We start from the raw sequence: 113,600 nt of genomic DNA, 5'->3' as shown, positions 1-113,600 counted from the left end.
AACCATCTGCAGTTACGTTTCCTAAACCCTGCACGCACGGAGCCCCGCCATGTCCCTGACCCTGAGCACTGAAAGCGAGTCACCCGAGCGCACCACCGTGCACGTGCACGGACGCCTGGACGCGCAGACCTTCGGCGAGTTCGACCTCGCCATCCTGGACCTGCTGCCGCGCGTGGCGGACGGTGGCACGATGGTGCTCAATCTTTCCGCCCTGGAGTACATCAGCAGTGCCGGCCTGCGCAGCATCGCCAAGATCCGGAAAAGCATGCGCGCCCGTGGCGGGCACACGCTGTTGCTGAATCCGCAACCGCAGGTGCGCAAGGTGTTCGACATCGTGAAGGCCGTGCCGGTCAACGAGGTGTTCGCCAGCACGCAGGAACTGGATGAATATCTCGACCACATGCAGCGCCAGATCACCGACGGCAGCATCGAGGTGGAATGAAACGCCAGATGCAAAACGGGCCGCGATGCGGCCCGTTTTTTGTTACCTGGCGTTTTTTGTTGCTTAGACGTTGAACAGGAAGTGCAGCACGTCGCCGTCCTTCACGACGTAATCCTTGCCTTCCTTGCGCAGGCGGCCCGCCGCAGCGGCGCCAGCCTCACCCTTGTACTGGATGAAGTCGTCGTAGCTCATGGTTTCGGCGCGGATGAAGCCACGCTCGAAGTCGGTGTGGATCACGCCGGCGGCCTGCGGCGCGGTGAAGCCGCGCTTGATCGTCCACGCGCGCACTTCCTTCACACCGGCGGTGAAGTAGGTCTGCAGGTTGAGCAGCTTGTAGCCCGCGCGGATCACGCGGTTCAGGCCCGGCTCTTCCAGGCCCAGGTCATGCAGAAATTCGTCACGGTCAGCGTCGTCGAGCTGCGAGAGCTCTTCCTCGATGGCGGCGCACACCGGCACCACCTCGGCACCTTCGGTCACGGCGCGCGCACGCACGGCGTCCAGGTGCGGATTGTTCTCGAAACCATCCTCGCGCACGTTGGCGATGTACATCAGCGGCTTGAGCGTGAGCAGGAACAGGTCGCGCACCAGCGCCTTCTCGTCCTCGTCCAGGCCCAGGCTGCGGGCGGACTTGCCTTCGTTGAGGCCAGCGGCCAGCTTCTGCAGCACCGGCTTCTTGGCCATGGCCTCCTTGTCGTTGGCCTTGGCCGCGCGCTCGGCGCGGTTGAGTGCCTTCTCGACGGAATCGAGGTCAGCCAGCGCCAGCTCGGTATCGATGGTTTCGATATCGGCGATGGGGTCGACCTTGCCCGCCACGTGGATGATGTCGGTGTGCTCGAAGCAGCGCACCACGTGCGTGATGGCGTCCACTTCGCGGATGTGCGCGAGGAACTTGTTGCCCAGGCCTTCGCCCTTCGACGCACCGGCCACCAGGCCCGCGATGTCGACGAACTCGACGGCGGTCGGGATCACCTTCTGCGGATTGACGATATCCGACAGCGCCTTCAGGCGCGGGTCGGGCACCGGCACCACGCCCACGTTCGGCTCGATCGTGCAGAACGGGAAATTGGCGGCGGCGATGCCGGCCTTGGTCAGCGCATTGAACAGGGTGGACTTGCCGACGTTAGGCAGGCCGACGATGCCGCATTTGATACCCATGGAAACTCCGCAAAGCTGTGTCTGGCAACGGACGATGACTTAGGCGCGTGCCTTAGGCCTTGGTACCCGCTGCCGGTGTGTGTAGTTGTTGCATGGCCTTGTCGAACTGGCCATCGACCGCCAGCGGCAGCACGTCGAGCGCGCGCGCAATGCCGTCGACGATGGCGTCCTCGTCCTTGGCCGAGGGGCGACCGAGCACCCACGGCGTGACCTTGTCCTTGTGGCCGGGATGGCCGATGCCCACGCGCATGCGATGGAACTTGGCGTGGCCCAGGTGCGCAATGATGTCGCGCAGGCCGTTCTGGCCGCCGTGGCCGCCGTCGAACTTCATCCGCACGGTGCCCGGGTCCAGATCCAGCTCGTCGTGTGCGACGAGGCACTCGTCCGGCTCGATCTTGTAGTAGCGCAGCGCCGAGGCGACGGCGATGCCGCTCTTGTTCATGAACGTGGCGGGCTTGAGCAGCCATACCGACTGGCCGCCGATGCGGACCTTGCAGGTCTCGCCATGCAGCTTGCCGTCGAAACCGAAGCGCTCGCCCTGCCCTGACGCCAGGGCGTCAACAAACCAGAACCCGGCGTTGTGCCGGGTTCGGAGATATTCGGCACCGGGATTGCCCAGTCCGACGATGAGTCGCAGACCCGCCATAGGATCGTTGCGGCCCGCGTTCGAAGGAACGCGGGCCGCTGCGACTTACTTCTTGGCTTCCGGCGCCGGAGCGGCAGCGTCGCCCTCGGCCGGAGCTTCTTCGGCTTCTTCCTTCACCGCGTTGGCGGTGACGACGGCGATGTCGTGGTCCGCACCCAGGTGCAGCGCGACGATTTCCACGCCCTTCGGCAGCTTCAGCTGCGAGAGGTGGACGATGTCGCCCGGCTTCAGGTCGGTCAGGTCGAGTTCGATGAACTCCGGCAGGTCCTTCGGCAGGCAGGACACTTCCACTTCCGTCAGGTTGTGGGAGATCACCACGCCCGAGGTCTTGGCGGCGGCGGACTTTTCCTGGTTCAGGAAGTGCACCGGCACGTTGAGGTGGATGGCCTTGTTCTGGTCGACGCGCTGGAAGTCCATGTGCAGCATCTGCAGCTTGTACGGATGCTTCTGCCAGTCACGCACCAGCACCTTCTCGACCTTGCCGTCGACGTTCAGGTCGAGCACCGAGGAGAAGAACCACTCGTGCTTGGCGGAGAGAAGGATGGTGTTGTGTTCGATCTGGATGCTCTGCGGGGCCTGGCCGGCACCGTAGACAACAGCAGGCACAAAGCCGGCATGACGCAGGCGGCGGCTCGCACCTTTCCCCTCGTCATTACGGGCCGTAGCCTTGATTTCGTGAGTCGTAGCCATGTTGGTATTGCCTATCAGTAGTGAACCGCCTCGCGGCGATCATGCGACTCCCCCGCGACCAGAGGAGCCGTGAAGCAGCGGCAGGCCGGGGCCCGCCGCGGAAACTCAGTCGATGTACAACGAGCTCACCGACTCGCCGAAGGCGATGCGGCGGATCGTTTCCGCCAGCAGCTCGGCGACCGAGAGCTGACGGATCTTGCTGCACGCGGCGATATCGGCCCGCAGCGGCAAGGTGTTGGTGACCACCAGCTGGTCGAGCTGGGAGTTCTCGATGTTCTTCAGCGCCGCGCCCGACAGCACCGGGTGCACGCAGTACGCCACCACCTTGCGGGCGCCGCGCTCCTTCAGGGCCGCAGCTGCCGCGCACAGGGTGCCGGCGGTGTCGACGATGTCGTCGACCAGCACGCAGGTCTTGCCGTCCACTTCGCCGATGATGTTCATCACCGTGGCGACGTTGGCCTTCGGGCGGCGCTTGTCGATGATCGCCAGGTCGGCGTCGTCGAGGCGCTTGGCCATCGCACGGGCGCGCACCACGCCACCGACGTCCGGGCTGACCACGATCAGGTCGTCCATGCTGTGGTTGCGCCAGATGTCGGCCAGCAGCACCGGCGAGGCATAGACGTTGTCCACCGGGATGTCGAAGAAGCCCTGGATCTGGTCCGCGTGCAGGTCGACCGTGAGCACGCGATCCACACCCGCGGTGCCGATCATCTTGGCCACCATCTTCGCCGTGATCGGCACGCGTGCCGAGCGCGGACGACGGTCCTGGCGGGCATAGCCGAAATACGGGATCACCGCGGTGACGCTGGCGGCCGAGGCGCGCTTGAGCGCATCCACCAGCACCAGCAGCTCGAACAGGTTTTCCGCGCTCGGTGCGCCAGTCGGCTGCAGCACGAACACTTCCTGGCGGCGAACGTTCTCCTCGATCTCCACCTGGGCTTCGCCGTCGCTGAAGGTGCTGACGAGCGCCTTGCCCAGGGGCACGCCAAGACGCTGGGCGACATCCTCGGCAAGCGCGCGGTGGGCATTGCCGGTGAAGAGCATCGGACCTGACGTGTCGAGGGTCATGTTTTAGGAACCTGATGAGCCATGTGTGAAATGGCTGGGGCGGAAGGATTCGAACCTTCGCATGCAGGAATCAAAATCCTGTGCCTTAACCAGCTTGGCGACGCCCCAGTAAAAACTGGATTTTCCTACCCTGCCGCCCCGTCGACGCCGCGATGACGCGCCAGGGCAACAAGCAGCGGAGACAAGTCTTCGCCCCTGGCCACATGGGCCGTGAACCGGGCGGGACAGCGCTCCGCAATGGCTTCGGCGCGTTCCAGGGAGTCCGTCTCCAGGAACACACACGCACCGCTGCCGGAAAGCCTTGCCCGGCCGAAGCCGTCGAGCCAGTCCAGCGCCGCAGCCACGCGCGGGTGTCGCGCGCGGACCACGGGCGCGAACGCGTTCTCGACCGTTTCGCCCGAAGCAAAGGATGAAATTGTGGCGGGCCGGGCATTTCGTGTCAATTCAGACGCTTGAAAAAGCGCTGCTGTCGGCACGTGTTCGCGGGGGTCCAGCACCACGTACCAGCGCTCCGGCAGGGCCAGCGGCGTCAGCTTTTCGCCCACGCCTTCGGCCCAGGCTGAACGGCCACGCACGAACACCGGCACGTCGGCTCCCAGTTGCCTGCCGAGCTCAGCCAGGGCGTCCTCGTGCAGGCCAGCGTCCCACAGCCGATTGAGAGCCACCAGCACGGTGGCTGCATCCGAGCTGCCGCCGCCCAGGCCACCGCCCATCGGGATCCGCTTCTCCACCTCGATGTCCACCCCCGAACCCGCCGCCGCATGGGGCTGCAGCAGGCGAGCGGCGCGTACCACCAGATCGGTCTCGGCCGGCACGCCCGGAACGTCCGTCAGGCGGTGGACTTCGCCATCCCGCCGCGGACGCAGCCGGATCTCGTCGCCCCAGTCGAGCAGGCGGAACACGGTCTGCAGGTCGTGGTAGCCGTCGGGACGGCGGCCAGTGATGCGCAGGAACAGGTTCACCTTGGCCGGGGCCGGCCAGATCGTCCAATCGGTCGGATCGGGTGGCGCCAGCGGCCGGCTCATGAAGACCCGCAGGTCGTCGGGGAAGCCGTTCTCGCGGTCGCGCTCGCGGTAGAAGTCGAACTCCGGGCGGTTCTTGTCCAACACCACGAAGCCGTGTTTCGCATAGAACGGGGCATTCCACGGCACGTCGGCCAGCGTGCCCAGGTCGACCCGGTGATAGCCAGCCATGCGCGCCCAGCCACAGGCGTGTTCAAGCAGGGCCGCGCCGATGCCGCGCTGCCCGTGCGAGGGCAGCACATCCATCTCGGCGACACCTATCGCCTCGCCACCCTGCTCCGCGTCCAGCCAGATGAAGCCGACCGGCTCACCCGAGCCGATCAACGCTACCCAGACCAGGCCTCGGGCAATCGCCTCGCGCAGCACCTCGGGCGGCACCGATACATCACGGTAGGCGCGCCAGGCGCGATGGCCCCGGAACAACTCGACGGCCGCGCGCTCGATGGCGCAGAGGGCGTCGACCTGATCGGCGTGAGCACGTTCGATGTGGAAGGTCATGGGGTGTCGATGGCTCACATGATTGCTTCCTCTCCCCCATGGGGAGAGGACCGAGGCGAGGGGCAGGTGCTCGCGACGGTGAGTCGACAAGGCGCACTCACCGTCAGCGCGATCGCAAGATTTGGCCCCTCACCCTCCCCTCTCCCCACGGGGGAGAGGGATAAAGCTCGTGCTACTGGAAGTTCCAGGACTCCACCGACAGCCTCACCTTGTTCGGCGGGCTTTCGGCGAACACCTTGCTGGGCACCGCTTGCTGATGCGTCGTATCCCAGGCGGGATAGCTCACGGTCCAGCCATCCTGGGTCAGCTGGGACAGCAGGCCATCCGGACCGAACTTCAGCTCGGCCGGACCGCTGTCGGCGCGCAGGCCCAGCGCCCATGCGCGCAGGTCACGCAGCGGCACGCGCCAGCCCAGGGCCTTTTCCACCAGCGACTCGGGGTCGGGGCTGCGCACCGGGCCGCCGTCGAGGCCGTCGAGCACGGCGCCTTCCGGCGTCACGCTGAGACGGAAACTCTTGGCACCCACCGGACCGCGCACGACGAACTCGTAGCTGTCGCCGTTCTGCGTCCAGGTCAGCGTGCCGCTGCCACCGTCGCTCTTGCCGTTGACCTGGCCGGACACGCCGATCTTGCCCTGAAGTACCCAGTGGTCGACCTTGGCCAACTGGTGTTCGCGTGCGCGCTGCTGGTCGAGCAGCACGGTGTAGTCGGCGTGGACAACGGGGCGCACGGCTTCCTTGTGGACGCACGCGGCCAGCAGCAGCGGCAAGGCTGCCGCGAGTAGACGAAGGGGGAGCTTCATGGATTGAGGCGCTTGAGAGTGTTGTGGAGGGTGGCGCTTTGCGGGTCGATCTTACGCACTTCGTCGAACACGCGCCGCGCGTCTTCCTGGCGCCCCTGCTTCCACAGCACCTCGCCCAGATGCACGCCCACGTCGGCATCCTTGTGGGCCAGCCAGGCGCCACGCAGGGTTCTTTCGGCCTGGTCCAGGTGCCCGAGGCGGTACTGCAGCCAGCCCCAGGAGTCTTCGATCGCCGGATCGTTGGGTCGCGCCGCGCGAGCAGACTCGATCAGCTTCTGCGCTTCCGGCAGATCGCGGTTCGCATCGGCCAGGGTGTAACCCAACGCATTGCTCGCGTCGGTGTCATCGGGCTTGATCTGCAGCAGATGGCGGAAATCGCTCACGGCCTGGTCGGTATCTCCCGCCTCGGCAAAGGCGAGGCCCCGCCCGTAAAGCAGGCCGGGATCATCCGGCGTCACCTGCAGCGCGCGGCTGAACGAACGCTCGGCCTGGCTGTACTGCTGGTCGTTCATGTAAAGCTCGGCGTCCACCTCGTACGCACGGCGCAGCTGGGCCGGCTGGTCCAGGTAGTCGGTCTGCATCTGCGCCAGCTGTTCGTGCGCCTCGGGACTGCGGCCCAGGTCCTGCAGCAGCACGGCGCTGCGCAGGTCGGCGTCGAAGGCGTGGTCGTCGTCATCGGCCACCTGGTCGTACCACTTCAGCGCCTCTTCCTTCTTGTCGAGCATTTCGGCGAGCTGGCCGAGCAGGAAGGCGCTGCTCTGGCGCACGTCGTCGGGTGAGCGCTGCAGCTGGCCGTACAGGCGGCCGATGGTCTTGGTGTCGTTGCTGCGCGCGGCCAGCGCGGCGCGCATGGCGTAGATGTCGGCATCCTGCGGACCGTTGTCCAACAGCTTGGACGCCGCGGCGTAGTCACCGCCCTGCCCCAGGATGGTGGCGTAGGCGAGGCGCAGATGGGTGTTCTTCGGCTCCTTGGCCAGGGCCTTGTCGAACAGCTGCTTCGCGCCAGCCTTGTCGCCGTCGTGATACTTCATCTGGCCCAGCCAGGCGTAGGTCTCGGCCGTGCCGAAGCGCTTCACCGCGGCATCGGCGATCTGCTGCGCATAGGCGTGCCGGCCCAGCTTGTCGCCCAGTTCGCTCATCGCCAGCCAGGCCTGCGGGTCGGCCGGAAGCCGCTGGGGCGTCGCGACCGCTTCGAGCAGCTGTGCCGCCTGGGCCGGATCGCGGCTACCCACCAGTACCCGGCCAAACTGGCGCCAGGCGTCCGGGTCGCCGGTGCCCACCAGCAGCTCGAGCTGGCGGCGGGCCTCATCGGTATCGCCCTGGCTCAACGCCAGCTGGGCACGTGCCTGGGCCAGCCCGGCAGGCTTGGCGCCCAAGGCCTGCCAGCGGCTGATCGCAGCCTGGGCGGCGGGCGCGTCGCGCACGGCGATGGCCAGTGCGGCGGCCTGCTCGGCCACCTTGGGGTCGTTGGACAGCACCATGGCCCGCCCGTAGGCTGCCGACGCCGCCTTGAGATCGGTGCGGGTGAGCGCCATCTCGCCAGCGAGAAGCTGGGCGACCAGATCGTGGTCTTCGTCCGGCGTGACGACCACCAGCTTGTCCAGCGGCTGGCTGGACGCGGAGGACGCGTGCTTGGCGCCTCCGGGCACCGTGGCACATCCGGCGAGGGCCAGCATCACCATGCCGCCGATCGCAAAATGACGCACTTGCTTGAACTTGGACCACCTGCTCAGCACACTATTCTCCGCTCATCCGTCTGTGTTGGCCGCCTGCACTGTAGAACGGCCAGTGCCAAAACCTAGTTTACGCTGCCGGATGCCCCCCGCCTCGAATTGCCCTGAACCATGACGCTGATCGCCCTAGGGCTCAATCACCTCACCGCGCCGGTCAACCTGCGCGAGCAGGTGGCATTCGATGCGGACTCCACCGGGTTCGCTCTGCAGGCGCTCGCCCAGGAACCCGGGGTGGAAGAGGCCCTGATCCTTTCTACCTGCAACCGTACCGAACTCTACGTGAGCGTCACGGCCGGGGCCGAGGGCGTTCCGCAGGCATGGCTCAGCCGTCATCATCAATTGACTGCGGGCAGACTCGACGAGTTCCTGTATCGCCACGATGAAGACGCGGCCGTACGTCACATGTTCCGCGTGGCGACCGGCCTGGATTCCATGGTGCTGGGCGAGCCGCAGATCCTGGGACAGGTGAAGGACGCCTACCAGCAGGCGCGCGATGCCCATGCCTTGCGCGCCCCGATGGAGCGCCTGCTGCAGCACACCTTCGCAGTGGCCAAGCGCGTGCGCACGGATACCCGTATCGGCGCGCACACCGTCTCGGTGGCGTTCACCGCCGTGCGCCTGGCCGAACAGGTATTCACCGACCTGCGCCAGGCCTGCGTCCTGCTGATCGGCGCGGGCGACACCATCGAACTTGCGGCGCGTCATCTGGCCGACAAGCAGGTGCGCCGGCTGATCGTCGCCAATCGCACCCTGGAGAATGCCCAGGAGCTCGCCGGTCGCCACGGCGCCTATGCGATTTCGCTGGCCGACCTGCCGCAGCACCTCGCCGAAGCCGACATCGTCATCAGCTCGACGGCGGCGCGGCAACCGGTAGTCACGCATGCCATGGTCGAGAAGGCCATCGCCACGCGCCGGCGCAAGCCGATGTTCATGGTGGACATCGCCGTGCCGCGCGACATCGAGCCCTCCGTGGCCGAGCTGGACGACGTGTTTCTTTACGGCATCGACGACCTGCGCCAGGTGATCGACGACAACCGTCGCCTGCGCGAAGCGGCCGCACGCGAGGCCGACGCCATCATCGACCTGCAGGTCGAGCGTTACATGGCGTGGCGCCGCGCACTCACCGTGCGCAACCCCGCCGTGGACCTGCGCCTGCACGCCGAGGTCTACCGCGACGAAGTGCTGGAGAAGGCGCGCAGCATGATCGCCCGCGGCAAGTCGCCGGACGAGGCGCTGGCCTTTCTCGCCAACACCCTCACCAACAAGCTGCTGCACCACCCCAGCGCGCGCCTGCGCGAGGCCGCATTGAGCGGCGACCTGGACCTGCTGCATGCGGCCGGCCGTCTCTACGGCATCAGCGAAAAGCCCGAAGTGAGCGAAGAGTAGCGGCGGTCGAGAAAATGCCGGGCACGCGTCGACGTGCCGCTCTCGACTCCCGCCACTACCAGCTCACTTCACCATGACGCCATCGATCCGCCGCAAGCTCGAATCCCTCGCCGAACGCCACGAAGAAATCGGCCTGCTGCTCGGTCAGCCCGACGTGCTTGCCGACAACACGCGCTTTCGCGAACTGTCGCGCGAGTATGCGCAGCTCGAACCGGTAGTCGCCTCGCTGCAAGAACGCGACCAGGCCGAGCACGAACTGGGCGACACCCGTGCCATGCTGGACGACCCGGACCTGCGCGACATGGCGCGGGACGATGTCGAACGCCTGGAGCAGCGCCTCGTCGAGCTCGACGACGAGCTGCAGATCCTGCTGCTGCCCAAGGACCCGCGTGACGAGGCCAACCTGTTCCTCGAAGTACGCGCGGGCACCGGTGGCGACGAGGCGGCCATCTTCGCGGGCGACCTGTTCCGCATGTATACGCGCTACGCCGAGCGCCGCCGCTGGCACGTCGAGGTGCTCAGCGAGAATCCCGGCGAGCACGGCGGCTACAAGGAAGTCGTGGCGCGCGTCGAGGGCAAGGGCGCCTACTCGCGACTGAAGTTCGAGTCGGGCACGCATCGCGTGCAGCGCGTGCCGGAGACCGAATCGCAGGGGCGCATCCATACCTCGGCGGCCACGGTGGCGATCCTGCCCGAGATGGACGAGATCGACGACATCGAGATCAATCCGGCGGACCTGAAGACCGATACGTTCCGCGCATCCGGTGCGGGTGGCCAGCACGTCAACAAGACTGACTCGGCGATCCGCATCACCCACCTGCCCAGCGGCATCGTGGTGGAGTGCCAGGACGAGCGCAGCCAGCACAAGAACCGTGCCCGCGCGCTAAGCCTGCTGAAGGCGCGCCTGCTCGACGAGCAGCGCAGCAAGCAGGCCGCGGCGCAGGCGGAATCCCGTCGCCTGCAGGTGGGCTCCGGCGATCGCAGCCAGCGCATCCGAACCTACAATTTCCCGCAGGGCCGCATCACCGACCATCGCGTGAACCTCACCCTGTATCGCCTGCCGGAAGTGCTCCAAGGCGACCTGGACGAACTGGTCGACACGCTGACACGCGAGAACCAGGCCGACGAACTGAAGGCTCTCACGGCCGGCTGATTCACCGGTGTGGGACGTCGGTGGATTGGCAGCCACTACGCCCTGCGCTAGTTTGCGCGGATGACTGACCTCTTTACCCCCCCTGCCACCGTTCTGGCCCAGCAGATCGTCACCCAGATCGAACGCGGCGACTACGGCGATGCCGAACAGGCGGCCATCAAGGCCCGCGCCCACTATCCCGACCATGCCGAACTGGCGCGCCTGCACGGCATCTCGCTGATGCAGCTGCAGCGCCATGCCGAAGCCATTGCCGCCCTGGAAGAGGCAGCGCAGTTGGACCCGCAAAGCATCGAAGTGCAATGCAATCTCGGCAGCGCACAGGTCGCCAACGGCGAAGCCGACGCCGCCATCGAGCGGCTGCGTGCTGCGCTACGGATGTCACCCGGTAATCCCGGCGTACTGATGACGCTGGGCAACGCGCTGATGGCGGCCGCCCGCTTCCAGAACGCGCGCGACTCCTACGCCATGGCGACCCACGGCGCGCCGGCTCACCCGGGCATCCGCCTCAATCTGGCAGGCGCCGAACTCGAGCTGGGCAACGTCGACCAGGCCAAGCTGCATGCGGACGAAGCACTGCAGCTGCACCCGCGCTTCGACGCCGCCCATGCGATGCGCGGACGCATCCTGCTGACCCAGGGCCAGGCCGCCGAGGCTGGCAAATCCTGGCTGCTGGCGGAACAGCTGTCCCCGAAGAACCCCAATTATCCGTTTGCAGCCGGCCAGGCCCTCGAGGACGCCGAAAACCTGGAGGCCGCCGTCAAGGCGTATGAGCGCGCGTTGCAGCTCACGCCGAACGATGGCCCCGTGCTGGGGCAGTTGCTGTTCCTGCGTCGCCGTCTGTGCGACTGGCGCGATCTTGACGACCTGAGCGCGCGGTTGCAGCAGGCTGCCGCCGATGGCAGCTCGGTGGTGAGTCCGTTCGTGATGCTCGCCGAAGATGTGGATGCCGGGCTGCAGCTGCGATGCGCGAAAGCCTATGCCGATTCCATCGAGCAGCAGGCCGCGCCGCTGCGCAAGCAGCAGGCATTCACCCATGCCAAGCCGGCGCCGGATGCTCCCGTCCACATCGGCTTTGTCGCCGACGGTTTCAACGAGCACGCCACGGGCCTGCTCATGGTGGCGATGCTCGAGGCGCTGGCCGACGACGAAGACCTGGAACTGCATTTGTTCGCGACCACCGCGGACGATGGCGGCGCGATCCGCCGCCGCCTCGCCACCGCCACTACCTTGCATGACGTCTCCGCGCTCAACCATGCGCAGGTGGCGCAGCGCATCCACGACACCGGCGTCGAGATCCTGTTCGACCTCAACGGCTACTCGGGTCGCGACAACGGCGAACTGTTCGCGTTGCGGCCCGCTCCGGTGCAGGTGAACTGGCTTGCCTACCCCGGCAGCTCGGGCGCGCCGTGGATGGACTACCTGCTTGCCGACAAGACCGTACTGCCCGACAGCCTGCGCGATACGGTCAGCGAAAAGCTCGTTCGCCTGCCCCGCTGCTATCAGCCCAACGACAACACGCGCGTGGTGGCGACGCCGCCCTCGCGCGCCGAATGCGGACTGCCGGAACAGGGCACCGTGTTCGCCTGCTTCAACAACAGCTACAAGCTCAACCCGGCTGCCTTCGCACGGTTGATGCTGGTGTTGCAGCAGGTACCGGGCAGCGTGCTGTGGCTGCTGAGCGGCCCCGACGGTGCCGACGAACGGCTCCGCGCCGCCGCCGGTGCCGCGGGCATTGCGGCTGAGCGACTGGTGTTCCTGCCGCGCCTGCCGCATGCCGACTACCTCTCGCGCTACGTGCACGCGGACCTGTTCCTCGACACGCTGCCATACAACGCGCACACCACTGCCTCGGATGCGCTGTGGGCGGGTTGCCCGGTGCTGACCTGTACCGGCCAGACCTTCGCCGGTCGCGTCGCCACCAGCCTGCTGCAACAGCTGGGATTGCCCGAGCTCGCATGCGAGGACGAAGAAGCCTTTATTGCCATGGCCACCCAGCTTGGCAACGATCGCGATGCACTGGCCACGCTGCGCCAGCACCTCTCGCAGCAGCGCACGCAAAGCTCGCTGTTCGACATGCAGGGCTTCGCCAGCGACTTCAAGCGCGTCGTGCAGGCCATGAGTGCGCGTTACCGGATCGGCCGCAAGCCGGTGGACCTGGATCTGTAACGACGGTTAGGACTGCGTGCGGTGGATCTTCACCCGCTGCACGCAGCCTTCGCCCACAATGCACCTTCCGCCCCGCCGAGGAGATTCCCGTCATGGCCAAGAAGGACAAGGGCTACCGTCGCGCGATGGAAGAACTCCAGATCGAGCTGGCAGGTCTCCATCGCTGGCTGCACCACAGCGGCCAACGCCTGGTGGTGGTGTTCGAGGGGCGCGATGCGGCTGGCAAGGGCGGCACCATCAAGGCCATCACGCAATCGATGGATACGCGCGGCTATCGCATCGCGTCCCTGCCCAAGCCCAGCGAAACCGAAGCGACGCAGTGGTATTTCCAACGCTATGTGGCGCACCTGCCCAGTGCCGGAGAGCTCGTGCTGTTCGACCGCAGCTGGTACAACCGCGCGGTGGTCGAGCCTGCCATGGGGTTCTGTACCAGGGCGCAGTACAAGTCCTTCATGGCAGCGGTACCTGCGTTCGAGAAGCTGCTCACCGACGACGGCATCATCCTGCTCAAATACTGGTTGGCAGTCGACCAGAAACAGCAAGAGGAGCGCTTCGCCGAACGCGCCGAGGACCCGCTCAAGCGCTGGAAGCTCTCGCCCAATGACCTCGCTTCGCGCGAAAAATACGACGAGATCGGCGATCTGCGCGACGTGATGATCGATCGCACGCATCGACCGAACGCCCCCTGGTTCGTGGTCGACTACAACGACCAGAAGCGGGGCCGGGTGAACCTGATACGCCACCTGCTGGAGCAGGTGCCGCGTCACGATGTCTCCATCCCGGAGCCCAAGCTGCCCAAGCTCAAGGGCAAACCGAAGACCGAGCACGTCACCAGCAAGGCGCTCTGGGTACCCGATACCTGCGGCGACGATTGAACGGCTGAGGCCTTCACGTGGCGCAGCTCGTAGAGATGGCTCTCGTCGGATTCGCCACGCCATGAGCGCGCAGTTCAACGCGCATGAAGCCTGCACTACGTCGAACGATCAGCTAACGCGGAATCCATCCGTTATAGGCGCAACACAGGCTTCGCGCGTCACCGCGTCTACCTTCGCAGCCGGCGGGCCTTGCCACAGCCAGCGTTCCAGCGCATCCAGCGCGGCGTTGTCACCGCTGGCGACCACTTCCACGCGCCCGTTGGGCAGGTTCTTTGCGTATCCGGAAAGCCCGAGCGCCAACGCCTGTTCGCGGGCGCTGGCGCGATAGAACACGCCCTGCACCCGACCGCTGACCAGGAAGCGCGCAGCTCCCATGCTTATTTGCCGAGGCCGATGGCCTGGCCCAGCGATGCGTCGGTGACAGGACCGACAAAACGCTTGGCCACCTTGCCGTCCGGTCCGATCAACCACGTCGTGGGCAGGCCGCGTGGTTCGTCGAAATCCGAGAGCGGCTTGTCCATCGTGACCTGTGCTACCGGATAGCTCACCGGATGCTTGACCAGGAACGCCTGGATGTCGGCCTTCTCACTGTCCTCGTAGGCCAGGCCGATGGCGCTTACCTTGTCCTTGTGCGCGGCGGCGAAGTGGGAGATGTCGGGCATCTCCTTGACGCACGGCACGCACCAGGTGGCCCAGAAATTGACGATCACCCACTTGCCGCGCTGGCTGGCCAGATCGTAAGGCTTGCCGTCGAGCGTGGTGACCTTGAGCGACGGCTGCTCGGGCATGGCGGCCTGCGCGCTGCCGGCGAATGCCAGCACCAGGCCCAGCGCAGCAAGCGGTTTCAGCAAAGTCATGGGGATGAATCCTCGGGTGCATTCGTTGCCGGCGATTCCGGCGGATAAGCCATGTCGAGCCGCGTACGCAAGCTGTCATCCAGCGATAGCGCGGCGCGATCCAATAGCGCGACCAGTGCGACCGGCAACTGCAGACCATACGCCTGCGCTTCTTCGGAGGGACGCAGCGGCACGCGGTAACTGCAGTGAGCATACACGCGCCGCAGATCGGTACTGTCGAGGCTGCGACACAACAACCAGCCACCGCCCTCCACGCGACGGATCACCTCCGCGCGTTCCAGGTCGTCGAAATAATTCGCGATGAGGCCGTGCCGCAGCTGCGGCATGCGGTCGCGCAAGTGGTCCGGGTTGAGCTGCTCGCCGTCGCGATGCGCGTCGATGAAATGCCCCAGCACCACCAGCAGCCCCAGGAACGCCGCCTCTTCGGGCAGGCAAGCCTTGGGTGGTTCGTAATCGAATGCGGAAACCGCCGCCGCCACGGAAGCGCACAGGATCACGATCACCCACGAGAGGTAGATCCACAGCAGGAAGATCGGAATCGCCGCAAGCGCCGCACCGTATACCTGCTGGTAGGTATGCGCATGGTGGATGAAACGGGCGAAGCCCCATCGCGCGATCTCGAACAGCACCGCACCCAGCAGCGCGCCGATGGCCCCGTCCTGCCAGCGCACGCGGCGGTTGGGCACCACCATGTAGATCAGCATCAACGTGAGGAAGGTGACGATGAACGGCAACGTGCCGACCAGCCGCTGGCGCAGCCCCAGCGTGCCGGCGGCCTCGCTGAGGATGGGCAGCGCGGTGGCATACGAGGCAACCGCCAGCCCGCCCACGACCAGCACCGGCCCCAGCGTCAGCGCGGCCCAGTACAGCAGCAGTCGTGACACCCAGCCGCGCTGGCGCTGCACGCGCCAGATGCGGTTGAGGCGATCCTCGATGCTCACCATCATCGACAGCGCGCTGAAGAACATCACCAGCACGCTGAGGCCGGTGAGCTTGCTCGCGTTGTCGGCGAAACCGTTGAGGTATTCCTGCACGCGCTCGCCCGCCGCGGGCACGAAGTTGCTGAAGACGAACTCGACCAGCGTGCTGCGTGCGTCGGCAAAGGCGGGGAATGCGGCGAAGATCGCCAGCGAGGCGACGATCAGCGGCACCAGCGATACCAGCGTGGTGTAGGACAGCGCGCCCGCGGTCTCGAAACACTTGTCGTCGATGAACCGCTGCCAGAGGAAGTGGCTGAGACTGCGGGTGCGATCGCGATCGAAACGCAAGGCCATGGGGGTTCCTTTCTCGGCGCCGTGCCTGGGCTCCATCCATGCGTTCGCGCTCGTGGGCACGGCGTGAACAGGCGGGGCTACACGGGCGTGATCGACCGGTACACTAACCGATCACCCGCCTATCGCCCAAACCATGAGCCACGACATCCTGGTCCTCTACTACAGCCGCACCGGCCATACCGCCCAGCTTGCGCGATTGATCGCGCGTGGCGTGGAAGAGGTCCCCGGCATGCGCGCCCGCCTGCGCCAGGTACCGCCGGTGGCGCCCGTGACCGAAGTGGCGCAACCACCCGAGCCCGAAGAAGGCGCGCCGTACGTGACGCGCCAGGATCTGGCCGAATGCGTGGGCATGGCCATGGGCAGCCCGACCCGCTTCGGCAACATGGCGGCTCCGCTGAAGTACTTCCTCGATTCCACCGGCGCGGAATGGGCCAGTGGCGTGCTGGCCGGCAAGCCTGCCGCGGTGTTCACGTCCACCAGCACCATGCATGGCGGCCAGGAGTCCACCCTGCTCACCATGGCGCTGCCGCTGCTTCACCACGGCATGATCATCGTCGGGCTGCCGTATACCGAACCCGCACTGACGGCCACGCTGAGCGGCGGTGCGCCGTACGGCGCCAGCCATGTCGCAGGCCCCAAGGGCGAAAACACCATCACCGAACACGAACGCGAACTTGCCCGCGCGCTCGGCCGACGCCTCGCCGATGTGGCGCGTCGACTGGCCGCCCACGCATGAGTACACCCATCGCACCCACCTATCGCGTAGGCCTCGCGGCCTGGGCTGCGCTGTTGCTGCAGCAGCTCGCGTGGCACGGCTGGCTGTTTCCTTCGCAGACGATGCCGATGGCACTCGTGCTGGGCATCACGGTGATTCCGTTGCTGCTGCCACTGTTCGCGATCCGCGACGCGCGACGTGCGCTGCTGTGGGTCGGCATCCTCAGCCTGTTCTATTTCTGCCACGGCATCAGCGAAGCGTGGAGCGCGCCGGGTGAGCGTTGGCTGGGGTGGATCGAGATCGCGCTGACGGTGACGCTGATCGGCACGCTGGGCGCGGGCGTGAAGCGCAAGCGCGCAGCGTAACTTTCGCTGTGCCTGTAGGAGCGCACCCAGTGCGCGATGGGCCTGGATGATCGACGTCGCGCCGATGCAGGCCGATCGCGCACTGGGTGCGCTCCTACAAATGACTCAGAAGCACAGGCTGAGGCGACGCACTCCTTCGTCAATCTGCGCCGGCGTCACGCCGCCGTAGCCCAAGATCAGTCCGCTGCGCGATGGCGTGCCCAGATAACACGGCGACAGGGGTCGCACCGATACACCATGCCCAGCCGCCTCGCGCGACACCGCGATATCGTCGACATCTTCCGGCAGCAAGCCGACCAGCTGCATGCCGGCATCGGCGCCGATCACTTCCAGGCGTCCACCCATCCAGCGATCAATCGCCTGAATCAAGGCGACTCGGCGCTCGCGGTAAAGCGCGCGCATGGTGCGGATATGTCGCGCGAAATGGCCTTCGCGGATGAAATCGGTCATGGCCAGCTGGAACAGCGTGGAAGAGAACGTATCGATCGCATCGCGTCCGGCATGGAAGGCCGGCACCAGATCCTTCGGCACCACCATGTAGCCCACGCGCAGCGACGGGTACATCACCTTGCTGAAGGTGCCCAGGTAGATCACGCGACCGGCGGTGTCCAGTCCTTGCAGCGATGCCACCGGCTTGCCGCCGAAGCGGTACTCGCTGTCGTAATCGTCCTCGATGATCCATGCATCGTCGCGCTCGGCCCACGACAGCAACTGCATGCGGCGCGAGGCCGTCATGGTGGTGCCCAACGGAAACTGGTGCGAAGGCGAAATGTAGACCGCCCTCGCGCCGCGCGCACGTCGCATGCCCTCCTCCACATCGATGCCGTCGCCATCGACGGGCACCGGCACCATCTGCGCACCCGCGGTGCGGAACGCCTGGTGCGCGCCGGGGTAGCCGGGATCCTCCATCCACACGCGGTCGCCCGCGTCGAGCAGCACGTGAGCGCAGATCTGCAGCGCCTGCTGCGAACCTGTGGTGATCAATACCTGCGACGCATCGCAACGCACCGCGCGTGACGCACCAAGATAGGTGGCGATCGCCTCACGCAGCGGCCCATGCCCCGCCGGGTCGGCGTAGCTCATCTGTTCCACCGTCAACTGCCGCGCGTGACGGTTCACCAGGCGCGCCCAGATGGCCGTCGGAAAGCGGTCCAGTGCCGGCATGCCCACGCGAAAGGCGCCAAGGCTGTCCAGCCACGTCTGTTCGGGTCCATGTAACTGGGCTGCGCGCCTGGCGATCCGGCGCGCGGCGCCCACCGACTCGCCATTCGATGCCGACCGCAATCGACGGCCACCGGGCGCCCCGCTCGGAATGGCCCGCGCGACGCAGGTGCCTGAACCGGTGAAGGTCTCCAGGTATCCCTCCGCCAGCAACTGGTCGTAGGCGCTCAGTACCGGGATGCGGGAGATGTTCAGTTCACCGGCGAGATGCCGGGTGGACGGCACGCGCTGCCCCGGCCGCAGGTGACCGTCGAGGATGGCGCGGCGAAACCAGTCGGAGAGCTGCTGGTACATCGGCATGCCGCTGTCCGGATCGATCGCCACGGGCGGCAGGAAGCTGGCGGATGCGTGAGTCATCACAATCTCCGGATGGCGCCCAAGTGGTCATATCGAATCTTATCAAAGTGGATATTCCAGACGACCGCATGGAGACATAGCTTGACGTCCGCCAAGAACGAGGAAGTTCCTGTGAAGTTCCACCATCCAGAAACCCGGTTCGCACGCCGCCTGGCCTTCGTCGCGCTGGCTTGGCTGGCCGGATCGCTCCCGCTGCCGACGCACGCGCTCGGAGCAGGCGAGGACGCCTACCAGCAGTCGCGCCAGGACGCCTGGTGGACGGGGCCGATGCTGGCGAACACACCGGAGACGGGTTCCCCCGGACATTTCCTCGCCGAGCCTTACCTCTACGACGTGCGCACCCCGCACGCGAGCAGTTTCGGCTCGCGCACCTACCTGGTGTATGGCCTGGCCGACAACTTCGGCGTCGGCATCATCCCGGTGTTCGGCTACAACCGCGTGGAGAATGGCCCGAACAGCAGCGGCGTCGGGCTGGGCGATTTCACCTTGCAGGCTCAGTACCAGTTCACCCATTTCCAGGACGGCAGCTGGGTGCCGAGTACGGCCCTCATGGTGCAGGAGACGCTGCCCACCGGTAAGTACGACCAACTGGGCAGCCGGCCCGCTGATGGGATGGGCAGCGGCGTGTACACCACGACACTGGGTTTCAATGCGCAGACCTATCTATGGATGCCGAACGGGCGCATCCTGCGCCTGCGCCTGAACCTCACTGCCTCCTTCTCCAGCAGCACCGGCGTGCATGGCGTGAGCGTGTACGGCACCAGCGACAGCTTTCATGGCCGGGCGAAGCCGGGCAACAGCTACGGCATCGATGTGGCGGCGGAATACAGTCTTACGCGCAACTGGGTGCTCGCGATGGATGGGCTCTACAACCACAACGGCAATACCCAGGTCACCGGCGCGGACACCGTCGATCCGTTCGGCGGCCCACCCCTGCCGCGCAACCTGCACATGAATTCCGGCACCAGCGACTACTGGGGCGTTGCGCCGGCCATCGAATACAACTGGACGCCGAACATCGGCGTGCTGCTCGGCACCCGCGTGATCTTCGGCGGCCACCACACGTCGTCTTCGATCACGCCGGCGATCGCGCTCAACTATGTCCACTAGAGGAATGTCGCCATGAATCGCTCGTCGCGGATGATCCTGCTTGCTTCGTGTGCCTTCGTTGCCGTCAGCGCCGCCATGGCGGTGGAGTTGCCTTCGCGCATTGGCCTCGCCATCGCCGATCCCGGTCGCCCGGCCGACGATCGTGCGCTGGACGACAGCCGGCACGTTGCCGAAGTGCTCGCCTTCGCCGATATCCGTCCTGGCAACAAGGTCGTGGACCTGATGCCGGGCAAGGGCTACTACACGCGTCTCTTCAGCAAGCTGGCCGGTCCCGACGGCAAGGTGTACGCACTGCAACCGACAGAGATGGACAAGGTTTCGCCCAAAGGGCTGCAGAGCCTGCGCAGTTTCGCGGGCACCCCGGCCTATGCGAACGTCGTGGTGCTGGTACAGCCGGTGTCAGCGATCTCGCTGCCCGAAAAGGTCGACGTGATCTGGACCTCGCAGAATTATCACGACCTGCACGATCCGTTCATGGGTTCACCGGACATCGCCATGCTCGACGCGACACTGTTCAACGCGCTCAAGCCGAACGGCACGCTGATCGTGCTGGACCATGCTGCCGCCGCCGGCAGCGGCACCAGCCACACCGACGATCTGCACCGCATCGATCCGGCAGCGGTCAAGGCGGAGCTCACCGCCGCGGGTTTCCGCTTCGTGGGTGAAAGCGATGCGCTGCGCAATCCGGCGGACAACCACACGCTGGGCATCCGCGATGCGTCCATCCGCGGCCATACCGACCGCTTCATCCTGAAGTTCACCAAGCCCTGACCGGCGCGATACGCTTGGGCTTCCACCGCCAAGGACCATCGCGATGACCGCACCCCGCGAGCTGCTCAAGGCCACCGATATCGAGGCCATGCCGGCCACGGTGAGCATCCACTCGCTCAATCCCAACGGCGTGCGGCACCGCAAGTCGTTGGGCGATGCCACCGGGCTTACGCAGATCGGCGTGCATCGCATCGAGCTGCAGCCAGGCCATGACTCCAGCGAGTACCACCGCCACCTGTACGAAGAAGAATGCGTGTACGTGCTGTCGGGTCACGGCACCGCGCTCATCGACGACCAGCCGCACGTCGTCGGCGCGGGCGATTTCCTCGGCTTCGCGCGCAACGGGCCGGCGCATGTGCTCACCAACAGCGGCAGTGAACCGCTCGTGCTGCTGGTGATGGGCCAGCGCCTGGCACAGGACGTGTGCGACTACCCGCATCGGCGGCTGCGCCTGTACGTGAATGGCGAACAGGAAGACCTGGTGGACTTCGAGGCCATCCGTCCCGGCTGAGGCAACGCACCGGCGGCACCGACGTGCCTATACTCGCGGGACCGATACGTCGAGGTCCGACCATGGGATTCGTGCAGGATTCGCCGCAGCTCGCGCACCCGTACCGTGAAGACCGCCTGCTGCACGCCATGCTGGCGCGCGCGTTGCCACCTGCACGACGGGCTGTGCTGGATACCGACCTTCAGGCGCTAGGCGACTATGCGCAGATGGCGTGGCAACGTGCCTGCCGCACCTCGCGGCGCAAGCCGGTGCTGACGCAATGGGACGCCTGGGGCAACCGCGTCGATCGCATCGAACTCACCGAAGCCTGGCAGGAAGGTCCGCACATCACGACGCGGCACGCGGTGCTGGCAGCGGGCCATGAAGCGAGCGAACACGCGCGACTGGAGGAATTCGCCCGCGTTTACCTCTATCACCTGGCGAGCGAGTTCTACACCTGCCCGCTGGCCATGACGGATGGTGCCGCCACGGCGCTGAAAGCCTCGGGCAACACGGCGCTGATCGAACGCGCCCTGCCCCATCTGCTCAGTCGCGATGCTTCGACGTTCTGGCTCAGCGGCCAGTGGATGACGGAGAACCATGGCGGTTCGGATGTCGGCAACACCGAAACGGTCGCGCGCCAGGACGATGCCGGCCAATGGCGGCTGTACGGACGCAAGTGGTTCAGTTCGGCCGTGGTGGGTGAAGTCGCGCTCGGCCTGGCTCGCCCCGAAGGCGCCGGCCAGGGCACGAGTGCGCTTGCACTGTTCTACGTGGAAACCATGGACGGCGCGCATCGCAAGCCGGAGCTGATCATCGATCGCCTCAAGGACAAGCTCGGCACCCACGAGCTGCCCACGGCGGAAATCCATCTCGACGGCCTCCCCGCCTGGCCGCTGGGCGAACTCGCCCACGGCGTGCGACAGGTGGCGCCTATGCTCAACATCACGCGCACCTGGAATGCCGTGTGCGCAACGGCGAGCATGGCGCGCGCCCTTACCCTCGCCCGCGACTACGCCACCCGCCGCCAGGCCTTCGGCAAGCCGCTGATCGCGCAGCCGCTGCACGCCCAGACGCTGGCGGACATGCAGGCCGAATTCGAGGCCGCCTTCGCGCTTACCTTCGAAGTGGCTCACCTGCTCGGTCGCGTGGAACACGGCACCGCGCAACCGCATGAAGCCGCCCTGCTGCGTCTGCTCACGCCACTGGCCAAGCTATGGACCGGCAAGATGGCAGTGAAGCTGTGTTCCGAAGCGCTGGAGTGCTTCGGCGGCGCCGGCTACATCGAGGACACCGGCCTGCCTCAGCTGCTGCGCGATGCGCAGGTCTATGCGATCTGGGAAGGCACCACCAACGTGCTGTCGCTGGACAGCCTGCGTGCGCTCGCCGGCGACAACCTCGGCGCGCTGCGCACGGCGATCGAGGGCTGGCTGGCCGACAGCATCAACGCCCATGCACGACAGGTGATCCACGCGGCGCTGGATGCCGCCACCACCCACCTCAGCCAGCACGCCGACCAGCGCGATGCGCTGGAAGCGGGCGCCCGTGGCCTGGCGTTCACCCTTGCTCGCTGCGCTGCGGCGGCCTTGCTGGCCCGGCACGACACCTGGGCCGCGCCTCATGGCGGCGCCCGCAACGGCGCGGCCTTGCGGCGTTTCGTGGCACACGGGCTGTCGCGCCTGGGCGCCACCGACGCCACCGACACCGCCCTGCTGCTCGGCCCCTACTGAGCACGAACCGCCGGCACCCGCTAAAATGCCGCCTTCCCCACCTTGCGGCTCCCGACCATGCAGCATCTGACCATCGTCACCACCGGCGGCACCATCGACAAGATCTATTTCGACGACAAGTCGGACTACAAGATCGGCGCGCCGCAGATCGGCGACATCCTCGGTCAGCTCGGCGTGGCCTTCCAGTTCGACGTGATCCCGATCCTGCGCAAGGACAGCCTGCACATCACCGACGAGGACCGCGCACTGGTGCGCTCCACCATCGAAGCGCAGCCGCATCGCCACGTGCTGGTCACGCACGGCACCGACACCATGGTCGAGACTGCGCGCGAACTGGCCCAGATCAAGGGCAAGGTGATCGTGCTCACCGGCGCGCTGAACCCGGCCCGCTTCCAGGGTTCGGATGCGGTGTTCAACATCGGTTGCGCCGTCGCCGCCGTGCAGACCCTGCCGGACGGCGTCTACATCACCATGAACGGCCGCGTGTGGGATCCCTCCAAGGTGCGCAAGAATCGCGAGGCGAACCGCTTCGAGGAATCGGCCGGCTAAGCCTGCACGCCCTGCTTCATGGAAAAGGCCCGGTCATCGCTGACCGGGCCTTTTTTTGTTGCCTCGAACGCCCGTCGATTACTGCGCGATCAGGATGGTGCCATCCGGCACGAACGACGTCTGCACGACGAAACTTCCGTCCCGGTGAACTTGATCGTCACCGTCTGGCCGATATAGGCGCTGAGATCGAACGAGTGCTGCGCGTAGCCCGTCGCCGCGTTGAGGTTCGAGTAGGTGGCTCGCGCCTGCTGCACATACCACCCACAAAAAGCGCGGTGGTGTCACCGCGCTTTTTCATTCCCACGAAATAAGACCGCTCACCCGAACAACGCACGCCCCACAATCAATGGATCGGCAAGGCCCACCACTTCGCTGTCGCGATTGGCGTAGGGCACACGGTTGAGCACGTGGCGCATGGCATTGAGGCGTGCCCGCTTCTTGCAGTCGGAGCGGATCACGATCCATGGCGAATCGGCCGTGTCGGTATGCGCGAACATGGCCTCCTTGGCCCGCGTGTAGGCGTCCCACTTGTCCAGCGAGGCGAGATCCACCGGGCTGAGCTTCCATTGCTTGAGCGGATGCAGCTTGCGCTCGCCGAAGCGACGCCGCTGTTCCTCCTGGCTTACCGAGAACCAGAACTTGAACAGGTGGATGCCGCTGTTCACCAGGTGCCGCTCGAACTCCGGCACCTGCCGCATGAAGTCCTCGTACTCCTTCTGCGTGCAGAAGCCCATCACGTGCTCGACGCCGGAGCGGTTGTACCAGCTGCGATCGAACAGCACGATCTCGCCCGAGGTCGGCAGGTGCTGGATATATCGCTGGAAGTACCATTGGCCGCGCTCGGCCTCGGTTGGCTTTTCCAGCGCCACCACGCGCGCACCGCGGGGATTGAGGTGCTCCATGAAGCGCTTGATGGCCCCGCCCTTGCCCGCCGCATCGCGCCCTTCAAACAGGATCACCACGCGCTGGCCGGTCTCGCGCACCCAAGCCTGCAGCTTCAGCAGCTCCACCTGCAGCCGGTATTTCTGCTTCTCGTAATTGCGGCGCGACATTTTCTGCCGATACGGATACTCACCCTTGCGCCATCCCGGCGAGAGTTCTTCGTCCGGATGACGCTGAGCGCCTCCATGCCTGAGGGTCGGGTCACCTTCCAGTACCAGGGTACGGAAGCGCGCGGCATCGTCGGGCGAGAGTCCATCGAAAATGGTCCGTACGCTGTCGAGCAAGGTGTTCGTACCCTGCGCAGCGGCCTGGCTGAGTATGTCCTGCGTGCTGTCGGCCATCTCGGCCTGGGCCGACGCGATGGCGTCACTGACGCTGCGGCGTTCGATAGCCCACGCGTCGCCTGCCGGCAACGTGGCGGCATCCATGGCCGCCGGATCGTTCGCCACGATGGATTCGTCGATCTCACGGCCGGCATCCGTTCCGGACGCGTGCGGGAGCATGCTTGACGACATGCCGTCACCCCTGGGTAGATGAAATGAGAGGAAGGCGCCGCACGTAGAGCGCGGCGCAATGCAATGCGGTGCTCAGGCCGCCGAAGCGCGACGCAGGATGACGTACAGCTGATCCTTCAGCAGCAGCTTTTCCTTCTTCAGCTGCTCGATGGCCAGGGTACCGGCGGGCGAGATGCCCGTTTCCATGTTCTTGATTTCCTGGTCCAGCTCGTTGTGGCGATGGAACAGGCGTGAGAAGTGCGGATCACGGCTTTTCAGCTCGGTGATCAAATCGCGGAACTCAGGAAACATGTGCTCTCCATGACTTGGGTCAGACTGCGTTGCAGTCTGACGTCGATGGAAGCTGGGGATGTTGATATGTGGCAGGGGGGTGCGGCGGTATTTCCACTACCGGGCATAACGCCTTGTAGGAGCGCACCCAGTGCGCGACCGCACCGCAACGAGTTCACGGCTCCGTAGGCTTTTCGCGCACTGGGTGCGCTCCTACAAGGGCGAAGCTCGGGTTACAGCATCCCCGTTTCGAGCTTCGCGATATCCGACATCATGGAATGGTTCCACGGCGGATCGAACACGAGGTCAACGTCGGCCTCTTCGACCGTGGGGATAAGCTCGAGTTTGGTGCGCACGTCATCGACGAGGATGTCGCCCATGCCGCAGCCGGGCGCGGTCAGCGTCATCTTCACGTAGACCTTGCGTTTCTCCGGTTCGACCTGCTCGATGCTCACGTCGTAGACAAGGCCCAGCTCCACCACGTTGATCGGGATTTCCGGATCGAACACCGTGCGCAGCTGCTGCCACACCAGCTCTTCGACGTCGGCGTCGCTGGCATCCATGGCCAGTTCGATCGGCGGCGGCGGCTCCTTGCCCAGCGCGTCGGCATCGTTGCCGGCGATGCGGAACAGGTTGCCCTCCACATACACCGTGAAACTGCCGCCCAAGGCCTGGGTGATGTAGCCCACCTGGCCGGCGGGCAGGTTCACCGTTTCACCCTGCGGGACCATGACCGCCTGGCAATCACGTTCCAGGGTGAAGGGTTCGCTGCTAAGACTGAAGCCGCTCATGCCAAATCTCATCGAAGGGCGCGGCGAGGGGCGCGCCAAACCACCTATTATGCCGCCTCGCAGCCGCACATACCCCACATCAGGCCGGATCGGGCCGATCTCAAGAGCGCAACCGACCCCAAAGCGGATGTCGACCCCCGGTGGCGCGCTATCATGGGGGTTTTACGCCAGAGAAGAACCCGTGCCCGCCGTCCTGCTTTTCGCCGCTTGTTCATGAACGCACGGGTCGCATTCTCCTGGCTGTTTGCCGTGCTCAGCACCGTGATGCTCGGCTTGGCGGCCGGCGCCGTCTGGATGGTACCCACGCTTTACATGCAGCGCCCCCTGCCCTGGCTGGCGCTGCCGGCGGGCTGGCTGCTGGGCAAGGCGATTCGCAGCTGGGTCCGCCCAGCCGGCACCGGGGCTGCGCTGCTGGCAGCATTGGCCGCACTGACGGCGGCGCTCTACGTGAACCTGCTGACCGCAGCCGCGCGTATCGCGGGTCTGATGGGCCTGGGCCTGATCGACACCCTGCACACCGCCGGCTTCGGCTTGCTGCTGCAATTGGCCGAGCTGGGCAGCGCCCCTGCGGACGACCTCTGGTACGCGATCGGCATGGGCCTGGCGGCCCTCACCGCCGGACGGGCGGCAAGGGCCAAGACGGGCAACTAAGCGCCCGTCAGCTTTCCAGCGCCTTGAGCTCCGACACCAGCTGGCTCGCGGCAGCCTGGCCGTCGCCGTAGAGCATGCGTGCGTTGTCCGCGTAGAACAGCGCGTTTTCGATGCCGGCGAAACCGGTGCCCTTGCCGCGCTTGACCACGATCACCTGCCTGGCATCCGCCACGTCGAGGATCGGCATGCCGTAGATCGGCGATGTGGGATCGGTCTTGGCCAGCGGATTGACCACGTCGTTCGCACCAATCACCAGCGCCACGTCGGTGTTGGGGAATTCCGGATTGATGTCGTCCATGTCGGCGATCAGGTCATACGGCACGCCCGCCTCCGCCAGCAGCACGTTCATATGGCCGGGCATGCGGCCAGCGACGGGGTGGATGGCGAATTTGACCTTCACGCCACGCTCGATCAGCAGCTTGGCGAACTCCCACACCTTGTGCTGCGCCTGCGCCACGGCCATGCCATAGCCGGGCACGATCACCACGCGCTCGGCGTAAGCCATCATGACCGCCGCATCGCTCGCCTCGATCGGCTTCTGGCTGCCACCGATGGCCTGCGCCTCGGCGCCGGCAGCCGCGCCGAAACTGCCGAACAACACATTGCCGATGGAGCGATTCATCGCCTTCGCCATCAGCTGGGTCAGCAGCGTACCGGCCGCACCCACCACGGTGCCGGCGATGATCATCGCCTCGTTCTGCAGCACGAAGCCCTCGAAGGCCACGGCCAGGCCGGTGAAGGCGTTGTACAGCGAGATGACCACCGGCATGTCGGCGCCGCCGATGGGCAGGGTCATCATCAGGCCGAACGCGAGCGCCAGCACGAAGAACACCACGATCAGCGGCATCGACAGCTGGCCACCGGCGATCATCGCGCCCAGTACCACCGCGCCAGCCAGCACCAGCATGTTCACCGCGCGCTGGCCGGGGAAAACGAAGCGCTTGTCCAGCCAGCCCTGCAGCTTGGCGAAGGCGATCAGCGAGCCGGAGAAGCTCACCGAACCGATCAGCGCGCCGAGCACGGCGAGCACCAGCTGGGCCGTTCCCGGGGTGGCGGTGCCGTTGGCGGTGAACTCGCCTCCATCCAGCAGGGTGACCGCCATCCCGGCATAGCTGAACAGCTCGGCGGCACCGATGGCAGCCGCTGCACCGCCACCCATGCCGTTGTAGAGCGCCACCATCTGGGGCATGGCCGTCATCGCCACCCTGCGGCCCGACCACCAGGCGGCTGTCACGCCGATCAGCACGGCGGCGAGGATCAGCCCCCGGTTATGCATGTCCGGCAGGGCGAAAGTGGCGATCACCGCCACCAGCATGCCCACACCGGCCCACACGATGCCGCCCCGCGCCGTGCGGGGGGAGCTCATGCGCTTGAGACCGAGGATGAAAAGTAAAGCAGCGAGGAAGTAACAGGCCTTGATCACGTCCGGAAGCCAGGCCATTACTTCGCCTCCTTGCCGGCGGCGGGCTTGCTGGACTTGAACATCTCCAGCATGCGTTCGGTGACCACATAGCCGCCGGCCGCGTTACCGGCACCCAGGAGGACCCCCAGGAACCCGATGGCTATCTCAAATGGCGTCTGGGCATGCCCTAGTGCGATCATGGCGCCGACCAGCACAATGCCGTGAATGAAGTTGGAACCCGACATCAGGGGCGTGTGGAGAATCACCGGTACCCGGGCGATGATCTCGTACCCCGTGAAAGCGGCCAGCATAAAGATGTAAAGCGCCAGGAACCCGTCGATCATGACCCCTCCCCGCCAGGACACCGTTGTCCCCGCATCATACGGGTGCGGGTCAACCCGCGCGAGCCTCGGACGTTGATGCACAGAGACGTACCGATGGAGTCTCAGCATGCCCGATCCGGCGAAGCGGACGATGACGCCATGAACAGCGCCGTATCCACTCTCGACGCTCAACTGCTGGCCGAAGACGTTCGTGCAGTGCCCGTTTCCATGGACGCCTTCCTGGCGCAGGTGGAGCGTCGCGCCTTTCGCATGGCCGAGATGAACCTTGGCCATCGGGAAGACGCGCTCGACGCCGTGCAGGACGCGATGCTGAGGCTGGTCAAGCATTACAGCGACAAGCCTGCGCAGGAATGGACGCCACTGTTCTGGGGCATCCTGCGCCGGCGCATCGTGGACCTGCAACGCCGGCGCAAGGTGCGCTCGATCGTGGTGGGCTGGCTGGGCGGGCGCGACGAGGATGGCGACGAGTTGCCGGCATGGGAGCCGGCCGACACGGCGCCGGGCCCGCTGGAAAGGTTGCATGACTCTCAGTCGTACTCGGATATGGCAGCCGCGGTGAAGCTGCTGCCCCAGCGCCAGCGGGAAGCTTTCATGCTGCGGGTGCTGGAAGGCCTGGATGTGGCGGAAACCGCACAGGCCATGGGCTGTTCGGAAGGAAGTGTAAAAACACATCTGTCGCGCGCGCTGCAACGTCTGCGCGACCAACTGGAGGACTGGCGATGAATGCGCCCGACAACCACCTGGAACGCCGCGCCCGCGAGCTTTACCGCGAGGCAGCCCGTCAGCTCGATCCGGCGACGGCAGCAAAGCTGCGCTCGGCACGACGTGCTGCGCTGGCTGGCTCCGCTGGGTCGTCGCTGGCCCAACGACTGCTGCAGCTGCTGCTGCCGGCGGGCGCTTTTGCCGCCATCGCCCTTGCCGCACTGATGCTGTCGTCGCCCGTACAGGGCCCGACGGGCAACGCGTCCGGTCTCTCGCCTGTCACCGAAGCCGATGGCGACCTCCCGCCGGATGCGGCGGCGGCCGACCCGGCGCTGTACCAGAATCTTGATTTCTATGGGTGGCTGGCCAAGAACGGCGACAGCCAGGCGAGCCGGTGACCATGCGTCGAAGTCGTTTGTTTTTGATGCTGTTGTGTGTCATCGGACTGGGCGGTGTCGCTACGTCCAGCTTCGCGCAGGACGTACCGCCGCCGGGCTTCATGCCCCCTCCGCCACCGGGTTCCATGCCACCTCCGCCGCGGGTGGCACCGGGACCTCACCCGTGGAAGAGCCTGACGCCTGACCAGCGCGACATCCTTTCGCCACTGGCCGACAAGTGGGATGCGTTTCCGCCGCAACGCCAGGCGCGGATGCTGGAGCGTGCCCAGCAATGGCAGTCGCTGCCGCCCGGCCAGCGTCGCGAGATCCGCGACCGCATCGATCACTGGCAGAAGATGACACCCCAGCAGCAGGAAGAGGCCCGCGAAAACAGCCGTCGCTTCCAGCAGTTGCCTCCTGCTGAGCGTGAGCAATTGCACGCGGCGTTCCAGCACTTCCAGGAACTGCCGCCGGACCAGCGCGACCAGTTGATGCGACGCTGGCACAAGGAAATGCGTGGCGGACCGATAGATGGCCCGGGGCCCCACGGCATGATGCCGCCCCCGCCGCCGGGCGGACCGCCCAGGCACTGACAAGAAACCCCGCCATGGCGGGGTTTTTCATGCCGCCAGCATGGCTTGCCTTACTGCTGGAAATGCAGCTCGCCGTTGCGCGTCACGCAGCTCTTGGCCACCAGCTCGTCGTTGAAGTCCGGTGCCAGCGCATCGTCCTTCACCAGCAGTTCCACGAAGTTGTACACGTTGCGTGCGTACATCTCGGACGCGTGCAGCGGCGCCCCCGCCGGCAGGTTGAGCGGCCCCAGGATGGTTACGCCCTGGTACTCCACCCGCTGGCCCGGCTGGGTCAGCTCGCAGTTGCCACCGCCTTCCGCCGCCAGATCCACGATCAGTGCACCGGGTTTCATGCCATCGACCATGCTTGCCGTGATGATCTTCGGCGCAGGGCGGCCAGGCACGGCCGCGGTAGTGACGATCACATCCACTGACTTCAGGTGGTCCGCCAGCGCCTGTTGCTGCGCGGCGCGCTCCTCGGCCGACAGTTCGCGGGCATAGCCACCGCTGCCGGCGGCGCTTACGCCCAGGTCGAGGAACTTGGCGCCCAGCGATTCCACCTGTTCGCGCGTTTCCGGACGCACGTCGTAGCCTTCGATCTGCGCGCCCAGCCGGCGCGCCGTGGCGATGGCCTGCAAGCCGGCCACGCCGGCACCCACCACCAGCACGCGGGAGGGACGGATGGTGCCTGCCGCGGTGGTCAGCATCGGGAAGAACTTGGGGGCCGCCTCGGCGGCGATCAGCATGGCGCGATAGCCCGCCACGGCCGCTTGCGAGCTCAGCACGTCCATGGCCTGTGCGCGGGTCGTGCGTGGCAGCAATTCGAGCGCGAAGGCGGTCAGCCGGCGCCTGCCCATCGCCGTGATGCGGATGGCGGCGCCGTAGGGGCGCAGCTGACCGACCACGACACTGCCTTCGCGCAGGCGCTCCCAGGTGGCATCGTCCGGCGGCAGCACGCAGGTGAGGATATCGGCCTGGGCAAGCACCGTACCGGCATCGGCGAAATCCGCATCCGCATAGCTGCTATCGGGGAAGCCCGCCGAGCTGCCGGCACCATGCTCGAGCAGCACGCGCAGGCCCTTGCCGCGCAGTTTCTTGGCCACTTCCGGTGTGATGGCTACCCGGCGTTCGCTGGCGGCGGTCTCACGCAATGCAGCCACGGTGATCGGCATCGTGCATCCCCTGCGGAAAGGTCCCTAGATCCTAGCCGAAGCGTCCCCGACGGAACCACCGGCCACTTGCAGCCTGGCCCGGGTCGGAGTTAACTGGCCCGCCACCGGTTTCAAAGCCGCACATGGCGGCAGTCGCGATGGGGGTCCCGAGATGGAGATCCCGATGACTGAAGTCGTTGTTCCCGATGTCCTGCTGAACCTCGCGCGCCAGGCGCGCGAACGCGCTTATGCGCCCTACTCCCGTTTCCTTGTCGGCGCCGCCCTGGTGACACGCGACGGCCGCCACTTCACCGGCTGCAACGTGGAAAACGCCTCGTACGGCCTGTGCAATTGCGCCGAACGCACTGCGCTGTTCTCCGCAGTCGCCGCCGGATGCAAGCCGGGCGACTTCGCGGCATTGGCGGTGATCGGCGATACGCCCGGCCCGATCAGCCCGTGCGGCGCCTGCCGTCAAGTCATGTCAGAGCTGTGCGACGAAGACATGCCCGTATGGCTGGGCAATCTCGAAGGCGCCGCGCAGGAAACCTCGGTGGCGGCGCTGCTGCCAGGCTCGTTCAAACTGGCCATCGCCAGCTGAGGCAAGGCGAAACATTCGCCTCGCACGGCCGTGGGGATTAGCATGGCGACTTTGCCTTACCAGATGTTCGCCATGCCGCATCCCCTTTCCCTTCTGCAGCAACGCCATTCGGCCCCCTCTCGCCAGCTCGGCGAACCGGGCCCCGCAGGCGACGAACTGCAGGCCCTGCTGCAAACGGCCATTCGCGTACCGGACCACGGCAAGCTGGTGCCGTTCCGGTTGATCCTGCTGCGCGGCGACGCCAAGCGGGTGTTCGGTGAACGGTTGGCCGAACTCTCGCTACGCGTGAACCCGGACATGACCGAGTCCAAGCGCGAGAAAGACCGCACGCGCTACGACTTCGCACCGCTGGTGGTCGCTGTGGTCGCCCACGTCGATGCATCCAGCAAGGTGCCCGTGATCGAGCAGGAGCTCAGCGCGGGATGTGTCGCCTACAACCTGCTGCTTGGCGCACAGGCACTGGGCTATGGTGCACAGTGGCTGACCGGTTGGGCGGCCTACGACCGCGAAGCAGCGGGCATCCTCGGTCTCGCGGGCAACGAGCAAGTGATCGGCTTCGTGCACATCGGCACCCCGCAGATCGAGGTACCCGATCGCGATCGCCCCGACCTCGCCGACGTGCTGCGCACGTGGACGCCATGAGCCGTCCAGCCGCCCATCTGATCGACGGAAGCCTGTACGTGTTCCGCGCCTGGCATTCGATGCCGGATGAATTCCATGACGCGGATGGCCATCCCGTCAATGCGGTGCACGGTTTCACACGCTTCCTGTGCGAACTTCTGGAACGCGTGAAGCCCGAGCATCTTGCAGTGGCATTCGATGCGTCGCTGACCACCTCGTTCCGCAACGCCATCTATCCCGCCTACAAGGCCAACCGCGAACTGCCGCCGCCCGACCTGGAGCGCCAGTTCGTACTGTGCCGCGAAGTGGCCGAAGCACTTGGCATAGCGGTGCTGATCGATCACACCTACGAGGCGGACGACCTGATCGGCAGCACGCTGTGGAGCCTGCGCGCTCACGGTTTCCGCAGCGTCATCGTGTCGGCCGACAAGGATTTCGGCCAATTGCTGGGCGAAGACGACGAGCAGTGGGACTACGCGCGCAACCTGCGCTGGGGCCCTGCCGGCGTGCTGGAGAAACTCGGCGTGCACCCGCACCAGGTCGCCGACTACCTCGCGCTGTGCGGCGACGCGGTGGACAACATTCCCGGCGTGCCGGGCATCGGCGCCAAGACCGCCGCTGCGCTGCTGTCCCATTTCGGCAGCCTCGACGCGTTGCTCGATCGCGTGGACGAGGTGCAGTTCCTGCGCCTGCGTGGCGCCGCCAGTTGCGCGGCGAAGCTGCGCGCGCACGGCGAAAGTGCCCGCCTTTACCGCCAGCTCACCCGCATTGCGCTGGATGCGCCGGTGGCGGAACAGGCCGAAGCTTTGCTGCGCCGGCGCGGGGAAGCCGCCGTGATGGACGAACTGTGCGAACGCCTGCGCTTCGGCCCGTTGACGCGGACGCGGTTGAGGGCCCTGATGGGCTGAGCGCAATCGCGCTTTTGTAGGAGCGCACCCAGTGCGCGAAAAGCCTACTGAGCGGAGATGCCGATACTCCGCAGTCGCGCACTGGGTGCGCTCCTACAGCTCCCCTCTGCACACAGAGGGACGCCGCGGCGCGGTAGCATGCGCACATGCAGGGCGTTCCCTCTCAATTCGTTTCACGACACGACGCCGCCGAGTTCCGGCTGGCCTCGCATCGCGATGGCGTGGAGCTTTATCGCGCGCACATCGTGCGGCATGCGTTCGAGCCGCATACGCACGACGGTTTCGGGCTGGGAGCCATCGAGTCGGGCGTGGAGCGCTTCCGCTATCGCGGCGCCGACCATCTCGCGCCGCCGGATTCGGTGGTGATGATGAACCCCGACGAATTGCACACCGGCCGCGCCGAAACCGAAGGTGGCTGGTACTACCGCATGATCTACATCGAACCACATGCCGTCGCCGATATCACCGGCGAGCCAGGCTGGTGGTTCGACGACGCGGTACGCGAGGACCTGCCCGGCGCGCGACGCGCCACCACCTTGCTGGATGCGTTGTGGCAGGCGCGCGAACCCCTGGCGTACGACAGCCTGCTGTTCGAGCTGCTGACACTGTTCCGACGCCACGCGCATGTGCCACGCAAGAACATCGATGGGGCCAGCGTTCGCTTTGCACCCGTGGTCGATTACCTGCATGCGCATCTCTCGCGTCGGCTGACACTCGACGAGTTGGCCGCGGTGGCGGGTCTGAGTCCTTTCCATTTTCTCCGCCAGTTCCGGGCGCAGCATCACGCCACGCCGCAGCAGATGCTGATGGCGTTCCGCCTTGCCGAAGCGAGACGGCAGCTGGCACGCGGTGGGCGTCCGGCGGATATAGCCGCCAGCGTCGGGCTTACCGATCAGGCGCATCTCACGCGCGCATTCGCGCGGCGATATGGGGTGACACCGGCGAGGTATCAGCGGGAATTGCGGCGGTAGCCCGCCTCGCGACTGCTTTTGTGGGAGCGCACCCTGTGCGCGACACAACCCGCCTCTCCGTCCGTGATGCGTCGCCCGTCGCGCACAGGGTGCGCTCTCACAGAAAGACGAATCGTTGCGGCCGGAGCAATCTCGTACAAGACGGCGCACTCGCGATACGACACGCTGCACACCATGTGGACAGGCATTTTCTACGCACTCGCCGCCGGCCTGATGTGGGGTCTGGTATTCGTCAGCCCGCTGCTGTTGCCGGAGTACCCGGCGGCCTTGCAGTCGGTGGGGCGCTACCTCGCGTTCGGCCTGATCGCGCTGCCGCTCGCGTGGGTGGATCGCCATGCCCTGAGGCAACTGAGCCGGGCCGACTGGCTGGAAGCGCTGAAGCTCGCCGCGGTGGGCAACCTGCTGTACTACCTGTGCCTGGCGAGCGCGATCCAGCGCGCAGGCGCGCCCGTGCCCACCATGATCATCGGCACGCTGCCGGTGGTGATCGCCATCACGGCGAACCTTCGCAATGCACGGCGCGACGGGCGACTGCCCTGGGGGTGGCTGGCACCGTCCCTGTTGCTGATCGTCGCCGGCATCGCCTGCGTCAACCGGGCGGAACTCGCCGCGATGGAGCAGCAGGCCACGGTCGATTTCTCGCGTTACCTGCAGGGTGCGTTGCTCGCCTGTGGCGCAGTGGTGTGCTGGACCTGGTATCCCCTGCGCAACGCCGACTGGCTGCGCCACCACACCGATCGCCGCCCGCGCACCTGGGCCACGGCGCAGGGCATTGCCACGTTGCCGCTCGCGCTGACCGGTTATGTGCTGCTCTGGCTATTCATGGGCGTCACCAGCAATCCGTTCGCCATGCCGTTCGGTCCGCACCCGCTGCGCTTCGTCGGGCTGATGGCGGCCATCGGCCTGTTCGCTTCCTGGCTGGGCACGTTGTGCTGGAACGCTGCCAGCCAGCGCCTGCCCACGGCGCTGGCCGGGCAGCTCATCGTGTTCGAAACCCTCGCTGCGCTCGGCTACGCGTTCGCGCTACGCGGCCAGATGCCGGGTTCGCTGACGCTGACCGGCGTGGCCTTGCTGGTGATCGGCGTGATGTGGGCGGTGCGTATCCGCCCGCGCCCGGTCGAATTGATCACCGAGGGATAGCCGGCACGGCCAACCGTCGCGCCCGGAGGTTGTGACTGCCACATGGGAACGGCACCATGCAGGTCTCCTTCCTGCTTCCGGCCATGCCCATGAATTCACCCGAGCGCAGCCCCATTCCCGTCGACGCCAGCGCACCGGTGGAAACCCTCTACGTCGGCAAGTGGCTGAGCCTGCGCAAGCGTGGCCGCTGGGAGTTCGCCGAGCGCAACAACCCCGGTGGCGCGGTGATCATTCTGGCGGTGACGCCGGAGGACAAGGTGCTGTTCGTGGAGCAGTACCGCGTTTCCATCCTGAAGAACACCATCGAAATGCCGGCCGGCCTGGTCGGCGACCTGCATGCCCACGGCGACGAGGATGCCCTGCTGGCGGCCCGTCGCGAGCTGGAGGAGGAAACCGGCTATCGCTGCGGTCGGCTGGACTTCGTCCACGAGGGACCTTCGTCCTCCGGCATGAGCACGGAGATGATCGCCTTCGTGCGCGCCTGGGATCTGGAGAAGGTGGGACCGGGTGGCGGCGACGAGACCGAGAACATCGTGGTGCATGAGGTACCGCGCAAGGAAGCGGGACACTGGCTGTTCGCCCGCGCGGCCGAGGGCTACTCCATCGACCCGAAGCTGTTCGCGGGATTGTGGTTCATCGAGCACACCGAGCTGCGCCCGGCAACCTGAACGCCGGATCCCGCTGGGCTAAAGAATCCGGCGAAAACGCCGATGTTTGTCATGTCGTTCCTAATTTCGACCTGACCCCATCGACGGATTCCGCCCATGAAGACCCTGATCGCCTCCGCGCTGCTCCTGTTCGCTCCGCTGGCCGCGCACGCCTGCGCTCCCACTGACTTCGTCGTCGAAGGCTTCAAGATGAAGCTCGTCGGCAGCGGCATGGGCGCCCGCCTGAGCCTTGCCGGCCAGCTGGTCAACCACTGCGCCCAGCCCGCCGCCGCCCAGGTGGCGATCGATGCGAAGGACGGTTCCGGCAAGGTCCTGCAGTCCAAGAAGGGCTGGCCGGCCGGCACCACCAATATCGCCCCGGGCCAGTCAGTCGATTTCGACCTGGGCCGCCTGTTCCGCTTCGATCCGGACATGCAGTCCTACACGGTCGGCATTGCCGACGTGCGCACCTGGTAAGGCATTACCCCCATTTCTTCATACCTTTGTCTTGCTTGAGGCCCCTGTCGGGGCCTCTTTTTTTTTCTACCCGCCTCCGGGCATGCTCTGGCTCATATTTGTGACGCAGTTCAAGCTTTGTAAGCTCCGGTCGATAACCACGGTTGACCCGTGGAAGTAACGGCCCTACGCCAACCTTTGTAACGGCCCGGCGTCTCCCTGGGGAGACCGCATTAGGGAGAGCCATGCATCTGGACATACCGACCCTGACCCTAGTCAGCCTGCTGATGGGCGTAGGAGCCTCGATCGGTTTCACGTCGCTGATGACGGTCCTGCACACCCAGGTGGTGCTTCGCATCTGGGTCGCCGGGATATGGATCAGCACCCTGGGCATCACCCTGATCGGCCTGCGCAACCACATCCCCGACCTGTTCTCGATCGTGGTGGGCAACGGCCTGCTGGTGACCGCCAACATGCTCACGCTCAAGGGCATCGCCGTGCACCTGGGCCAGCCGCTGCGCCTGCGTTGGCCGATGGCGCTGGTGGTGGCGTACTGCCTCTGCATGGCCTGGTTTGCCTACGTCACCCCCAGCCTCGGCACCCGACTGGTGGTCGGCAGCTTGCAGGCGATGTCCTTCAATTTCGCCTACGCGTATCTGTTGCTTCGCCACAGTCAGCGCGAGATCCGCATCAGCTGCCGCATCGCCGCGGCCGTGATGATCTGCAACGGCACGTTCTATCTCCTGCGCGCCCTTATCCCGCTCGATCCCGCTTCCGGGCAGGACATCATGCTGGCCGGCACATCCGTGGCGGCCACCTATGTGATTGGCATCCTGACCGGGCTCGCCTCCTATTTCGCCCTGCTGCAGCTGATCACCGAGCGCCTCATGGTCGACCTGGGCCACGCCGCGCATACGGATGGCCTGACCGGGCTGCTCAACCGCAGCGCCGTGGTCGCCCAGGGGCGCGCCAGCCTGGAGCGCTGCCAGCAACGGGAACAACCGTTCACCCTGCTGATCTTCGACCTGGACTTGTTCAAGCAGATCAACGATCGGTGGGGTCATGACGCCGGCGACGCCGTGCTGCGCCACGTGACCACCGTTCTGCGAAGCATCACCGACTGGCCGGGGCACCTTGCCGCCAGGTATGGCGGCGAAGAGTTCGTGCTTGCCCTGCCCGGCGCCGACCTCGCCCAGGGACTGGCGGTCGCCGAGGATCTGCGCCAAGCCCTGGCGTATTCGCACGCGCGCATCGACAACCAGAGCATCCCCGTCACGGCCAGCATTGGTGTGGCGACAGCCCGACAGGACGTGCGCTTCGAACAGCTCGTGCGGCTGGCGGATGAGGCGATGTACCGGACCAAGTTTGACGGACGCAATGGCGTCACTTCGGCGGGTCCCGGCTCCCCGACCTTCGCCGAAGCCGGCGACTCACGCTGCTGACACCAGCCTCAGCGTTCCCCTACAGGATCGCAAGTTCCTGACCCCTTCCTAAGACAGCTTCTCGGCTATGCTGCCGTGGCTTCCGGGGGGAAGCCAAAAGGGGATCCAGAGCATGCATGACGAGACCATGGCCTCGGGCGTGTACCTGCCCGAGTTGGACGTTATACCTGCACGAGACACGACGGAGGTCCACCGCCTCCGCTTCCACGGCCACGCGAGCGACTACTTCCGCATCTGGATCGTCAACGTGGCGCTGAGCCTCGTGACATTGGGCATCTACTCTGCCTGGGCCACGGTGCGTACGCGGCGCTACATGTACGCAAACACGACGCTGGGCGGCTCGCCGTTCGATTACCTCGCTCGGCCGTTGCCCATCCTCAAGGGGCGCCTGCTGACCGTGGCCATCTTCGCCATCTATGTGCTCGCCGGCCGCATCGCCGTACCGCTGCAGGGATTGGCGGCACTCGTGGTGGCGACTTTCATGCCGTGCCTGATCGTCAAGAGCATGATGTTCCGTGCACGTTACTCCTCGTGGCGAGGCCTGCGCTTCTTCTTCAGCGAAGACTACATGGGCGCCTACAAGTGGTATCTGGGCGTCTATTTCCTGATGGCCATTCCTTTCATTCTGTACTTGCTGACCACGGCCGCTGGCCATCCGGGCATAGGCATCCTGCTGGCGTTCGCCGGCTTCACCGGCCTCTACCCGTGGATCAAGGGGCACCAGCAGGAATGGATGGTGGAAAACCATCACTTCGGCGGGAAGTCGTTCCGCTTCGACAGCGAGATCGGCAACTACTACGGCGTCTACATCAAGGCCGCCGGCGTCGCGCTGGCGTGGTTCGTGCCGTGCCTCCTCTTGTTCTCCGCCGTTGCCGTGTACATCACCAAGGGCAACACGCAGGCGTTCAACCCGAAGATGCCTTCGCCGTATTTCCTCCTCGGTACCTACGCCACGATGGCCCCGGCGTATCTCGGCGTGTGGACGTTCGCCCATACGCGCATGACCAACCTGCTCTACAACCAGGCGCAGCTGGGTCTGTACCGGTTCCGCTCCACGCTGGAGTATTGGCCGATGCTCAGCCTGTACCTCACCAACGCATTGGCAGTGCTGTTCTCCATCGGCCTCGCCCTGCCCTGGGCGCGCATCCGCATGGCACGCTATCGCGCGGAACACCTGGAGGTCATCGGCGAAGGCGACCTCAGTGACTTCGTCCGGGACGCGTTTGCCCATGGTGAGATCGGCGCCACCGCCACCGAGATGGACAGCCTGCTGGGCATCGATATCGGCCTCTGATGGCGATGGTTCCGGCGACCTATTTCGATGGCCGCTCCACGCACGCCACGCGAGTCAACGCGTGGCGTGACGAAGACGTGCTGCGCTGGCGCAGCGCGGACGATCTGCAGGAATGGAGCGCGCCGTGGACCGCGGTCGAACCCAGCGCGCGGGTGACCGGCATCCCCTTCACGCTGCGCTTGCGCGATGGCGCCCATCTGCAGATCGACCATGATGCATTGCCGGCGGACTGGTTCCCCCGCCACCACCTGATCGAACGCATGGCGGACTGGCTGGAGCGCCGCTGGATGGCGGCGCTGGCCGGCATCGTCGTCGTCGTGGTATCACTCTTTGGCATGTTCGAGTACGGTCTGCCCTGGGCGGCGGATCGCATCGCCACGCACATGCCAGCATCGGTGGAACACGCGATGGGCAAGCAATCGCTGGCGGCGCTGGAAGGTCGCATGTTGATGCCCACGTCGTTGCCGCCCGATCGACAGTCGCATCTGCAATCGGTGTTCTGGCACTTCGTCAACGGTATCCATGGCGCACCCGACGTGCGCCTCAGGTTCTACCAGGCGAAAGCCATCGGTGCGAACGCATTCGCCCTGCCCGGCGGCACCATCGTGTTCACCGATGATCTCGCCAAGGCGGTGCCTGACGATGCCGCCTTCATCGCCGTGATCGCCCACGAACTCGGGCATCAGGCCCATCACCACATGCTTCGCCAGGTGCTGCGCAGCTCGGGCGTGCTGATCGTGGCCGGCATGCTGATGGGCGACGTGACGTCGATGGGCGGCGTTGCCGCCGGCATTCCGATGTTCCTGATCGACAGCCACTACAGCCGCCACTTCGAGGAAGACGCCGACCGCTTTGCCCTCGATGCGCTTGCACAGCAGAACATCGACCCGATGGCCTTCGTGCATGCGATGGAGGCGCTGGAGCGAGCGCATCCCGAGCTGCAGGGCGAAGAACTTCGCTATGCATCCAGCCACCCGCTGACCGGCGAACGCATCGCCCGCGCTACCGAGGCATCGACCCGATTCCGCGCGGCTCACGCTTCGGATGGATCGCACGCCAGCCACTGAACCAGGCCTGCTTCGGCTCGCGCAAAGCGTCATCGATCGACCCGAGACCTGGATCGATCGATGACGGTATTACTGTTTCATTGCCCCAGCGCTATTTGGCCGTCTTAAGTTCGATTACCAACGCCTTGGTGGGAGTGCTCCCGATGTTCTCGTTGCTGTGGGTGATCGCCTCGCTCCAGACCGTATCGCCCGCCTTGTGCTCGGTTTCGGTTGTCTTGCCGTCGACCGTCACGGTCTTCGTTTTCCCGCCGGTGACGAAGTAGACGACATTCGCCGGGTGCGAATGCATGGGCAACTTGTCGCCCGGCTTTGTTGATACCTCGATGACCCTGACCTGATCGTTGTCGAGCAGCACCCGCGTGTTCTTCGGCGCTACCTTGGTCATGTCCTGAGCCAGCACGTTGCCGGCACAAGCGACGGCAACCACGAGCAGCGCGCACTTCAGACTGTATTGAGCGATCTTTGCCATGACACGTCCTCCAGCTATTCGATGAGGTCGTCGATGGCTTCCGGGTATCCAGCAGAACCCGCAGAAGCCGGCTAGTCGGGCATCCGCTGCCCGGCGGATCACATTGCGTCCGCGCCATGCCCCCGCATGGGTCGATATCACTGCTACCCAGGGGGCGCAGCGCTCAACAGCTAGATCGCGCATGTGGCATGCGCGAGCGCAAGTCGCTGGGCGGGGTGGCGAAGCCTGCGTCTTCAAACGGGCGAACAAGGACACGCCGGGCCAGCGAGGCCCGTCGCGCGGCGCAAACTACGCTCGGCCCAAGGTGACGTCAATCGAGCGAAAGACAGAGCTTCCGCGCCTCCGGCGACAACCTCACTGCGGCCTGATCGCCTTCATCTGGGCGACGAGTCCCTCGTTGCCGGGGGTAGTTCCGAAGCGCGAGGTGAACTCCGCGATCGTCTGCTCCAGACCGTCGCGCGGCTGTGCTCTCTGGATGTTGGCCCGCATGAACCATCCCCGCGGATCTTCGGGGCTCAGCTGCACCAGCCGATTGGCGACAGCCCACCCTTTGTCCCAGTCATGCGTCACATTGACGTAGATGTCGCCCACCGCAGTGAGGGTCCAGGTATCGGTGGGATTGAGGCGCAACGCCTGTTCGAAATCGTTCGCTGCCTGACCGGCATCCCCAAGAGCACGATGCGCCTGCCCAAGGACGTCATAAGCCGTTTCGTCCTGCGGCGCCAGCTTGACCAGGGCATTGCCCTCGGCAAGGCCCCACTCCGGCTCGCCGAGCATGATCAGGTTGAATGCTCGGCTCTCCCTGTGATCGAGCTGACCGGGATCGAAGCGCAACAGCTCCGAACGATAGACCACGGACAACGCGATGTTGTTGCGATTGGCGGCGGCCCAACCGGCACTCATCAGCATGCGCACGGGCGCCGCCTCAGCAAACACCTTGCGATAGAGGTCATCCTCATCGAAGGGATTGCACGCGCAGTTCTCCACGTAATCCTCGCCACCGCTTCGCTCTGACAACAGCAAAAGCAGCAACGGATTCTGTTTCGCATGCTGCTGGGAAGCGTCGACGATCCGCTGCATCTGCGCCACGTTGCCACCCCACTTGGGCTGGCTCATCCATACCAGGCGCGCGTACGCCGGATAACTTGCCGGGTCCACGTGCAACGCGCGCTTCGCGGCACTGAAGGCATAGGCTGGGTCGCTGTCGAGTGCACCGACATAGATCATCGCCACGTAAGCCGGCGTCAACCTGGGGTCCAACGCGACGGCCCGGTCGAGATCCTCCCGTGCCCGCTCCAGCAAACGATGCATGGCCTCGAAAGAACTCTGGGGAGTCTTCTGGGCATATGCGCTACCTCGCTGACGCTGGGCCATCGCCACGTAGGCAGTGCCGCTGGCGGCAAGCGCAAAGGGACTGTCAGGTGCCTGGCGCTTCCATGCATCCATCAAGGCACGGGTGTCATCCGTGCTTCCACCAAACGCCAGGTTGTATGTCCGATCCAGCAGGCTCTGTGCACCCTCCTGCGAGAACTGCGCCTGCTCCGCGGCGGACAGCTTCTGTTCCAGCTCGGACACATGCCCGTTCTCGATCAGGTCGCGCGCTTGCGCCGCCGTGACCACTGGATCGAACAGGTAATGGCAATACGCAGACGTCACCGCCTTGGTCCAATGCACGCCGGGCGGCTCTGGATAGGCAAGACAGCGCTGCAAAGGATCCGCCATGGCCTCAGCCTGACGCGCGTCCTTGAGGAACTGTTTGAGTTCGCCGTCGGTAAAGGGGGGTTGGATGGGCCCTCGCCGCACTTGCAGCGGAGCAGCCGGTGGCAACGGCCGCACTGGCGGCACTGCATGCCCGAGATACGTTGCCCAACCCAGTGCTCCACCTACCACGAGCACCCCGAACACCAGCAACCAGCGTACGCGCGACGTCATGTCCCGTTCCCCTGTACAGACCATCAGGCTGTTCCCCGGCCGAGCATAGCCGGGCTCGAACCTGTCGGGATACTGTCGGTTTCGTGGGGACGATCACTGTTTGCAGCGCTCCATCCCCGAAGAAAGGACGGAGCGCCGACCGGACGCGCTTGAGTGCGCGCCAGTCTTCCGGTCAGTGCAGAACGAACAGCTTGTCGAAGCCAGCGACGCGCAAGGTGCCGCGCAGGCCGGTGTCGGCGTTGACGATGCGGATCTCGGCGCGGTCGGCGCCGGCGTGTTCGCGCAGTAGCAGCAGCATGCCCAAGGCGGAGCTGTCCATGTTGGACACCTCGCCCAGGTCGATGACGTAGCTGCGCGCGGCGGTGCCGCCGAGGCAGGCGTCGTGGAAGGCGCGGTGCACGCTGAAGTCGAAACGCTCGCCCAGTTGCAGGGTGACGCAGTCGAGGTCGGGGTCGTGGTGGACGGTCAGGCTCATGATTCCGATCCTTTAGAAAAGCTCGATTTCGCCGGCGTCCATCGAGTTCTGCAGCGCCGGGCCGCGCGAGCGCAGGCGTGCCTTCTCGCGCTGGATGGCCAGGCGGTTGCGCACGCGCTCGGCGCGCTGCTGCAACGACTCGGCGTCGATCGGATTGCAGGCCAGTTCTTCGATGTCACGCGTGCACTCGGTGGTGATCTCCTGCAGCTCGACCAGGCGGACACGCGTCTGGTTGATGAGCTGGCTGAGGATGTCCTCGAACTGCAGCGAGCGAATGGTGGTGGACACGTCGCTGCCGAGGCCGCGGTTGATCTCGACCACCTGGTCGGCCACGGCGCTGGTGCGCGCGTCGCTCTCGGTGACGTGGGCCATCATGGCGTCGATGCCACCCTTGGCCGACAGCGCCACGTTCAGGTCCTGCGAAGCCATGGTGCCGACCAGGCCGCGCAACTGTTCCATCGCGGCGCGGGCGCGCTCCACGTGGCTGCCAATCTGCTCGTTGAACTGGTTGGAGTGGCTGGCCAGGTTGCGGATCTCGCCGGCCACCACCGCGAAGCCACGACCGGATTCACCGGCGCGCGCCGCTTCGATGGCGGCATTGAGCGCCAGCAGGTTGGTTTCCTCGGCGATGGTATTGACGTTCTTCAGCAGGCCGAACACCGCGTCCATTTCCTTGGACATGCCGTCGATGCGGTAGACGATGCGCAGGCTCTCGCGCGACATCTGCACCACCATGTCCACGAAGTGCTCGAGCAGGTCGCCGGTACGTGCGGCGAAGTCCTGCACCGAGACGCCTTCCTTCTGCGCATCGATGATCTGGCGCAGCAGCGACTGCTGCATGCCGGTCTTGCGCGACAGGCCGTCGAACCCGCCGCCGAGTTCGGACACCGCATCGCGCAGCAGTTCCAGCGCCTGGTGCAGTTCGCGCGTGGCGTGGCCGAGTTCGTCGACCAGCGAGCTGCGCACTTCCTCGAGCGCCTCGCGCACGGGGGCGTGATGGGTCAGCGATGCTTCCAGCACGGGCTCGACGTCGACCGGAACGGCACGGCGCATCTCGATGATCCATACCGCCGCGAGCAGCACGATCAGCACGGGCGCCAGCCAGGACGACGGCCACACCAGGGTCAGCAACAGGGCCACGGCACTGGCCACCAGGCCGATCACGGGGCGCACGCGCAGGAAGGAAAGGAAGGCATCCATGGGGTCTATCCGGGGATCAGGCGGCCGGCACGGCGGCACGGGGGATGGGTTGATGGGCCAGCGCGAGCAGGCGCGCGGCGATGTGGTCCAGGGGCAACTGCTCGCTGACGGCGCCGAGCTTCCACGCGGCGCCGGGCATGCCCCACACCACGGAAGACTCTTCGTCCTGTACCAGCGTGCGGGCACCGGCCTGCTGCAACTCCAGCAGACCGCGCGCGCCGTCGTCGCCCATGCCGGTGAGCAGCGCGGCCACGGTGGCCCTGCCGACGCTGGCGGCCATCGAGCGGAACAGCACGTCGACGCTGGGCTTGTGGCGGTTCACCGGCGGGCCGTTGTGCAGGCGGCACACGTACTTGGCGCCGTCCCACATCACCAGCAAGTGCTGGCTGCCGGGAGCGATGTACACGTGGCCCGACTGGATCGGCTGACCGTCGCGAGCCTCGCATACGCGCATCGCGGAGCAGTGATCCATGCGCGCGGCGAACGGGCCACTGAAGGCGGCCGGAATGTGTTGCGTAATGACGATCGGCGGCGCATCCGGCGGCATTGCCTCCAGCACCACGCGAATCGCTTCGGTGCCACCGGTGGATGCACCAATGGCGATGATCGGGCTGCCGCCACGCGTGCCGGCCGTCTGCGCGCGAGGCAGCACGGCGTCCGCGGAAAGGCGCGGGGGAACGTCGAGCTTGCGTACCGCGGTGCGCTGGCGCGGTTTGGCCAGCGCGGCGAGCTTCACCTTGGCGCAGATCTCCTGCGCGCCCTCGGCAAACGTGCTGGCGAGGTCGTTGCCCGGCTTGGTGAAGAAGTCCACGGCGCCGAGCTCCAGCGCACGCAGCGTGACTTCCGCACCTTCCTGCGTCAGCGAGGACACCATCACCACCGGCATCGGACGCAAGCGCATCAGGTTCTCGAGGAAGGTGATGCCGTCCATGCGCGGCATTTCCACGTCGAGCGTGAGCACGTCGGGGTTGAGCTGCTTGATCTTTTCGCGGGCGATCAGCGGGTCGGCAGCCGTGCCGACGACCTCGATGCCCGGATCGCACGAAAGCATGGTCGACAGCAGTTTCCGCACAAGTGCGGAATCATCGACCACCAGGACACGTACTCTTTCCATTGCTTTGAAGTCTCAGCCCGTCGTGCTGGCCCATGGGGGCCGGTTACTGCATGGGAAGCCGCTGCGCATTCGCGTCAGAACAGCTCCACCTCTCCCTTTATCGGATCGTTTGCCAAACGCTTGAGATATTGCTTCTCGCCATCCACCAGCACCGTGTCGGTGCGGCCGCGCAACTGCTTCACGCGCGCCTTGCCGGTGGTGGGAAAGAACTGCACATGGCGCGGGTGCACGTCACCCAGGTCTTCCGCGCGTACCGACAGCCTTTCGGCCGAGAGGTAGCGCCGTACGAATTCGATATTGCGCTTGCCGATGTCGGTCATCGTGGCCAGCACGCGACCGCCGCCGAACACTTTCACTTCCAGGTTCGGACGCTGGCCGCCAGCCTTGAGGATGGCGTTGATCAACTGTTCCATCGCGTCGTTGCCGTAGCGCGCCGCGCGTCCCACCGTGTCGGCCCAGCCGCCACGCTCGCCACCCATGGGTTCGGGCAGCATGAAGTGGTTCATGCCGCCAATGCCGCGCACCGTGTCGTAGATGCATGCCGACACGCACGATCCCAGCACCGTCGAAATCATCTCGTTCTGCGTGCTGACGTAGAACTCGCCGGGAAGCACCTTCACCGTGATACAGGACTGCGCCGGATCCCAGAAGCGCCGCAGGTGCTCAAACCCGGGCAATACGCGGGCCGGGTCATAACTGGCGCCGACGGGAAAACTGACTGCTGGGACGCTCATGCACTGCGTTTCCGGTAGACCGTGCGTCCTATCAGGTCAAAGTTGTCGTTGAGCCCATACATGGACTCGGAGTGGCCAAGGAACAGGTAACCGCCCTCCGGCAGCAGTCCGGCGTATCGCTGGAACAGGCGCTGCTTGGTGGGCTTGTCGAAATAGATGACGACGTTGCGGCAGAAGATCGCGTCGAACGGACCCTGCATGGGCCAGTCGTGCAGCAGGTTGAGCGGCAGGATGCTGACCAGTTCGCGCAGGCGCGGATGCACGCAGGCGTACTGGTCATACTCGCCTTCGCCACGCAGGAACCAACGACGGCGACGCTCGGTGCTGACGCCCTCCAACCGGTCGATCGGATAGACGCCCTTGCGCGCCGTCTCCAGCGCCTGGGGCGACAGATCGGTGGCGAGGATCTTTGCGTCGACGTTGCCGCCGTGCTTTTCCAGCGCCTCGGCGAGCACCATGGCGAGCGTGTAAGGCTCCTCACCGGTGGCGCAGCCGGCCGACCAGATGCGCAGGCGGCCGCCGTTCTTCTTCTCGGCGATCCAGCGCGGCAGCAGTTCGTTGGTCAGCAGGTCGAAGTGATGCGACTCGCGGAAGAACGCGGTGACGTTGGTGCTGATCGCGCTGGCCAGCTCACCCAGCTCGGCCTGCGGATCGCGCCGCAACACCTCGCAGTAGGCGCCGAAGTCACGCAGTTTCAGTGCGCGCAGGCGGCGCACCAGCCTGCCCTGAACCAGCTGCCGCTTGTGCTCGCCCAGCGAGATGCCGCAGTGCTCGTACACGAAGCTGCGCAGGAAGGCGAAGTCCGCATCGCCCAGCGCCGGACCATTCATGCCCGCCACGGCGGCGTTGCCATCGATCATGGCGGGCATGCTCATGCTCAGAATTCCTTCCAGGCGCCCGCGTCGCTGGCTTCAGCCGGACGCTGCGTGCGTGCCGCCGGGGTCGGCGAGTTGCGCACGGCGGCGAACACGGCCTCGGCTTCAGCCATCACGGTCTGCGTACGCACCTTCTCGGACGAAGCGACGGCAGCCTCATCGCCGAGCTGGAAGAACGACACCTGGCGGGCCAGTTCGCCGGCCTGCTCCTGCATGGCGCGTGCGGCGGCAGCGGCTTCCTCCACCAGCGCGGCGTTCTGCTGGGTCATCTCGTCCATCTGCAGCACGGCGTGATTCACCTGGTCGATGCCGGCCGACTGTTCCTGGCTGGCCGCGGCGATCTCGGCCACGATGTCGGTGACCTTCTTCACGCTGTCCACGATTTCGGCCAGCGCCTTGCCCGACTGGTCCACCAGCGACGAACCCACGCGCACCTTCTCCGCGCTGTCGTTGATGAGGCCCTTGATCTCCTTCGCCGCACCCGCACTGCGCTGGGCGAGGTTGCGCACTTCCGTGGCGACCACCGCGAAGCCGCGGCCCTGTTCGCCGGCACGAGCCGCCTCCACCGCGGCGTTGAGCGCCAGCAGGTTGGTCTGGAAGGCGATCTCGTCGATCAGGCTGACGATGTCGGAGATCTTGCGGCTGGAATCGTTGATCTCGCGCATCGCCGAGCTGGCCTGCGCAGCCACCTCGCCACCGTGCTCGGCCTGGCGACGCGTGGCGCTGGCGAGCTGGTTGGCGTGGCTGGCGTTCTCGGCGTTCTGCTTCACGGTGGAGGTCATCTCCTCCATCGACGAGGCGGTTTCCTCGAGGCTGGAAGCCTGTTCCTGCGTACGCTGGCTCAGGTCATCGTTGCCGCGGGCAATCTGCTGCGCGGCCGAGCTTACCGAACCGGCACCGTGGCGGACTTCACCCACGATGTTGCTGAGGCGCTCGTCCATCGTGCGCAGGGCAGCCAGCAGTTCGCCCAGCTCGTCCTTGCTGCGCACCTGGATGTCATGACCCAGGTGGCCGCCGGCAATCTCGTTGGCCACCTTCACGGCCACGCCCAGCGCCTTCATGATCGAGCGCATCATCAGCAGGGCCATCGCGGCGGCCACGGTCAGGCCGGCCAGCAGCGCGAAGATGCTGAAAGCGCGGATGACGTGGTAGCGCGAGACCTGATCATCGTAGATCTGCTTGGCGTCGCCGCGCTGTGCTTCCACCAGCTTCGCCAGCGAATCCTGGCGCTGCATCATCAGCGGGCGGACCTGCATTTCCAGCAATTCGGAAGCGCCTGTATCACCCTGCTTGAGGGCATCGATCAGCGAATCCTTGGCGTCCTTGTAGTCGGCATCGGTAGAGCGCCAGTCGGCGTACTCCTTCTTCACCGCCTCGCTCTGCGGGACGTCGCCGAACTGCTTCTTCAGTTCGTCGATTTCAGCCTGCAGCTTGTCGTACTCGGCCAGCTTGGCCTTCACCTGGTCCGGCTTGCCGACCAGCGAGCTGGATTCGCCCAGCAGGATGAAGGACATCAGCGAGCGCTGCGAGATACGCGAAATGAGCTGCGCGGGGACGATCTCCTGATCGTAGATCTGGCCCATGCCGTCGTTCTGCAGCTGCATGCCGCCAAGACCGACCACGGCGCCGCCGATCAGCATCAGGCCCAGCAGGCCAAGTACGGCGCGCATCCGGTTGCGGACGGACAACGCGGGGACTTTCAGTGCGAATTTCTTCATGATGATTCCACTTTCCTGCGATAACGGTCAGGCCACGGCTTTCACATCGGAGGCGGCAGGGAGCGCCGCTTCCAGCATCTGGGCATCCTGCGGCTGCAGGAGCTTGTCCACGTCCAGCAGCAGCACCATGCGCTCGCCGGCCGAGGTCAGTCCCTTGAGGTATTCGGTGTCCACGGTGGTGCCCATGTCGGGCACGGGACGGATGGCATCGGCAGTGACGTCGAGCACGTCGGACACCGCATCCACCACCACACCGAAATTGCGACCGGCCACGGTGATGATCACGGTGACGGTGGTTGCGCCGTACTCCTCGCGCGGCAGGCCAAAGCGCAGGCGCATGTCGATCACCGGCACGATCGCGCCGCGCAGATTGAGCACGCCAAGCACGTAGTGCGGCGCCTGCGGGATACGCGTCACCGGGGTCCAGCCGCGAATCTCGCGCACGGCCAGGATGTCGATGCCGTATTCCTCGTGGGCAAGGTTCACGGTGAGGTACTGCGACTGGAGCGCCTCGCTCCGGATGGGGTCGGACATGGTTAGCCTCTGCGTCGGGGCCGGTTGCGTTGGCCCCCTCTCTGGGTCTGGATCGGCGGCGGAAGGGGAAACTTGAGGGAGATCAAAGGCAGTTTTGGCCCTATTCCCCCTCGTTGTAGGAGCGCACCCAGTGCGCGACCGCGGCGCCTGGGCTATCCGTCATCAGCCGGTTGTCGCGGCCACCTGTGGTGAGGCGGCGGTGTGGCGCCGATCGCGCACTGGGTGCGCTCCTACAGTGGGGTTTTGTCGCTTAGAACTCGGCCCAGCCTCCGGCTGCGGCCAGCGGCGTGGTCCTCGGCGCCGGGCTGGACACGGCCGGGCGCGGCGGCGCCGGGCGCGCGACGGCGGCCTTGGCGGCGCCATCTTGCAGGCGGAAGAAACGAACCTGGACCTCCAGCTCGTCGGCCTGCTCCTGCATGGCGCGGGCAGCGGCGGCCGCCTCTTCCACCAGTGCGGCGTTCTGCTGGGTCACCTCGTCCATCTGCATCACCGCGCGGTTCACCTGGTCGATGCCGGCGGACTGCTCCTGGCTGGCCGCCGCGATCTCGGCCACGATGTCGGTCACCTGCTTCACGCTCTGCACGATGCCGGCCAGCACCTGGCCGGATTCGTCCACCAGCACCGAGCCGGCTTGCACTTTCTCCACGGTGTCGCCGATCAGTGTCTTGATCTCCCTGGCCGCGCCTGCGCTGCGCTGCGCAAGGTTGCGCACCTCGGTGGCGACCACGGCAAAGCCGCGGCCCTGTTCACCGGCGCGTGCCGCTTCCACCGCCGCGTTCAGCGCCAACAGGTTGGTCTGGAAGGCGATCTCGTCGATCAGGCCCACGATGTCGGTGATCTGGCGGCTGGCCGCGTCGATCTCGCGCATGGCGCTGCTGGTGCGCACCGCCACTTCGCTGCCGCGTTCGGCTTGCGTACGTGCGCTGCGTGCGAGCTGGTCGGCGTGACCGGCGTTGTCGGCGCTCTGGCGCACGATCGAGGTCATCTCCTCCATCGACGCCGCGGTTTCTTCCAGGCTGGAAGCCTGCTCCTGCGTGCGCTGGCTCAGGTCGTCGTTGCCACGCGAGATCTCCTGCGCCGCCGTCGACACTACCTGCGAGCCTTGCTGCACCTCGCGCACGATCTCCACCAGCTTCGTACGCATCCGTTCCAGCGCATCGAGCATGCTGCCGGCCGTGAAGCGGGCTTCGTCATGCCCGGCCAGATCGCCGTCGGCAATACGGGCGGCCATCGCCAGTGCAAAGGTCGGTTCACCGCCGATGCTCTGGCGGATACTGCGCATCGACTGCCATACCACGCCGATCACCAGCAGGCCCACCAGCAGGGCACGCAACAGGCTGCCTTCCAGCATCTGGCGGAACTGCGTATTGATGTCGACGTAGTAGGCGCCGGCTCCGATATGCAGGTCCCACGGCTTGAACCACGCCGTGTAGGAGATCTTGGGCTCGATCTGCTTGTCCGGCGGCATCGGCCACACGTATTCGGTGACGCCGGCACCGTGATCGCGGTCGACCGCCAGCATCATCTGGTAGAGCGGCTTGCCCTGGCTGTCGGTATCGTCGCGAATGCTCTTGCCTTCCTTGGTGGCGCCAAGGATCGGATGCATGCGCATCACGAGGTTCGAGTCGAAGATGAACACATAGCCGGCGCCATCGTTCCAGCGCATCGAGCGGATGGCCGCCAGTGCACGGCGCTGCGCTTCTTCTTCGCTGAATTCACCTGCCTTGGCGCGATCGTGGAAACCCTGCGCCACGGAGACGGCCGTGGAGACCTCGTCCTGCAGCGCCCGTACGCGCGCTTCCATCTGCAGGCGACGACTGTCCACGGCGGAGACCGTGGTGAGCGCCACCAGCCCGGCTACCACGAAGGCGATGACGAGCCAGACCTTGGCTGCGAGGCTGAGGCGATCGATGAATTTCAAGGGGGATTTCATGGGGGAGACCTTCAGAATGAAAGGGGGCTGTTCTGCGATTGCCCGGATTCATTCCCTGCACTGCTCTTCACCGACCAGCGTCGGCGGCCGCGGCTTCCTGTCGCGACTGATGTGTCCTGTTCGGTCCGCCATTTCGGCGGAAGCCGGAATCCTCGGGAATCCTTCCCACGCGCACGAGACGCTGAACTCCGGCTTCCGCCGGAATGACGGATGACCCTGGCACGCGGCCTTGTAGCGAGCTGCCTCGCACTGACGTGCATGGCAGCCTGGTTTTCTGTCGCGGACGCACGCATCACTGTGCCCGCCGACACGCACTTCGTCTGATCCCAACTCACCCATTCGCCGCCCACAAGCCAGCCGCCGCGGCTTCTTGCAGCGGCTTTGTTGGGGTTTGTCGGAGCTGCCATTCCGGCCACGACCGGAGCGGCAGGGAAGACCAGGCCTGTGGGTCAGGCCGCCTTGCGTCGACTCTGCAGGCGCACGAGGCCTGCGATATCCACGATCAGTGCCACCGAACCATCGGCGAGGATGGTGGCGCCGGAAATACCCTGCACGCGGCGATAGTTCGCCTCGAGCGACTTCACCACGGCCTGCTGCTGGCCGATCAGGCCGTCGACGAACAGGCCCACGCGGGCGCCCTCGCCTTCGACCACGACCATCAAGCCTTCGTCGATCGAACGGATGCTGGTCTCGCAGCCGAACACGTCGTGCAGGCGGATCACTGGCAGGTATTCGTTGCGGAAGCGGAACAGTTCGCCGCCACCGGCCACGGTGCGCACCGCGTCGGCCTTCAGCTGCACCGATTCCACGATGGACACCAGCGGCACGATGTAGCGCTCCTCGCCCACCGCGGCGGTGAGGCCATCGATGATCGCCAGCGTCAGCGGCAACGTGATGGTGAAGACACTGCCCTTGCCCTGCGTGCTGCGGATGGTCACCGTGCCACCGAGATCCGACACGTTGCGGCGAACCACGTCCATGCCCACGCCACGACCGGACAGGTCGGTGGTCACCGCGGCAGTGGAGAAGCCGGGCTGGAAGATAAGGTCTGCCACGGCTTCGTCGCTCATGCCTTCGCCACTGGCGATCAGGCCGCGCTGCAAGGCCTTGGCCACGATGGCCTCGCGATTGAGGCCGGCGCCGTCGTCGGACACCTCCACCACGATGTTGCCGCCGCGATGCGATGCGGACAGCGTCAGCGTTCCCGTATCGCCCTTGCCCGAGGCGCGACGCTTGTCCGGCATTTCCAGGCCGTGGTCGATCGCGTTGCGCACCAGGTGCACCATCGGGTCGCCGATCTTCTCCAGCACCGTCTTGTCCAGCTCGGTCTGTTCGCCGACCAGCTCCAGCTTCACCTGCTTGCCGAGCTTCTGGCTGATGTCGCGCACCATGCGCGGGAAACGGTTGAACACGGAAGCGATGGGCAGCATGCGGATGCCCATGACGCTTTCCTGCAGCTCGCGCGTGTGTCGCGCCAGCTGGGCCAGGCCGTGTTCCAGCATGGCCATACGCGCGGCATCGATATCGCCTTCGCGGAAGGTGTCGAGCATGGACTGGGTAATCACCAGCTCGCCCACCAGGTTGATCAGTCCGTCGATCTTGTCGATCGACACGCGCACCGAGCTGGACTCGGCACTCGCTTCACGCTGCGCTCGCGCGGCGCCGGCATCGGCGACGTTGGCGACGGGCGCTGCCGGAGAGGCCGGTGCCGCGACCGGTGCCGCCACCTCGGCCACGATGTGCTTCGCCTCGATGGCGAGATCGCATTCGTCCTCGACCCAGTCGAACACGCCAGCGATGTCCGCACGCTTGGCCGGGCCCTTCAGCTCGATGGTCCAGCCCAGGTGGCATTCGGTCGGATCGAGCTTGGCGAATTCGGGGATGCGGTCCAGTTCCGGCGTGACCGTGAGTTCGCCGATACCGGCGAGTTCACGGATCAACCGCAAGGGTTCGTTGCCGCCGGCCAGCATGCCCGCATGCGGGCGGAAGCGAACGGTCCAGGCATCGGCCTGGTCCACGTTGCGACGTGCCTGCACGCCGGCAGCCGGCGCACCGCGTCCCATCATCGCGGCCAGCTCGTTGCGCAGGCCTTCGGCCACCGCATCGTTCAGCGGCTCACCGGCCTGGGCGCGGGCGAACATGTTGCGCAGGCAATCGACCGTGCGCAGCAGCAGTTCGATGATGGCGCCGTCGATCTCGCGCTTGCCGCTGCGCACCTCGTCCAGCAGCGACTCGGCCTCGTGCGTGAACGACGACATCTCCGGAAAACCGAAGGTCGCCGCACCGCCCTTGATCGAGTGCGCCGCGCGGAAAATGGTGTGCACCAGTTCCCCGTCGCCGCCGTTGTCGAGCGCGAGCAGCGACGACTCCATCGTGTCGAGTCCTTCCAGACTTTCCTCGATGAATACCTGTTGGAACTGCGCCAGACCGGCCTTGCTCATGGGGAGGTTTCTCTAGTGGAACGAAAACTTGCAGATCGAGACCCTTCTCCCTTTGGGAGAAGGTGCCGGCAGGCGGATGAGGGTGCGGGCGGAGCGCTTCGTTGAAGGTTACGCAAGACCCGTACCCTCTCCCCAACCCCTCTCCCGGGGGAGAGGGGCTAGTTGCCCGCACTCCCTCAAACAGAGGGGCTAAAGCTGTTCAGCCCAGCACGCGCTTGACGGTCGCCAGCAGCTGCTCAGGATCGAACGGCTTCACCAGCCAGCCGGTGGCGCCGGCGGCCTTGCCTTCCATCTTCTTGTCGGTATGCGACTCGGTGGTCAGCATCAGGATCGGCACGCCCTTGTACTCAGGCATCGTGCGCAATTCGCGCACCATGCTGATGCCATCCATCACCGGCATGTTCACGTCCGCCAGCACCAGGTCGTAACGGCCGCCGCGGGCGGCGTCCAGGGCGAGCTGGCCGTTCTCGGCCTCGCTCACGTCATGACCGGCGCCGCGAAGGGTGAAGGCCACCATGCCGCGCATCGAAGCCGAATCGTCCACTGCAAGAATCTTTGCCATCTTCCACCTCAGTTTCAGGCCGGCATGGTTGCCGGCAATTCCAGAGCCTGCGTCAGGCCAAGTACGCCTGCCGCATCACGCATCGTTTCACTCACACCTACCCATGAGGCCGGCAGTCCCTGCGCGGAGGCCGCGCGGCGGAACGCCAGCAGCAGCTGCAGCGCGGCGGTGTCCACACGTTCCACCCCGGCGCCGTCGAGTTCGACGGACGGCGCTTCCAGTGCCTGCAGCAGGCCGGCTTTCACGTCGGCGAGGTCGGCCAGGCGGAAATCCGCGGGCAGTGCGATCACCCGTGCCTCGCCAGTTTTGCGTTGTGGGTTTGTCTTGCTTCCCATGGCCTGTCCTCACTGCGCCCCACGGGCGTCTACGGGGTGCTTATCGGCCATAACGGGATCTGCTTTAGCCATCGGGGCCGCGACATGGCTGTTCCGGAACCGAAAAAAATTCCCTCAAGTTCTTTCCGGGGCGGCCGATCAACAGTGCACGGAAGGGCGCGCGCACGGATCCCGGCCGCAAGGAGTCTTGATTGGTCATCCAACCCACCAGCCTGGCCGCCCTCACCTGGGCCGGCGCCGCTTCCGGCAGTGCTGCCGAAAGCTGGCGCATCGGGACGGTGTTGTCCGCGAGGCCGCTGGGGATCAATCAGGACGGCATGATGGTGCTGCAGATCGGCGCCCTGGCCGTGGAGGCCGAGGCGCCACGCAGCCAGCTGCCGTCGCAGTTCCAGGTGCGCGTGCTCACCCTCGGCGCGCAGCCGATGCTGGAAGTGATCGCACCGCACACGCCCGAGCCCGCCATCCAGGTGGCGATGCGCGAACGGCTCCCGCAACAGAACGGCTACGCTCCGCTGCTCGCCACGCTCGATGCGCTGGCCCAGCGTCCCGCGCTGCGCCAGCTGCCTGCCTACCTGCGCCCGGCACTCGCCCTGCTGGAACACGTCGTACGCACGCCGACCGAGATCACGCGCGGCGAAGGCCTGCGCGAAGCGATCAGCCGCAGCGGCCTGTTCCTTGAATCCCAGCTCGCCCAGTCGCAGCTCGACATGGCCGCGCTGAGCCAGGAGGACTGGAAGGGTGCGCTGCTGCGCCTGGCCAGCCTGCTGGACGATTACCTGCCGGGTCGCCGTGCCGCCACCAGCGGCAACGAAACCCCGCCGCCACTGCAGCAACGCGGCCTGCTGCCGCAGCCGCGCATTGCGCTGCCGCCCGAATTGCTCAACGACGACGTCGACGCGCTGCTGATCCGCCTGCACGGCGAAGTGCACGCCGCACTGGCCCGCGTGGAAGTCGCCCAGCTCGAAGCCACCACGGTGGCGGCGTGGATGATCGAGATCCCGCTGCAGGGCGAAGGCGGCCGCGACATCCTGCAGATCCAGCTGCAACAGCATGCCGACGCCGAAGCCGGTTCCGCCTGGACGCTGGGCTTCACGATCGACCTGCCGGCGCTAGGACCGGTCCAGGGCGAACTGCAGCTGCGCGATCTGCGCCTGGCGGTGCGCCTGTGGGCCGAGCGCGCCAGCACGGTGCACAAGCTTGAGCTTCTGTTCGGCGCGCTGCGCCAGCAGCTGGCCGCCACGGGCTTGATCCTCGACCAGTTGAGCTGCCAGCAAGGCCTGCCGCACGCCAGCAGCCCGCACAGCGCCATCCTGCTGAAGACCATGGCATGAGCACGACACTGCCTCCCGCCCGCCGACGCGTCACGCTCCGCCTTTCCGGTGGCCCGAACGATGTCGCGCCCAGCGCCAGTCTGCCGCCCGAATCACTGGAAACGTTGCTGGCCCGCGCGCGCGCGCTGGGCATACCGCTGCACCACGATCCCCAGATGGCCGCACTGCTCGCCTCGCTGAGGCTGCGCCAGGAAGTGCCCGCCACGCTGTATGCGGCGGCCGCGGCGGTGCTGTCGTGCATTTACGATGCCGCCGACGAGCCGCACTGAACACCTTTTCGCGGAGATCACGCGACACGCCCCCTCAGCGAATCTGACACTCCCTTCATCCGGTGTTCGCAACAGTCGTTGGTGACTGCAAGGGAGCGAACATGCCAGACCATGTCGAGCTCGCCGTTGCGCCATCGCAACGGCTGCGAGCACTGACGGCGCGACGCAACACCAAAATGGCGCGCTCGGCGCACGCGTATGTGCGGGGCAACACTGCGCGGTTTTACGAATGGCTGGATTCCCCGGCCGCCCCAACCCTTCCCGACGGCCCAGCCATCTGGATCTGCGGTGACTGCCATATGGGCAACATCGGCCCGGTCGCCGACGATCAGGGGCACGTACATATCCAGATTCGCGATTTCGACCAAAGCGTCATCGGCAACCCCGCCTATGACCTAATCCGCCTCGCGCTGTCGCTGGCCATGGCCGCGCGCGGTTCGAACCTGCCGGGCATCACCACCGCGAACATGATGGAGGCGATGCTGGATGGTTACGAAGCCGCGTTTCCCGACAACGATGATGACGAACCGGAGATGCCGCTCAAGATTCGCCGCCTGATGAGGAAAGCACTTCGCCGCAGCTGGCAATCGCTGGCCGATGAGCGTCTTCCCGGTCCGGCGCTGCGTTTCCCGCCTGGCAAGGAGTTCTGGCCACTGGCGGCCGGAGAGCGCAAGGCCATCCAGGCGCTGTTCCGGCAAGCGGAACTGGATACGCTCGTCACCCGTCTCCGCCATCGCGAACCGCAGGGCAAGGTCAAGGTTCTCGACGCCGCGTACTGGCGCAAGGGCTGCAGCTCGCTGGGCAAACTCCGCTATGCGGTGCTGCTGGACGTGGATGGCAACGTCGTGGAAGGAGACGATCTCTGTCTCGTGGACATCAAGGAGGCGGCAGCATCCATAGCGCCGCGCGCAGCCGGCGTGCGCATGCCGCGTGACAGCGCACAGCGCGTCGTCACGGCCGCGCGGCATCTCTCGCCTGCCCTGGGTGATCGCATGCGCCCGGCGCAACTGCTCGGCAAATCGGTGTTCGTCCGCGAACTGCTGCCACAGGATCTGAAGATCGATATCGCGCGACTCGGGAGCAAGCAGGCGCGACGCGTCGCGGCATTTCTCGCCCACGTGGTGGGGCATGCCCATTCCCGCCAAATGGATGCCGACACCCGCAAGGCCTGGTGCGTCGAGTTGCGACGCAATCATTCACGTACGCTCGAAGCACCCTCATGGTTATGGACGGCCGTCACAGGCCTTCTTTCGATGCACGAGAAAGACTACCTGGATCATTGCCGCCGTTATGTCGGCGGCAAGGCGTGAGCAGCTCACGCCTCCGCGGAACGGTCAGAGCGTGATCGTCGCCGACAGCATGAACGGGTTGCCCTGCAATCGGTTCTTCACGTCGAACTCGTGCAGCCATCGCGCGGAAAACTCGACCTGCCCGCCCTGCCACTTCTTCAGGTAGTTCACCATCGGGCCCAGCGCGAGCGAACGTCCCTTGAAGCCGTTGAGCGCATCGGCGATCGGGCCGGTGTCATCCTCCAGCTGGTAGATCCACCCGCCTACCGCGCCGACGCCCCAGCCCGTAGGGAAGCGCTTGACCAGCAGCGAGTCGACGCGAAACACGGCACCGTTCTGGTAGTCGGTGGCGTTGTCCTTGGTATAGATATCGACCGCCGCGGTGGTGCTCCATTCCAGCGAGCCCTTGTCGAACAGCTGCGTGTAGCCGACGGTGGGCGAGAACGTCCAGTTGTTCAGGCTGAGATTGGCGAGCTTGCCTTTCGTGTAATCGCCGGTGGGCGCGTAGATGTACAGCGACAGCGACACATGCTGCAGCTCGTTGAAGTGATGGCTGGCGATCACCGGCGCGAAGAACATGTCATACAGGCCGAAGTCGGTGTCCGAGCGCCTGGCGCTGAACGGCCCGAGTCGCGCGTTGACGTTCACGTCGGCATAGGCGATCGGCAAGGTCACCATCGAGGCGTAGTTCCACGACGATGGCTGGGTGTTCCATATGTACAGGCCCGTCGCCGACAGCAGCTGGAATTCCGCCTCCAGGCCCAGCGAGGTGCCGCCGCCGGCCAGCGGCACTTCCTTGGAACCGCTGATGGAGCCGTCGTAATAGATGTACGAGGTGACCCAGTTCCAGCCCGGCGTCGGTGGAATCAGGCCCGAATACGAGGTGGCCTGCAGGCCGGTGATCGGGCGCCCCAGCGCCGTCTCGGTCGCGTGTGCGGGCATCGCCACGGCGGCGGCGGCCAGAAGCATGGGGAGCGCAAGTCGTTTCATGGCATCTCTACAGATGTGGAGGTTGGCCAGCCAGGCTTGCCGTGGGGGCGGTATGGGCACCTGACGCCACGTGGTACGGGCCTCAGGTTCGTTGCCCGGGCGATGTCGGACAAGCGCAATTCCACCTAGTGGCCCTAAGTAGATTTACGGTGTGAACGTTGGTGGATTTGCGCTTGTCGCTCCGGCAGCCAGCCGACAGGCTTGATGCCAACGACCGCCCTCCCCGCTCAAACGCATCCCAACGGCGCGACGCGCTGCGCACGGTGAGCTGTGTCCGGTGGCTCGCCAACCGCCCACTGCCCAGGACGACATTCATGCCTATCACCCGAGCCCTGATCGTCGCCGGCATCGTCACCCTGTCCGCCACGGCGCACGCGCAGGAAAGCAACGACAACGCCGAGCTCGCCAAGAAGCTGTCCAATCCCGTCGCGGCCATGATCAGCGTCCCGTTCCAGTTCAACTACGACCAGAACATCGGCCCACTTGACGATGGTCATCGCACCTACATGAATTTCCAGCCGGTGATTCCCGTACCCATCGGCAATGACTGGAACATGATCTCGCGCACCATCGTCCCGGTGATCGACCAGTCGCAAATCGCGCCGGGCACCGGCCACCAGTTCGGCCTGGGCGACATCACGCAGAGCCTGTTCTTCTCGCCAAGCAAGCCTTCCAGCAGCGGCATCATCTGGGGCGTGGGCCCCGCCTTCCTGATTCCGACGGCCACCGACGACCTGCTGGGCAGCAAGCGCTGGGGCCTGGGGCCCACTGCCGTCGTGCTCAAGCAGGACCACGCCTGGACCTACGGCTTCCTGTTCAACCATATCTGGTCGATCGCCAAGGTCGGCAACGACAGGACGCACTCGGACATCAGCAATACGTTCATCCAGCCGTTCCTCAGCTACAACACGCCGACTGCATGGACCTACGGTCTCAACGCCGAGTCGACCTACGACTGGAAGGCCCATCAGTGGGCCGTTCCCGTCAACCTCACGATCGGCAAGCTGGTGCGCATCGGCAACCATCCGGTGAGCTTTACCGGTGGCGTGCGTTACTGGGCGCAGCACACCGACGCGGGACAGAAAGGTTGGGGCTTCCGTTTCGTGGTGACCTTGCTGGTGCCGGAGAAACGCTGAAGCACTCGCCCTGGCGCGCATCATGCGGAGGACTTGGCCTCCAGGACGGCCAGGCCTTCCATGACGGGATGCAAAGCCTGCATCAAGCGGAGCAGCGCCGGCTCGATCTGTTCCTGCGCCGACTGGTCGCGACATGCCTGCTCCAGCTCAGCGGCCGCCGCGGCCACCTCTTTCGCGGCGATATTGCCTGCCGAACCGCGCAGGGAATGCGCGAGACGACCGGCCGCCATCGGGTCAGGATCACGCTGCGCATCATGGAACAAGCGGTCGAACTCCGCGTAGTTGCCGCGGAACATCAGCAGCATGCGGCGATACAACGACGGATTGTCGCCACACATGTGCACGCCAGCCTGCGGATCGATGCCAGGCAGCTCCGGAAGCGGCTCCTCCGACGCAGCCTCGCGCAACGGCGTGCCGTCATCCGTGGCGCGTCGCGGCTTGATCCACTTCGCCATGGTGGCAAACATCCCGTCGACATCCAGCGGCTTGGGAATGTGGTCGTTCATCCCCGCGGCCAGTGCCTTCTCGCGGTCACCGGCCATGGCATCGGCGGTCATCGCAATGATCGGAAGCCGCTTGATGCCGAGACGCTCGCGGATCTCGCGTGCCGCCGTATAGCCGTCCATCACCGGCATCTGGCAATCCATCAGGACACCGTGGAATCTCGCGTCGGCCCGCAAGGCTTGTAACGCCTCTTTGCCATGGCGTGCCGTCACGACTTCGATGCCGGCCGAGCGCAACAGCTCCAGCGCCAGCTCGCGATTCAATTCGTTGTCTTCCACCAGCAGTATCCGGCACCCCGCCAATGCCGCCCTGGCATCGTCCTGGCCGCGGCGCTGGCGGTCGGCATGCCTGACCACCTGGATACCCTTGCCAAGCGCATGCGCGAACGCATCCATCAGTGAGGACGCCGTCACCGGCTTGTTCAATACCTGGCTCAGCACGACCTCGCGCTGCTTCGCCTCGCTCATGGCTTCGTCGCGGCTGTACGCGGTGACCAGCACCACCGCCGGCACCTGGCCCTCGCATTCGGCCCGCATGCGTCGAACCGTTTCGATACCGTCCATGCCGGGCATCTTCCAGTCCATCAACACCAACTCGTAGGAGCGCTGGTGGCGCTTCGCCCACGCAAACAGGCGCAGCGCCTCTTCGCCATCGCCTGCCACATCCACCACGAAGCCCATGCCCCGCAGCATGCCCTCGAGCACCTCACGCGCTGACTCGTTGTCGTCAACGACCAGCACGCGCACGCCCTGGAACGCATCGGCATACAACGCAGCCTGCGGCTGCGTACCTGGTTGCACACCGAAGCGGACATGGAAGTGGAAGGTGGAGCCCTTGCCCGGCTCGCTCTCCACCCAGATCCGCCCATGCATCATCTCGACCAGCGTGCGGGAGATGGCCAGGCCCAATCCGGTACCGCCATAGCGGCGCGTGATCGAGGAATCGCCCTGCACGAATGACTGGAAGATGTGCTCGCGCTGCTCCGCCGTCATGCCGATGCCACTGTCCTTCACCCAGAAGTGGAACTCCACGTCGTCGCCTTCGCGCGAAACGCGTTCGGCGCCGATCACGATCGCGCCCTTCTCGGTGAACTTGGCGGCGTTGTTGCCCAGGTTGAGCAGTACCTGGCCCAGGCGCAGCGGGTCGCCTATCAGCGCCGTCGGCAAGTCGGATGCGGTCTGGAACAGCAGTTCCAGTCCTTTTTCCTCCGCCTTGAGGCCGATGATGCTGGCGACGTGGTCCATCACGTCTTCGAGCCGAAATGCCACCTGCTCCATGCGCATCTGGCCCGCTTCGATCTTGGAGAAGTCGAGAATGTCGTTGATGATGCCCAGCAGGCTTTCCGCCGAGCGGTGCACCTTCTCCACGTAGTTGCGCTGCTTCGCATCGAGCTCCGTCTGCAAAGCCAGGTGGCTCATGCCGATGATGGCGTTCATCGGCGTGCGTATCTCATGGCTCATGTTCGCCAGGAAATCGCTCTTGGCCCGCGTTGCTTCCTCGGCCAGGTCCTTGGCTCGCAGGATGGCGTCCTGCGCCGCCTTTCGCTCGGTGATGTCGATGAACCAGCCGAGCATGCCGCTCTCGCCATCCCAGGTAATCGGCAAATAGGTGGCCACGATGTCCCGCGGCCGACGTTCGCGGTCGTACATCTGGATTTCCACCCCAGAGAGCGCCTCGCCCGCCGCCAGTCGCTCGCCCAGTCCCTTGCGTTCCGCGGGATCCACATAGAGATGCATCGCATCGCCGCCCATCGTCATACCGAAGGTCTGGACGAAGCTCGGATTGGTGAAACGAATGAGTCCCTGGGTCGATACACCGATACTGACCGGGCTGCGGTCGAGGATGTATTGCAGGCGCTCCTCGCTGCGCAACAGGGCATCGTCCATGGCGCGCCGCTCGCTCACGTCGCGCACCGAAGCGCACACGCAGGTTCCCTGGCCGTCGAACTCGGGCAGGAATGACAGGCCGATCTCGACCGACAGTTCGCTGCCGTCCTTGCGCACGCCATGCAGGTCGGCATTGCCGGCGCCCATCTTGCGGCTCATGCCTTCGCCGAAGAACTGCTGGCGCAACCCGGCGTGATGCCCACCCGAGTCGGCCGGCACCAGTTGCTCGACATTCGCACCGGTGAGTTCGCCGGCGGCGTAACCGAAGATCGCCTCCAGCTTCGGGTTGGCCAGCACGATGCGACCGTCTTCGTCGACGATCATCATGCCGTCGGGTGCTGACTCGATGATGCCCAGATACCACGCCCTGGCCGCTTCGATGATGCGTTGCTGCGCTTCCAGCTCGACGGTCTGCGCCTTGAGGTTGGCGGCCTGGCGGGCCGTCACCTCCGCCTGCCGGCGCGTTTCCTCCAGCAGCTGGTGCGTGCTGGCCGTGCGCTCGAGGATTTCCATGTTGGTCGCAAGATTGGGCAGCAGCTCTTCCAGCAGTCCGCGCTGGCTGGCATCGAAAGCCGACAGGCTGGCCAGTTCCACCACGCCGAACAGGCGCTCGTTGCGCAGCACCGGCAGCACGAGGATTTCGGCAGGCGCCTTCCCGCCGAGCGATGAGCTCACCGCCAGGTAATCCGCCGGTGGCTCGGTCAGCGTGATCGGTTGCCTGTCCACCGCACACTGCCCGGCCAACCCCTCGCCCGGCCGCACCGTCGGGGGCGCCTGCTCAGCGGCATAGTGCCCGGCCAGCCGCAGCAACCGCGCTCCATCGTCTTGGGTGTAAAGCGCGCCATGACCGATCCGCATCAGCGGTGCGACGGTGGTGAGGAACACGCGGGCGAGTTCACCGGCATCGTTCGCCAGGCGCATTTCGCGGCTGATGGCAGCCACATGGGTCTTCACCCATCGCTGGGCTGCCACCTCTCGTGCTTCATCCCGCAAGGTGACGATCGCACGCGCGAGGTCGCCCGCCTCGTTGGGATAGTGGGTATAGGGAACCTCGATCTCGAGCTCGCCCCTGCTCAAGGCATCCAGCGCGCGCCGCAAACCCTCCGCGGGACGCCGGATGGAACGGCTGATCATGTGACCGAACAGGACACCCGCGCCCAGGCCAATGGCCAGCAGCCAGAGCGTGATCTGCACGGTATGCAGGAAACGGCTGGAAACATCGCGCACCTCCTCGACGGCGCCGTTTCGCTTGGCCTCCGACACGGCGGCCAGGGCGGTCTTCACAGCGCTGTCGCTGCGAAGGAACTCCGGGGAGGTAAGCATGGCCGCTGCCCGTGCGTTCGGATCGCCTCGTCCGGCTGCCGCGGGTTCTCGCAGGGTCGAGACGATCTGTTGCACCTGACTTCGATAGTCGGTGAACGCCACTTCGAAGGCCGCCAGGTTGCGCAGGCTTTCCTCGCGGAAGATATGCGGACGTGCCAGCTCTGCTTCCTGCTGGGTTTGCGCCGCCGCATCGGCGATCTGGCGCAGCGCCTCCTGCTGGCCGTCGCCGGGCCCCACCAGTACCGCCTGCCGCAGGCCCTGGCTCACATCGGCCAGCGCGCTGCGCGCGGCTGCGATATGCACCAGCCCCTGCATGTCCTGCTCGTAGAGACGGCTCACCTGGTCGCGCTGCTGCTTCAGCACGCTGATGCTGAAAATGCCTATCAGCACCGCGAGCACCAGGATGCCGCCGAAGCCCAGCTGCAGGCGCAGCCGCAGCGGCAGACGTTCCAGGCGTTCGAGCAGGGCGTTCATGCGCATCCCCCTGTGCAGCGGACCAGGCGTCAGACGACGCCACCGCCATGCAGATCTCCCGACGCAGGGGCGTCGTGAAAGCGCCGGGCGATGGCCTGGAACTCACCCTGTATGTCGAGGAAGGCGTCGACGATGTCCGGGTCGAACTCGGTGCCACGCCCCGCTGCGATGAAGGCCGCCGCTTCCTCGTGCGGCTTCCCCTTCTTGTAGACCCGGGGGCTGATCAGCGCATCGTAGACATCGGCCACGGCCATCAGCCGTGCGGACAAGGGGATGTCGTCGCCAGCGCGTCCCTGCGGGTAGCCCGATCCGTCCCATCGCTCCTGATGACCAAGGGCCATTTCCTTGGCGAACCGAAGGAACGGCAGGTTCACTCCCAACTGGTCCTCGGCCTTCTGCAGGGCGTCGCGCCCTATCGTGGTGTGGGTCTTCATGACCTCGTATTCCTCCGGCGTCAGCCGTCCCGGCTTGAGCAGGATGTAGTCGGGAATACCGATCTTGCCGATGTCGTGCAGCGGCGCGGACTGGAACAGCAGCTTGCGCGTCGCCTCGTCGAGTTCCGGGGCGAAACGCGGATGCTCCTTGAGGTGATCGGCCAGGGCCTTCACGTAATGCTGGGTGCGTCGGATGTGATTGCCGGTTTCGTTGTCCCGCGCTTCGGCCAGCGAGGTCAACGCAAGAATGGTCACTTCCTGGGCAGTCCGGGTCTGCACCGTCCGGCGCACCACCTCCTGTTCGAGATAGGCGTTCTTGTCGCGCAGGAACTCCGCGGCCGCCTTCAGGCGCAGATGGGTAGCCACGCGGGCCTGCACGACGGATGGGTTGACCGGTTTGGTGATGTAGTCGACCGCCCCCAGCGCCAGGCCCAGCGTTTCATCCTCGGTGGCGTCGAGCGTGGTGAGGAAGATCACGGGAATGTCCCGCGTCTCCTCCATGGCCTTGAGCTTGCGGCAGACATCGAAGCCGGACATGCCGGGCATCATCACGTCGAGCAGGATGATGTCGGGTCGCTCATTACCCTGGGCGATGGCGAGCGCCGCGGCACCATCGGCAGCCTGCTGGATCAAGTACAGCGGCTTCAACAGCTCGGACAGCAGCAGCCGGTTGTCCGGCGTGTCGTCGACGATCAGCACACTTGGCACCTTGCCGCTATCGGTAGCGCTCATCTCGACACCCCTTCGCATGCCTCATGCGTGAGTCGCCGTCATGACGGTCCGGCCTGGACCGCGGTATAGAGCTTGGTCCCCATCTTCCCGGCGGGCGTCCCATGGGCCGGGCCGCCCGCATCCTAGGCGACAAGGTCTCAACGGATTGCGAAGGCGCGGCGGCGCGGCCGGCTTCAGGGCACCCGTTGGCAGGGTCGATGCTTGGCAAGCCTTGGCGCCGCCTTCACGAGGCGACGCCAAGATGCTCCGGCTATCGATGTGTCATGTCGGGTATCCGAGATGCTGTTTCCAGCAACCGCCGCCATGGGAGCCTTCACGGGGCTGGTCATCGCCGCGCTCATCGGTCTGGGCATTCGCCGCCTGCTGCCCGAGGAGCACAAGGCGCAGGAGACCGTTCAGCTGGTTCAGCTCGTCAACGGCATGCTGGTGACCTTCGCCGCCCTGATGCTCAGCCTGCTGACGGCATCCGCCAAGACCAGCTTCGACACCGTGACGGACGACTTCCACGTCTTCGCTTCGGACCTGATCCAGCTGGACACCACGCTACGCACCTACGGCAGCGAGGGCGATCGGGCGCGCGTGCTGTTGCGCTCCTATACGGCCGCGATGATCGCCAGCACCTGGCCGCATGAGCCACGCCCTCCGGGCGACTACTACCCCCGGGATCTTTCGCCCAAGGATGCCGCGGACGATATCGACGACATCCGTCTCGATGAAATGCTGAACGAGGCAGGCAAGGAGGTTCGCCGCCTGCCGGTAACCGATCCCTATCACCAGGCCTTGCGCAGCGAAGGCCTTGAACAGTTCGCCCGCGCGATGAGCGCCCATTGGAAGCTGATCGAAGAGGCGCACAGTTCCATTTCCCTGCCGTTCTTCCTGACCCTGGCGTTCTGGCTGTTCGTGATCTTCCTCAGCTTCGGCCTGATCGCGCCGCACAACGCGCTGGCGGTCGTCACCATCGGCCTGGGGTCCATCCTGCTCGCCTCGGTGGTCTACGTGATCGTGGACTTCGACACGCTGTTCCGCGGCTTCATCATCGTGCCCAGCCAACCCTTGCGCGATGCGCTGGTGCATATGTCGCTGAGTACCTGAAAGGCCGGGCCGCGCCGGATCACACCCGACACGACCCGGCCTTATTCATGCACGTTCCTGCATGGCAGGTCGCGTTGCCGCTCAGTGGTCGCTGGTCACCTCGGCCGGCGCCGCATCGCCCACCTTCTGCGCCAGCGGCAAGGCATCGCTGACCAGGTGCGCCAGGAAGCGGCCGGGCTGTTCCTGCATCATCATGTGCGCCGAATCGGCGAACGACACCAGCTTCTTCGATGGTGCGTGGATGTTCGCGAACCACTGCTCGGCCAGCTCATGCGGCGTGGTGTAGTCGTGCGCACCCACGTAGACGATCACGGGGCAGTCGAAGTGGGTCACGTGGCTGAAGTCGGTCGCCAGCAACTCCGGCAGCAGGTACTTCAGCGAGAACAGGCTGCCCTTGTCGATCGCTGCCAGGTCTTCGCGGCTGTAGTCGGGCGACAGTTCTTCGGCATCGACGTCGAACTGGTAATCCTTGCGACCCCAGGCGAGGCCGCCGTAATACATCTCCCACTTGCTGCGCGTGCCCACGCGATCGAGCGTCAGCGGACCATTGCCCGGGTACGGCGCCATCGCTTCCATCTCGCGGATGGCGGCCTGGTTGCCCTCTTCCTTCGCCTTGCCCAGGGCGTAGTTGAAGCCCACCTCTTCGTTGCGGCGGCCGCTTACCACCTGACCCGTCGAGATGTACGCGTAGAACCACTCCGGATGACGCTGGGCCAGCTCCACGCCAAGGATGGTGCCCCACGAGTGGCCCATCAGGAAGATCTTCTGCTTGCCGAAATGCTCGCGCAGGTAGCTCACCACCTGCTCGGCGTCATCGGTCATGCCCTTCACCGACATGCCCGGTGCCATCGCCTCTTCGGTGTTGGCGCGATAGGTCTTGCCGGCGCCGCGCTGGTCCCACTGCACCACGGTGAAGTAGTCCTCCCACGGCGTCTGGAAGGTGTAGCTCTCGGGCATCGCCGGCGCGGCCGGGCCGCCATGCAGGAACAGCAGCACCGGGTTGCGGCGATCCTTGCCGCGGATCGATACCCACTGGTCGATGCCGTTGATGTGCAGCCTGACCTTCTCGTCCACGCCCTGCGAAGGAATGATCATGCGACTGCTGTCGAGGATGCGCGTGACCTGCTCGCGCGACATCATCGACTTGTCCTTGGGCTGCGCCGTGGCCTCGTCCGCCATGGCGGCGGGAGCGAACGCATGCGATGCGGCAACGGCGGCGGTCAACAGCAGCGAAACGACGAAGGACTTGCGGGACATGCGGTGGGACTCCTGTCTGGTTGTTCTGGCGGGCGCGTGCCGGACCGGCATGCGCTGTTGCCGATACCTACGGCAAGCACCGTGCCAGCCCTAGCCACGCGTCGAAATCGTTGCAACTCATGGGTTTGCATAGCGACCGCAAGAACCTGCCTGCGTCCGCGGACAAATCCACGGACGTCCGCCCGGCGGACGCCTGGATAACGGATTTAACTCCAAGAACATGTCCGCCAAGGCAGACTGTGCGGCCACCATGCCAGAGTCAGTCACGTGCAGGTCATTGATGTAGCAGCGGGATACGTTCAACGGCGGCGCGTTCATGGCGTGCGAGCCGTGCTGATGCTGGCCGGCATCGGCATCGTGTCCGCCGCCGCTGGCATGGCCCACGCCGCCACGCCGGACAGCCGCGCGGACATGCCGAACCAGCTGGCCATCCAGGTCAACGCCGACAAGCTCACCCTGGCGGTCGCCAAGGTTCCGCAGATCTATCTGTACGGCAATATCGACGCGGGTGCCGCGGATCGTTTCGAGGCACTCGTGCGTTCGGGCAAGGTGCCTTCGGGCTCGGACGTCTATCTGAATTCGCCGGGCGGCGACGAGCAGGCCGCGATAGCGCTGGGCCGACTGTTCCGTACCCAGGCAGTCACCACGCATCTGGGCGTGCCGCGCCGTCCTTCGCGCTCGGCGCCCGTTTCCAAGGTGGCGGTATGCACGGATGCCTGCACGCTCGCCTACATGGGCGGCCTCTATCGCTGGTCAGCCACAGGCAACGATCGCTTCGGTGCTTTGCCCCTGCGCACGCAGCAAGGCAATGCGCCCCAGCCGGCGGACCATGTCGACGCCTACCTGAAGGAACTGAACCTCACGGCCGAAGCGCAGTACAGCCGGAAGATCCAGGCAGATCCCAACGTGCTGAGCGGCGACGAAATGATCAATTCGGGTCTCGCCAACAACGGCCGCCTGGCGCCCACCGTCACCTACCACATGATGGGCAACGACCCGTTGCTGACACTGGGCCAGAGCGCGCGCGACGGCCAGTACCGCATCACCCTGCTGTGCAAGCCCGACGGACTCACGCTCACCGCGTACTACATGGTCGGCGCCGAACGCGCCCGGAAGCTGGTGTCGCGGGCTACGCGCTCCTACTTCGAGGTCGACAACCAGCCGACCCTGCCGGACAACCGCGACGGCTTCACCGTCACCAGCGAATCGGTGGTGATCACGCGCCCGGTTCCGCTCTCGCAATTGACGCAGTTTCTCTCCGCCCGCTCCATGGGAGCATGGCTGGCCGATCGCGGCGGCGCCGTGCGCTACGGCTTCACCATCTACCTCGATTCGGTGCGCAATCGCCTGCAGAGCTATGGCGATGCCTGCGCGCAGATGGCCAAGGCACCGGCCGCCAGCAAACGCTGACTCCACACCCGGCGCAAAGAGGGGTCGATGCTCCAAGGGCATCGACCCTTTTTCGTCCTGGCTGCGCGCCGGCTATCTCCCCGACCACGCAGGCGTCGACGAATCCATGCGGTTATCCGCCTTCGCTTGCAGCCTGACACCGCACTCAGTAGTTCTACGGATGCCGGCGCAGTAGTTTCACGATTGTCCGCATCGCGACCTTTCGTGGAAGCTCGATCTTCATAGCCAGGCCCACGAGGTATGAGCGATGAAGACGATACGGATGTCGGTCAGGTCGGCGTTCGGCGCGGCCGCGATGCTTCCCCTGCTCCTCGCTGGCAGCGCCTTCGCGCAGGACGCCCAGCCTCCGCACCTGAAGATGACCACCCCGATCCCGCCGCAGATCACCACGCCTGCGCAGGTGGAATCGAGCCTCGGCACGCTGCGCTTCACCGACGGCATACCCACGCCGGAAACCGCACAGAAGGTCTACGACAACCTCGATACCATCCGCGCCACCGAAGCCTTCCTCAATGGCATCCCCGGCGCGTCGATGGCCGCGATTCGCGCCGGTTTGCGCAAGGCGGGCGCGGTGGACAGCACCGTCGGCGTCTACGAGACGCTGATGGATTCGAAATCGATCTATCTGACGCCCAACAGCGAAACCATCTACTTCTGGAACTGGATGGACCTGAAGAACGGTCCGGTGGTGGTGGAAACGCCGCCGGACATCCTCGGCGTGGTCGACGATTTCTGGTTCCGCTACGTCACCGACATGGGCAACGCCGGCCCCGACAAGGGCAAGGGCGGCAAATACCTGTTCGTGCCGCCCGGCTACACCGGCGAAATCCCCTCGGGCTACTTCGTGGTCAAGCCGCCTACCTTCGGCAACCTGGTGTTCGGCCGCGCCTTCATGAAAAACGGCGACACCAAGCCCGGCGTAGCGAGCCTCAAGCAGGGACTGCGCATCTATCCGCTGGCACAGGCATCCAGCCCGCCGAAGATGCGCTTCATCAACCTCTCCGGCAAGGTGATGAACACGGTGCATGCCAACAACATCGAGTTCTACGACGAGATCAACCAGATCGTGCAGGAAGAACCCGCCGGCGTGTACGGACCGGACATGACCGGCCTGTTCGCCTCCATCGGCATGGTCAAGGGCAAGCCGTTCGCGCCCGATACGCGCATGAAGAAGATCCTCACCGACGGTGCCGCCATCGGCAACGCCACTGCACGCGCGATCGACTTCCGCAATCGGGACGCGCGGGCGCTGATCTATCCGGACCGCCACTGGAACACGCCCTTCATCGGCGGCAGCTACGAATGGCTCAACGACGGCGCACGCAACTTCGATGCACGCACGATGTTCTTCTACGCCGCCACCATCGACACCCCGGCGATGGCCGTAGCGATGCCGGGCATCGGCTCCCAGTACGCCGCCGCCAATCTCGATGTGCATGGCGATCCGTTCGACGGATCGAAGGTGTATCGCCTGCACGTCGCCGCCAAGGTGCCGGTGAAGGATTTCTGGTCGGTGGTGGTCTACGACCCGCAGACGCGCTCCATGCTGCAGACCGACCAGCAGTTCCCCAGCCTTTCCAGCGCGCGCGGCCTCAAGCCCAACGCCGACGGCTCGGCGGACATCTACTTCGCACCGAAGCGTCCGAAGGACGCTGCCAACTGGATCCAGACGGTGCCGAACAAGAGCTGGTTCCTGATCTTCCGCCTGTACGGCCCGCTGCAGCCCTGGTTCGACAAGAGCTGGTCGCTGGAAGACATCCAGCCTGTCAGGTGATTCCCCGACTCCGCCGAAAGGACGCTCCCATGATCCTGCATCGCACCCTGCTCGCTTCGGCCCTGTTGCTCGCCACCAGCCAGGCCTTCGCACAATCCGGCGACACGCATGGCTGGCTGGACAACGACCACATCCAGTCCCGCTACGGTGCGCTGGAGTTCAAGGGCGGTTATCCCACCGCCGAGACCGCCACCCGCTTGCGCGAATCCATAGAGCTGGCCCGCGCCATCGACGTGTACATGGCGCAAATGCCCACGGTGTCGTGGTACGCGGTATGGAAAGGCACCGCCGAGGCGGGTAACCAGCAGCCGAACCAGATGATCATCTGGGAAAACCTGATGGACGCGAAGACCTTGTTGCTCACCGGCAACACGGAAACCGTCTACGGGCTCGCCGCCATTGACCTGCGCAAGGGGCCCGTGGTGATCGAGGTGCCCCCGAAGATGCTGGGCGGCGTCAGCGACATTCGCCAGGCGGAAATTCTCGGCATCGGCCCGCCGGGTGCAGACAAGGGCCAGGGCGGCAAGCTGCTGCTGGTTCCGCCGGGCTACAAGGGCAGCATCCCGAACGGCTACATCGTCGGTCATTCGCCCAGCTATCGCGCGGTGTTTGGCGTACGCGGCTTCCTCGTCGACGGAAAGACCGACGTGCCAGTGGCGCTGATGAAGAAGACCCGTATCTACGCGCTCGGCGATGCAGGACACCCGCCCGAGCAGGTTTTCATCAACGGATCGGGCAAGGAAGTCGATACCGTCTTTCCGGATACGTTCGCCTACTTCGAAGATCTCGGCCGCATCGTGCAGGACGAACCTGCCGACATCTTCACCACCTCCGACCGTTTCGCCATGGCCACCATCGGCATCGAGAGTGGCAAGCCATTCCAGCCGGACGATGCGCAGCGCAAGCTGCTCACTGAAGCAGCCAGGCTCGGCGGCGCGTATGCACGCGTGAACGGCTTCGACTCGCAGGATCCCGAACGCCTCGTTTACCCCGACCGTACCTGGGAGTGGACCTTCATCGGCGGCAGCGCGACCTGGGACGCGCAGGGTTACGTCAACGCGGATCGTCGGGCCGCCTTTGCCTATTCGGCCATCGGCATGTCGCCGGCCATGGCATCCAAGGCTGTTGGCGTGGGTTCGCAGTACATCTGGGCCATGCGGGACAAGCAGGGCAACCATCTCGACGGCGGCAAGGACTATCACCTGCACCTGCCGCCGGACATTCCCGTGAAGGCGTTCTGGTCGGTGGTGGTGTACGACGCGGTCAGCCGATCGTTGCTGCGCAACGGACAGAAATTCCCATCGGTAAGCCAGTACGCCGGACCAATGAAGAACGCCGACGGTTCCTACGATCTTTACTTCGGTCCCAAGGCACCCGCCGGCAAGGAGAAGAACTGGGTCCAGACCGTGCCGGGCAAGGGATGGTTCACCCTTCTGCGGTTCTACGGGCCGTTGCAGCCGTTCTTCGACAAGACCTGGAAGCCGGACGATATCGAGGAAGTGAAGTAGACGACGCCCCCGTGCCAGAGCGAACCATGCGGCGGGGGCAACGCATCGCACGGTTCCCGGGGAATCTGGTCGGCCTCAAGTGGAATTCTGCATCGCGGACGATGAGCTGCCCTTCACACCCTTTTGGCGAGCCGGGGTATGGACTGGCCAGTGACTGTCCATGCCATGCGCTCCCAAGAAGCATCCATTCCGGAGGTCTCGCCCATGTCCGATCACGTCTACAAGTCGCTGGAACTGACCGGCTCTTCGAAGAAGAGCAGCGATGACGCCATCAAGCTCGCCATTGCCAAGGCCTCCAAGACGATCCGCGACATCCGCTGGTTCCGAGTCACCGAGATCCGCGGCCACGTGGACGATGGCAAGGTCGCCTATTGGCAAGTCACCCTGAAGATCGGCTTCACGCTCGAAGACTGACCCCCGCGGACATCGCAGGGCGCAGCAACCGCTACGTAGTTTTTCGGAGGCGGAATGGAAGCGTTTGTGCTGCCATCCGCCGACACGACCCCGTGCGATCCGGGCTGATGCGTCATGCCGAACAGCGCGCCGCCATACTCGTCGATCACCCAACGCTTCCAGTCGATTGTCGTCACGATCTATGTGCTGACGCTGCCCCTGGTGGTCTGGGCGCTGGCCAACCAGTGGATGGCTTATGCGGCGGCGCGGGATGCCTTGCAGGACCTCACCACCTTCCGCATGACGCTGGACATCATGGTGGACCTGTCAGAGGAACGTGGGGCTACGTTCCGCGCGTTTGATGACCCCTCCCCCACCTTCCTGCAAAGACAGGCCAGGCTGGGCGGTGTGCGCGGCAAGGTGGACGCCAACCTCGAGCGACTGCGCGCACGATTCGGCCATGCATCCTGCGATTCATGCGAGGGCATGGCTACTGACGTCAATCATGTTGAATCCGCACTGCAGGAAGCGCGCCAGTCCGCCAATGCCCTATTGAGCAAAGCGCCCTCCGAGCGCAGCAGTGCGCAGGTCAGCGCGACCTTCGATCGTCTCGCCGCGGTGGGTCCGCTGGTCACGTCCATTGCAGCGACCAACGCACCCGGCGTCATACGGCGCGACCCCGAGGCCGTCAGATACCTTTACACCGCTGGCTTTGCTGCTCTTCTACGGGATAGCGGTGGGCTGCTTGCATCTCAGATCGCCCGGGCCCTGGCCACAGAGCACACCCTTACACCAGAAGAAAATACGCGTATCGAGCAAACCATCGGCAAGATCAACCAGCTGTATACCTTGGTGAGATCGGCGGTGGTGCGACTGCCGGACCTGCCCAGCGATCTACTAGCCCCCGTCCGGGACCGCTATATCGGCGAAGACATCAACTATGTCGCCCAGGTGCGCGCTGAACTGACAGCCGGTGGTGCCTCGAAACCAAGCGCGACCGCATTTCTCGATCGTTACTTTCCTCTGATGCAGCCCATCGTCAACATACGCGACATCGCATTGCGGCTTACGGAAGCAAGGCTTCGGGAGGACCTGGTCAAACAGAGGGCGCTACTTGTGTCGATCGCCGTGTCCATCCTCCTGTTGACCGTCTTCATCGGCGTGATGACGAGGCAATTCCACAAGCAGATCGTGCGTCCCTTCGTCGAAGCGCGCCGCTCCATCCTGGCGATTGCAACCGGCGATCTTTCAACCACGGTCGCGCGCCCTGCCTATGAGGGCGAGATCCACGATCTGTTCGACGCCATCGATGCGCTGAAGGAGAACAGCAGGCTTCGCCTTCAACTCGAAGTCGAACGTGATCTTCTTTTGACCGAACTGCGCGAACTCGCCGATACGGATCCGCTGACCGGCCTGCTGAACCGCCGTGCGTTCGAGACACGCGCCGAGCGCTTGCTGGCCGATCGACGCAACACAGACTCCTATGTCGTGCTCACGTCGTTCGACATCGATCACTTCAAGCGCATCAACGATACCTATGGCCACGAGACGGGAGATCGTGCGCTCAAGCGACTCGCGGAACTCTGCCGGGAGGCTTGGCGCGCCGATGACATCCTCGGTCGCATCGGCGGTGAGGAGTTTGCCGTTCTCACCACCACGAAACACCCGGACCAATCACAGGCGCCGGCCCAGCGCGTGCTGGACCAACTCCACCAGGAAAACATCGCAGCGATCGACGGCCGGATGTTTTCCATGACGGTGAGCTTCGGGGTCACCGTCGCGCGAAAAGGTGACACTCCGTCGCTGGAGGCCCTGTTCCGCGACGCCGATGCCCTGCTCTATCGCGCCAAGAATTCTGGCCGCGACCGTATCGAGATGGGCGCGTCGTCCTGATCGGAGCGCACGCGGGCCATCAGCCTGCGCCGCCGACCTTGTCCAGCTCCGCCAGCACCTCCGCCGACAACTCGATCTCGGCGGCCTTCAGGTTCTCCCGAAGATGTCCCAGCGACGACGTGCCGGGAATCAGCAGAATGTTGGGTGAGCGGTGCAGCAGCCAGGCCAGCGCCACCTGCATCGGCGTGGCATCCAGGCGATGCGCTATCGCGGAAAGCCCGGACGACTGGATCGGCGTGAAGCCGCCCAGCGGAAAGAATGGCACATAAGCCATGCCCTTGGCCGCCAGTTCGTCGACCAGCGCATCGTCCGCGCGCTGCACGAGGTTGTATTGGTTCTGCACGCACACGATCGTGGCAATGCCTTGCGCCTCGGCCACCTGCGCCGACGTGACATTGCTCAGGCCCACATGGCGAACCAGGCCCTTTTGCTGCAGCTCGGCGAGCGTTTCGACCTGTCGCGCGATGGAACCCTCACCCGGTTCATGGATCTGCCCCATCACGCGCAGATTCACCACGTCGAGCACGTCGCGACCGAGATGGCGCAGGTTGTCGTGCACGGCGCGGCGCAGATCTTCCGGCGCCTGCGCGGACAGCCACGAGCCATCGTCGCCGCGGATGGCACCGACCTTGGTGACGATGAGCAGGTCGTCCGGGTACGGGTGCAGCGCCTCGCGAATGATCTGGTTGGTGACATGCGGGCCGTAGAAGTCGCTGGTGTCGATATGGTTGACGCCGGAAGCCACGGCCTCGCGGAGCACCGCGATGGCCGTCGCACGATCTTTCGGAGGGCCGAATACACCGGGCCCGGCCAGCTGCATGGCGCCGTAGCCCATGCGATTCACGTGGCGGCCGGCAAAGGGATAGGAGAGCGAGGAACGGGTCATGGGGGTACTCCTTGCAGTGATGGATTCACTATGGGGAAGATCGGCCTGTTCGATAATCCCACCGGCTCCGCACGGGCTGTGCGAAAAGGTAAACAATGACCCTGGAGATGAATGACCTGGCTGCATTCGTTTCGGTGGCGCGAGCGGGCGGCTTTCGGGACGCCGCGCGCACCAGCGGGATCTCGGCGTCGGGCCTCAGCACCGCCGTACGCCGACTGGAAAGCCGGCTCGGCGTGCGCTTGCTCAACCGCACGACACGCAGCGTCGCACCGACGGAGGCCGGCGAGCGCTTGCTCGAACGGCTGACGCCAGCCCTTGCGGACATGGAAGCGGCGCTGGACGTGCTCAACCATTTTCGCGATCGCCCCGCCGGCACCTTGCGGCTCAACGTGCCGGCCGGCGTCGCGCGCATCGTGCTGCCATCGCTCATCACACGGTTCCTGCAGGCGTATCCGGACATCCGCGTGGAGCTCACCGTCGAAGACAGCTTCGTGGATCTTCCGAGCGTAGGCTGCGATGCGGGCATCCGCTATGACGAGCGGCTGGAACCGAACATGATCGCGACGCCCATCGGCCCACGCGTGCAACGCTTCGCCACGGCCGCCGCGCCCGCTTATCTCGATGCCCACGGCCGCCCCGAACACCCGCGCGAGCTCCTCGGGCACGCCTGCCTGCGCGGCCGCTTCGCCAGTGGCTCCATGCCCACCTGGGATTTCGAACGCGAAGGTGAAGTGGTGAAGGTCGATCCCTCCGGACCACTGGTGGTGCGGCCCGGCGCGGTGATCGACATGGCGGTCGACGCTGCCGTGGCGGGCCTTGGCATCATTCATCTCTACGAGGACATGCTCCGTCCCCACTTGGACAGCGGCGCACTCGTACCCATCCTCGAACCCTGGTGGCAGGACTTCTCGGGACCGTTCCTCTACTACCCGGGCCGCCAGCACCTGCCGGCTCCGCTGCGTGCCTTCGTCGATTTCGTGAAGCGCGATGGTGAGGAGCGGGCGAGCACTTCGTCACCGGCAAGCCGCAAGGCTTGAACGGCGTGGCCGTGCGGCTGCGAGCCCCTGGTACAGGCACCGGCACGCCACCATCACCTCGCCACGCATCCCGCTGAGCTAGGCTTTCGCGACTTGCAGCCGTCATGGAGGTAGGTGACATGCGTGCCCCCACAGGTTCCGTGGTTGGTCTTTGCGCCGCCTCCGCCACCATGTGCGCGCTGGGCATGGCATTTCTTGGCTATTGGGGTGTGCATGAGGCCTCAGCCTGGCACTGGACCGATGTGGTGGCCGTGGCCCTCGCCTTCATCGGATTCGCCGTGCTGGCCTCGACACCGTGGATCGTCACCACGCCCGTCGAGCACGAAAGCGAGGAGCGTATCGTGGCCGCCCGCCGCGCCTTTGCCATCGGTACCGCTGCAATCTGGCTTGCGGCCCTGATCACCGTGGTCGGCTAAGCGCGCCGCCAGGCATCAGCAGTTACATGTCTGCCGGATACGTGCAGCGCGCAACGGGCTTGCTGATTAACTTTGCACCTGGATCGCTGCGGACCGTAAACCACAGCGATCCGGTCGGCTAACCGCGACTCCTGCTTGTATGTGGAGGGGCGGCTGGAACTGCGTACCTCGCCCCCGAGTCCCGCGCGCCGCCAGCCGTCCCTCCCTAAGCGCGACATGCGCGAGGCGTCCGTCATGGTGCGCCGTCAGGACTTCTGCTGCAGATAGTCGTCGACTGCGCTGCCCACGGTGGGATGGAATTCTTCACGTGTCATCACATCCGCGAGTTCGAACCGCTTGAGCTTGTCGCGCACGGGATCCTTCATTTCCGCGAAGTGCAGCTCGATGCCACGTTCGGCCAGGATCCGGCACAGTTCACGCAGCATGTCGGCCGAGGTGACGTCGACGCTGGTGACCGGTTCGGCGGCGACCACGACGCGCTTCACCGGTGTCGGCGATGCATCGATCGCTTCCAGCAAGCGCTCCTGGAACAGTTCGGCATTGGCGAAGAACAGCGGCGCATCCCAGCGAAACAGCACCAGTCCCGGAATGCGCGACGCCTGCGGATAGCGCTTGATGTCGTGGTAGCCACGCAGATTCTCCACGCGGCCGAGCACGGCGTAATGCGGTCGCCAGCCATCCCACAGGAATTCGAGGACGGCAATCACCACGGCAATGCAGATGCCCGGAATCGCCCCGAACACCGCAACGCCTACAAAGCAGGCCATCGAGAGCCAGAACTCCCATTGCTGGATGCGATAGATGCGCTTGAGGTCGGCAAACTCGAACAACCCGAGGGCCGCGGCGATGACCACCGCTGCGAGCGCACTGTTGGGCAGGTGACGCATCAGGTTCGGTGCAGCCACGAGCACGATGGCCACGGCCACGGCGCCGACGATTCCAGTCACCTGCGTCCTGGCGCCGGCGGCCTCGGCGACCGGCGTGCGCGACGAACTGCTGCTGATCGGAAACCCCTGGAAGAACCCCGCCGCCAGATTTGCGACACCGAGGCCCACCATCTCCTGGTTGGGGTCGACGCGCATCTTGTAGCGCGCCGCAAAGGTACGCGAGAGCACGCTTGTGTCGGCGAACGAAATCAACGCGACGGCACAGCCACCGAGCAGGATCTCCACCAGATCCGCGTTGCTGGCCCACGGCATCGCGAACGTGGGCAGCCCCTGCGGAATCTTGCCCAGCACCTTCACGCCCATGCCATCCAGCTTGAACAAGCTCACGCAAAGCGTGGCGACAACCACGGCGACCAGAATGCCGGGCACCTTGTCGAAGCGCTTGAGGAACAGGATCAACACCAGGCTCCCCGCCCCCACGGCAAAGCTGTACCAGTTGGCCTGCCCGGCGGCGATCGCCGTGCCCAGACTCGCCATCTCACGCAACGGGCCCTGGTCCTCCACGGAAATGGCAAACAGCTTGGGCAGCTGGCTGACCAGCACCGTCAATGCAATGCCATTCATGTAGCCATAGCGAATCGGCTTGGAAAGCAGCTCGGTAATGAAGCCAAGGCGCAACAGACCCAGCACGATGCAGAACAGCCCGGAGACCACGGCCATCATGCCGGCGACGGCGATGGCACGCGATGGATCGCCCGCCGAAATGGAAACCACGACGGCGAGAATCGGCGCCGCCAGGGCAGAGTCCGGGCCAAGCACAAGGATCCGGCTCGGCCCGAGAACGGCATAAGCCAGCAGTGGAATGATGGTGGCGTACAGGCCGTAGACACCGGGCACACCCGAGGCCTCGGCGTAGGCGATGCCGACCGGCACCAGCATGGTGGTCAACACCAGGCCGGCAGCCACATCCTTGGGCAGCCAGGCTGCCTGGTACTGCCTGAGCATCTGCACGCCCGGAAGCCAGCGCAACCACCCTGGCGCGGTGACCGACGCATGTTCGCCCTGCGCGATTGGCCTGCTGGATGCCATGTCTCGATCACTCCCGTTCGAAACTCGCTGCGGCAAATCATAGGCTGCGGACTGCCCCGCAGCCAGAACAACCTACGCCAATTCGATCCATCGATATGCCGCTTTCCCGACGGCAACGACGGAATCGCGTGAGGCGCTGCAAACCTCTTCCACGAAGCTTCCGTCCGGCTTTCGCTTCACATGAAGTACACGCGCACGAGCCCAGTTTCGCGGGGCGATGCGAAGGCCTATATCGAGCCGCCGCATGCACCTGTCGCATCACTCGTGGCGAGCTCAGCAGAGGAAGCGCCCATGCCGCGCAAAGACATACTGGACGCCCTGAGCAGTTATATCGAACCGTTCCGCGTGACCGATGGCAAGGATTTCCGCCTGAAGGACTTTGATCCCGGCGACACCCGCGGACTCAAGATGGACAAGGACGAAGCCGTGCAGCTGCTCGAGCGTGGCTCCGAATGGCTGGCGATGGAGCAGGACATCCTCTACGCGCAGGATTCGTGGTCCGTGCTGCTGGTGTTCCAGGCGATGGACGCCGCAGGCAAGGACAGCACCATCAAGCACGTGATGTCGCGCGTCAATCCGCAGGGTTGCGATGTTGCGTCGTTCAAGGAACCGTCGACCGAGGAACTCTCCCACGACTTTCTCTGGCGCTATCTCGCCAAGGCACCCAAGCGCGGGCACATCGGCATCTTCAACCGCTCGTACTACGAAGAGGTACTGGTGGTTCGCGTGCATCGGCAACTGCTGGAGGCGCAAAAGATCCCGCCGCCGCTGGTCACCGACGACATCTGGGACGAACGCCTCGCCGACATCGCCCAGTTCGAGGACTACCTCACCCGCCAGGGCACCATCATCCTCAAGTTCTATCTGAACCTTTCGCTCGAGGAACAGAAGAAGCGCTTCATGAAGCGTCTCGACAATCCCGACAAGCACTGGAAGTTTTCCGCGTCCGATGTTCGCGAGCGCCAGTATTGGGACGAATACATGCAGGCTTATGAAGCGACGATCCGCGCGACGGCCTCCAAGGCAGCGCCCTGGTACGTCGTGCCCGCCGACCACAAATGGTTCACCCGGCTCGTTGTCGCCGCCGCGATCGTCGAGGCCGTCGAGAACCTGGACCTGGCCTATCCCAAAGTCACGCCAGAGCAGAAGAAGGACCTTGCAGCGGCGCGCAAGGAACTCAAGGCCGAACCGTAGAGGGGCGAAGCACGCATGCAGACAATCATTGTCGTGCTGGGTGGCGTCGGGTTGTTCCTGCTCGGCATGGCGGTCATGACCGACGGTTTGAAGGCGCTGGCGGGTTCCGCCCTGCGCACCGTGCTGGGCAAGGCCGCCGCCACCCCGCTCTCGGGTGCGTTCTGGGGTGCCATCGTCACGCTGCTCGTGCAGTCCTCCAGTGCCGTCACCATGACCACCATCGGACTGGTCAGCGCCGGACTGCTGACCTTTCCGCAAGGACTCGGCCTCGTCTTCGGCGCGAACGTGGGCACGACGGGCACCGCCTGGCTCGTGGCGCTGATCGGCGTGAACGTATCACTGTCGACCTATGCGCTACCGGTGATCTTCCTGGGGTCGCTGGCGAAGCTGCTGGGTGGCGGCAGGATCGCCGCGGCCGGTAGCGCCTTGGCGGGCTTCGCCCTGGTGCTCTACGGCCTCACCACGCTCCAGCAGGGCATGGGTGGGCTCGCGCAAAGCCTGCATCCGTCCGACCTTCCAGCCGTGCTTGGCGCTGCCGACGTCGGCTTTGTGCGCGGCTTGCTCGGCCTGCTCACCCTGATCGTCGTCGGTATCGCGATGACGGCCGTCATGCAGTCGTCCACCGCCTCCACCGCCGTCACGCTGTCGGCCTTTCTCGCCGGTGCGGTGAGCCTTGAACAGGGCGCGGCCCTGATCATCGGCCAGAACATCGGCACAGCCACCAGTTCGGCCCTCGCCGCCATCGGCGCCAGCACGACGGCCAAGCGCCTCGCGGTGGCCTACGTGCTGTTCAAGATCATCGCCGCCACGATTGCCATCGTCGCCTTTCCGCTCACGGCGCCGCTGATGCGGCGCTGGTCTTCATCGGTCGACGGCGCCACGTTGCTCGCCGCCTATCACACCGCCTACAACGTGATCGGCGTTTCGGTGCTGCTGCCGGCGACGCAGTGGTTCACGCGTGTCGTGGAACGGATGCTGCCATCGAAGGAAACGGCACTGGAGCGCGCACTCGATCCGAGCGCCCTGGTCAATCCGGTGATCGCGGTCGAGACCACCCGACGCGTCGTGGCGGAGGTCCTCAAGACCACGGCACCGTCCATCTCCGCCGCGCTCTCGACCGAAGCCGGGCACGCCACCGTGGACGCCGCCACGCCCGCGGCGACGCTCGAGAAAGCGCGCCAGTTCCTCTCCGAACTGCAAGAACCGCCTGAAACGGAAGAGGAGCAGTTCCGCATGACGAGCACGCTGCACGCACTCGATAACGCGTCACGCCTGGTAGGTGCCCTCGGCAAGCTCGTCGCAGCCGGCCCCGCTTCCCGCACGTTCCACGATCCGCGCGTCGCGGCACTCTGCAAACAGGCCGTGGAGGCGACGCACACGATTGCAGAATCCATCACCAGCGAGTCCGCCCTTACCCAGCAGGCGCAACCAATCGGCTGGACGGTTTCGCCACAGATCGCCAAGACACTCGCCGAGCTTGAACGAGCCGCGAAAGACATCGACGTGGTCCAGCGCGATCAGCGCGCCACCCTCCTCGCCTCCGTGGCGCCCGGACAATTGACCGCGACCGAGGCGTTCGCGCGGATCGACGCGGCACGCCGCCTCAACCGGCTGGTTCATCACGCATGGCGCGCGGCCGTACACCTGCTTGGCCAGGAAGGACAGGTCGCTGCTGCGAACCAAGCCGGCTCCATCCCGGCCCTGCTGCGCGACGAAGAACCTGAGTGAACGCACACGCCGCGACGGCGACGGCGACGGCGACGGCGACGCAGGCACTCAAAGCGGGACAGCACAGCCAAGGGTCGGCTCAAGACCCCGTCCCTGCGAGCTGCACCCAATCAGCGGCTTCCATCACATAAGGCGCGAAGAGGAAATCGCGTATCGCGGCGACCTGCTCCTGCCGCCAGTCGATCAGCACGAAATAGGTCGGCCTTTGCGTGGCATTCGTGCCGTCGTACACCAGCATGGCCGGGCGCCCTTCCACCGCCCCCAGGGCAAATCGCCATGTCGTCACCTCGGCATAGCGGGTGAAGTAGCGACTGATGCCATCGCGGCCTTCCAGCTTCAGGCGGTTGACCATATCCAGCTTCACGTCTTCGGCGAGCATGGCGCGAATCGCATCGAAATCGCCTTCCTGGAACAGGCGTACATACGTGGCGACCTTCTTCCGGTCCGCATCGGCCATGAGCGGCAGGCGCGTTTCATCGGGCAATTGCGCCAGCTGCCTCAACGCCACCCGCCCCCGCTGAAGCGCCGACTTGGCGGCGGCGTGCGTGCAGTCCGCAATCGTCGCGACCTCCTCCACCGAATGCCCGAGAACGTCCTTGAGGATCACCGCGCAACGCTGCAGTTCGGGCAGTCGCAGGAAGAGGTGAAAGCTCACTTCGACGATATGGCTGTCGGGTTCCGCTGCCTCCTCCAGGTCATCCGTCAGCGGAACCACCTTGTGCCGGGATTTGCTGCGCAGAAAGTCGAGGCTCGTGTGGTGGGCGATGCGCAGCAACCAGGCTTCGAGGTTGTCCACGCCCATGCCTTCGTTCCGTGCGCGCAAGGCCTTCACCAGCGCATCCTGCACCGCATCCTCGCCGTCCACGGCCGAGCCGATCATGCGCGCGCAGTAACGATGCAAGCGTGGCCGGAGTTCCTGCAGACGATCCTCGAACTGCGCTTCGTTCATGCATCGAGCTCCATGGCGACATCCCCGGTGGACAGTCCAAAGGACACGTCGGAACGGTAACGGCCGAATACCTCTACGCCCAGGGTCGAATCGATACTGGCGAGCTTGAGGATTTCCGGAAAATAGACGGTCATGCGCGGATCGGACCGCATCGCATCGACCGCGGCGACGCTCTCCCACTCGGAGTGTATGACGACGCTGTTGCCGTCCGCAGAGGCAATCAGTCGACTTCCCCTCCAGCCCGCCAGCGTGCGGACCACGGTTTCGATATTGTGCTCCAGGAGCGCCACCAGCGCGTCCCGCTTGCCGGGCTCGGCTTTCAGGACGTTGATGAGAACCATCGGTGAGTTCGACATGACGTGTGTCCTTTTCAGAGGGAACACACCAAAGACGAATCAGGAGCCGGAAACGGATCGCGGCGCAGGAAAAAAATGCTTACCCAGCCGCGCTAGCCGGGACCGCTACCACTGGAAGTACCACACGGGGGCACATGCCACTGCGACTGCTGCGGCCTGCAGCGCCATCACCCCCACCGCATGACCCGGCATGCGCCTGAGCCATCGGATGGCAAAGAAACCGACGACGGGAACCTGTGCGGCGATGAGCAGCTGAAACAAATGCGCCGAGGCGCCTTCGTCCGTCCCGCGTGCCGTGCCCACGAAGACCAGATGGCCGACCACGACGACCAGCGCAGCCAGCGACATCACCAGCGGTGCCCAGGCGCCAGGATGTCTCCAGATGCCGCCGCTCACAAGAACTCCCGCGGGGTAGACATGGTGGATACGCTCGCACCCTGGATATCACGGGTCGTTACCGCGCCATCTCCCGTCCCGGCAGACCAGTGCACTCAACCGGGCTCACGTCCCGATCATGACTGGCCCTGCGCCCACGGACGCTCGCCGGAGCACGATGTCGACCGCTCATAGTCGTGGACCGCGGCGGACGCCGCCAAAGATCAGCGAGAGAACAAAAAGCACGATGAAGACGATGAAGATGATCTTGGCGATGCTCGCAGCACCTGCCGCAATGCCGGTGAAGCCAAAGATCGCGGCGACGATGGCAACGATGAAGAACATGATGGCCCAATGGAGCATGGGATTTTCCTCTTCCGATGGATGGATGCGGTGAAGGGACCGAATTGGGCGGGGACCTCGTGAGCAGGTTCTCGATGGCGAACGCCATCGCACTGCCCGAATCATGTCTGTCCATGGCGCTCGAGGATGGCATCGCCGCCAGTCGCTTCCGGTCTAGCGCGAGCTTCCCGCCCTGCCGGAAGGCGGCATCTTGCCGTCCTCCGGCACGGCGCCCTTTCACAGGGTCTGATCAAACTCCTTGATCTGCCTGTCCGCCTCGTCCCTGGCGATGCCGTAGCGTTCCTGCAGTTTGCCGGCAAGATACTCGGTGCTTCCTTCGGCGACTTTCATGTCGTCGTCCGTCAACTTGCCCCACTTCTGCTTGATCTTCCCGCTGAGCTGTTTCCATTGCCCTTGGATCTTGTCTTCGTTCATGGTTGAACCTCCGGAAATAGGTTGTGAGCGCGTCGCTTGCCGCACGGTTGGTCGACTAACTACCGGTCTTCAGGCCGGAGGAATCCACCGAGGTCACGCCCTTGACGCTACGCGCGGCCGCCACGGCCTTTTTCGCCACCACATCGCTCGCGACCACGCCCGTCAGGGTGACCTGGCCGTTCAGTGTTGTGACGGAAATGTCACCGCTCTTGACGCCGTCAGTGGAGGCCAGCTCAGCCTTCACCTTGGTGGTTATCCACGTATCCGTAGTGGGTTGACTTGAACTCGAATGGCTCGCGTCCTGAGGCTGCGCATAGGCCACCTGCTGGCGATCCATGGTGCTGCCAAGCAACAAGAGACCCGCCAATGCCAGTGACGATAGGGTGAACAGGGGTCGCATAGGGAACTCCCTCCTTGCGTAGAATGGGCTGAATCGGGAACGCCTTACTTTTTATGCTCGGCGCCGTGGTCCTGCCCATGCCGATTCGGCTGCTGCGGCTGACTGTGCTTGTGATGCTCGCCGTGTTGCTTGTCATCATCCTTCTGAGGCGGCCGCGGCTTGCGTTCATCCGACTGCTGCGAATCCGATTTATGGGTCGTATTCATAGGTATGCACCTCTGCAAATTGATGTGCCATCGAAACGCCGATGGCCCAACGAACCTAGGCGGTTGACGCTGCGGCAACCAGATCAGGCGATACCAGTAGGCTTAGTACTTTCAGACCCCGGACGGCGTGCCCGTTCCCTGGGAAGATGACGCAACCCACAGAGCGATGATTGCTATGGATGCGGTCCCGAACACACCGAGAGTCGATCGCCATCAGCTGGAGCAGCTCATCGCCGGACTGGCCGAAGGTGTCGTTCTGATCGATCCGGATCGATCCATCGTCTGGGCGAACGACATGGCGCTCGAGATGCATGGCATCGACGCGGCGTCGGACCTGGGCTCGGAAGTGGATCAGTACGTCGACAGATTCATCCTGACGTACCGAAACCACCATCGCCTCAAGCCCGACCAGTACCCCGCCGAGCGCGTACTCGACGGTCAGGAATTTCGCGACGTGGTGGTCGAAGTGACGCGCGCGGACGACGAAGATTTCTTCCGCATCCACCAGGTACGAGGCCTCATCCTCACCAACTCCAGTGGATCCCGCGAATCACTGGTCCTGGTCATCCAGGATCTGACCAGGCAATTCAGCGCCCAGGAGCGATTCGAGCGCGCATTCAACGCGAACCCGGCACCGGCACTGATCTGCCAGCTATCGAGCCTGCAGTACATCAAGGTCAACCAGGGATTCCTGGAGATGACGGGATATGATCGCGAAGCGGTCATCGACCACTCCATCTATGAACTGGATGTACTCGAGAACGCCGAAGACCGCGAAGGCGCCATTCGCTGCCTGCAGGAATGGAGCACGATTTCCCAGCGGGAAGCCGTGTTGAGGCTGCCCCTGAAAGGCACCGAGAAATTCGTGATCGTTGCCGGCCAGCCCATCGAGATCGAGGAAGAGCATTGCATGCTCTTCACGTTCATCGATCTGGACGCACGCAAGAAGGCCGAAACATCGTTAGCCCAGAGCGAAGAGCGCTTTTCCAAGGCGTTCTGCCTGGCACCGGTCCCCATGATGCTATGCGCACTTCCCGAGCTGCGCGTCCTCGAGGTCAACGCTGCATTTACGGCCGCATTGGGCTATGCCGCGAACGACATCGCCGGCATGCCCCTGTCCGAGGTGCACCTGTGGAAGGACGGGAAGCACCATCGCGAACTCCAGCACAAGCTTGGCGCCGGCGAGGTTATCCGCAGCCAGGAGGTGTCCCTGCAGACAAGCTCGGGAACGGTCATGGACTGCCTGTTTTCCGCTGAAGCGGCATTGATTCAAGACCAGGCGTGCGCGCTTTGCGTCATGCAGGACATTACCGATCGCAAGCGCTCGGAAATGGATCTCGTGGCGGCCATCGACGCCGTCATGAAGGATGCTTCCTGGTTTACGCAGACGGTGATGGAGAAATTGGCCCAGGTGCGCCAGACCGGAAACGAGCCCCATGCAACGCAGGGCCTGGTCGACCTGACGCCTCGCGAACGTGAAGTTCTCACCCTGATCTGCAAAGGCCACAACGACGAGAGCATCGCGGCAACACTCAAGCTTTCGCGCAACACGGTACGCAACCACGTGGCGACCCTGTACGGAAAGATCGGCGTCAATCGGCGCAGCGCGGCGGTGGTCTGGGGGCGGGAGCGAGGGATCGTCAGCTATTAAGGCAAGCCATGCTGCGGAAGGGCGGGAATGCCCCTCCAGCCAGCGATGCAGCAGCCAGACAAGCGGGCCGCGGGTGGGCCCGTCGTCACGCCCACGTTACGGACCTTGCCTTGAACTAGCCAGTGGGACGCGGCCGCACCTGCCTCGCCCACCAAGGGGACCACCGATCACTTTCCTAGGGAGTCATATTGATGATTCGCCTGCTTCTTATCGCGTGCCTGCTGGCAGGTTTCAGCCTTGCCGCCACGGCCGCCGTTCAAGCTTTTCCGCCCTCCTTCCGCGTCCAGGACATCCAGGTGGACGGCGCCACGATCCATGTCCGCGTCGGCGGCAAGGGGCCGGCGGTCGTCCTGCTGCATGGCTTCGGCGATACCGGCGACATGTGGGCGCCATTGGCGGCTGATCTGGCGCGTAACCACACGGTCGTAGTGCCCGACCTTCGCGGCATGGGCTTGTCCTCGCATCCGGAGAATGGCTACGACAAGCGGACACAGGCGGCCGATATCCGCAGCGTGCTCAGCCAGCTCGGCATCGACCACTCCGCGGTCGTCGGGCATGACATCGGCACCATGGTCGCCTACGCCTATGCCGCCCGTTATCCCGACAAGACCGATCGCCTCGTGGTGATGGACGCGCCGGTGCCCGGCATTCCGCCCTGGGACCAGATCGTGCGCCTACCTGCCCTCTGGCATTTCGACTTCGGCGGTCCGGATATGGAGCGGCTGGTAGCGGGACGCGAGCGCATCTACCTCGATCGCTTCTGGAACGAGTTCGCGGGTGATCCATCCAAGGTCGACGAGGCCACGCGCCAACACTACGCCGAGCTCTACGCTCGCCCGAAGGCCATGCACGACGCATTCGCCCAGTTTCGTGCGATCCGCAAGGACGCCGAAGACAACAAGGCAGCCATGGCGACCAGGCTCACCATGCCGGTGCTCGCGATCGGTGGGGAGAAGTCCTTTGGTGCGAACGAAGCCATCGTGATGCGCAACGCCGCCACCCACGTGACGGAACTCGTCGTCCCGAATGCGGGCCACTGGCTGATGGAAGAAGCGCCGGCCACCACGATACCGGCCATCCATCACTTCATCGACGGCTAGTCGAGCGCATCACCGAAGCGAAACCAGGACGGGCGTCGGCACGCCCGTCTTTTCAACAGACCGCCGACGCATGATGCGGGTCGCGGGGACTGGCAGGTCCGGCGCCACCCCGTAAAGAAAGGCTGGTTCGAAACGTGCGAGGCAACGGTTTACGGCGCGAGCCCCTGATCCTGTACGGAGGTCGCCCCTTCGACACCCGATGTGCGGGCCGCCCTACTCTGTAGCCACTTCCGCACGGGCTCGTCGTAGAACTTCAGGCACGCGTACGCCAGCGCAACGCTTGCCAAGAAAACCAGTGCGCCGATGCCCATCGTGTACGTGGCAGATGCGCTGTGCCTGCTCACCCACTCCGTATAGGTGTAAATGAGGGCGTAGTGGGTGATGTACAGCGGATAGGAGATGTCCCCAAGCCACCTGGCGATGCGGGTCGACCAACCCGCCGCGAGCGAACCACCGGCACCGATGGCGACAATCAAGGGGAAGGCCACGATCACGCAAAGCGAATCGTAGAGTCCATTGAGCCAGCGATGATCGGCGCCTCCGACGCGCGGCAACGCCAGCACCGCCACCAGCAGCAGGCTGCACAGGCCAAACGCGCCCCGGACATTCACGCGCTTGCCCAGGCGCATCAACAGCATGCCCGCCAGGAAGGGAAAGAGCAGGCGCGCAAACCCGATATGCAACTGCCCGGCATCCAGCGACCAACCGCCAATCAGGTCACCGCGCTTGCCGAACACGGCCAACTGCACGAGGAACGCCGCCGCACAAATGGTCAGGAAGCCAAGCTGACGGTGGGACAGCTTGCGCAGCCCCAACGCGTAAAGAATGTTGGCCACGTACTCGAAGAACAGCGACCACGCCGGACCGTTCAACGGATGCATTTCGCTCCACCCGCGAATGTCCATGGAAGGCGGCAAGGGCAGCAAGGTGTAGCCCACCAGCATCACGAGGATCACTTCCCACGCGGGCGTGGACTCGATCAACGGAAAGGACCCGCCTGCCTGGAAGGGAAAGAACAGCGCGCCCACCGTCATGCCCATGATCACCATGGGCTGAAGCCGCATGAGACGCCGCTTGAAAAAGCCCCCGACACTCAACGTCTGCCAGCGATCGTCATAGGCGTACGCAATGACGAAGCCCGAAAGCAGGAAGAAGAAATCGACGGCCAGGTAACCGTGATTGATGAGCTGGGTCAGCGGATGATCGGGGCTATACGCCTCGCACACATGGAACAGCACGACCAAGAGCGCGGCGACGCCACGAAGACCGTCCAGGATCAGGTAGTGGCCTTTATCGGCAACGTTGGATGTCGGGAAGCCTTTCATGGTTCTCGGGTCGTGTTGGACAAGAGTGCCCCTGGCGATCCGATGGCAGAGAGCGCGCTTCGTCATCCCTGGGGAAGCGTTGGAAATAGCCGGTTTGAAGCCAAACCTCAAGCACCGGTGTTGATTTCCATGAAGCCCGGTGGAATCCCGGGCTTCATCCGCTCCACTTGCCGGGACCAAGCCGCCGGCTATTGCACATCATCGCCCGCGGCCCGCCGAACGGTCGCCGGCATGAGGCGCAGGCTTCCCGGTTTCACCTTCATGCCAAAGAGGAACCGAAGCGTGGCGAATCGCCGTATGCAGGCCTCATAGAGGACAAAGCACGTAGCCATGCTGAGAACCAGGACAACGAAGTACTTCACCCCCGGTGACCACGCGTACTGGACGACGTAGTAGCCGATGACGACGATCACCGTCTGATGCAGGATGTAAACGGGATAACTCGCCTCTCTCGCCCAGATGAGCAACGGGTTGGCGAAGGATAGCCAGCGATAGCCATACCCCAGGAACACCATCACCCAAAGCCACGTGAAGATGTTGGCCCCGATACCGTCTGCGATGGAATCGTGCTGGATGACGCCTGTATTGAAGGCGGAAATAAGCAGAACGAACGACGCCACTCCCGCGAACAGCGACCACCGGCGAAACCCGGAAAGCCACTTCCAGATGCCCGGCGTGGATGCCATGAAGTACCCATACGCCGTCAGCAGCAGGTAGTGGTTGAAGATGTACCAGTCACTGACCAGGTTGTGCGTCTCCGGGAATACCGGCTTGAGCAAGACCTCGTTGATGCCCAGCGGAATACCCAGCAGGCATAGCCAAGCACCGGGTGTTGCGCGCAGCCCGGACCGCCTCCACCACAGCATCGCGGGGAGCAGCAACAGGACGTACACATAGAGGTAGAGGATGAACCAGAGGTGGTGCCAACCGAAGTCGCCCATGGGGTAAGGAAAGAACTCCCGCAAGCGCGTGGCATAGAACTCCAGATAGCTGCCTGACCACTCCCCACGAAGCCGCAGCTCGCAGTAGATCTGCGGCGGCACCACCAGCAACATGCCCGCGATGAGCGGCAGGATGAGCTTGATCGATCGCTCTTTCAGGAACTGGACGGTACTTCGCCGCTGCAGCGCGAACCACATGCCGGCACCCGCAATGACGAACAGCAGCGGCATGCGGAGGCGGTGGGCGATGTCCATGGGCCACTGCAGGGCCGGAATGGTCTCGCGGTTGACGACATGCCACCCCCAGCCCACGAAGATCATCCCCGTGTGGAAGAAGAACAACACGAAGATGGCGATGACTCGCAGCCAGTCCAGAAAGTCGTAACGTTCCTTCCGTTCGTCATCAGCCCGCATGCTCCGAATCTCCTGTGTCGGCGATAGCCAGGAGCCTGATGCGTCCGCGAACGGCTGGCAGCAGGTTGGTGGCGAGCGGAGACGCCGACGTGGCGAACCGGACGTTACTGGTGCATGCGGGCAAACAGCGCGTCGCGATACCGCCGGCTGAGTCGAAGCGTGCGGCCGTTGTGGAGATGGACCTCGTAGTCGCCCTTGAAGAGCGGAGTGAGCGAAGCGATGCAAGCCAGGTTGACTGCCGTCGACCGGTGTATCCGCACGAAGCGTTGCTCGCCGAGTTGGGAAAGCAGGTCCTGCAGCGTTCTGCGGAGCAGGTAGGTCCGTCCGGACGTGTGCACGTGGACGTAGTTGTCATCCGCCTCCAGCCATTCAACGGACGCTGCGTCGACAAGCTGAAGCCTTTCGCGATCCGGCACCAGCAAGCGCTCGCATCCCGGCGCCCTCTCCCGCCCTATCGCCACCGCCGAAGCACCGGGATCATCGGCACGAAGCCGCTCGCGGACGCGCTGTACGGTGCGCGCAAATCTCTCCATGTCGTAAGGCTTGAGCAGATAGTCGACGGCATTGAGGTCGAATGCCTTGACCGCGTGCTCGTCATAGGCAGTCACGAAGACGATCAACGGGGCACGCGACGTCTCCAGCTGCGCTGCAAGCTGTAGACCGGACAGCATCGGCATGTGGATATCGAGAAACGCCACGTCCGGTCGAAGCTGCTCAATGCATTGCGCCGCGGACATGCCGTCCTCCGCCGACCCGGCCACGACCATGTCCGGCTGATCGGAGAGCCAACGTTCAAGCTTCTCGCGCGCCGGCGCTTCATCATCGGCGACCAGGGCACGAATCACGGAGTCGCCCCCGACAGCGGTATGAGGACGCACGCGGCGACACCGTCAACCTCGTTGCGAACCCGCAGCGATGCCTCGTGCCCGTAGATGATGTTCAACCGCTCACGGCAATTGCGGAAACCCACGCCATCGTGATGCCCGGGTGCCAGCATGGATCCGGAATTGCTCACGACGATTTCCATCGCGTCGTTTTCGCGCCGCGCGATGATAGTGACGCGCACATGCGCCACGGTGCGCTCGACGCCGTGCTTGAACACATTTTCAAGCAGTGGCTGCAGCAATAACGCGGGAACCGGGGTATCCAGCAGCGCCTGGTCGGTTTGCCAGCTCAGCGTGACGCGATCGCGGAATCGCTCACGCATGATGTCCCCATATAGCTCCAGGGTGCGCAACTCTTCCGCAAGCGGGGTCATCTCGCTCTCGTCCGACCGGAGGCTGATGCGCAACAGGTCCCCCAGCGTCGCCACCAGCCGATCGGCGCGCGCCACATCCGTATGCATCAGCGACGACACGGTGTTGAGCGCATTGAACAGGAAATGCGGCCGCAGCTGCCCCTGCAGCTGTGCAAGCTGGGCTTCGGCCAACGCCTTCTGCGTTCTCAGCAGGCGCTGCTTCTGGAGCTGCCACTGCCCGTACGAATCGACGCCAAAGAGGACCCCGAACCATAAGCCCGCAAAAAGCGTGAACCGCACGCTCTCGTACGCAAAGATGAAGTACCAGCCCGAGTGCACATAAGTGCGGCCCACCAGGGCGTAGACGCCATAGCGCATGGCGTACACCACGACGACGAACGTGACGGCCACCAGTGGCAACCACCGCAGATAGCTGCCGAACCAGATCAGCGGCCTGTCCAGGTAACGCGCGTAGCGTCCGCGTACACGGAACGCCACCAACATCCATCCGGTGAAGACCAGCGCCGAACTACCCTCCCACAGGATGGGCTCCCACCATCGGGTCGACGGATTGCGCAGCGCCTCCTGCAGGGTGGCACTGAACATGAGCAGCCAGAATACGGTCCACAGCAAGGCCAACGCTTTCGCAGATAGCGTCACGCTTCGTTCGCCGTGGAAGTCTGCCGGGGACAGGCGAGCTGGCATCGTCATGGTGGCCGAGTGTAGCCGTACGCGTGGCGACGGACTCGGCCCATGGGGCGAGCGGGACCTGCGTGGGGTGAAGCGGACATGGCAGCGATATTGCGGGTCGCATCATCGGTGCTTGATGTGCGCTACTGATCGACGCCGTGGCCCATGCCATCGCCTTCGCTGAAGCAACGCAGCCACGAAGGACTAACCGATGGGCGGGATCGTCGGACGTCTCATTGTGCTCAACTTTCTTCCGCGGCCTCATCTTCCTGTGAGGACTCCTGTTCCATGGCCGTGGCAAGGCGACGGGCAAAATCGTGTTCGGCGATCACGGCTGCCGCCTGGGCCTCGAATCGCTCGGCCATGCTCCGTGGCACTGTAAGGCGTACTTCACGCCACTCGACGGGCGCGTCGTGCCTTGCCAGATGGGTTTCATAGATGCGGCGTATCGTGCGGTCGATGGCGCCCCGGGTCACCTGCGCACGGGCAGCCAATGTCGGCGTCGGAACGCCATCCACCAACGCCTCCCGCGCCAGTTGCTGGTTGCGGGGCGTCATGCGCAGACCGCGCACGGCTACGGCGAACTGCGCCGCGGTAAGGCGGCGCCCATTGAAACGCTGATTCATCACCTTGCTACTCCCTGGGCGGTGTGATGATGTGCGCTTGCCGACCCGAATCAGGTCGGCGGCCGATACTCGACCCAGCGTCAGCGTGCGGTAATAAACGTGGAGGAGATGTGTAGCCGGCGCGCCGTGCGCCCGAGTGATGGACCGCTGCCTGGCAGGAAGGCTTTCGTCGCGATCGGCAGGCGAAGCAAATCGGCTGCCAGCAACGACGATTCAGCCGAGACGTGCTCGCAGGTCACGAGATCCGAGCAGGATCATCGTCACCATCTGGCTCATCTGACGGATCAGTTGAGCGTCATGCTCGATCGGCCGATCGAGCGCATGCGCACCCATGGCGAAGATCAGGCGAGTGATGGCCTTGGCGGCCAGCGCCGGATCGTGCAGGGGCTGATCGGCGGCCTCGGTCAGGCGCACCAGTTCGACCCGCAACTCTTCCTCGAAGAAATCGAGCTGGCGATCAACCGCCTGCTTGAAGGCGTCGGACCCGGCCGTGCCCTCGCGCAGCAGCACCTGCAGCAGGCCGTCCTCGGAGCGCACCTGCGACATGAAGGCTTCCACGGAGCCGCGTACGACCGCGTTGCCGCTCACCACGTTGACGCGCGCCTGGTCGACCACCTTGCGCAGGGCCTCGCCGGACAGCTCGATCAGGGCGACCGCCAGATCGTCGATATCGCGGAAATGCCGGTAGAAGCTGTTGGGGGCAATGTCGGCCTCCCGCGCCACCTCGCGCAGACCCAGGCTGGACACGCTCCGGTGCGGCCCGACCAGGCGCAGGGCCGCCATCAGCAGGTCGTCCCGGCTGATCTGGTGCTTGCGTCCGGCCTCGGGGGCCTCTGGGGCGAGGGTTTGGGTCATCAGCGCTGGAAAAGTGGCTTCGGTGAAGGATAGCAGACAGGTGTATAGACGATTGTATATACAGTTGTATATATGGTCGTATACTGAGCCTATGGAAACCGCACTCCCCCAACCCACCTGGCTGTCCCGCCTCAATGCGGTGTGGGCGCCACCCGCCGTCCTCGACTTCTGGCTGTCCCGCCTGAATCCGCTCTGGTCCTGGCACCAGACACGGGCACGGGTGGTCGAACGTCGCCTCGAAGCCGAGGGTGTCACCACCCTGGTACTGCGCCCGAACCGGCACTTCCGCGGCTTTCGCGCGGGGCAGCACGTCAACGTCGGTATCGAGATCGACGGCGTGCGCTACACCCGGTCCTACAGCGCGTCGGATATGCCCCGTGCGGACGGCTGCATCCGGATCACCGTGAAGGCGGTGGACGGCGGCAAGGTCGGCGCCTATCTGCAAACCGTTCCGGTAGGCCGCGTGCTGTCACTGGATCAGGCGTTCGGGGAGCTGAGCGTGCCTGACGTGTCGGCGCCCTGCCTGATGCTGGCTGCCGGTAGCGGCATCACCCCAATGCTGGCCCTCGTCAATGCACAGGCGGAAGCGGGATTCCCGCGCCCGGTGCGACTGGCGTACTGGGCCCGCACGCGCGCGGAACTGGTGCAGGCCAAATCGCTGCGTGCCATCGCCACTCGCCATCCGAACTTCAGCGTGTACTTCGTGCTGACCGGCGAGGCTGCGCAGGCTACCGACGAGCTGCAGGGGCGAATCGAATCGCTTCATCTCGATACATTGCTCCCGGGTGACGCAAAGGCACACGTACTCGTCTGCGGTCCGCACGGCTTTGTCGAGCGCGCCCGCGAGGTGCTCGCCGATCGTGACCTGTCGTTCCAGGCGGAAGCCTTCAGCCCGCCGCCGCGCCTGATCGACGCAAGCGACCACGGCCACGTGCGCGTGACCTTGCTGCAGAGCGGCCGAACGCTGGACATCGCACGCAACAAGTCGCTGCTGGAAGCGCTGGAAGAGCAAGGCGTCAGGCCGCGCCACGGCTGCCGCATGGGCATCTGCAACACCTGCTCCTGCGGCAAGTCCAGCGGCGCCACGCGCGCCCTGCACGACCGCAGCGTGCAACACGAACCCACCCAAGCCTTGCGCCTGTGCATCCATGCCGCGCAAAGCGATCTTTCCCTGGACCTGTGAACGCCATGCCCAAGATCAACAGTCGCGCCCTGAGCCCAGAAGAACTGAATCGCTTCGGCGAGGAACTGGATGCGCTTCGCGCCCGCACGGTGGCCACGCTTGGCCAGCGCGACGCCGACTACATTCGCAGGATCATGGCCGGCGTGCGCTGGCTGGGTCTTGGTGGCCGCGTGATGCTGATGGCAGGCGCGATCCTCGGCGGCACGGTGCTGCCGGCGTTGCTGTGGCCGCTGTGCATCCTCGGCACGGTCCTGCTCGGCCTGTCCAAGATCCTGGAGAACATGGAGCTTGGCCACAACGTGATGCATGGCCAGTACGACTGGATGGGCGACCCGGCGCTGCATGGCCAGAGCTACGAATGGGACATCGTCGGCACCAGCGACAACTGGCGCAAGACGCACAACTACAGCCATCACACCTGGACCAATGTGCGTGGCATGGACGACGACATCGGCTACGGCCTGCTGCGCATTTTCCCCGAGCAGCGCTGGAAACCGTTCTACCTGATCCAGCCGGCGATCGCGGTGGTGTTCGCGGTGCTGTTCGAGTGGGGCGTGGCCCTGCAGGATCTGCGTATCGGTCGCTGGTTCGCCGGAAAGATGAGCGGCCGCACCCTGTGGAAGATGGCGACGCCGGTGGTGAAGAAGATCGGCAAGCAGGTGCTGAAGGACTACCTGTTGTTCCCGCTGCTGGCGGGCCCGTTCTTCCTGCCCGTGCTGCTCGGCAATATCGTGGCAAACGTGATCCGCAACATCTGGACCTACGTGATCATCTTCTGCGGCCACTTCACTGCCGATGCGGAAGTGTTCCCGAAGGAAAGCGTGCGCAAGGAAAGCCGCGGCCACTGGTACCTGCGCCAGCTGCGTGGATCGTCCAACCTCACCGGTGGTCGGCTCATCAACCTGTGGAGCGGCAACCTGAGCCACCAGATCGAACATCATTTCTATCCGGACGTGCCGGCAAACCGTTACGCCGCGATGGCCGTGGAAGTCCGCGAGATCTGCGCGCGCTACGGCCAGCACTACAACACCGGCTCCCTGCCCAAGCAGTTCGGCACGGTGATCTGGCGCATCCTGCGCCACGCATTCCCCAGCCGGCCCGGCCCGGCACGACCGCTGGTAGCCGCTGGCTGATCAGCTTCGAACAGCAGCGGACACGCCTGTGTTCCGCTACCACTCGCGAGAGCGTGACTGGCGGCACCGGAGTGTGACGGAGGCGTGCATCGCCTCCACGCGATGGATCAGTCAGGCCGTCGATCCTCGATGGCTTCGCAACGCATACGGGCCATCGCCGAGCATCACCTGCAGAACCAGCAGGACCGACCACACCAGCGGCAGCTCTGCGCCTGCACCGGTGAAGTAGAAACCTTTGCGCACGGCCCAGAACTGCGTCGCGCCAAGCATCATCGGCAATACGTACAGGCTGACCCAGCGGGCGTGGATGCCGGGAATGAGCAGCAAGGCACCGGCAAGCTCGGCGGAAAAAACATACCCAGGGACGAACCAGGGATAGCCATTGGAGGCGAAGCCAGCCCACCATCGCGGCAGGCCGCCCGGAAGTATCGCGAACTTCCAGTACAGGTGCGCAATGAACAGCGACCCGAGCAATACCCTCAGCAACAGCGGAGCGTATCGGGCGGCGCGATCCAGGTTCATGTTGTGCCCCTATAGCCGACGTTCCGAGCCATCTGACACTGGCGCAAGGCAGCGCTCACGCCGTCACCGCCGATGACGCCCGATTACGAAGCACCACCCACGACCAACGCGGACTGACCGCGTCTCTCGTACACAACACGTACGTTGCTGCCCTGCCCGCCCCGGCTTTCCAGCGACGCCCGCCTCAGATTGACGGCGGGCTTTTGCAAAGCCTTGGGTCGCGCCCTCTCACCACGCCCGAGGCGATCTCACACCTCAAGCCTGTCATCGGGCTTAGCGACCAGGGTGTAGAGCGCGGGCATGAGGAACACGCTGATCAACAGTCGCGCAAAGAGGCCGCTGACGATCACCATCGCGAACGGTCGCTGGGTGTCCGTGCCGACACCGGTGGCGAGGGCGGCGGGCAGCAGGCCCAGCGCGGCAACCAGTGCGGTCATCATGATCGGGCGCAATCGCAGGATCGCTCCCTCGCGAATCGCCTCCTCAAGGCCTGTACCCCCGCGTCGCAATTCGTTGACGTAGGAGATGTAGACCACCGCCGTCTGCACCGATACACCAAACAGGGCCAGGAAACCGATGCCCGAGGACACCGAGAACGGCGTGCCCGTGATCCACAGCGCCACGATGCCACCCACCGGCGCGGAAAGAAGCACACCGAGCACGGTGATGAAGGGGAACTTGAAGTTCCTGTAGAGGGTGAACAACAACAGGAAGATCAAGGCCATCGTCAGCGGCAGGATGACGTTCAACTGCGCGCGCGACGCGGTGTACTCGCTGTACTCGCCACCCCAGTCGAGGCGGTAGCCCTGCGGCAGCTTGACCTTGTCGTTGACCTGCTGGATGGCGTCTTCCACGGCACCCGCCAGATCCCTGCCCTCTACCGAGAACTGCACGCCGATGTAGCGCGAATTGTTTTCGCGATAGATGAACGACGCACCGTTGATTTCCTGGATGTCCGCGAACTCCTTGAGGGCAATCTGCTGCCCGCCCGGCGTCGCCACGAGGATGTTCCTGATCTCCTCGGGGTTGTCGCGGTACTGCTGTTCGAGTCGCACAACGAGGTCGAACTGCTTTTCTCCCTGCACCACCTGCGTGGCCACATCGCCACCGATGGCCGTCTGAATGACGCCGTTGATATCGGAGACGTTCAGGCCGTAACGGGCGATCTTCGCGCGATCGATCTTGATGCTCAGGCTGGGCTGCCCCAGCTCCTGCACCAGGGTCACGTCGCGGATGCCGCGCACGCGCTCCAGGATCTTCTTGATGCTCTTGCCCTTCTGCTCCAGCGTGTTCAGGTCGGAACCGAAGACCTTCACGGCGAGCGCGCTCTTCAGACCGGTTTCCGCTTCGTCCACCGCATCCTCGGCGGGCTGGGTGTAGTTGAAGATGATGCCCGGGAACGACTGCAACTTCTGGTTGATGGCCTCGATCAGCTCGGCCTTCTTGTGATAGTCGCCGTGCCACTCCGAGTAGGGCTTGAGGCCCACGTAGAACTCGACGTTGAAGAACCCGGTCGAGTCCGTGCCATCGTCGGGGCGCCCCAGTTCCGAGGCGACCGTAGTGACTTCGGGGAAGGAGCGCAGCACCTCGCGAATCCTCGGCGTGATCTTCGACGCCTCCTCGAACGAGATGGTGTAGGGCATGGTGGCGCGCACCCACAGCGCGCCCTCGTCCAGCTGTGGCATGAACTCGGCGCCGATGCGCGGAATGAGCAGCAGTGACAGGGCCAGCACCACGGCCGAAGCACCGGCCGTCAGCCATGGCCGCGCGAGGCAGGCATCGAGCCCCTTCGCGTAGACCGACTTGATCGTTTCGAAGACACGATTGCGGCGTTCCTGCACGCCCTTGCGCATGAATACCGCGCACAGGACCGGCAGCAAGGTGAGCGTGATCACCAGGGAGCCGACTAGCGCGAAGATCATGGTGTCGGCCATCGGCTTGAACAGCGTCCCCGATGGACCGGACAGCACGTAGATCGGCAGGAAGCTCACCACGATCACCGCCACCGCATAGAACAGCGGGCGATCCACCTCGGCGGCGGCGTCCCGGATGATCTCCTTGACGTTCAACGGCGTGCCACGACGCTCGGCAATCTGGCGGAAGATGTTTTCCACCATGACGACCGCGGCGTCCACGAGAATGCCGAAGTCGACCGCGCCGATGGATAACAGGTTGGCGGATGCGCCCTGCAGATCCAGGCAGATGAAGGCGAACATCAGCGCCAGCGGAATGGTGGTGGCGACGATCAGGCCCGCGCGAATGTCGTAAAGGAAGAAGATCAGGATCACCACGACCAGCAACATGCCGCGAAGCAGGTTGTCTTCCACGATCTTGGTGGTGAGCGTGATCAGGTCGGTGCGGTCGTAGAACGGAACGACCTTGACGTCCTTGGGAAGGATCTCGTCATTGAGCTGCCTGGTTTTCGCTTCGACGCGCTTGAGGACGTCCTGAGTCTTTTCGCCGGTACGCAGCAGGATCACGCCTTCCACCGCGTCGTCCTGCTTTTCGTAGCCGAACTCGCCCAGGCGCGGCGCAATGCCGATGACCACGCGGCCCAGGTCCTTCACCAGCACCGGGGTGCCGTTGTGCACGGCCACCACCACGTTGCCGATGTCTTCCAGCGTCTCCACGCGCCCTGCCCCGCGCACGTAGTAGAACTGTCCGCCCTGGGAGTAGAAGCCGCCGCCCGCATTGGCATTGTTGGCGCTCAGCGCCGCTTCCACCTGCACGGCCGACAGGCCGAGCGCTGCGATCTTGGTCTGGTCGAGCAGCACCTGGTATTGCATGGTGCCGCCGCCGAATCCCGAGTCGTCCGCCACACCCGGCACCGCCCGGTACTGTGGCTCGACCGTCCAGTCTTCGAACGTCTTGAGTTCCATCGGCGAGCGGTCCGTGCTCTGCAGCACGTACCGATAGATCAGGCCCGAGGGAGCTGACAGGGGCGACACCGAAGGCGCGACGCCGCTGGGCAGGCTCAGGTCGCCCAATCGGTTGAACACTTCCTGGCGTGCGAAGTTGTTGTCCGTGCCCGTCTGGTACGTGAGGATGACGTCGGACAACCCGTAGAGCGAAATGGAGCGTGTCGTGGTGGTCTTGGGCACACCGTTCATGCCCAGCTCGACCGGCACGGTGATCAGCCGCTCCACCTCTTCGGCGGCGTGTCCGGGCCACTGCGTGATGATCTCCACGATGGGCGGCGAGAGATCCGGATACGCATCCACCGGCAGGCGCTGCAACGAGTGTGCGCCTGCACCGATCAGCAGCAGCGCCATCAGCAGGACGAGGAACGGCTGGCCCAGGGACGCGGAGACAACCCGGTTCATGAGCGACGCCGATCGCGGCGTCGGCGAGGAGGGAGGCAACTGTTCGCTCATTGGTTTTGCATGAACTGGACGAAGATGCCGCCATCCACCACGACCTGCTCGCCAGCCTGCAGGCCCGCGGGAATGTCGAACTGGTCTCCGATGCGGTGACCCAGGGTCACCGAGCGTCGCGCAAAGCTGCCGTCATGTTGGGCCACGTACACGAACGGAAGGTTCTCGTCGTCGCGCAGCAAGGCCGATACCGGCACCAGGATGCCCTTGGCTTCCTCGCGCGAATGGATCTGCACGGCCACGTAGGCCTGCTTCTTCAGCAGGCCCTGCCCGTTGTCCACGACGATACGCGCCGGCATCAGTCGCGTATCCGGGTCCACCAGTGCGGACACCTTGGTGACCGTGCCGGTGAGGCGCTGCGAATCGACGCCGGTGGAGACATCGGCGGAGTCGCCCGGCTTCACCGACGCCACGTCGGAGTCGGCCACCTGCGCCATCACCCATACATGCGACATGTCGGCGACCGTAAAGCACGGCGTGGTGCCGGCCTGCAGCAGTTGCCCGGGCGTGATCTGGCGATCCACCACGGTGCCCGCGGTGGGCGAGCGGATGACGCCGCTGATCGGGGCAATGGGCCTGCCCTGCTCGATGTCCTTGATGACCTTCGGGTCGACATTCAGCGAGACCAGCGCCTTCAGGGCGGCGTCGACGTCGGCATCGGCATTGGCGGCATCGGCCTGCGCCTGATCCTCTTCGCGCTTGGCGACGCCCTGATGCTCGACCAGGTCCTTTTCCAGGTCGGCGAGCCGTCGGGCGGTATGCGCCGTAGTCAAAGCCTTGCGATACGTGGTGACGGCGGCGGCGTAATCGGGCGAATCCACCAGGGCCAGCGCATCACCCTGCTTCACGTGGTCACCGATATCGACCAGCAGGCGCGAGACCGGACCGGAAATCGGCGCCAGCACCGCCGTCGCCTTGTCGTTGTTGAAGTCCACCGACCCGGTCGCATCCACAGTCCGGTGGTAGGTCGCGGACGCAACGGTATACAGGTGGATGTTCTTCCGCTGATCCGGGGTCAGCGTTACGTTCGTGGGCGTGACCGAAGCCCCCGCCGCATCGTCACTGTTCTTGCCGGAGCAACCGGCCATGCCGCATGTCGCCGCAAGCAGCACCGCCATGACGACCCCATGTCCATGCCGTTGCCTGCGCCCCTGGGATGGCGCTTCGTCAAACGCACTATTTTTCATTTTTGTCCTGGGCTAGATCTGCGCGATTCCACCAGCCACCACCGAGCGCCTGGAACAGCGCCGCCGTGTCGGCATAGCGGCTGGCCTGGGCCAGCACCAGATTGATGCGCGCTTGCTGGTAAGACTGTTCCGCGTTCAACAACGAGAGATAGTCGGCGTAGCCGGCTTTCCACTGCCTCTGCGATAGATCGAGAGTGCGCTTGGCGGCGTCGGCGGCAGCGGCGGAGGCCTTCAGGCCCGCCGCGTCCTGGTCCAGCGCCACCAGCGAGTCGGCCACATTCTGGAAGGCACCCATCACCGTGCTGCGGTATTGCTCGGCGGCTTCCACATAAGCGGCCTTTGCGGCGCGCTCCTGATGCAGCAGCGTGCCGCCCTGGAAGATCGGCGCGGTGATGTCCGCACCGATACCCCAGAAACCCGTGCCCGACTTGAACAGCTGATCCATGGCCAATGCCGTGCTGCCCGTGTTGGCGCTCAGCGTGATGTTGGGCAACCGATTGGCGATGGCGACGCCGATCTGCGCGCTGGCAGCGTGCATGTTGGCCTCGGCCTGGAGCACGTCGGGGCGTTGTGCCACCAGCGTCGACGGAAGACTTACCGGAAGCTCCTGCGGCAACTGCAGGCCCGCCAGATCGAACGACTGATCCGATCTCTGGCTTGGATACCGCCCCACCAGCACGGCAAGCAGATCGCGCTGCTGCTCGACCTGCTTCAGCAGCGGCGGCAGCGTCGCGTTGACCTGGGCAAGCTGCGACTCCTGCGCGGCAAGGTCCAGTCCGCTGGCATAACCCTTGGTGGATTGCTCGCGAAGGATCTGCACCATGTGTGCATTGATGTCGACCAGCTCGCGCGTCGCAGCCACCTGCTCCTGCAGGGAGGCAAGCTGCACGGCCGCGGCCACCACGTTCGTGCTCAAGGTGATCTGTGTCGCGATCATCTGGAACCGGACGGCCTGCTCCTGCGCCTGCACCGACTCCACCGTCCGGCGATTCAGGCCGAAAATGTCGGGCGCATAGGAAACGCTGACCTGCGGGGTGAACAGGTTGTACTGAAAGGTATTGGAGTTGGGCGTCGGCGAAATGGTCCCCGACTGCCTCTGGCGACTGGCGGAAAAGTCCGCCACCACACTCGGGTAGTAAGTGCCGCGCTGCGCCAGCACATTCTCCCTTGCCACCGTCAATGCGGCCTGAGCCGCCTTCAGGTCGTGGTTGTTGGCGAGGGACTGCTCGATCAGGTCATTGAGTGGCCTGGAGTGAAACAGCGTCCACCAGTCACCGGGAATGTCCCCGCCCGACGCAAAGCGCTGCGCATCTCCTCCGGCCACGTTCTCGGTCGCGACCGTGGTAGTTACCGGGTGGGCGGTGTAATCGCTGACCTCGGGCGCAGCCGGACGATGGAAGTCGGGCCCCACGGCACAACCGGCGACCAGCGACGAGGCCAGCATGGCGACGAACCAGCGAACGCGTGGCACCCGTCCATGAGCAAACCAGGAAACATACATAACCAGACCGACTCTCCCCACCGGATACGGTGATCCGGACGGAGGCCGGCCCCTTGCGCCATGGTCGAACCCAGCGCCTGGCCGTACCCCACGCCCACCCCTGCGGACATATAGCACACGCGCGAGTGACATCCTCAAAGCTTCCGCCGAAAGTTTTCGCGACCCATGGTTGCCCGCGCGATATTCGCCGGCTGCGAGTCCCGCCCTTTTTGGCCTGCAGCGACTTGGACGGCCAAAGATGGTTTGATTCACCCTACTCAACGGCGGCGCTAAAAGAGCAGCCCCGTGCACGGGTCGAGACCGCGGACTGTTTCCGCCCGACGAGAGGCGCAGCTATGACGAAGAAAGTGGTACTCGCCATCGTTTTCTGCATCGCCAGCACGACGGCCCATGCCAGTGATCCGTTGATGGAGCAGGTCCGCCAATGGCGCTCCACGCACGAGCCACTGATCGTGCGACAGCTCTCCGAATTCACCGCGATCCCCAGCTTGGCCGGGAATGCCCCCGGCCTCGTCACCATGGCCAGGCGCCTGCAGACGGAGCTTTCGCAACGCGGCTTTCAAACGAAGCTGTTGCAGGCGGGCGCTGATGAGCCGCCCGTCGTCTATGGCGAACTCGACACGCCGGGTGCCAGGCGCACGGTAGTGTTCTATGCACATTACGACGGGCAGCCTGTCGTGCGTGCCGAATGGGAGACGGACCCGTTTGCACCGGTACTGCGCAGCGGACCGGATCCGAAGTCGCCGGATGTGGACTGGAGTCACCAGCGCCCACCGTTCAACCCCGAATGGCGCCTGTTCGGCCGCGCGGCCAGCGACGACAAATCGTCGATCATCGCTTTCCTGGCAGCGTTTGATGCGCTGAAAGCATGGCGACGATCGCCGTCCGTCAACATCAAGGTGTTCTGGGAGGGAGAGGAAGAGCCTGGATCGCCACATCTGGCCGACAACCTTCGCCAGAACCGCGCATTGCTCGCAGCCGACCTGTGGTTGATAGGCGACGGGCCCATGCATCAGTCACGCCGCCGCACGCTCTACTTCGGTGCACGTGGCATGTTCGACCTGAGGGCCACCATCTACGGCCCCATCCGACCGCTGCACAGTGGCCATTACGGCAACTGGGCGCCGAACCCGGCCTACCTGGCGGCAGAACTGATCATGGACTTGCGCGCGCCCGACGGCAGCATCCGCATTCCGGGCTTCGACCGCGATGTGCGCCCGCTGACGGTGGCCGAACAACAGGCCATCAAGGCGCTGCCTCCCGTGGAGCCGTCACTGGCACGGGAGTTCGGCATCGCCCATGGCGAGGGCGACGAAGGGCTGACCGCCGGCACCATGCACCCCGCACTCAATGTGGTTGGCCTCCAGGCGGGCGGCCCCGCGCGGGCGATCCCCGCGACGGCAGAGGTGGCGCTGGATTTCCGCCTGGTTCCCGATCAGACACCGGAGCACGTGCGCGAACAGGTAGAGAAGCGGCTTCAGGACCTCGGCTGGACGGTGCTGCATGCGGAGCCCGACGCAGCGACACGGAGCACCCAATCCAGGCTGGTGAAGCTCGACTGGGGCCACGGCTACCCCGGCTACCGCGCCGACATGAGCAGCCCCGCTGCACGCGCCGTGCTCGCCACCACCGAGCGAGCCGCCGGTGGCCCCGTCGCCGTGTTACCCATGATGGGCGCAAGCGTTCCCATGTATCTCTTCGCCAGCCAGTTGGACGTTCCCGCGATCGGCCTGCCCATCGTCAACCATGACAACAACCAGCACGCCGCCAACGAAAACGCTCGACTGCAGAACTTGTGGGACAGCATAGAGACTTACGCAGCGATGCTCGGCGAGCTCAACTGGTAGCGCGAGCGACGACGCACCATCGGCGCCATTTGATGCGCGCCGCGGCCCCCTGCTGGGTGATTTTCCTCGGCGCCTTGCTGAAGTCAGGCGCCTGGTACAGCCACATCATCACGGCCGATGGGAAAGCGTCCTACGGCTGCAAGTTCCATTTGACGATGGCCCGGACCTCGCGCTCAAAGCCGAGGACGCTGACCGCCGCGGTATCGAGCGCGAGGTGTTCACCGACCGAAGGCGTCCCGGTAGCCCAGACGGATGCAAGCGCTCGCAGGAAGTGAGCGTGTGAGAACAAGGCGATGTTGCCCGCGTCGCGACTCAGCAAGCGATCGATCAACGCCTGTGCACGCGCGCCAACCTGCGCTGCCATCTCGCCTTCGGGAATTGGCGACTTCCACACAGACCAGTCGGCCTCTTCCAAGCGGATATCCGCCGTCTTTCGCCCTTCGAAGACGCCGTAATTCCACTCGTGCAGATCGGGCTCGATTTCAGCCCGCTCCCCGAGACCGGCCAGACGGCAGGTTTCGATGGCACGTTGCATCGGACTAGTCAGCACGAGGTCGAACTTCTGTGTCGCAAGCAGCGGCGCAAGCGCCGACGCCTGTTTGCGCCCCTGCTCCGTCAACGCAATGTCAGTGGTACCCGTATGCCGCCCGGACTTGCTCCATTCGGTTTCGCCGTGACGGATCAGCCAGATGGTCGGACGAGACTTCGAGGTCACAGTGCTCATGGCAGTCGGGTAGGAAGCGATCGAGCTATTGTGCACGCTTGCCTCCGGCGCTGTCTCAAGGCGCACATGGCCGTCAGGCAGCAGGAACGTGGTCAGGATCACCTCCTGCCGTTCACTTTCTACACCGAGGACGTGAACCTGACTCCGTTTTTGGCGGCATTCCGAAGTTCGGTTGCTGTCGTTGGTCGGGTACTCAAAGACGCCCCGGTCATAGGGAATGTCCGCCAGGGGTCGAAAGCGGATATGGCGTGCCTGTGAATTAGTGCGTCGGCGTTGACGCGTGACTGGGTTCAGCAGGCTTGCGTCGAATCTCGTACTTGGCGAAATGCCCCCAGGTGCCATCGGGTTTGGCAGACTCGATCACCAAGCTCCATGTTCCTTGCTTCGGGTCGTAAGTCAACGTATCGCGAAACTGGCCGCTCGGGTATGGAAAGCTGAAGGCCACCGTATTACCCGTGATTGCACCAGTCCCGTGGGGCACCGAGTAGCTTGCTCCGAAGCTGTCCAGCCAATGGACGATAAGCTGGCCGCTCGTGTCGGCCCCTATGAATACACGTGCTTCATATTTGGAGGGCACCTGCACATCAACCATGTGCATTTCTGTGAATTTCCCCTGCAGCGTGGGGAATGCATCCAAGTCGTACTGAACCGGTTTGCCCATAACATCGCCGATCATGGCCCAATGACCGTCGAGGGACGGCAGTGGCGAGGGCCGAGCGTCCACGGCCTCCGCTGCATGTGCCGAATGGATGCACGCCATCAGCACGATGGCAAACGAAGAGATCATTTGGGAGATCCGCATAATTGTCCTGGGCAAGTGCGAGGCATGGTTTGGGTCAGGGCAACCGGAACTGTCGACGATCACCGCGAAGAAAACGAAGCGTTTGCCGGAAGCATCGTCAGGTCTGCTTTGGGTCAAAAGCGAACCTTAGCTGCGTCGTTAATCCGCCCGAACGAAAGGGCCGTATCCCTTCTTGGCCTTCGTTAGCGCAGAGGCGGCTCGCCATCGCTTCCCTGCATCTCCGCCTGAAAGCGCCGGAACCTCAGCACGGCAGCCACGTCCAGCGTGCCCAGCCAGCGAGGAGCCGTCGGCCACATCGGCTCGGTGTCCAAGCCCAGGGCCATCAGGATGTCGCGGTGCATGCAACGCACATCCTGCCAGTCGAACGTATCACTGCTGAGCGACAGTTGGCGCCACCTGCTTTTCCGGATAAGCAGCGACAGCGTGCCCTTGTATTGGACGAGGCCCAGCTGCGCGATGTCCTCTAACACGATGATCCGTCGACCCACGAGCCAGGTGCGCACAAGCGTTCGGTCATCGATAAGAACGCGAACCGTCGCCACATACGCGAGGCCGACGAAGGCGACCGCAGCACCCAAAACCAGGACCCCAGCCGGCAACGGGTGGTGGTTGCTCAGACCCCGCCAAGCCCCCACAGAGCCATGCCACCGCAGAGCAAGAGCAGCAGTGTGTTCAACAGGCGCGCTTTGGGGTGCGGGATGTAGTGTTTGCCTACCCTATCAGGAGCGGCGTGGGAGCCGTTGATATCTCCTGAAGAAAGCGCCTCTCTTCCTTTCATCGCTTCCACAAATTCGTCAGGCGTTTTCAAGCTCACCTTCCCCCGGGAATGATCTGCACTGCTTGCTGCCAAGATGAGTTAACAATTACGAGGTCAGGTTCATATCTTCCGTCGAGGAGCTGAACCTGACCCGGATTTTGCCTGGCTTCTGACCGTTGAATTCCCATGGATATCACTAGATACCCTGCTTTGCTTGCAGCATCGCTGCCATTCGCTCATGGATCAGATTGATCGCCTTCAGCGGCCTCAGCATCACCTTGAAATCGACAATCTGCCCTGCGTCATTCCACTTGATGATATCGACGCCATTGACGAGTACCCCGTCTACTTCGACCTCGAACTCCAACATCGCATCTGACGCGCCCACGATCTGTCGCACATAGCGGAACGTTGGATTGAAGAATACGGCGAACGCCGCGCCCAGATAGGCGATGACCAATGCCTTGCGTCGCTGTGGCGTGTGGACGACAGGCGAGTGGAAAACGGCATCGTCGGCGATCAAAGCATCGAGTCCGGACGGGTCCTGAGTGCGAACCAGGCGATGCCAAGCTTCGAGCGGGTGTTCGTCCATTTCATGCTCCTTGCATACATGGAGACGCGTGCTTTGGGTCGAAAGCGAACCTGATGCAGCTTTGCTATATGAGACTGAGTTTCCCAACGTGACACGCCGTTGTTCCGCTCTTCCGGTCATGATCAGCTCCACCAGGAACGCGGTGCCGTCCGGCATGTGTGAAGTGCACTCTACAACCGCGAACAAATTGAAACTATTCGGCCTCCCGCAACCATGGAAGGCTCACCTCCTTCCGTTCACTTCATGCATGGCGGGAGTGAACCTGACCCCGCTTTTGATGTCTTCTGAGGGTCGGAAGCCGACATCTCGAATCTGTAATTCAAACACCGGAATCCTTGCCTCTCCATGCGTTCCCAAGAATGCACAACAAGAAGCCGAGCGCACCCGCGACAGCAGTCCAGATTTCGCTGAGCCCGGTCTTTGCGTTGAGCTGCCACAGACAGATGCCGCCAACAAACAGAAGAAGCCCGACTCCCTCGATGCACCCTATTGGGCGATTTCCAACCTGGAGCAGTTTCCCGTCGTCTCGGTTCATCCGTCGCCTTAGCTCCCTCAGATAGCTCATCGTAGCGTCCCTCTTATGTCCGCTCCGGGTCGAAAGCGGATGTCTCCCACGAAACGAACCTAACAATCACGGAGTCGCCTGGGCGAGGGAGCCTCTGTTCATGCGGGCTTCTTTAGCCAAGGTGACGATCTTCCAAGCCTCAGTTAGGAGTACGAGTGCCACCCCTCCGTAAAGGCCAAGGTGCTCTCCAAGCAGGTATGCGATTGGAAAGAAGGAAGGAACAACGAGAACGAGCCGAAATGGCGTCTGGCAATAGGCTATGAAGCGACCGAATCGGCTCCCGTAGGTAGTTGCTGCAGCGCAAGCAAGAACCTAGTTGCTCTAATCAGCAGATTCGCACTTCTTCTTCCAGAATGCAGCGCGCCTTTGGAGATACTCATCCTTCTCCGTCCGAAGGAGCGTCGCTAGATTGCAATATGAAAAGCTATCACCATTCTCAGCGGCCACGGTCATCCATTTTATTGCGGCGCCTTGGTCCTGTCGGTAATACGCGTAGTACTGGAAGAGGCGCGTCGCAGCATCGGCGCTTCCGTCGGCTGCCTGGAGTTCCAGGTTGTGAGCGTCGTCATCACTCAATCGAAGATCAGCATTCATATCGATGACCGTACGCGTCTGTGCGCCAGACATTTGAGCCCAGACCAAAAGCACGGCCACGCAAATTACCTTGACAATGTGCTTCACGGTGATCCTCCATGAAGGGTTACTGGGTTCACCAGCACTAAGGGAGTAGCGGATGTCTGCTTTGGGTCGGAAGCGGACATAGCCACTAGCGACCCTGCAACCGCTCTCCAAGTCGGTTCCCGAAGTTTGCAGCCAACTGAGAAGAGTTGTACTCACGTCGAATCTTTCCATCGCGAACCGACAGCTCGTATCCGCGAATGGCCCCCATGTCCTTGCAGCTACTATGCGGTGGGGCTTCCGCGACAATCAGCAGGACGTCTGGGGCAAGCCAGCCCGCTGCGGCGACGTTCGGGATTTCATCGCACCCACCCTTTCTGGCTTGAAACCGAGCTGCGATTGGCTGCGACACGTCGTACTTCCGAACGCCTGTGGATTCCACGGCATAGACTGTCACCGCCCATGTGCCAACCCAGCCGCCGTCGCTGGCGGTGACCGCAAACTCCCTTGAATCCGGTCCCCATGACACCTCTGCGAGGTCATCAATATCCAATTTGCGCGCTACCGTTGCGCCTTTCGGACCGTCAATAGCCAGCTCGTTCTCATTGACCCGTAGTGCGAACTTGCCATCAGGGGATCGTACTGTTGCGATCCGCGGCCCCTGGGGTGCGTCGGCAATGTCTGTGGGTCCGGGCCACAGATACACGGCACTCGCATCCCACTGACCTGGCTTTTTGATTTCTGCAGCTTGGGGCTCGTTGGCCCGAACCAACGTGCTAGCAGCAACCATGGCAATTGCCAGTCCCCACTGAGCTACCGACCTGACCACTGTTCTCATATATCGGCAAATCTCCAGCCAATTGTCCTGGAAAATGGCATCCTGAATTATGTCCGCTTCGGGTCGAAGACGGACCACCTATTTTTCTTCGAAGATGTTTGGTTTGATAAAGCGGCGTTCAGCCAAGAGGTAGCCCATCGCCTCGTAGAACTTGTGTGCACCATCACGATGGTCGCCACTCGTGAGTTCGACGCGAATAGCCCCCGTCGACCAAGCCCATCGCTCGGCAGCTTCGACGAGCTTTGCGCCGACGCCCTTGCGGAACCATCCATCTAGAACCGAGAGCGAAGTGATTCGAACCAACTGACCAGTCGTATGAAACAGAGGCATGGCATGAAGACTGACGACGCCTATCACCAAACCACCAAACTCGCAGACGAAGACCTTATCGCTCTGCGACTCTGCCATGTCATTCAACCTGCCTCGTACGAGTGCTGAGCTGGTTCCGTATCCCAAAGACGACAGGCATGCTGCGATTTGTTCCGCATCAGCAATTTGCGCTACCCGGACGGATTTGGTTTCTTCCATAAGCCCTTCTCCACTGCGTTGCGTCCGTCACATCCTCACAAATCCGAATGCCCTTTTGGTGCCAAATATGTGCTCGAGTAAGGTCCGCTCTGGGTCGGAAGCGGACCTAACGGTTCCAGATCCAAGCACACCACCTCAACGGTCAGTCCGTACCGTCATGCACAGGTTGAAATGTGGTAGGCAACGACTTAATCCGCCCGTCAGGTGCAACAAGGCGAACCTTTGCGTACCCGTCCTCCGCCACTGGCACGGATGGCGCGATCTCCTTCTCCACGTCGGCTGCATCTCTGCGCCATTGGCTATTCCACTGGGAGAAGTCTCGCAGGAAGGGCTCTGGCAGCGACTCGACCTGCTTATTCGACCAAAGCAGGAGCGAACGACCCGGTTCGGCACCGTAAAAGAAATGCACTACGCCGCCGACAACAGCTCCCTGGACCGTGTCGATCCAAACAAACCCCTTTTCCTGGCACGAATGCAATCGGCACGCAGATAGCATGATGTACCGGCCGTCCGTTTCCACTAGCGACTCATCAAGCCCACCCATTACCTCCCGTACCGCACTTAGCAATGGTGGAGGTGGAGCTTTCGACTTACTCATCCCTAGGTAGATGCTTACTTTCGGTACGCTTCTGGAAAGCAAATGGTCATACCGCTTGTCCCAGCGAATTCCCTCGGCGCTTGCCCCCTGGGAAGGCAACAACCAAGTCAACGACTCCGACGCCGGTGACACGGGATCCTCAGCTTTCGCGGATGCCTGGCTTGCGAACAAGCCTCCCGCTATAGCGAGGAGGCAAACCATGCAGGCCCATCGTTGATTCGATCCCATACACCTCCCGATTGATCTTGGACCGTCCGCTTCGGGTCGAAAGCAGACATGTCGACCGTTGAATACCAAAGGCGCGCGAGATGCTTCCTTCGCCTTAGGAACCCATTGGAAAGAATGTGAAACCTCCATTGGGTGCGCGCTCTGTATCGCTAGCTACCTCGTGGATTTGCTCAAAATAGACTTTTGCGTCCGGCGATCGAACGTCCAAAGGTGCGTCTAGCGCTTCGTCTTGTCGCAGCAGCTCCAGCACTTTTGCTTCTGCCTCAGAGGCAGAAGACGCCTCTACAAACCGAGTCGCGTAGAAACCCACGTCTTCCCGCAGACCCGCCAAGAATCCCGGAAAGTTCTCTCCCACAACCAGACAGCGGAACAACGCCATACAGCGATCCTCTCCTGCTTTCAGAAAGCAATGAACTCTTTTACTTGCCCGTCCCAGATGTCCGCTATGGGTCGAAAGCGGAAGTGCCTTGCCGCGTCACTTGTCGGCCAGCGACTTCCTTGCCTGTCGATAAGCCAGTGCGCCAAATGCCACGAAGCCGCAGCCAAGGATGAATGCAAAGTCCTTGACCCCGCGAGGTGACGACAGCCCCCAAGCCACAAACACGAAGCCTACGAAGGCATAGAAAACCGGGGCAAGAATTATGTTCCTCGGTGCCGCGACGATGACACGTCGATTGCGGTCAAGTATGTCGCGGTAGGACTTCACCGTTACCTCGTGCTCTCCTTTGCAGGACAAGCCATGCCCCATATCAACTATGCAAGCTTCGCAAAGGCCCTTCCCGCAAGCCTTGCACGTACCAAGGGCTACTGTGTTGGGATGATTGAAGCAGTTCACACCCTCTCCTTGAGATGAGATTTCGGCACATTTGCTTTTACCTGGAACTGACCGCCCCATGCTGCTATGTCCGCTTCGGGTCGAAAGCGGACCTTGCGAAATCACTATTTCGGCGTCTCGCCACCAACCGCCGCGAATGGAGGTGGTGTAACCCGCAGGCCCAACACCGATTGTTCAAACGCGCGAAAGATCAGAAAGGTGCCAAGCACACAAACGGTGCATTGAACGAAGAGGCAGGCGCTGGCGAGATAGAAGAGAGTCCATCGAATCGCCGCATTCGGTTGAAGAAAATACGCTGCGACCTCGAATGCTCCGTACACCAAACCGAAAGCTTGGCTAGTCGCAGCCACCAAAAGGGATCTATGCCTGATCCTTCGGTACGTCCGGAGCTGAAGAAATAGCATTGATGCGCCAGTGAGAAGCACCAGAAGGATCCCACCCCAAGCTATCAAATGTGCCATCTATGTCCCTTTCCATCTATTCCATGGACCTCCGCTATAGGTCGAGCGCGGACCTTTAGCGCCAAAATCTGGCAGCGTACAAATGCCCTTCATGGATCACGCGATGGAGCAACTAATTGGGTTTGCCAAATATGTTCTTCAACGCTTCAAAGGACTTGGTGATGTCGAAGTACGTCTTTACGGTCTCATTTGAAGCGGTAGTTATTTCGATGACGTCGTAGTAGCGCCCTTTTTCCATCAGTAGCCCTTGGCTAACCATATTGCAGCCAGGGTAATGCTCTTTGAGCCAGGCGCTCTCCGCCGCTATGGCTGCCTCGTCGTCGCTTTCATCAAGGACAATCGCTGTGGCGATCGTTGCGCCGTCCGATGTTGTGCTCCCCCCGGCTTTCGATTGCTGGGAGAAGCTTGTTCCGGACAGGGCCACCAAGATTGTTGCAAGAAAAGCTGTTACCACGCGGCGCATCAGACTCCCCCTTTCATGCGAACGCCCCGTCTATTCGACGAACCTTCTTGTCACACTGACGATCATTTCTAGACGATATCAAAGTGTCCGCTTCGGGTCGAAAGCAGACATTACCAATGTTATCTCTTTGCCTTAGCGCCTCTGCCTGAAGATGCCAAAAGGCAATATGCGATGACCAAGGCATAAGGCCCAAATATCGCAAGCATGGAATTTGGCAGAACCTGTGGTTGGCTTCCGAACGGCGTCTGCTGAAAGACCTCGGCCAGGCCAAGGACTGCCGGAACGATTGACAGAACGCAGGCTCCAAGGAAGAGAGGCTTAATCAGACCAACGCGCCCGGACGGCGGCCTGCCCAGCAAATCCCGCACAACCCTTGTCCGCCCAAGCAGTGCGACTAAGGCGAGGACTACGACACCGAGGGCGCCAAAGGTTGGCTGTGACGGCCAGCTTGAAGGAACGTAGGCGGCACAAAGCACAAAAGCCCCCGCGAGCAAGAACAACCAAGCAAGCAGTAACCGCCGCGCGTGATCACCGGTCATACCCCCTCCTCACTGTAAAACGCACAACGATGGTCGCTGTCCCAAATGTAAGGTCCGCTTCGGGTCGGAAGCGGACGTTAGCCACCCTAGTCGAAGGTCACCTCAGGATTCATTTCCCTGGGTGAGAACCAGGCAATGCCGTGGCGCTCAGCCAAGATCTTCTTTTGCATCGCCCAAACAACGTGGCATCGCCCCCTACCTTGGTGTCCCGCCAGATCGGCCGCTCTGCTTGCCTCATCAGCGGCCTCACGAACCTTTCCCGCCAGCACCAAATCTGTCTCGATCGGGTCGACCAGTAGCTTTACGCTGCTCCTCTGCCGGACTGCCAACAGGACGCGCTCTCGAATATCGGGTGGCATCGCTGAGAGCAATTCTTGCGCGCGCCCCAGCGGACACCCCGTAGCTGCGTGATAGTCCCATATGTCATTGGCAGTCATGCAACCTCCTATGTAAAAAGGTCTGCTATGGGTCGAAAGCGGACCTTAACGGGTCACGCCTGATCAACCGTTCGCTGAAGCTACCGCGACCCTCGCGTCAACGAATCGGACGAACTGCCGCTCGTCAACATCCGTATTCTGGAGAGATATTGTGGCGCTCATCTTCATCTTGGTCTTAGTTACGATCCACTGTGTCCAGCTTGGTGATCGTTGCAGCCACTTGGCGGAGTTGCGAAAGTAGAGAGTCAGGTAGGTGATGCCTTTGACGGTCCTTGTCGTGACCGAACCAATCTCGCTCCAGGCGATCGCTCCATAACGATTGCGAAAATCCTGAATACCTTGGCTGTCGGCATATATCTTGATGCGCCTGCCGAAGGCCCTGAACCCAAATAGGGCGGCACCGGCACCGAAGAAGAGCGCCCCTGCTACTGAAGGCCAGTCTCTATGTGAAGGTGAAAGAAGCACTAACAGGGCTGCGAGGTCCAAGCCAAGGCAAAGAATAAATACAGCCACGTTCTTCCAGACCGAGTAGCGAATTTCGTAGACGGCACGCTCGGTGTTACCAAATATCCCTGCCATTGCTCCCCCTTAAGGCGCCGAAGTTTAGAACTCTCGATGAGGCCGACATACTCTGTGATGTCCGTGACGGGTCGAAAGCAATGGGATGGACTCCTCCCCACCCTCGGCATCTAAGAGTGCCAGACTGGAGTTGCGAGACAACCAGTCACAGTGAGGAGGAGTCCACTCATGAAGCTTACGCGCATTGGGATCGACAT

The 113,600-nt window shown here is 64.3% G+C and carries 111 protein-coding genes and 1 tRNA gene (1 of these 112 running past the window's edge); 46 read left to right on the top strand and 66 right to left on the bottom strand.

Annotated features, from left to right (window positions below; genetic code table 11):
- Both EPB08_RS20515 and EPB08_RS20510 read left to right on the top strand, forming a co-directional pair.
- Window positions 1–72, top strand: the 3' portion of a protein-coding gene (locus EPB08_RS20515) for a SpoIIE family protein phosphatase (protein WP_130620983.1). It extends 2,265 nt beyond the left edge of the window; 72 of the gene's 2,337 nt are visible here — the last part of the coding sequence; its start codon lies beyond the left edge, outside the window; the stop codon is at window positions 70–72.
- Window positions 50–442, top strand: a complete 393-nt coding sequence (locus EPB08_RS20510; protein ID WP_130620982.1) for an STAS domain-containing protein — start codon at window positions 50–52, stop codon at window positions 440–442. Before EPB08_RS20515 ends, EPB08_RS20510 begins: the two co-directional genes overlap by 23 nt.
- 63 nt (window positions 443–505) lie before the next feature.
- Here EPB08_RS20510 and ychF read toward each other — a convergent pair whose 3' ends face one another.
- The 8 genes from ychF to EPB08_RS20470 form a co-directional block, all read right to left on the bottom strand.
- Window positions 506–1,597 (bottom strand): redox-regulated ATPase YchF, encoded by a 1,092-nt coding sequence (gene ychF / locus EPB08_RS20505; RefSeq protein WP_130620981.1) that lies wholly within the window; start codon window positions 1,595–1,597, stop codon window positions 506–508.
- A gap of 52 nt (window positions 1,598–1,649) precedes the next feature.
- Window positions 1,650–2,243, bottom strand: a complete 594-nt coding sequence (gene pth, locus EPB08_RS20500; protein WP_130620980.1) for an aminoacyl-tRNA hydrolase — start codon at window positions 2,241–2,243, stop codon at window positions 1,650–1,652.
- A gap of 45 nt (window positions 2,244–2,288) precedes the next feature.
- Complete coding sequence (locus EPB08_RS20495) at window positions 2,289–2,933, bottom strand: 50S ribosomal protein L25/general stress protein Ctc (RefSeq protein ID WP_130620979.1); 645 nt, start codon at window positions 2,931–2,933, stop codon at window positions 2,289–2,291.
- A gap of 105 nt (window positions 2,934–3,038) precedes the next feature.
- A complete protein-coding gene (locus EPB08_RS20490; protein WP_130621000.1) occupies window positions 3,039–3,977 on the bottom strand; it encodes a ribose-phosphate diphosphokinase in 939 nt (312 codons plus the stop codon).
- Between the two features lie 55 nt (window positions 3,978–4,032).
- A tRNA-Gln gene (locus EPB08_RS20485) sits at window positions 4,033–4,109 on the bottom strand.
- A gap of 17 nt (window positions 4,110–4,126) precedes the next feature.
- Window positions 4,127–5,521: a 4-(cytidine 5'-diphospho)-2-C-methyl-D-erythritol kinase gene (gene ispE / locus EPB08_RS20480; protein ID WP_130620978.1), complete on the bottom strand. Its 1,395-nt coding sequence runs from the start codon at window positions 5,519–5,521 to the stop codon at window positions 4,127–4,129.
- A gap of 172 nt (window positions 5,522–5,693) precedes the next feature.
- On the bottom strand, window positions 5,694–6,323 hold the full coding sequence (lolB, locus tag EPB08_RS20475; RefSeq protein WP_130620977.1) for a lipoprotein insertase outer membrane protein LolB: 630 nt from the start codon (window positions 6,321–6,323) through the stop codon (window positions 5,694–5,696).
- The gene (locus EPB08_RS20470) at window positions 6,320–8,005 is read right to left on the bottom strand and encodes a tetratricopeptide repeat protein (RefSeq protein WP_130620999.1); all 1,686 of its coding nucleotides are present in this window, start codon (window positions 8,003–8,005) and stop codon (window positions 6,320–6,322) included. The genes lolB and EPB08_RS20470 overlap by 4 nt, the downstream gene beginning before the upstream one ends.
- A gap of 162 nt (window positions 8,006–8,167) precedes the next feature.
- Here EPB08_RS20470 and hemA point away from each other — a divergent pair, with 162 nt between their 5' ends.
- The 4 genes from hemA to ppk2 (EPB08_RS20450) all read left to right on the top strand — a co-directional run bounded on the left by hemA (window position 8,168) and on the right by ppk2 (EPB08_RS20450) (window position 13,636).
- The gene (hemA, locus tag EPB08_RS20465; protein ID WP_130620976.1) at window positions 8,168–9,442 is read left to right on the top strand and encodes a glutamyl-tRNA reductase; all 1,275 of its coding nucleotides are present in this window, start codon (window positions 8,168–8,170) and stop codon (window positions 9,440–9,442) included.
- Between the two features lie 73 nt (window positions 9,443–9,515).
- Window positions 9,516–10,595, top strand: coding sequence for a peptide chain release factor 1 (gene prfA, locus EPB08_RS20460; RefSeq protein WP_130620975.1), 1,080 nt, complete (start codon window positions 9,516–9,518; stop codon window positions 10,593–10,595).
- A gap of 60 nt (window positions 10,596–10,655) precedes the next feature.
- On the top strand, window positions 10,656–12,761 hold the full coding sequence (locus tag EPB08_RS20455) for an O-linked N-acetylglucosamine transferase, SPINDLY family protein (protein WP_130620974.1): 2,106 nt from the start codon (window positions 10,656–10,658) through the stop codon (window positions 12,759–12,761).
- Window positions 12,762–12,853: 92 nt separating this feature from the next.
- The gene (gene ppk2, locus EPB08_RS20450) at window positions 12,854–13,636 is read left to right on the top strand and encodes a polyphosphate kinase 2 (RefSeq protein WP_130620973.1); all 783 of its coding nucleotides are present in this window, start codon (window positions 12,854–12,856) and stop codon (window positions 13,634–13,636) included.
- Window positions 13,637–13,744: 108 nt separating this feature from the next.
- Here the strand turns inward: ppk2 (EPB08_RS20450) and EPB08_RS20445 are convergent, their stop codons facing one another.
- Genes EPB08_RS20445 through EPB08_RS20435 form a run of 3 tightly spaced genes read right to left on the bottom strand, consistent with a single transcriptional unit; the run spans window position 13,745 to window position 15,767 of the window.
- Window positions 13,745–14,011, bottom strand: coding sequence for an acylphosphatase (locus EPB08_RS20445; protein WP_130620972.1), 267 nt, complete (start codon window positions 14,009–14,011; stop codon window positions 13,745–13,747).
- A 2-nt stretch (window positions 14,012–14,013) separates the two neighbouring features.
- Entirely contained in the window at window positions 14,014–14,493 is a 480-nt protein-coding gene (locus EPB08_RS20440; protein WP_130620971.1) for a TlpA family protein disulfide reductase, read from the bottom strand.
- Window positions 14,490–15,767, bottom strand: a complete 1,278-nt coding sequence (locus tag EPB08_RS20435) for a YihY family inner membrane protein (RefSeq protein ID WP_130620970.1) — start codon at window positions 15,765–15,767, stop codon at window positions 14,490–14,492. Before EPB08_RS20435 ends, EPB08_RS20440 begins: the two co-directional genes overlap by 4 nt.
- Before the next feature lie 133 nt (window positions 15,768–15,900).
- Here EPB08_RS20435 and wrbA point away from each other — a divergent pair, with 133 nt between their 5' ends.
- On the top strand, window positions 15,901–16,503 hold the full coding sequence (wrbA, locus tag EPB08_RS20430) for an NAD(P)H:quinone oxidoreductase (protein WP_130620969.1): 603 nt from the start codon (window positions 15,901–15,903) through the stop codon (window positions 16,501–16,503).
- Complete coding sequence (locus EPB08_RS20425) at window positions 16,500–16,847, top strand: DUF2069 domain-containing protein (RefSeq protein ID WP_130620968.1); 348 nt, start codon at window positions 16,500–16,502, stop codon at window positions 16,845–16,847. The genes wrbA and EPB08_RS20425 overlap by 4 nt, the downstream gene beginning before the upstream one ends.
- A 105-nt stretch (window positions 16,848–16,952) precedes the next feature.
- On the opposite strand, the gene pdxR is transcribed toward EPB08_RS20425, so the two are convergent.
- Window positions 16,953–18,425 (bottom strand): MocR-like pyridoxine biosynthesis transcription factor PdxR, encoded by a 1,473-nt coding sequence (pdxR, locus tag EPB08_RS20420; RefSeq protein ID WP_130620967.1) that lies wholly within the window; start codon window positions 18,423–18,425, stop codon window positions 16,953–16,955.
- An 81-nt stretch (window positions 18,426–18,506) separates the two neighbouring features.
- On the opposite strand from pdxR, the gene EPB08_RS20415 reads away from it, so the two are divergent.
- The 5 genes from EPB08_RS20415 to EPB08_RS20395 all read left to right on the top strand — a co-directional run bounded on the left by EPB08_RS20415 (window position 18,507) and on the right by EPB08_RS20395 (window position 23,075).
- The gene (locus EPB08_RS20415) at window positions 18,507–19,535 is read left to right on the top strand and encodes a transporter (protein WP_229238440.1); all 1,029 of its coding nucleotides are present in this window, start codon (window positions 18,507–18,509) and stop codon (window positions 19,533–19,535) included.
- A 12-nt stretch (window positions 19,536–19,547) separates the two neighbouring features.
- Window positions 19,548–20,306, top strand: a complete 759-nt coding sequence (locus EPB08_RS20410) for a class I SAM-dependent methyltransferase (protein ID WP_229238439.1) — start codon at window positions 19,548–19,550, stop codon at window positions 20,304–20,306.
- Window positions 20,307–20,349: 43 nt separating this feature from the next.
- Window positions 20,350–20,817: a cupin domain-containing protein gene (locus EPB08_RS20405; protein ID WP_205746426.1), complete on the top strand. Its 468-nt coding sequence runs from the start codon at window positions 20,350–20,352 to the stop codon at window positions 20,815–20,817.
- A gap of 62 nt (window positions 20,818–20,879) precedes the next feature.
- A complete protein-coding gene (locus EPB08_RS20400) occupies window positions 20,880–22,526 on the top strand; it encodes an acyl-CoA dehydrogenase family protein (RefSeq protein WP_130620965.1) in 1,647 nt (548 codons plus the stop codon).
- Window positions 22,527–22,583: 57 nt separating this feature from the next.
- Window positions 22,584–23,075, top strand: a complete 492-nt coding sequence (locus EPB08_RS20395; protein WP_130620964.1) for an asparaginase domain-containing protein — start codon at window positions 22,584–22,586, stop codon at window positions 23,073–23,075.
- A gap of 317 nt (window positions 23,076–23,392) precedes the next feature.
- Here EPB08_RS20395 and ppk2 (EPB08_RS20385) read toward each other — a convergent pair whose 3' ends face one another.
- From ppk2 (EPB08_RS20385) to sufT, 3 genes are all read right to left on the bottom strand, one after another.
- Window positions 23,393–24,532, bottom strand: a complete 1,140-nt coding sequence (gene ppk2 / locus EPB08_RS20385) for a polyphosphate kinase 2 (RefSeq protein ID WP_205746425.1) — start codon at window positions 24,530–24,532, stop codon at window positions 23,393–23,395.
- 72 nt (window positions 24,533–24,604) lie between these two features.
- Window positions 24,605–24,823, bottom strand: a complete 219-nt coding sequence (locus EPB08_RS20380; protein ID WP_130620963.1) for an HP1242/YdcH family protein — start codon at window positions 24,821–24,823, stop codon at window positions 24,605–24,607.
- A 212-nt stretch (window positions 24,824–25,035) separates the two neighbouring features.
- Window positions 25,036–25,593, bottom strand: a complete 558-nt coding sequence (gene sufT / locus EPB08_RS20375; protein WP_130620962.1) for a putative Fe-S cluster assembly protein SufT — start codon at window positions 25,591–25,593, stop codon at window positions 25,036–25,038.
- 213 nt (window positions 25,594–25,806) lie between these two features.
- Here sufT and EPB08_RS20370 point away from each other — a divergent pair, with 213 nt between their 5' ends.
- The gene (locus EPB08_RS20370; RefSeq protein WP_130620961.1) at window positions 25,807–26,244 is read left to right on the top strand and encodes a hypothetical protein; all 438 of its coding nucleotides are present in this window, start codon (window positions 25,807–25,809) and stop codon (window positions 26,242–26,244) included.
- A gap of 7 nt (window positions 26,245–26,251) precedes the next feature.
- On the opposite strand, the gene EPB08_RS20365 is transcribed toward EPB08_RS20370, so the two are convergent.
- Complete coding sequence (locus EPB08_RS20365) at window positions 26,252–27,685, bottom strand: NAD(P)(+) transhydrogenase (Re/Si-specific) subunit beta (protein ID WP_130620960.1); 1,434 nt, start codon at window positions 27,683–27,685, stop codon at window positions 26,252–26,254.
- Window positions 27,685–27,990: an NAD(P) transhydrogenase subunit alpha part 2 gene (locus EPB08_RS20360; protein WP_130620959.1), complete on the bottom strand. Its 306-nt coding sequence runs from the start codon at window positions 27,988–27,990 to the stop codon at window positions 27,685–27,687. The genes EPB08_RS20365 and EPB08_RS20360 overlap by 1 nt, the downstream gene beginning before the upstream one ends.
- A 138-nt stretch (window positions 27,991–28,128) precedes the next feature.
- On the opposite strand from EPB08_RS20360, the gene EPB08_RS20355 reads away from it, so the two are divergent.
- The 3 genes from EPB08_RS20355 to EPB08_RS20345 are packed head-to-tail and all read left to right on the top strand — an operon-like array spanning window position 28,129 to window position 29,662.
- Window positions 28,129–28,713, top strand: coding sequence for an RNA polymerase sigma factor (locus EPB08_RS20355; RefSeq protein ID WP_130620958.1), 585 nt, complete (start codon window positions 28,129–28,131; stop codon window positions 28,711–28,713).
- A complete protein-coding gene (locus EPB08_RS20350; RefSeq protein WP_130620957.1) occupies window positions 28,710–29,090 on the top strand; it encodes a hypothetical protein in 381 nt (126 codons plus the stop codon). Before EPB08_RS20355 ends, EPB08_RS20350 begins: the two co-directional genes overlap by 4 nt.
- A 2-nt stretch (window positions 29,091–29,092) precedes the next feature.
- Window positions 29,093–29,662: a DUF3106 domain-containing protein gene (locus EPB08_RS20345; protein ID WP_130620956.1), complete on the top strand. Its 570-nt coding sequence runs from the start codon at window positions 29,093–29,095 to the stop codon at window positions 29,660–29,662.
- Between the two features lie 50 nt (window positions 29,663–29,712).
- Here the strand turns inward: EPB08_RS20345 and EPB08_RS20340 are convergent, their stop codons facing one another.
- Entirely contained in the window at window positions 29,713–30,813 is a 1,101-nt protein-coding gene (locus tag EPB08_RS20340) for an NAD(P) transhydrogenase subunit alpha (RefSeq protein WP_130620955.1), read from the bottom strand.
- A 163-nt stretch (window positions 30,814–30,976) separates the two neighbouring features.
- On the opposite strand from EPB08_RS20340, the gene EPB08_RS20335 reads away from it, so the two are divergent.
- The 10 genes from EPB08_RS20335 to EPB08_RS20290 all read left to right on the top strand — a co-directional run bounded on the left by EPB08_RS20335 (window position 30,977) and on the right by EPB08_RS20290 (window position 39,936).
- Window positions 30,977–31,390 carry a cytidine deaminase gene (locus tag EPB08_RS20335; protein ID WP_130620954.1) on the top strand — a complete coding sequence of 138 codons (414 nt, stop codon included), beginning with the start codon at window positions 30,977–30,979 and terminating at the stop codon, window positions 31,388–31,390.
- A 72-nt stretch (window positions 31,391–31,462) separates the two neighbouring features.
- A complete protein-coding gene (locus EPB08_RS20330; RefSeq protein ID WP_130620995.1) occupies window positions 31,463–32,032 on the top strand; it encodes a nitroreductase family protein in 570 nt (189 codons plus the stop codon).
- Window positions 32,029–32,919: a 5'-3' exonuclease gene (locus tag EPB08_RS20325; protein ID WP_130620953.1), complete on the top strand. Its 891-nt coding sequence runs from the start codon at window positions 32,029–32,031 to the stop codon at window positions 32,917–32,919. The genes EPB08_RS20330 and EPB08_RS20325 overlap by 4 nt, the downstream gene beginning before the upstream one ends.
- A 146-nt stretch (window positions 32,920–33,065) precedes the next feature.
- On the top strand, window positions 33,066–33,890 hold the full coding sequence (locus EPB08_RS20320) for an AraC family transcriptional regulator (RefSeq protein ID WP_130620952.1): 825 nt from the start codon (window positions 33,066–33,068) through the stop codon (window positions 33,888–33,890).
- A gap of 174 nt (window positions 33,891–34,064) precedes the next feature.
- Window positions 34,065–35,030, top strand: a complete 966-nt coding sequence (locus EPB08_RS20315; protein ID WP_130620951.1) for a DMT family transporter — start codon at window positions 34,065–34,067, stop codon at window positions 35,028–35,030.
- Between the two features lie 89 nt (window positions 35,031–35,119).
- Window positions 35,120–35,698 (top strand): NUDIX hydrolase, encoded by a 579-nt coding sequence (locus EPB08_RS20310; RefSeq protein ID WP_130620994.1) that lies wholly within the window; start codon window positions 35,120–35,122, stop codon window positions 35,696–35,698.
- 96 nt (window positions 35,699–35,794) lie between these two features.
- Window positions 35,795–36,154, top strand: a complete 360-nt coding sequence (locus EPB08_RS20305; protein WP_130620950.1) for a hypothetical protein — start codon at window positions 35,795–35,797, stop codon at window positions 36,152–36,154.
- A gap of 224 nt (window positions 36,155–36,378) precedes the next feature.
- A complete protein-coding gene (locus tag EPB08_RS20300) occupies window positions 36,379–37,575 on the top strand; it encodes a GGDEF domain-containing protein (protein WP_130620949.1) in 1,197 nt (398 codons plus the stop codon).
- A 112-nt stretch (window positions 37,576–37,687) separates the two neighbouring features.
- Window positions 37,688–38,869, top strand: coding sequence for a YjgN family protein (locus EPB08_RS20295; RefSeq protein WP_165418563.1), 1,182 nt, complete (start codon window positions 37,688–37,690; stop codon window positions 38,867–38,869).
- Window positions 38,869–39,936 carry a M48 family metallopeptidase gene (locus EPB08_RS20290; protein ID WP_130620947.1) on the top strand — a complete coding sequence of 356 codons (1,068 nt, stop codon included), beginning with the start codon at window positions 38,869–38,871 and terminating at the stop codon, window positions 39,934–39,936. Before EPB08_RS20295 ends, EPB08_RS20290 begins: the two co-directional genes overlap by 1 nt.
- 91 nt (window positions 39,937–40,027) lie before the next feature.
- Here the strand turns inward: EPB08_RS20290 and EPB08_RS20285 are convergent, their stop codons facing one another.
- The 13 genes from EPB08_RS20285 to EPB08_RS20225 form a co-directional block, all read right to left on the bottom strand.
- Complete coding sequence (locus tag EPB08_RS20285) at window positions 40,028–40,405, bottom strand: cupin domain-containing protein (protein WP_165418562.1); 378 nt, start codon at window positions 40,403–40,405, stop codon at window positions 40,028–40,030.
- A gap of 354 nt (window positions 40,406–40,759) precedes the next feature.
- Complete coding sequence (locus EPB08_RS20280) at window positions 40,760–42,337, bottom strand: tetratricopeptide repeat protein (RefSeq protein ID WP_165418561.1); 1,578 nt, start codon at window positions 42,335–42,337, stop codon at window positions 40,760–40,762.
- 172 nt (window positions 42,338–42,509) lie between these two features.
- Window positions 42,510–42,812 (bottom strand): STAS domain-containing protein, encoded by a 303-nt coding sequence (locus EPB08_RS20275; protein WP_205746424.1) that lies wholly within the window; start codon window positions 42,810–42,812, stop codon window positions 42,510–42,512.
- 12 nt (window positions 42,813–42,824) lie between these two features.
- Window positions 42,825–44,012 (bottom strand): methyl-accepting chemotaxis protein, encoded by a 1,188-nt coding sequence (locus EPB08_RS20270; protein ID WP_130620944.1) that lies wholly within the window; start codon window positions 44,010–44,012, stop codon window positions 42,825–42,827.
- 16 nt (window positions 44,013–44,028) lie between these two features.
- On the bottom strand, window positions 44,029–45,126 hold the full coding sequence (locus tag EPB08_RS20265; RefSeq protein WP_130620943.1) for a protein-glutamate methylesterase/protein-glutamine glutaminase: 1,098 nt from the start codon (window positions 45,124–45,126) through the stop codon (window positions 44,029–44,031).
- A 74-nt stretch (window positions 45,127–45,200) separates the two neighbouring features.
- On the bottom strand, window positions 45,201–45,860 hold the full coding sequence (gene cheD / locus EPB08_RS20260) for a chemoreceptor glutamine deamidase CheD (RefSeq protein WP_130620942.1): 660 nt from the start codon (window positions 45,858–45,860) through the stop codon (window positions 45,201–45,203).
- On the bottom strand, window positions 45,857–46,735 hold the full coding sequence (locus EPB08_RS20255; protein WP_130620941.1) for a CheR family methyltransferase: 879 nt from the start codon (window positions 46,733–46,735) through the stop codon (window positions 45,857–45,859). The genes cheD and EPB08_RS20255 overlap by 4 nt, the downstream gene beginning before the upstream one ends.
- A 2-nt stretch (window positions 46,736–46,737) precedes the next feature.
- The gene (locus EPB08_RS20250) at window positions 46,738–48,453 is read right to left on the bottom strand and encodes a methyl-accepting chemotaxis protein (protein ID WP_130620940.1); all 1,716 of its coding nucleotides are present in this window, start codon (window positions 48,451–48,453) and stop codon (window positions 46,738–46,740) included.
- 27 nt (window positions 48,454–48,480) lie between these two features.
- On the bottom strand, window positions 48,481–48,987 hold the full coding sequence (locus EPB08_RS20245) for a chemotaxis protein CheW (RefSeq protein WP_130620939.1): 507 nt from the start codon (window positions 48,985–48,987) through the stop codon (window positions 48,481–48,483).
- Window positions 48,988–49,237: 250 nt separating this feature from the next.
- Window positions 49,238–50,920 carry a methyl-accepting chemotaxis protein gene (locus tag EPB08_RS20240; RefSeq protein ID WP_130620938.1) on the bottom strand — a complete coding sequence of 561 codons (1,683 nt, stop codon included), beginning with the start codon at window positions 50,918–50,920 and terminating at the stop codon, window positions 49,238–49,240.
- A gap of 449 nt (window positions 50,921–51,369) precedes the next feature.
- Complete coding sequence (locus tag EPB08_RS20235) at window positions 51,370–53,361, bottom strand: chemotaxis protein CheA (protein WP_130620937.1); 1,992 nt, start codon at window positions 53,359–53,361, stop codon at window positions 51,370–51,372.
- Window positions 53,362–53,560: 199 nt separating this feature from the next.
- Window positions 53,561–53,923 (bottom strand): response regulator, encoded by a 363-nt coding sequence (locus tag EPB08_RS20230; RefSeq protein WP_130620936.1) that lies wholly within the window; start codon window positions 53,921–53,923, stop codon window positions 53,561–53,563.
- A gap of 14 nt (window positions 53,924–53,937) precedes the next feature.
- A complete protein-coding gene (locus tag EPB08_RS20225) occupies window positions 53,938–54,258 on the bottom strand; it encodes an STAS domain-containing protein (RefSeq protein ID WP_130620935.1) in 321 nt (106 codons plus the stop codon).
- A 191-nt stretch (window positions 54,259–54,449) separates the two neighbouring features.
- On the opposite strand from EPB08_RS20225, the gene fliK reads away from it, so the two are divergent.
- The 3 genes from fliK (at window position 54,450) to EPB08_RS20210 (ending at window position 57,168) form a co-directional block, all read left to right on the top strand.
- A complete protein-coding gene (fliK, locus tag EPB08_RS20220; protein WP_130620934.1) occupies window positions 54,450–55,589 on the top strand; it encodes a flagellar hook-length control protein FliK in 1,140 nt (379 codons plus the stop codon).
- On the top strand, window positions 55,586–55,858 hold the full coding sequence (locus EPB08_RS20215) for an EscU/YscU/HrcU family type III secretion system export apparatus switch protein (RefSeq protein WP_130620933.1): 273 nt from the start codon (window positions 55,586–55,588) through the stop codon (window positions 55,856–55,858). Before fliK ends, EPB08_RS20215 begins: the two co-directional genes overlap by 4 nt.
- 101 nt (window positions 55,859–55,959) lie before the next feature.
- Window positions 55,960–57,168, top strand: coding sequence for a DUF2252 family protein (locus tag EPB08_RS20210; protein ID WP_130620932.1), 1,209 nt, complete (start codon window positions 55,960–55,962; stop codon window positions 57,166–57,168).
- 24 nt (window positions 57,169–57,192) lie between these two features.
- Here the strand turns inward: EPB08_RS20210 and EPB08_RS20205 are convergent, their stop codons facing one another.
- Complete coding sequence (locus EPB08_RS20205; RefSeq protein WP_130620931.1) at window positions 57,193–58,137, bottom strand: SphA family protein; 945 nt, start codon at window positions 58,135–58,137, stop codon at window positions 57,193–57,195.
- Window positions 58,138–58,451: 314 nt separating this feature from the next.
- On the opposite strand from EPB08_RS20205, the gene EPB08_RS20200 reads away from it, so the two are divergent.
- Window positions 58,452–59,273: a transporter gene (locus tag EPB08_RS20200; protein ID WP_165418560.1), complete on the top strand. Its 822-nt coding sequence runs from the start codon at window positions 58,452–58,454 to the stop codon at window positions 59,271–59,273.
- 20 nt (window positions 59,274–59,293) lie between these two features.
- On the opposite strand, the gene EPB08_RS20195 is transcribed toward EPB08_RS20200, so the two are convergent.
- On the bottom strand, window positions 59,294–63,460 hold the full coding sequence (locus EPB08_RS20195; RefSeq protein WP_165418559.1) for a response regulator: 4,167 nt from the start codon (window positions 63,458–63,460) through the stop codon (window positions 59,294–59,296).
- Between the two features lie 29 nt (window positions 63,461–63,489).
- Window positions 63,490–64,626, bottom strand: coding sequence for a response regulator (locus EPB08_RS20190; RefSeq protein ID WP_130620929.1), 1,137 nt, complete (start codon window positions 64,624–64,626; stop codon window positions 63,490–63,492).
- Between the two features lie 279 nt (window positions 64,627–64,905).
- Between EPB08_RS20190 and EPB08_RS20185 the strand changes: the two genes are divergently transcribed.
- Window positions 64,906–65,718 (top strand): bestrophin-like domain, encoded by an 813-nt coding sequence (locus EPB08_RS20185; RefSeq protein WP_130620928.1) that lies wholly within the window; start codon window positions 64,906–64,908, stop codon window positions 65,716–65,718.
- A gap of 81 nt (window positions 65,719–65,799) precedes the next feature.
- Here the strand turns inward: EPB08_RS20185 and EPB08_RS20180 are convergent, their stop codons facing one another.
- Window positions 65,800–66,975, bottom strand: coding sequence for an alpha/beta fold hydrolase (locus tag EPB08_RS20180; protein WP_229238438.1), 1,176 nt, complete (start codon window positions 66,973–66,975; stop codon window positions 65,800–65,802).
- A 321-nt stretch (window positions 66,976–67,296) separates the two neighbouring features.
- Between EPB08_RS20180 and EPB08_RS20175 the strand changes: the two genes are divergently transcribed.
- From EPB08_RS20175 to EPB08_RS20155, 5 genes are all read left to right on the top strand, one after another.
- The gene (locus EPB08_RS20175) at window positions 67,297–68,385 is read left to right on the top strand and encodes a hypothetical protein (protein WP_130620927.1); all 1,089 of its coding nucleotides are present in this window, start codon (window positions 67,297–67,299) and stop codon (window positions 68,383–68,385) included.
- Window positions 68,386–68,632: 247 nt separating this feature from the next.
- A complete protein-coding gene (locus tag EPB08_RS20170) occupies window positions 68,633–70,159 on the top strand; it encodes a DUF1254 domain-containing protein (RefSeq protein WP_130620926.1) in 1,527 nt (508 codons plus the stop codon).
- Window positions 70,160–70,188: 29 nt separating this feature from the next.
- Complete coding sequence (locus tag EPB08_RS20165) at window positions 70,189–71,667, top strand: DUF1254 domain-containing protein (RefSeq protein ID WP_130620925.1); 1,479 nt, start codon at window positions 70,189–70,191, stop codon at window positions 71,665–71,667.
- A gap of 204 nt (window positions 71,668–71,871) precedes the next feature.
- Window positions 71,872–72,081, top strand: coding sequence for a dodecin (locus EPB08_RS20160; RefSeq protein ID WP_130620924.1), 210 nt, complete (start codon window positions 71,872–71,874; stop codon window positions 72,079–72,081).
- Window positions 72,082–72,195: 114 nt separating this feature from the next.
- The gene (locus EPB08_RS20155) at window positions 72,196–73,953 is read left to right on the top strand and encodes a GGDEF domain-containing protein (protein ID WP_130620923.1); all 1,758 of its coding nucleotides are present in this window, start codon (window positions 72,196–72,198) and stop codon (window positions 73,951–73,953) included.
- Window positions 73,954–73,972: 19 nt separating this feature from the next.
- Here the strand turns inward: EPB08_RS20155 and EPB08_RS20150 are convergent, their stop codons facing one another.
- Window positions 73,973–74,839 carry an aldo/keto reductase family oxidoreductase gene (locus tag EPB08_RS20150; protein ID WP_130620922.1) on the bottom strand — a complete coding sequence of 289 codons (867 nt, stop codon included), beginning with the start codon at window positions 74,837–74,839 and terminating at the stop codon, window positions 73,973–73,975.
- A 116-nt stretch (window positions 74,840–74,955) separates the two neighbouring features.
- On the opposite strand from EPB08_RS20150, the gene EPB08_RS20145 reads away from it, so the two are divergent.
- Together EPB08_RS20145 and EPB08_RS20140 are read left to right on the top strand one after the other, a co-directional pair.
- On the top strand, window positions 74,956–75,876 hold the full coding sequence (locus tag EPB08_RS20145) for a LysR family transcriptional regulator (protein WP_205746430.1): 921 nt from the start codon (window positions 74,956–74,958) through the stop codon (window positions 75,874–75,876).
- Window positions 75,877–75,995: 119 nt separating this feature from the next.
- Window positions 75,996–76,292: a hypothetical protein gene (locus EPB08_RS20140; RefSeq protein WP_130620921.1), complete on the top strand. Its 297-nt coding sequence runs from the start codon at window positions 75,996–75,998 to the stop codon at window positions 76,290–76,292.
- A gap of 245 nt (window positions 76,293–76,537) precedes the next feature.
- Here EPB08_RS20140 and EPB08_RS20135 read toward each other — a convergent pair whose 3' ends face one another.
- On the bottom strand, window positions 76,538–78,268 hold the full coding sequence (locus tag EPB08_RS20135) for a SulP family inorganic anion transporter (protein WP_130620920.1): 1,731 nt from the start codon (window positions 78,266–78,268) through the stop codon (window positions 76,538–76,540).
- Window positions 78,269–78,559: 291 nt separating this feature from the next.
- Between EPB08_RS20135 and EPB08_RS20130 the strand changes: the two genes are divergently transcribed.
- Together EPB08_RS20130 and EPB08_RS20125 are read left to right on the top strand one after the other, a co-directional pair.
- A complete protein-coding gene (locus EPB08_RS20130) occupies window positions 78,560–79,462 on the top strand; it encodes a polyphosphate kinase 2 family protein (protein WP_130620919.1) in 903 nt (300 codons plus the stop codon).
- A 15-nt stretch (window positions 79,463–79,477) separates the two neighbouring features.
- Window positions 79,478–81,190, top strand: a complete 1,713-nt coding sequence (locus tag EPB08_RS20125) for a Na/Pi cotransporter family protein (RefSeq protein WP_130620918.1) — start codon at window positions 79,478–79,480, stop codon at window positions 81,188–81,190.
- A 79-nt stretch (window positions 81,191–81,269) separates the two neighbouring features.
- Here the strand turns inward: EPB08_RS20125 and EPB08_RS20120 are convergent, their stop codons facing one another.
- From EPB08_RS20120 to EPB08_RS21115, 7 genes are all read right to left on the bottom strand, one after another.
- On the bottom strand, window positions 81,270–82,139 hold the full coding sequence (locus EPB08_RS20120) for a sigma-70 family RNA polymerase sigma factor (protein WP_130620917.1): 870 nt from the start codon (window positions 82,137–82,139) through the stop codon (window positions 81,270–81,272).
- A complete protein-coding gene (locus EPB08_RS20115; RefSeq protein WP_130620916.1) occupies window positions 82,136–82,495 on the bottom strand; it encodes a putative quinol monooxygenase in 360 nt (119 codons plus the stop codon). Before EPB08_RS20115 ends, EPB08_RS20120 begins: the two co-directional genes overlap by 4 nt.
- Before the next feature lie 105 nt (window positions 82,496–82,600).
- On the bottom strand, window positions 82,601–82,891 hold the full coding sequence (locus EPB08_RS20110; RefSeq protein WP_229238437.1) for a hypothetical protein: 291 nt from the start codon (window positions 82,889–82,891) through the stop codon (window positions 82,601–82,603).
- 168 nt (window positions 82,892–83,059) lie between these two features.
- The gene (locus EPB08_RS20105; RefSeq protein ID WP_130620915.1) at window positions 83,060–83,233 is read right to left on the bottom strand and encodes a DUF1328 domain-containing protein; all 174 of its coding nucleotides are present in this window, start codon (window positions 83,231–83,233) and stop codon (window positions 83,060–83,062) included.
- A 216-nt stretch (window positions 83,234–83,449) separates the two neighbouring features.
- Window positions 83,450–83,647, bottom strand: coding sequence for a CsbD family protein (locus EPB08_RS20100; protein WP_130620914.1), 198 nt, complete (start codon window positions 83,645–83,647; stop codon window positions 83,450–83,452).
- Window positions 83,648–83,702: 55 nt separating this feature from the next.
- Window positions 83,703–84,047, bottom strand: a complete 345-nt coding sequence (locus EPB08_RS20095) for a BON domain-containing protein (protein WP_130620913.1) — start codon at window positions 84,045–84,047, stop codon at window positions 83,703–83,705.
- 44 nt (window positions 84,048–84,091) lie between these two features.
- A complete protein-coding gene (locus EPB08_RS21115; protein ID WP_165418558.1) occupies window positions 84,092–84,253 on the bottom strand; it encodes a hypothetical protein in 162 nt (53 codons plus the stop codon).
- A 127-nt stretch (window positions 84,254–84,380) separates the two neighbouring features.
- Between EPB08_RS21115 and EPB08_RS20090 the strand changes: the two genes are divergently transcribed.
- A complete protein-coding gene (locus EPB08_RS20090; protein WP_229238436.1) occupies window positions 84,381–85,904 on the top strand; it encodes a helix-turn-helix transcriptional regulator in 1,524 nt (507 codons plus the stop codon).
- 191 nt (window positions 85,905–86,095) lie between these two features.
- Window positions 86,096–87,004 (top strand): alpha/beta hydrolase family protein, encoded by a 909-nt coding sequence (locus tag EPB08_RS20085; protein ID WP_130620911.1) that lies wholly within the window; start codon window positions 86,096–86,098, stop codon window positions 87,002–87,004.
- Window positions 87,005–87,153: 149 nt separating this feature from the next.
- Here the strand turns inward: EPB08_RS20085 and EPB08_RS20080 are convergent, their stop codons facing one another.
- From EPB08_RS20080 to EPB08_RS20055, 6 genes are all read right to left on the bottom strand, one after another.
- Entirely contained in the window at window positions 87,154–88,440 is a 1,287-nt protein-coding gene (locus EPB08_RS20080; protein WP_205746423.1) for an acyltransferase family protein, read from the bottom strand.
- Between the two features lie 77 nt (window positions 88,441–88,517).
- Entirely contained in the window at window positions 88,518–89,684 is a 1,167-nt protein-coding gene (locus tag EPB08_RS20075; RefSeq protein WP_130620910.1) for an acyltransferase family protein, read from the bottom strand.
- Between the two features lie 104 nt (window positions 89,685–89,788).
- Entirely contained in the window at window positions 89,789–90,529 is a 741-nt protein-coding gene (locus EPB08_RS20070; protein WP_165418557.1) for a LytR/AlgR family response regulator transcription factor, read from the bottom strand.
- Window positions 90,526–91,626 (bottom strand): sensor histidine kinase, encoded by a 1,101-nt coding sequence (locus EPB08_RS20065; protein ID WP_205746422.1) that lies wholly within the window; start codon window positions 91,624–91,626, stop codon window positions 90,526–90,528. The genes EPB08_RS20070 and EPB08_RS20065 overlap by 4 nt, the downstream gene beginning before the upstream one ends.
- 227 nt (window positions 91,627–91,853) lie before the next feature.
- Window positions 91,854–92,237 (bottom strand): TrfB-related DNA-binding protein, encoded by a 384-nt coding sequence (locus EPB08_RS20060; protein WP_130620907.1) that lies wholly within the window; start codon window positions 92,235–92,237, stop codon window positions 91,854–91,856.
- Between the two features lie 213 nt (window positions 92,238–92,450).
- Window positions 92,451–93,092, bottom strand: coding sequence for a TetR family transcriptional regulator (locus tag EPB08_RS20055; RefSeq protein WP_130620906.1), 642 nt, complete (start codon window positions 93,090–93,092; stop codon window positions 92,451–92,453).
- A gap of 91 nt (window positions 93,093–93,183) precedes the next feature.
- Here EPB08_RS20055 and EPB08_RS20050 point away from each other — a divergent pair, with 91 nt between their 5' ends.
- Both EPB08_RS20050 and EPB08_RS20045 read left to right on the top strand, forming a co-directional pair.
- Window positions 93,184–94,275 (top strand): ferredoxin reductase, encoded by a 1,092-nt coding sequence (locus tag EPB08_RS20050; RefSeq protein WP_130620905.1) that lies wholly within the window; start codon window positions 93,184–93,186, stop codon window positions 94,273–94,275.
- Between the two features lie 5 nt (window positions 94,276–94,280).
- Window positions 94,281–95,408 (top strand): fatty acid desaturase family protein, encoded by a 1,128-nt coding sequence (locus EPB08_RS20045; RefSeq protein WP_130620904.1) that lies wholly within the window; start codon window positions 94,281–94,283, stop codon window positions 95,406–95,408.
- A 111-nt stretch (window positions 95,409–95,519) separates the two neighbouring features.
- Here the strand turns inward: EPB08_RS20045 and EPB08_RS20040 are convergent, their stop codons facing one another.
- The 4 genes from EPB08_RS20040 to EPB08_RS20025 form a co-directional block, all read right to left on the bottom strand.
- Window positions 95,520–95,930, bottom strand: coding sequence for a DoxX family protein (locus EPB08_RS20040; protein WP_130620903.1), 411 nt, complete (start codon window positions 95,928–95,930; stop codon window positions 95,520–95,522).
- Window positions 95,931–96,178: 248 nt separating this feature from the next.
- Window positions 96,179–99,253, bottom strand: a complete 3,075-nt coding sequence (locus EPB08_RS20035) for an efflux RND transporter permease subunit (protein WP_130620902.1) — start codon at window positions 99,251–99,253, stop codon at window positions 96,179–96,181.
- A gap of 47 nt (window positions 99,254–99,300) precedes the next feature.
- Window positions 99,301–100,422 carry an efflux RND transporter periplasmic adaptor subunit gene (locus tag EPB08_RS20030; RefSeq protein WP_130620901.1) on the bottom strand — a complete coding sequence of 374 codons (1,122 nt, stop codon included), beginning with the start codon at window positions 100,420–100,422 and terminating at the stop codon, window positions 99,301–99,303.
- Between the two features lie 58 nt (window positions 100,423–100,480).
- Window positions 100,481–101,935, bottom strand: coding sequence for an efflux transporter outer membrane subunit (locus EPB08_RS20025; RefSeq protein ID WP_229238435.1), 1,455 nt, complete (start codon window positions 101,933–101,935; stop codon window positions 100,481–100,483).
- Between the two features lie 392 nt (window positions 101,936–102,327).
- Between EPB08_RS20025 and EPB08_RS20020 the strand changes: the two genes are divergently transcribed.
- Window positions 102,328–103,839 carry a M20/M25/M40 family metallo-hydrolase gene (locus tag EPB08_RS20020; RefSeq protein WP_130620899.1) on the top strand — a complete coding sequence of 504 codons (1,512 nt, stop codon included), beginning with the start codon at window positions 102,328–102,330 and terminating at the stop codon, window positions 103,837–103,839.
- Between the two features lie 130 nt (window positions 103,840–103,969).
- Here EPB08_RS20020 and EPB08_RS20015 read toward each other — a convergent pair whose 3' ends face one another.
- The 12 genes from EPB08_RS20015 to EPB08_RS19960 form a co-directional block, all read right to left on the bottom strand.
- Window positions 103,970–104,665 (bottom strand): histidine phosphatase family protein, encoded by a 696-nt coding sequence (locus EPB08_RS20015; RefSeq protein ID WP_229238434.1) that lies wholly within the window; start codon window positions 104,663–104,665, stop codon window positions 103,970–103,972.
- A gap of 157 nt (window positions 104,666–104,822) precedes the next feature.
- On the bottom strand, window positions 104,823–105,482 hold the full coding sequence (locus tag EPB08_RS21185; RefSeq protein WP_205746421.1) for a hypothetical protein: 660 nt from the start codon (window positions 105,480–105,482) through the stop codon (window positions 104,823–104,825).
- Window positions 105,483–105,547: 65 nt separating this feature from the next.
- Complete coding sequence (locus EPB08_RS20005) at window positions 105,548–105,943, bottom strand: hypothetical protein (protein ID WP_130620898.1); 396 nt, start codon at window positions 105,941–105,943, stop codon at window positions 105,548–105,550.
- 35 nt (window positions 105,944–105,978) lie between these two features.
- Complete coding sequence (locus tag EPB08_RS20000) at window positions 105,979–106,173, bottom strand: hypothetical protein (protein ID WP_130620897.1); 195 nt, start codon at window positions 106,171–106,173, stop codon at window positions 105,979–105,981.
- A gap of 145 nt (window positions 106,174–106,318) precedes the next feature.
- Window positions 106,319–106,714 carry a nuclear transport factor 2 family protein gene (locus tag EPB08_RS19995; protein WP_130620896.1) on the bottom strand — a complete coding sequence of 132 codons (396 nt, stop codon included), beginning with the start codon at window positions 106,712–106,714 and terminating at the stop codon, window positions 106,319–106,321.
- 886 nt (window positions 106,715–107,600) lie between these two features.
- Window positions 107,601–107,960, bottom strand: coding sequence for an SEL1-like repeat protein (locus EPB08_RS19990; protein ID WP_130620895.1), 360 nt, complete (start codon window positions 107,958–107,960; stop codon window positions 107,601–107,603).
- Window positions 107,961–108,045: 85 nt separating this feature from the next.
- Window positions 108,046–108,687 (bottom strand): hypothetical protein, encoded by a 642-nt coding sequence (locus tag EPB08_RS19985; RefSeq protein ID WP_130620894.1) that lies wholly within the window; start codon window positions 108,685–108,687, stop codon window positions 108,046–108,048.
- A gap of 126 nt (window positions 108,688–108,813) precedes the next feature.
- Window positions 108,814–109,263, bottom strand: a complete 450-nt coding sequence (locus tag EPB08_RS19980; RefSeq protein WP_130620893.1) for a GNAT family N-acetyltransferase — start codon at window positions 109,261–109,263, stop codon at window positions 108,814–108,816.
- Window positions 109,264–110,564: 1,301 nt separating this feature from the next.
- Window positions 110,565–110,795, bottom strand: a complete 231-nt coding sequence (locus tag EPB08_RS19975; protein ID WP_130620892.1) for a hypothetical protein — start codon at window positions 110,793–110,795, stop codon at window positions 110,565–110,567.
- A gap of 702 nt (window positions 110,796–111,497) precedes the next feature.
- Window positions 111,498–111,848, bottom strand: a complete 351-nt coding sequence (locus EPB08_RS19970; protein ID WP_130620891.1) for a hypothetical protein — start codon at window positions 111,846–111,848, stop codon at window positions 111,498–111,500.
- A gap of 625 nt (window positions 111,849–112,473) precedes the next feature.
- Window positions 112,474–112,824 (bottom strand): hypothetical protein, encoded by a 351-nt coding sequence (locus EPB08_RS19965; protein WP_130620890.1) that lies wholly within the window; start codon window positions 112,822–112,824, stop codon window positions 112,474–112,476.
- A gap of 63 nt (window positions 112,825–112,887) precedes the next feature.
- Window positions 112,888–113,403, bottom strand: coding sequence for an STM3941 family protein (locus tag EPB08_RS19960; RefSeq protein WP_130620889.1), 516 nt, complete (start codon window positions 113,401–113,403; stop codon window positions 112,888–112,890).
- Window positions 113,404–113,600 lie beyond the last annotated feature (197 nt).

The sequence above is a fragment of the Dyella amyloliquefaciens genome, assembly GCF_004296575.1.
Taxonomy (GTDB): domain Bacteria; phylum Pseudomonadota; class Gammaproteobacteria; order Xanthomonadales; family Rhodanobacteraceae; genus Dyella; species Dyella amyloliquefaciens.
Note: the sequence above shows the minus strand (reverse complement) of the source record. Positions and strands in the feature narration are given on the sequence as shown.

Bases quoted from the DNA above. Each gene is read 5' to 3' on its own strand.
- EPB08_RS20290 (WP_130620947.1), top strand. From the start codon at position 38,869: ATGGCGATGGTTCCGGCGACCTATTTCGATGGCCGCTCCACGCACGCC.
- EPB08_RS19980 (WP_130620893.1), bottom strand. From the start codon at position 109,263: ATGGAAGAAACCAAATCCGTCCGGGTAGCGCAAATTGCTGATGCGGAA.
- EPB08_RS20245 (WP_130620939.1), bottom strand. From the start codon at position 48,987: ATGTCCGACCCCATCCGGAGCGAGGCGCTCCAGTCGCAGTACCTCACC.
- pth (WP_130620980.1), bottom strand. From the start codon at position 2,243: ATGGCGGGTCTGCGACTCATCGTCGGACTGGGCAATCCCGGTGCCGAA.
- EPB08_RS20210 (WP_130620932.1), top strand. From the start codon at position 55,960: ATGCCAGACCATGTCGAGCTCGCCGTTGCGCCATCGCAACGGCTGCGA.
- EPB08_RS20370 (WP_130620961.1), top strand. From the start codon at position 25,807: ATGAACGCACGGGTCGCATTCTCCTGGCTGTTTGCCGTGCTCAGCACC.
- EPB08_RS20490 (WP_130621000.1), bottom strand. From the start codon at position 3,977: ATGCTCTTCACCGGCAATGCCCACCGCGCGCTTGCCGAGGATGTCGCC.
- EPB08_RS20190 (WP_130620929.1), bottom strand. From the start codon at position 64,626: ATGAGCGCTACCGATAGCGGCAAGGTGCCAAGTGTGCTGATCGTCGAC.
- wrbA (WP_130620969.1), top strand. From the start codon at position 15,901: ATGAGCCACGACATCCTGGTCCTCTACTACAGCCGCACCGGCCATACC.
- EPB08_RS20355 (WP_130620958.1), top strand. From the start codon at position 28,129: ATGAACAGCGCCGTATCCACTCTCGACGCTCAACTGCTGGCCGAAGAC.
- EPB08_RS20120 (WP_130620917.1), bottom strand. From the start codon at position 82,139: ATGAACGAAGCGCAGTTCGAGGATCGTCTGCAGGAACTCCGGCCACGC.
- EPB08_RS20345 (WP_130620956.1), top strand. From the start codon at position 29,093: ATGCGTCGAAGTCGTTTGTTTTTGATGCTGTTGTGTGTCATCGGACTG.
- EPB08_RS20200 (WP_165418560.1), top strand. From the start codon at position 58,452: ATGCCTATCACCCGAGCCCTGATCGTCGCCGGCATCGTCACCCTGTCC.
- EPB08_RS20230 (WP_130620936.1), bottom strand. From the start codon at position 53,923: ATGGCAAAGATTCTTGCAGTGGACGATTCGGCTTCGATGCGCGGCATG.
- EPB08_RS20135 (WP_130620920.1), bottom strand. From the start codon at position 78,268: ATGGCATCCAGCAGGCCAATCGCGCAGGGCGAACATGCGTCGGTCACC.
- EPB08_RS20380 (WP_130620963.1), bottom strand. From the start codon at position 24,823: ATGTTTCCTGAGTTCCGCGATTTGATCACCGAGCTGAAAAGCCGTGAT.
- pdxR (WP_130620967.1), bottom strand. From the start codon at position 18,425: ATGACTCACGCATCCGCCAGCTTCCTGCCGCCCGTGGCGATCGATCCG.
- EPB08_RS20035 (WP_130620902.1), bottom strand. From the start codon at position 99,253: ATGAACCGGGTTGTCTCCGCGTCCCTGGGCCAGCCGTTCCTCGTCCTG.
- EPB08_RS20185 (WP_130620928.1), top strand. From the start codon at position 64,906: ATGCTGTTTCCAGCAACCGCCGCCATGGGAGCCTTCACGGGGCTGGTC.
- EPB08_RS20310 (WP_130620994.1), top strand. From the start codon at position 35,120: ATGAATTCACCCGAGCGCAGCCCCATTCCCGTCGACGCCAGCGCACCG.
- EPB08_RS20335 (WP_130620954.1), top strand. From the start codon at position 30,977: ATGACTGAAGTCGTTGTTCCCGATGTCCTGCTGAACCTCGCGCGCCAG.
- EPB08_RS19965 (WP_130620890.1), bottom strand. From the start codon at position 112,824: ATGACTGCCAATGACATATGGGACTATCACGCAGCTACGGGGTGTCCG.
- EPB08_RS20170 (WP_130620926.1), top strand. From the start codon at position 68,633: ATGAAGACGATACGGATGTCGGTCAGGTCGGCGTTCGGCGCGGCCGCG.
- EPB08_RS20470 (WP_130620999.1), bottom strand. From the start codon at position 8,005: ATGGTGATGCTGGCCCTCGCCGGATGTGCCACGGTGCCCGGAGGCGCC.
- EPB08_RS20105 (WP_130620915.1), bottom strand. From the start codon at position 83,233: ATGCTCCATTGGGCCATCATGTTCTTCATCGTTGCCATCGTCGCCGCG.
- EPB08_RS20160 (WP_130620924.1), top strand. From the start codon at position 71,872: ATGTCCGATCACGTCTACAAGTCGCTGGAACTGACCGGCTCTTCGAAG.
- EPB08_RS20360 (WP_130620959.1), bottom strand. From the start codon at position 27,990: ATGATCGACGGGTTCCTGGCGCTTTACATCTTTATGCTGGCCGCTTTC.
- EPB08_RS20020 (WP_130620899.1), top strand. From the start codon at position 102,328: ATGACGAAGAAAGTGGTACTCGCCATCGTTTTCTGCATCGCCAGCACG.
- EPB08_RS20215 (WP_130620933.1), top strand. From the start codon at position 55,586: ATGAGCACGACACTGCCTCCCGCCCGCCGACGCGTCACGCTCCGCCTT.
- EPB08_RS20305 (WP_130620950.1), top strand. From the start codon at position 35,795: ATGAAGACCCTGATCGCCTCCGCGCTGCTCCTGTTCGCTCCGCTGGCC.
- EPB08_RS20300 (WP_130620949.1), top strand. From the start codon at position 36,379: ATGCATCTGGACATACCGACCCTGACCCTAGTCAGCCTGCTGATGGGC.
- ychF (WP_130620981.1), bottom strand. From the start codon at position 1,597: ATGGGTATCAAATGCGGCATCGTCGGCCTGCCTAACGTCGGCAAGTCC.
- EPB08_RS20100 (WP_130620914.1), bottom strand. From the start codon at position 83,647: ATGAACGAAGACAAGATCCAAGGGCAATGGAAACAGCTCAGCGGGAAG.
- EPB08_RS20330 (WP_130620995.1), top strand. From the start codon at position 31,463: ATGCCGCATCCCCTTTCCCTTCTGCAGCAACGCCATTCGGCCCCCTCT.
- EPB08_RS20410 (WP_229238439.1), top strand. From the start codon at position 19,548: ATGAATCGCTCGTCGCGGATGATCCTGCTTGCTTCGTGTGCCTTCGTT.
- EPB08_RS20425 (WP_130620968.1), top strand. From the start codon at position 16,500: ATGAGTACACCCATCGCACCCACCTATCGCGTAGGCCTCGCGGCCTGG.
- EPB08_RS20140 (WP_130620921.1), top strand. From the start codon at position 75,996: ATGCGTGCCCCCACAGGTTCCGTGGTTGGTCTTTGCGCCGCCTCCGCC.
- EPB08_RS19985 (WP_130620894.1), bottom strand. From the start codon at position 108,687: ATGGTTGCTGCTAGCACGTTGGTTCGGGCCAACGAGCCCCAAGCTGCA.
- EPB08_RS20125 (WP_130620918.1), top strand. From the start codon at position 79,478: ATGCAGACAATCATTGTCGTGCTGGGTGGCGTCGGGTTGTTCCTGCTC.
- EPB08_RS20095 (WP_130620913.1), bottom strand. From the start codon at position 84,047: ATGCGACCCCTGTTCACCCTATCGTCACTGGCATTGGCGGGTCTCTTG.
- prfA (WP_130620975.1), top strand. From the start codon at position 9,516: ATGACGCCATCGATCCGCCGCAAGCTCGAATCCCTCGCCGAACGCCAC.
- EPB08_RS20025 (WP_229238435.1), bottom strand. From the start codon at position 101,935: ATGCTGGCCTCGTCGCTGGTCGCCGGTTGTGCCGTGGGGCCCGACTTC.
- cheD (WP_130620942.1), bottom strand. From the start codon at position 45,860: ATGAGCGTCCCAGCAGTCAGTTTTCCCGTCGGCGCCAGTTATGACCCG.
- ppk2 (WP_130620973.1), top strand. From the start codon at position 12,854: ATGGCCAAGAAGGACAAGGGCTACCGTCGCGCGATGGAAGAACTCCAG.
- EPB08_RS20195 (WP_165418559.1), bottom strand. From the start codon at position 63,460: ATGAACGCCCTGCTCGAACGCCTGGAACGTCTGCCGCTGCGGCTGCGC.
- EPB08_RS20495 (WP_130620979.1), bottom strand. From the start codon at position 2,933: ATGGCTACGACTCACGAAATCAAGGCTACGGCCCGTAATGACGAGGGG.
- EPB08_RS20285 (WP_165418562.1), bottom strand. From the start codon at position 40,405: ATGGCAAAGATCGCTCAATACAGTCTGAAGTGCGCGCTGCTCGTGGTT.
- EPB08_RS20325 (WP_130620953.1), top strand. From the start codon at position 32,029: ATGAGCCGTCCAGCCGCCCATCTGATCGACGGAAGCCTGTACGTGTTC.
- EPB08_RS20050 (WP_130620905.1), top strand. From the start codon at position 93,184: ATGGAAACCGCACTCCCCCAACCCACCTGGCTGTCCCGCCTCAATGCG.
- EPB08_RS19970 (WP_130620891.1), bottom strand. From the start codon at position 111,848: ATGCGCCGCGTGGTAACAGCTTTTCTTGCAACAATCTTGGTGGCCCTG.
- hemA (WP_130620976.1), top strand. From the start codon at position 8,168: ATGACGCTGATCGCCCTAGGGCTCAATCACCTCACCGCGCCGGTCAAC.
- EPB08_RS20150 (WP_130620922.1), bottom strand. From the start codon at position 74,839: ATGACCCGTTCCTCGCTCTCCTATCCCTTTGCCGGCCGCCACGTGAAT.
- EPB08_RS20445 (WP_130620972.1), bottom strand. From the start codon at position 14,011: ATGGGAGCTGCGCGCTTCCTGGTCAGCGGTCGGGTGCAGGGCGTGTTC.
- EPB08_RS20250 (WP_130620940.1), bottom strand. From the start codon at position 48,453: ATGAAGAAATTCGCACTGAAAGTCCCCGCGTTGTCCGTCCGCAACCGG.
- sufT (WP_130620962.1), bottom strand. From the start codon at position 25,593: ATGAGCGGCTTCAGTCTTAGCAGCGAACCCTTCACCCTGGAACGTGAT.
- EPB08_RS20405 (WP_205746426.1), top strand. From the start codon at position 20,350: ATGACCGCACCCCGCGAGCTGCTCAAGGCCACCGATATCGAGGCCATG.
- EPB08_RS20205 (WP_130620931.1), bottom strand. From the start codon at position 58,137: ATGAAACGACTTGCGCTCCCCATGCTTCTGGCCGCCGCCGCCGTGGCG.
- EPB08_RS20320 (WP_130620952.1), top strand. From the start codon at position 33,066: ATGCAGGGCGTTCCCTCTCAATTCGTTTCACGACACGACGCCGCCGAG.
- EPB08_RS21115 (WP_165418558.1), bottom strand. From the start codon at position 84,253: ATGAATACGACCCATAAATCGGATTCGCAGCAGTCGGATGAACGCAAG.
- EPB08_RS20085 (WP_130620911.1), top strand. From the start codon at position 86,096: ATGATTCGCCTGCTTCTTATCGCGTGCCTGCTGGCAGGTTTCAGCCTT.
- EPB08_RS20115 (WP_130620916.1), bottom strand. From the start codon at position 82,495: ATGTCGAACTCACCGATGGTTCTCATCAACGTCCTGAAAGCCGAGCCC.
- ispE (WP_130620978.1), bottom strand. From the start codon at position 5,521: ATGACCTTCCACATCGAACGTGCTCACGCCGATCAGGTCGACGCCCTC.
- ppk2 (WP_205746425.1), bottom strand. From the start codon at position 24,532: ATGTCGTCAAGCATGCTCCCGCACGCGTCCGGAACGGATGCCGGCCGT.
- EPB08_RS20180 (WP_229238438.1), bottom strand. From the start codon at position 66,975: ATGTCCCGCAAGTCCTTCGTCGTTTCGCTGCTGTTGACCGCCGCCGTT.
- EPB08_RS20040 (WP_130620903.1), bottom strand. From the start codon at position 95,930: ATGAACCTGGATCGCGCCGCCCGATACGCTCCGCTGTTGCTGAGGGTA.
- EPB08_RS20435 (WP_130620970.1), bottom strand. From the start codon at position 15,767: ATGGCCTTGCGTTTCGATCGCGATCGCACCCGCAGTCTCAGCCACTTC.
- EPB08_RS20075 (WP_130620910.1), bottom strand. From the start codon at position 89,684: ATGCGGGCTGATGACGAACGGAAGGAACGTTACGACTTTCTGGACTGG.
- EPB08_RS20455 (WP_130620974.1), top strand. From the start codon at position 10,656: ATGACTGACCTCTTTACCCCCCCTGCCACCGTTCTGGCCCAGCAGATC.
- EPB08_RS20155 (WP_130620923.1), top strand. From the start codon at position 72,196: ATGCCGAACAGCGCGCCGCCATACTCGTCGATCACCCAACGCTTCCAG.
- EPB08_RS20280 (WP_165418561.1), bottom strand. From the start codon at position 42,337: ATGACGTCGCGCGTACGCTGGTTGCTGGTGTTCGGGGTGCTCGTGGTA.
- EPB08_RS20225 (WP_130620935.1), bottom strand. From the start codon at position 54,258: ATGGGAAGCAAGACAAACCCACAACGCAAAACTGGCGAGGCACGGGTG.
- EPB08_RS20315 (WP_130620951.1), top strand. From the start codon at position 34,065: ATGTGGACAGGCATTTTCTACGCACTCGCCGCCGGCCTGATGTGGGGT.
- EPB08_RS20030 (WP_130620901.1), bottom strand. From the start codon at position 100,422: ATGGCGGTGCTGCTTGCGGCGACATGCGGCATGGCCGGTTGCTCCGGC.
- EPB08_RS19995 (WP_130620896.1), bottom strand. From the start codon at position 106,714: ATGGACGAACACCCGCTCGAAGCTTGGCATCGCCTGGTTCGCACTCAG.
- EPB08_RS20065 (WP_205746422.1), bottom strand. From the start codon at position 91,626: ATGCCAGCTCGCCTGTCCCCGGCAGACTTCCACGGCGAACGAAGCGTG.
- EPB08_RS20340 (WP_130620955.1), bottom strand. From the start codon at position 30,813: ATGCCGATCACCGTGGCTGCATTGCGTGAGACCGCCGCCAGCGAACGC.
- EPB08_RS20510 (WP_130620982.1), top strand. From the start codon at position 50: ATGTCCCTGACCCTGAGCACTGAAAGCGAGTCACCCGAGCGCACCACC.
- EPB08_RS20395 (WP_130620964.1), top strand. From the start codon at position 22,584: ATGCAGCATCTGACCATCGTCACCACCGGCGGCACCATCGACAAGATC.
- EPB08_RS19960 (WP_130620889.1), bottom strand. From the start codon at position 113,403: ATGGCAGGGATATTTGGTAACACCGAGCGTGCCGTCTACGAAATTCGC.
- EPB08_RS20045 (WP_130620904.1), top strand. From the start codon at position 94,281: ATGCCCAAGATCAACAGTCGCGCCCTGAGCCCAGAAGAACTGAATCGC.
- EPB08_RS20235 (WP_130620937.1), bottom strand. From the start codon at position 53,361: ATGAGCAAGGCCGGTCTGGCGCAGTTCCAACAGGTATTCATCGAGGAA.
- EPB08_RS20130 (WP_130620919.1), top strand. From the start codon at position 78,560: ATGCCGCGCAAAGACATACTGGACGCCCTGAGCAGTTATATCGAACCG.
- EPB08_RS20270 (WP_130620944.1), bottom strand. From the start codon at position 44,012: ATGGATGCCTTCCTTTCCTTCCTGCGCGTGCGCCCCGTGATCGGCCTG.
- EPB08_RS20400 (WP_130620965.1), top strand. From the start codon at position 20,880: ATGGGATTCGTGCAGGATTCGCCGCAGCTCGCGCACCCGTACCGTGAA.
- lolB (WP_130620977.1), bottom strand. From the start codon at position 6,323: ATGAAGCTCCCCCTTCGTCTACTCGCGGCAGCCTTGCCGCTGCTGCTG.
- EPB08_RS20350 (WP_130620957.1), top strand. From the start codon at position 28,710: ATGAATGCGCCCGACAACCACCTGGAACGCCGCGCCCGCGAGCTTTAC.
- EPB08_RS20365 (WP_130620960.1), bottom strand. From the start codon at position 27,685: ATGGCCTGGCTTCCGGACGTGATCAAGGCCTGTTACTTCCTCGCTGCT.
- EPB08_RS20255 (WP_130620941.1), bottom strand. From the start codon at position 46,735: ATGAGCATGCCCGCCATGATCGATGGCAACGCCGCCGTGGCGGGCATG.
- EPB08_RS20165 (WP_130620925.1), top strand. From the start codon at position 70,189: ATGATCCTGCATCGCACCCTGCTCGCTTCGGCCCTGTTGCTCGCCACC.
- EPB08_RS20060 (WP_130620907.1), bottom strand. From the start codon at position 92,237: ATGAATCAGCGTTTCAATGGGCGCCGCCTTACCGCGGCGCAGTTCGCC.
- EPB08_RS20055 (WP_130620906.1), bottom strand. From the start codon at position 93,092: ATGACCCAAACCCTCGCCCCAGAGGCCCCCGAGGCCGGACGCAAGCAC.
- EPB08_RS20265 (WP_130620943.1), bottom strand. From the start codon at position 45,126: ATGGAAAGAGTACGTGTCCTGGTGGTCGATGATTCCGCACTTGTGCGG.
- EPB08_RS20275 (WP_205746424.1), bottom strand. From the start codon at position 42,812: ATGAGCCTGACCGTCCACCACGACCCCGACCTCGACTGCGTCACCCTG.
- EPB08_RS20440 (WP_130620971.1), bottom strand. From the start codon at position 14,493: ATGACTTTGCTGAAACCGCTTGCTGCGCTGGGCCTGGTGCTGGCATTC.
- EPB08_RS20295 (WP_165418563.1), top strand. From the start codon at position 37,688: ATGCATGACGAGACCATGGCCTCGGGCGTGTACCTGCCCGAGTTGGAC.
- EPB08_RS20240 (WP_130620938.1), bottom strand. From the start codon at position 50,920: ATGAAATCCCCCTTGAAATTCATCGATCGCCTCAGCCTCGCAGCCAAG.